93 protein-coding genes and 1 pseudogene (1 of these 94 running past the window's edge) are annotated in these 115,343 nt (G+C 70.9%); 34 read left to right on the top strand and 60 right to left on the bottom strand.

From position 1 onward, the window contains the following. The 11 genes from ACH34Q_RS31545 to ACH34Q_RS31495 all read left to right on the top strand — a co-directional run. Window positions 1-593: the final stretch of a thiolase C-terminal domain-containing protein gene (locus ACH34Q_RS31545; protein ID WP_395986750.1), read on the top strand. It extends 601 nt beyond the left edge of the window; only the last 593 of its 1,194 coding nucleotides appear in the window; the start codon falls outside the window, past its left edge; its stop codon occupies window positions 591-593. Between the two features lie 44 nt (window positions 594-637). After that, a complete protein-coding gene (locus tag ACH34Q_RS31540; protein ID WP_395986749.1) occupies window positions 638-1,534 on the top strand; it encodes an SDR family NAD(P)-dependent oxidoreductase in 897 nt (298 codons plus the stop codon). 46 nt (window positions 1,535-1,580) lie between these two features. Next, on the top strand, window positions 1,581-2,795 hold the full coding sequence (locus tag ACH34Q_RS31535) for an amidohydrolase family protein (protein ID WP_395986748.1): 1,215 nt from the start codon (window positions 1,581-1,583) through the stop codon (window positions 2,793-2,795). Window positions 2,796-2,971: 176 nt separating this feature from the next. Beyond that, window positions 2,972-5,353 (top strand): xanthine dehydrogenase family protein molybdopterin-binding subunit, encoded by a 2,382-nt coding sequence (locus ACH34Q_RS31530; RefSeq protein ID WP_395986747.1) that lies wholly within the window; start codon window positions 2,972-2,974, stop codon window positions 5,351-5,353. Continuing rightward, window positions 5,350-6,225: an FAD binding domain-containing protein gene (locus tag ACH34Q_RS31525; RefSeq protein WP_395986746.1), complete on the top strand. Its 876-nt coding sequence runs from the start codon at window positions 5,350-5,352 to the stop codon at window positions 6,223-6,225. The genes ACH34Q_RS31530 and ACH34Q_RS31525 overlap by 4 nt, the downstream gene beginning before the upstream one ends. Then, window positions 6,218-6,742 carry a (2Fe-2S)-binding protein gene (locus ACH34Q_RS31520; protein ID WP_395986745.1) on the top strand — a complete coding sequence of 175 codons (525 nt, stop codon included), beginning with the start codon at window positions 6,218-6,220 and terminating at the stop codon, window positions 6,740-6,742. The genes ACH34Q_RS31525 and ACH34Q_RS31520 overlap by 8 nt, the downstream gene beginning before the upstream one ends. Window positions 6,743-6,744: 2 nt before the next feature. Continuing rightward, window positions 6,745-7,581 (top strand): mycofactocin-coupled SDR family oxidoreductase, encoded by an 837-nt coding sequence (locus ACH34Q_RS31515; RefSeq protein WP_395986744.1) that lies wholly within the window; start codon window positions 6,745-6,747, stop codon window positions 7,579-7,581. A 23-nt stretch (window positions 7,582-7,604) separates the two neighbouring features. Then, window positions 7,605-8,795 (top strand): cytochrome P450, encoded by a 1,191-nt coding sequence (locus tag ACH34Q_RS31510; RefSeq protein WP_395986743.1) that lies wholly within the window; start codon window positions 7,605-7,607, stop codon window positions 8,793-8,795. Window positions 8,796-9,027: 232 nt separating this feature from the next. Next, entirely contained in the window at window positions 9,028-10,506 is a 1,479-nt protein-coding gene (locus tag ACH34Q_RS31505) for an aldehyde dehydrogenase (RefSeq protein ID WP_395986742.1), read from the top strand. A 103-nt stretch (window positions 10,507-10,609) separates the two neighbouring features. Next, the gene (locus tag ACH34Q_RS31500; protein ID WP_395986741.1) at window positions 10,610-10,969 is read left to right on the top strand and encodes a hypothetical protein; all 360 of its coding nucleotides are present in this window, start codon (window positions 10,610-10,612) and stop codon (window positions 10,967-10,969) included. A gap of 81 nt (window positions 10,970-11,050) precedes the next feature. After that, complete coding sequence (locus ACH34Q_RS31495; protein ID WP_395986796.1) at window positions 11,051-11,794, top strand: phosphotransferase; 744 nt, start codon at window positions 11,051-11,053, stop codon at window positions 11,792-11,794. Here the strand turns inward: ACH34Q_RS31495 and ACH34Q_RS31490 are convergent. From ACH34Q_RS31490 to ACH34Q_RS31475, 4 genes are read right to left on the bottom strand one after another with little or no spacing between them, the layout of a single operon-like run. Further along, complete coding sequence (locus ACH34Q_RS31490; protein WP_395986740.1) at window positions 11,775-12,494, bottom strand: EthD domain-containing protein; 720 nt, start codon at window positions 12,492-12,494, stop codon at window positions 11,775-11,777. The genes ACH34Q_RS31495 and ACH34Q_RS31490 overlap by 20 nt on opposite strands. After that, window positions 12,491-15,982 (bottom strand): indolepyruvate ferredoxin oxidoreductase family protein, encoded by a 3,492-nt coding sequence (locus tag ACH34Q_RS31485; RefSeq protein WP_395986739.1) that lies wholly within the window; start codon window positions 15,980-15,982, stop codon window positions 12,491-12,493. The genes ACH34Q_RS31490 and ACH34Q_RS31485 overlap by 4 nt, the downstream gene beginning before the upstream one ends. Then, window positions 15,979-17,229 carry an amidohydrolase family protein gene (locus ACH34Q_RS31480; protein WP_395986738.1) on the bottom strand — a complete coding sequence of 417 codons (1,251 nt, stop codon included), beginning with the start codon at window positions 17,227-17,229 and terminating at the stop codon, window positions 15,979-15,981. Before ACH34Q_RS31480 ends, ACH34Q_RS31485 begins: the two co-directional genes overlap by 4 nt. A gap of 39 nt (window positions 17,230-17,268) precedes the next feature. After that, window positions 17,269-18,486, bottom strand: coding sequence for a cytochrome P450 (locus ACH34Q_RS31475; RefSeq protein WP_395986737.1), 1,218 nt, complete (start codon window positions 18,484-18,486; stop codon window positions 17,269-17,271). A gap of 165 nt (window positions 18,487-18,651) precedes the next feature. Between ACH34Q_RS31475 and ACH34Q_RS31470 the strand changes: the two genes are divergently transcribed. Next, a complete protein-coding gene (locus ACH34Q_RS31470) occupies window positions 18,652-20,166 on the top strand; it encodes an aldehyde dehydrogenase family protein (RefSeq protein WP_395986736.1) in 1,515 nt (504 codons plus the stop codon). Between the two features lie 48 nt (window positions 20,167-20,214). Here ACH34Q_RS31470 and ACH34Q_RS31465 read toward each other — a convergent pair whose 3' ends face one another. After that, a complete protein-coding gene (locus tag ACH34Q_RS31465; RefSeq protein ID WP_395986735.1) occupies window positions 20,215-21,855 on the bottom strand; it encodes an amidohydrolase family protein in 1,641 nt (546 codons plus the stop codon). 88 nt (window positions 21,856-21,943) lie between these two features. Continuing rightward, window positions 21,944-23,113 carry an aromatic ring-hydroxylating dioxygenase subunit alpha gene (locus ACH34Q_RS31460; RefSeq protein ID WP_395986734.1) on the bottom strand — a complete coding sequence of 390 codons (1,170 nt, stop codon included), beginning with the start codon at window positions 23,111-23,113 and terminating at the stop codon, window positions 21,944-21,946. Between the two features lie 301 nt (window positions 23,114-23,414). Here ACH34Q_RS31460 and ACH34Q_RS31455 point away from each other — a divergent pair, with 301 nt between their 5' ends. Beyond that, window positions 23,415-24,587 (top strand): amidohydrolase family protein, encoded by a 1,173-nt coding sequence (locus ACH34Q_RS31455; RefSeq protein WP_395986733.1) that lies wholly within the window; start codon window positions 23,415-23,417, stop codon window positions 24,585-24,587. A 43-nt stretch (window positions 24,588-24,630) separates the two neighbouring features. Here ACH34Q_RS31455 and ACH34Q_RS31450 read toward each other — a convergent pair whose 3' ends face one another. The 9 genes from ACH34Q_RS31450 to ACH34Q_RS31410 are packed head-to-tail and all read right to left on the bottom strand — an operon-like array spanning window position 24,631 to window position 33,567. Then, a complete protein-coding gene (locus ACH34Q_RS31450) occupies window positions 24,631-25,407 on the bottom strand; it encodes a hypothetical protein (protein ID WP_395986732.1) in 777 nt (258 codons plus the stop codon). 12 nt (window positions 25,408-25,419) lie between these two features. Further along, the gene (locus tag ACH34Q_RS31445; RefSeq protein ID WP_395986731.1) at window positions 25,420-26,712 is read right to left on the bottom strand and encodes an MCE family protein; all 1,293 of its coding nucleotides are present in this window, start codon (window positions 26,710-26,712) and stop codon (window positions 25,420-25,422) included. A gap of 10 nt (window positions 26,713-26,722) precedes the next feature. Beyond that, entirely contained in the window at window positions 26,723-27,742 is a 1,020-nt protein-coding gene (locus ACH34Q_RS31440; protein WP_395986730.1) for an MCE family protein, read from the bottom strand. Continuing rightward, a complete protein-coding gene (locus tag ACH34Q_RS31435; protein ID WP_395986729.1) occupies window positions 27,739-28,776 on the bottom strand; it encodes an MCE family protein in 1,038 nt (345 codons plus the stop codon). Before ACH34Q_RS31435 ends, ACH34Q_RS31440 begins: the two co-directional genes overlap by 4 nt. Beyond that, on the bottom strand, window positions 28,773-29,807 hold the full coding sequence (locus ACH34Q_RS31430; protein ID WP_395986728.1) for an MCE family protein: 1,035 nt from the start codon (window positions 29,805-29,807) through the stop codon (window positions 28,773-28,775). Before ACH34Q_RS31430 ends, ACH34Q_RS31435 begins: the two co-directional genes overlap by 4 nt. Further along, the gene (locus tag ACH34Q_RS31425) at window positions 29,807-30,865 is read right to left on the bottom strand and encodes an MCE family protein (RefSeq protein WP_395986727.1); all 1,059 of its coding nucleotides are present in this window, start codon (window positions 30,863-30,865) and stop codon (window positions 29,807-29,809) included. Before ACH34Q_RS31425 ends, ACH34Q_RS31430 begins: the two co-directional genes overlap by 1 nt. A 1-nt stretch (window position 30,866) precedes the next feature. Then, the gene (locus ACH34Q_RS31420) at window positions 30,867-31,913 is read right to left on the bottom strand and encodes an MlaD family protein (RefSeq protein WP_395986726.1); all 1,047 of its coding nucleotides are present in this window, start codon (window positions 31,911-31,913) and stop codon (window positions 30,867-30,869) included. After that, window positions 31,910-32,773 (bottom strand): ABC transporter permease, encoded by an 864-nt coding sequence (locus ACH34Q_RS31415; protein WP_395986725.1) that lies wholly within the window; start codon window positions 32,771-32,773, stop codon window positions 31,910-31,912. The genes ACH34Q_RS31420 and ACH34Q_RS31415 overlap by 4 nt, the downstream gene beginning before the upstream one ends. Continuing rightward, entirely contained in the window at window positions 32,773-33,567 is a 795-nt protein-coding gene (locus ACH34Q_RS31410) for an MlaE family ABC transporter permease (protein ID WP_395986724.1), read from the bottom strand. The genes ACH34Q_RS31415 and ACH34Q_RS31410 overlap by 1 nt, the downstream gene beginning before the upstream one ends. Before the next feature lie 894 nt (window positions 33,568-34,461). On the opposite strand from ACH34Q_RS31410, the gene ACH34Q_RS31405 reads away from it, so the two are divergent. Beyond that, window positions 34,462-36,042 (top strand): GMC oxidoreductase, encoded by a 1,581-nt coding sequence (locus tag ACH34Q_RS31405; RefSeq protein ID WP_395986723.1) that lies wholly within the window; start codon window positions 34,462-34,464, stop codon window positions 36,040-36,042. A 40-nt stretch (window positions 36,043-36,082) separates the two neighbouring features. Here the strand turns inward: ACH34Q_RS31405 and ACH34Q_RS31400 are convergent, their stop codons facing one another. The 3 genes from ACH34Q_RS31400 to ACH34Q_RS31390 form a co-directional block, all read right to left on the bottom strand. After that, entirely contained in the window at window positions 36,083-36,844 is a 762-nt protein-coding gene (locus ACH34Q_RS31400) for a FadR/GntR family transcriptional regulator (protein ID WP_395986722.1), read from the bottom strand. A gap of 26 nt (window positions 36,845-36,870) precedes the next feature. Continuing rightward, window positions 36,871-38,067, bottom strand: coding sequence for an NAD(P)/FAD-dependent oxidoreductase (locus ACH34Q_RS31395; protein WP_395986721.1), 1,197 nt, complete (start codon window positions 38,065-38,067; stop codon window positions 36,871-36,873). Window positions 38,068-38,196: 129 nt separating this feature from the next. After that, window positions 38,197-38,835 carry a TetR/AcrR family transcriptional regulator gene (locus tag ACH34Q_RS31390; RefSeq protein WP_395986720.1) on the bottom strand — a complete coding sequence of 213 codons (639 nt, stop codon included), beginning with the start codon at window positions 38,833-38,835 and terminating at the stop codon, window positions 38,197-38,199. A gap of 111 nt (window positions 38,836-38,946) precedes the next feature. On the opposite strand from ACH34Q_RS31390, the gene ACH34Q_RS31385 reads away from it, so the two are divergent. Then, a complete protein-coding gene (locus tag ACH34Q_RS31385) occupies window positions 38,947-40,263 on the top strand; it encodes a cytochrome P450 (RefSeq protein ID WP_395986719.1) in 1,317 nt (438 codons plus the stop codon). A gap of 33 nt (window positions 40,264-40,296) precedes the next feature. Here ACH34Q_RS31385 and ACH34Q_RS31380 read toward each other — a convergent pair whose 3' ends face one another. The 3 genes from ACH34Q_RS31380 to ACH34Q_RS31370 all read right to left on the bottom strand — a co-directional run bounded on the left by ACH34Q_RS31380 (window position 40,297) and on the right by ACH34Q_RS31370 (window position 44,162). Beyond that, window positions 40,297-41,142 (bottom strand): acyl-CoA thioesterase domain-containing protein, encoded by an 846-nt coding sequence (locus ACH34Q_RS31380; RefSeq protein ID WP_395986718.1) that lies wholly within the window; start codon window positions 41,140-41,142, stop codon window positions 40,297-40,299. Between the two features lie 243 nt (window positions 41,143-41,385). Beyond that, a complete protein-coding gene (locus tag ACH34Q_RS31375) occupies window positions 41,386-42,048 on the bottom strand; it encodes a response regulator (RefSeq protein WP_395986717.1) in 663 nt (220 codons plus the stop codon). 8 nt (window positions 42,049-42,056) lie between these two features. Continuing rightward, window positions 42,057-44,162 carry a histidine kinase gene (locus ACH34Q_RS31370; RefSeq protein ID WP_395986716.1) on the bottom strand — a complete coding sequence of 702 codons (2,106 nt, stop codon included), beginning with the start codon at window positions 44,160-44,162 and terminating at the stop codon, window positions 42,057-42,059. Window positions 44,163-44,378: 216 nt separating this feature from the next. Between ACH34Q_RS31370 and ACH34Q_RS31365 the strand changes: the two genes are divergently transcribed. From ACH34Q_RS31365 to ACH34Q_RS31345, 5 genes are all read left to right on the top strand, one after another. Beyond that, complete coding sequence (locus ACH34Q_RS31365; RefSeq protein WP_395986715.1) at window positions 44,379-45,020, top strand: hypothetical protein; 642 nt, start codon at window positions 44,379-44,381, stop codon at window positions 45,018-45,020. 217 nt (window positions 45,021-45,237) lie between these two features. Continuing rightward, window positions 45,238-45,447 (top strand): hypothetical protein, encoded by a 210-nt coding sequence (locus ACH34Q_RS31360; protein WP_395986714.1) that lies wholly within the window; start codon window positions 45,238-45,240, stop codon window positions 45,445-45,447. Window positions 45,448-45,500: 53 nt separating this feature from the next. Beyond that, complete coding sequence (locus ACH34Q_RS31355) at window positions 45,501-47,561, top strand: hydantoinase/oxoprolinase family protein (RefSeq protein ID WP_395986713.1); 2,061 nt, start codon at window positions 45,501-45,503, stop codon at window positions 47,559-47,561. A gap of 1 nt (window position 47,562) precedes the next feature. Next, window positions 47,563-49,437 (top strand): hydantoinase B/oxoprolinase family protein, encoded by a 1,875-nt coding sequence (locus tag ACH34Q_RS31350; protein WP_395986712.1) that lies wholly within the window; start codon window positions 47,563-47,565, stop codon window positions 49,435-49,437. Beyond that, window positions 49,434-50,108 (top strand): isochorismatase family protein, encoded by a 675-nt coding sequence (locus ACH34Q_RS31345; RefSeq protein WP_395986711.1) that lies wholly within the window; start codon window positions 49,434-49,436, stop codon window positions 50,106-50,108. The genes ACH34Q_RS31350 and ACH34Q_RS31345 overlap by 4 nt, the downstream gene beginning before the upstream one ends. Before the next feature lie 698 nt (window positions 50,109-50,806). Here ACH34Q_RS31345 and ACH34Q_RS31340 read toward each other — a convergent pair. Then, window positions 50,807-51,904, bottom strand: coding sequence for a hypothetical protein (locus tag ACH34Q_RS31340; protein ID WP_395986710.1), 1,098 nt, complete (start codon window positions 51,902-51,904; stop codon window positions 50,807-50,809). Then, window positions 51,894-53,627, bottom strand: coding sequence for a SulP family inorganic anion transporter (locus tag ACH34Q_RS31335; RefSeq protein ID WP_395986709.1), 1,734 nt, complete (start codon window positions 53,625-53,627; stop codon window positions 51,894-51,896). Before ACH34Q_RS31335 ends, ACH34Q_RS31340 begins: the two co-directional genes overlap by 11 nt. A gap of 189 nt (window positions 53,628-53,816) precedes the next feature. Between ACH34Q_RS31335 and ACH34Q_RS31330 the strand changes: the two genes are divergently transcribed. The 3 genes from ACH34Q_RS31330 (at window position 53,817) to ACH34Q_RS31320 (ending at window position 57,973) form a co-directional block, all read left to right on the top strand. Further along, on the top strand, window positions 53,817-55,073 hold the full coding sequence (locus ACH34Q_RS31330) for a cation:proton antiporter (protein WP_395986708.1): 1,257 nt from the start codon (window positions 53,817-53,819) through the stop codon (window positions 55,071-55,073). A gap of 117 nt (window positions 55,074-55,190) precedes the next feature. Beyond that, window positions 55,191-57,548 (top strand): arylsulfatase, encoded by a 2,358-nt coding sequence (locus ACH34Q_RS31325; protein ID WP_395986707.1) that lies wholly within the window; start codon window positions 55,191-55,193, stop codon window positions 57,546-57,548. Window positions 57,549-57,583: 35 nt separating this feature from the next. Continuing rightward, complete coding sequence (locus tag ACH34Q_RS31320) at window positions 57,584-57,973, top strand: SHOCT domain-containing protein (protein ID WP_395986706.1); 390 nt, start codon at window positions 57,584-57,586, stop codon at window positions 57,971-57,973. Between the two features lie 291 nt (window positions 57,974-58,264). Here ACH34Q_RS31320 and ACH34Q_RS31315 read toward each other — a convergent pair whose 3' ends face one another. The 3 genes from ACH34Q_RS31315 to ACH34Q_RS31305 all read right to left on the bottom strand — a co-directional run bounded on the left by ACH34Q_RS31315 (window position 58,265) and on the right by ACH34Q_RS31305 (window position 61,493). After that, entirely contained in the window at window positions 58,265-58,813 is a 549-nt protein-coding gene (locus ACH34Q_RS31315; RefSeq protein WP_395986705.1) for a hypothetical protein, read from the bottom strand. Between the two features lie 125 nt (window positions 58,814-58,938). Continuing rightward, window positions 58,939-60,447 carry a hypothetical protein gene (locus tag ACH34Q_RS31310; RefSeq protein ID WP_395986704.1) on the bottom strand — a complete coding sequence of 503 codons (1,509 nt, stop codon included), beginning with the start codon at window positions 60,445-60,447 and terminating at the stop codon, window positions 58,939-58,941. Between the two features lie 56 nt (window positions 60,448-60,503). Beyond that, complete coding sequence (locus ACH34Q_RS31305) at window positions 60,504-61,493, bottom strand: formylglycine-generating enzyme family protein (RefSeq protein ID WP_395986703.1); 990 nt, start codon at window positions 61,491-61,493, stop codon at window positions 60,504-60,506. Between the two features lie 184 nt (window positions 61,494-61,677). Here ACH34Q_RS31305 and ACH34Q_RS31300 point away from each other — a divergent pair, with 184 nt between their 5' ends. Then, on the top strand, window positions 61,678-62,163 hold the full coding sequence (locus ACH34Q_RS31300; protein WP_395986702.1) for a DUF6069 family protein: 486 nt from the start codon (window positions 61,678-61,680) through the stop codon (window positions 62,161-62,163). Window positions 62,164-62,276: 113 nt separating this feature from the next. On the opposite strand, the gene ACH34Q_RS31295 is transcribed toward ACH34Q_RS31300, so the two are convergent. Beyond that, entirely contained in the window at window positions 62,277-62,783 is a 507-nt protein-coding gene (locus ACH34Q_RS31295) for a cytochrome c oxidase subunit 2A (RefSeq protein WP_395986701.1), read from the bottom strand. After that, complete coding sequence (locus tag ACH34Q_RS31290; RefSeq protein WP_395986700.1) at window positions 62,783-63,220, bottom strand: hypothetical protein; 438 nt, start codon at window positions 63,218-63,220, stop codon at window positions 62,783-62,785. Before ACH34Q_RS31290 ends, ACH34Q_RS31295 begins: the two co-directional genes overlap by 1 nt. A gap of 258 nt (window positions 63,221-63,478) precedes the next feature. On the opposite strand from ACH34Q_RS31290, the gene ACH34Q_RS31285 reads away from it, so the two are divergent. From ACH34Q_RS31285 to ACH34Q_RS31275, 3 genes are read left to right on the top strand one after another with little or no spacing between them, the layout of a single operon-like run. Continuing rightward, window positions 63,479-64,096, top strand: coding sequence for an HdeD family acid-resistance protein (locus ACH34Q_RS31285; RefSeq protein WP_395986699.1), 618 nt, complete (start codon window positions 63,479-63,481; stop codon window positions 64,094-64,096). Beyond that, window positions 64,093-64,323 (top strand): hypothetical protein, encoded by a 231-nt coding sequence (locus tag ACH34Q_RS31280; RefSeq protein WP_395986698.1) that lies wholly within the window; start codon window positions 64,093-64,095, stop codon window positions 64,321-64,323. Before ACH34Q_RS31285 ends, ACH34Q_RS31280 begins: the two co-directional genes overlap by 4 nt. A 52-nt stretch (window positions 64,324-64,375) precedes the next feature. Next, entirely contained in the window at window positions 64,376-66,667 is a 2,292-nt protein-coding gene (locus ACH34Q_RS31275; protein WP_395986697.1) for a LuxR C-terminal-related transcriptional regulator, read from the top strand. Between the two features lie 48 nt (window positions 66,668-66,715). Here ACH34Q_RS31275 and ACH34Q_RS31270 read toward each other — a convergent pair whose 3' ends face one another. Together ACH34Q_RS31270 and ACH34Q_RS31265 are read right to left on the bottom strand one after the other, a co-directional pair. After that, window positions 66,716-69,277: a LuxR C-terminal-related transcriptional regulator gene (locus tag ACH34Q_RS31270; protein WP_395986696.1), complete on the bottom strand. Its 2,562-nt coding sequence runs from the start codon at window positions 69,275-69,277 to the stop codon at window positions 66,716-66,718. Window positions 69,278-69,421: 144 nt separating this feature from the next. Then, window positions 69,422-70,453 carry a universal stress protein gene (locus tag ACH34Q_RS31265; protein ID WP_395986695.1) on the bottom strand — a complete coding sequence of 344 codons (1,032 nt, stop codon included), beginning with the start codon at window positions 70,451-70,453 and terminating at the stop codon, window positions 69,422-69,424. 236 nt (window positions 70,454-70,689) lie between these two features. On the opposite strand from ACH34Q_RS31265, the gene ACH34Q_RS31260 reads away from it, so the two are divergent. Continuing rightward, complete coding sequence (locus ACH34Q_RS31260; protein WP_395986694.1) at window positions 70,690-70,968, top strand: hypothetical protein; 279 nt, start codon at window positions 70,690-70,692, stop codon at window positions 70,966-70,968. A gap of 110 nt (window positions 70,969-71,078) precedes the next feature. Here ACH34Q_RS31260 and ACH34Q_RS31255 read toward each other — a convergent pair whose 3' ends face one another. Further along, entirely contained in the window at window positions 71,079-72,512 is a 1,434-nt protein-coding gene (locus tag ACH34Q_RS31255; protein WP_395986693.1) for a DUF2252 domain-containing protein, read from the bottom strand. A gap of 183 nt (window positions 72,513-72,695) precedes the next feature. Here ACH34Q_RS31255 and ACH34Q_RS31250 point away from each other — a divergent pair, with 183 nt between their 5' ends. Both ACH34Q_RS31250 and ACH34Q_RS31245 read left to right on the top strand, forming a co-directional pair. After that, on the top strand, window positions 72,696-73,955 hold the full coding sequence (locus tag ACH34Q_RS31250) for a diacylglycerol/lipid kinase family protein (protein WP_395986692.1): 1,260 nt from the start codon (window positions 72,696-72,698) through the stop codon (window positions 73,953-73,955). 67 nt (window positions 73,956-74,022) lie between these two features. Then, window positions 74,023-75,753, top strand: a complete 1,731-nt coding sequence (locus ACH34Q_RS31245; RefSeq protein ID WP_395986795.1) for a SulP family inorganic anion transporter — start codon at window positions 74,023-74,025, stop codon at window positions 75,751-75,753. Between the two features lie 357 nt (window positions 75,754-76,110). On the opposite strand, the gene ACH34Q_RS31240 is transcribed toward ACH34Q_RS31245, so the two are convergent. Beyond that, window positions 76,111-76,833, bottom strand: coding sequence for a tannase/feruloyl esterase family alpha/beta hydrolase (locus ACH34Q_RS31240; RefSeq protein WP_395986691.1), 723 nt, complete (start codon window positions 76,831-76,833; stop codon window positions 76,111-76,113). A 309-nt stretch (window positions 76,834-77,142) separates the two neighbouring features. Here ACH34Q_RS31240 and ACH34Q_RS31235 point away from each other — a divergent pair. Then, a pseudogene (locus ACH34Q_RS31235) lies at window positions 77,143-77,516 on the top strand (acetyl-CoA C-acyltransferase); the annotation flags it as partial. 38 nt (window positions 77,517-77,554) lie between these two features. Here the strand turns inward: ACH34Q_RS31235 and ACH34Q_RS31230 are convergent. Beyond that, a complete protein-coding gene (locus ACH34Q_RS31230) occupies window positions 77,555-77,770 on the bottom strand; it encodes a hypothetical protein (RefSeq protein WP_395986690.1) in 216 nt (71 codons plus the stop codon). Window positions 77,771-78,350: 580 nt separating this feature from the next. Between ACH34Q_RS31230 and ACH34Q_RS31225 the strand changes: the two genes are divergently transcribed. Beyond that, complete coding sequence (locus tag ACH34Q_RS31225; protein ID WP_395986689.1) at window positions 78,351-78,767, top strand: hypothetical protein; 417 nt, start codon at window positions 78,351-78,353, stop codon at window positions 78,765-78,767. A gap of 386 nt (window positions 78,768-79,153) precedes the next feature. Here the strand turns inward: ACH34Q_RS31225 and ACH34Q_RS31220 are convergent, their stop codons facing one another. From ACH34Q_RS31220 to ACH34Q_RS31130, 19 genes are all read right to left on the bottom strand, one after another. Next, window positions 79,154-79,513 (bottom strand): nuclear transport factor 2 family protein, encoded by a 360-nt coding sequence (locus tag ACH34Q_RS31220; protein WP_395986688.1) that lies wholly within the window; start codon window positions 79,511-79,513, stop codon window positions 79,154-79,156. A 700-nt stretch (window positions 79,514-80,213) separates the two neighbouring features. After that, the gene (locus ACH34Q_RS31215) at window positions 80,214-81,095 is read right to left on the bottom strand and encodes an SDR family NAD(P)-dependent oxidoreductase (RefSeq protein ID WP_395986687.1); all 882 of its coding nucleotides are present in this window, start codon (window positions 81,093-81,095) and stop codon (window positions 80,214-80,216) included. 13 nt (window positions 81,096-81,108) lie between these two features. Beyond that, entirely contained in the window at window positions 81,109-81,327 is a 219-nt protein-coding gene (locus tag ACH34Q_RS31210; protein ID WP_395986686.1) for a hypothetical protein, read from the bottom strand. Between the two features lie 3 nt (window positions 81,328-81,330). Further along, window positions 81,331-82,488, bottom strand: a complete 1,158-nt coding sequence (locus tag ACH34Q_RS31205) for an amidohydrolase family protein (RefSeq protein WP_395986685.1) — start codon at window positions 82,486-82,488, stop codon at window positions 81,331-81,333. A 19-nt stretch (window positions 82,489-82,507) separates the two neighbouring features. Beyond that, a complete protein-coding gene (locus ACH34Q_RS31200; RefSeq protein ID WP_395986684.1) occupies window positions 82,508-83,389 on the bottom strand; it encodes an SDR family NAD(P)-dependent oxidoreductase in 882 nt (293 codons plus the stop codon). Then, on the bottom strand, window positions 83,386-84,381 hold the full coding sequence (locus ACH34Q_RS31195) for an amidohydrolase family protein (RefSeq protein WP_395986683.1): 996 nt from the start codon (window positions 84,379-84,381) through the stop codon (window positions 83,386-83,388). The genes ACH34Q_RS31200 and ACH34Q_RS31195 overlap by 4 nt, the downstream gene beginning before the upstream one ends. Beyond that, window positions 84,378-85,247 carry an SDR family NAD(P)-dependent oxidoreductase gene (locus tag ACH34Q_RS31190; RefSeq protein ID WP_395986682.1) on the bottom strand — a complete coding sequence of 290 codons (870 nt, stop codon included), beginning with the start codon at window positions 85,245-85,247 and terminating at the stop codon, window positions 84,378-84,380. Before ACH34Q_RS31190 ends, ACH34Q_RS31195 begins: the two co-directional genes overlap by 4 nt. 15 nt (window positions 85,248-85,262) lie before the next feature. Further along, window positions 85,263-86,732 (bottom strand): class I adenylate-forming enzyme family protein, encoded by a 1,470-nt coding sequence (locus ACH34Q_RS31185; protein WP_395986681.1) that lies wholly within the window; start codon window positions 86,730-86,732, stop codon window positions 85,263-85,265. Window positions 86,733-86,737: 5 nt separating this feature from the next. Then, entirely contained in the window at window positions 86,738-87,154 is a 417-nt protein-coding gene (locus ACH34Q_RS31180) for a Zn-ribbon domain-containing OB-fold protein (RefSeq protein ID WP_395986794.1), read from the bottom strand. 2 nt (window positions 87,155-87,156) lie between these two features. Continuing rightward, the gene (locus tag ACH34Q_RS31175) at window positions 87,157-88,323 is read right to left on the bottom strand and encodes a thiolase family protein (protein WP_395986680.1); all 1,167 of its coding nucleotides are present in this window, start codon (window positions 88,321-88,323) and stop codon (window positions 87,157-87,159) included. Window positions 88,324-88,437: 114 nt separating this feature from the next. Beyond that, the gene (locus tag ACH34Q_RS31170; RefSeq protein WP_395986679.1) at window positions 88,438-90,792 is read right to left on the bottom strand and encodes a CoA transferase; all 2,355 of its coding nucleotides are present in this window, start codon (window positions 90,790-90,792) and stop codon (window positions 88,438-88,440) included. 35 nt (window positions 90,793-90,827) lie between these two features. After that, a complete protein-coding gene (locus ACH34Q_RS31165) occupies window positions 90,828-91,961 on the bottom strand; it encodes a nitronate monooxygenase (protein ID WP_395986678.1) in 1,134 nt (377 codons plus the stop codon). A 39-nt stretch (window positions 91,962-92,000) separates the two neighbouring features. Beyond that, on the bottom strand, window positions 92,001-92,300 hold the full coding sequence (locus ACH34Q_RS31160; protein WP_395986677.1) for a hypothetical protein: 300 nt from the start codon (window positions 92,298-92,300) through the stop codon (window positions 92,001-92,003). Between the two features lie 29 nt (window positions 92,301-92,329). Next, on the bottom strand, window positions 92,330-93,460 hold the full coding sequence (locus ACH34Q_RS31155) for a MaoC family dehydratase N-terminal domain-containing protein (protein WP_395986793.1): 1,131 nt from the start codon (window positions 93,458-93,460) through the stop codon (window positions 92,330-92,332). A 2-nt stretch (window positions 93,461-93,462) separates the two neighbouring features. Continuing rightward, complete coding sequence (locus tag ACH34Q_RS31150) at window positions 93,463-94,680, bottom strand: cytochrome P450 (protein ID WP_395986676.1); 1,218 nt, start codon at window positions 94,678-94,680, stop codon at window positions 93,463-93,465. Between the two features lie 15 nt (window positions 94,681-94,695). After that, the gene (locus tag ACH34Q_RS31145) at window positions 94,696-94,926 is read right to left on the bottom strand and encodes a ferredoxin (protein WP_395986675.1); all 231 of its coding nucleotides are present in this window, start codon (window positions 94,924-94,926) and stop codon (window positions 94,696-94,698) included. Continuing rightward, window positions 94,923-95,822: an SMP-30/gluconolactonase/LRE family protein gene (locus tag ACH34Q_RS31140; RefSeq protein WP_395986674.1), complete on the bottom strand. Its 900-nt coding sequence runs from the start codon at window positions 95,820-95,822 to the stop codon at window positions 94,923-94,925. Before ACH34Q_RS31140 ends, ACH34Q_RS31145 begins: the two co-directional genes overlap by 4 nt. 49 nt (window positions 95,823-95,871) lie before the next feature. After that, window positions 95,872-98,211, bottom strand: coding sequence for a CoA transferase (locus ACH34Q_RS31135; protein WP_395986673.1), 2,340 nt, complete (start codon window positions 98,209-98,211; stop codon window positions 95,872-95,874). 161 nt (window positions 98,212-98,372) lie between these two features. Next, a complete protein-coding gene (locus ACH34Q_RS31130; protein WP_395986672.1) occupies window positions 98,373-99,932 on the bottom strand; it encodes an FAD-dependent oxidoreductase in 1,560 nt (519 codons plus the stop codon). A 207-nt stretch (window positions 99,933-100,139) separates the two neighbouring features. Between ACH34Q_RS31130 and ACH34Q_RS31125 the strand changes: the two genes are divergently transcribed. Further along, on the top strand, window positions 100,140-100,772 hold the full coding sequence (locus ACH34Q_RS31125) for a TetR/AcrR family transcriptional regulator (protein WP_395986671.1): 633 nt from the start codon (window positions 100,140-100,142) through the stop codon (window positions 100,770-100,772). Window positions 100,773-100,834: 62 nt separating this feature from the next. Here the strand turns inward: ACH34Q_RS31125 and ACH34Q_RS31120 are convergent, their stop codons facing one another. Genes ACH34Q_RS31120 through ACH34Q_RS31105 form a run of 4 tightly spaced genes read right to left on the bottom strand, consistent with a single transcriptional unit; the run spans window position 100,835 to window position 109,899 of the window. Then, entirely contained in the window at window positions 100,835-103,729 is a 2,895-nt protein-coding gene (locus ACH34Q_RS31120; protein WP_395986670.1) for a glycosyl hydrolase, read from the bottom strand. 21 nt (window positions 103,730-103,750) lie between these two features. Beyond that, a complete protein-coding gene (locus tag ACH34Q_RS31115) occupies window positions 103,751-106,027 on the bottom strand; it encodes a glycoside hydrolase family 3 C-terminal domain-containing protein (protein ID WP_395986669.1) in 2,277 nt (758 codons plus the stop codon). Then, the gene (locus tag ACH34Q_RS31110; protein ID WP_395986668.1) at window positions 106,027-108,534 is read right to left on the bottom strand and encodes a glycoside hydrolase family 78 protein; all 2,508 of its coding nucleotides are present in this window, start codon (window positions 108,532-108,534) and stop codon (window positions 106,027-106,029) included. The genes ACH34Q_RS31115 and ACH34Q_RS31110 overlap by 1 nt, the downstream gene beginning before the upstream one ends. Window positions 108,535-108,552: 18 nt before the next feature. Continuing rightward, complete coding sequence (locus ACH34Q_RS31105) at window positions 108,553-109,899, bottom strand: MFS transporter (RefSeq protein WP_395986667.1); 1,347 nt, start codon at window positions 109,897-109,899, stop codon at window positions 108,553-108,555. A gap of 128 nt (window positions 109,900-110,027) precedes the next feature. On the opposite strand from ACH34Q_RS31105, the gene ACH34Q_RS31100 reads away from it, so the two are divergent. Beyond that, window positions 110,028-111,050: a LacI family DNA-binding transcriptional regulator gene (locus tag ACH34Q_RS31100; protein ID WP_395986666.1), complete on the top strand. Its 1,023-nt coding sequence runs from the start codon at window positions 110,028-110,030 to the stop codon at window positions 111,048-111,050. 80 nt (window positions 111,051-111,130) lie between these two features. On the opposite strand, the gene ACH34Q_RS31095 is transcribed toward ACH34Q_RS31100, so the two are convergent. From ACH34Q_RS31095 to ACH34Q_RS31080, 4 genes are all read right to left on the bottom strand, one after another. Next, window positions 111,131-112,354, bottom strand: coding sequence for a DegT/DnrJ/EryC1/StrS family aminotransferase (locus ACH34Q_RS31095; protein ID WP_395986665.1), 1,224 nt, complete (start codon window positions 112,352-112,354; stop codon window positions 111,131-111,133). Window positions 112,355-112,437: 83 nt separating this feature from the next. Then, window positions 112,438-113,892: an FAD-dependent oxidoreductase gene (locus ACH34Q_RS31090; protein ID WP_395986664.1), complete on the bottom strand. Its 1,455-nt coding sequence runs from the start codon at window positions 113,890-113,892 to the stop codon at window positions 112,438-112,440. A 255-nt stretch (window positions 113,893-114,147) separates the two neighbouring features. Continuing rightward, window positions 114,148-115,119 (bottom strand): DUF3068 domain-containing protein, encoded by a 972-nt coding sequence (locus tag ACH34Q_RS31085; protein ID WP_395986663.1) that lies wholly within the window; start codon window positions 115,117-115,119, stop codon window positions 114,148-114,150. A gap of 69 nt (window positions 115,120-115,188) precedes the next feature. Continuing rightward, window positions 115,189-115,341: a hypothetical protein gene (locus ACH34Q_RS31080; protein WP_395986792.1), complete on the bottom strand. Its 153-nt coding sequence runs from the start codon at window positions 115,339-115,341 to the stop codon at window positions 115,189-115,191. Between the last annotated feature and the right edge of the window lie 2 nt (window positions 115,342-115,343).

Here is a 115,343-nt window from a genome sequence, read left to right as displayed (position 1 = left end):
GGAAGCCGCTGACCGTCGAGGAGTACCTCGCCGCGCGGATGATCTCAACGCCGATCTGCCTGTACGACTGCGACGTCCCGGTCGACGGCGCCACCGCCATCGTCGTGTCGGCCGCCGAGACCGCGCCCGCCCTGCGGTCTCCGGTCCGCGTCGAGGCGATGGCCGCGCTCGTGGAGGGACGGCCGTCGTGGGATCAGTGGGAGGACATGGGCCGCGTCGGCCACGGCGCCGCGGCGGCGATGTGGGCGCGGACCGACCTGCGTCCCGGCGATGTCGACGTCGCCGAGTTGTACGACGGCTTCACCATCGAGGTCGTCTGGTGGCTGGAGGCCATGGGCTTCTGCGGGACGGGCGAGGCCGGCGCGTTCGTCGAGGGAGGCGCGCGCATCGCCCTGGACGGCGAGCTGCCGCTCAACACCTGGGGCGGCCAGCTCTCCGGCGGGCGCCTGCACGCGGCCTTCGGCCACACCGCCCAGGCCGTCCGGCAGCTCCGGGGCGAGGCCGGGGACGGGCAGGTCGCGGGCGCGCAGGTCGCGGCGGTGACCAACGTCGGGGGGTACGAGGCGGGCGCGGCGCTGCTGACGCGCTGGTGACCGGGCATGCCGGTCCGACACACATCCGAACGGAAGGGAACCCCATGGTGGAGCGCGCGGGCAGGGTCGAGGGCAAGGTCGCGATCGTCACGGGGGCCGGCTCGACGCCCGGCCCGGGGGTCGGGACCGGGAAGGCGACCGCCGTCGCGCTCGCCCGGGAGGGAGCGGACGTCCTGCTGGTCGACCTGCACCCCGAACGCGCCGAGGAGACCCGGCAGATGATCGAGAAGGAGCGCGGCCCGGGCGCCGGGCGGGCCGAGGTGTTCGCCGCCGACGTCACCACGGCGGCCGGCTGCGAGGCGATGGTGCGCGCGGCGGCCGAAGCGTTCGGGACGGTCGACATCCTGGTCAACAACGTCGGCCTCGCGGCTCTGGGGACGGTCGTCGACACCTCGGAGGAGGCCTGGGACCGGGCCTTCGACATCAACCTGCGGACGGCGTTCCTGGCGTCCAAGTACACGGTGCCCGTGATGGCCGCCAAGTGCGCGGGGGCGATCGTCAACATCGCGTCGATCTCCGCGTTGCGGGGCGACGGCACGGTCGCGTACTCGGCGGCCAAGGGCGGGCTGGTCGCCATGACGGTCGACATGGCGTACTCGCACGGCCGCGAGGGCATCCGGGTCAACGCCGTCGCGCCCGGCCACATCACCACGCCGATGGTGATGTCGGTGTCCGCTCCCGGTCCCCGCGCCGGGTTCATGAACACGATGCGGTCGGAGGCGGGCCTGCTCGGGACGCCCGGTGACGGCTGGGACGTGGCGTGGGCGGCCACGTTCCTGGCGAGCGACCAGGCCCGGTGGATCACGGGCGTGACGCTGCCGGTGGAGTCGGGCGTGCTGAGCGTGACCCCCCTGATGATGGCCCAGCACCTGCGCGCCGTCCCCGAACCGGGCGAGCGAGCCCTGCGGACGGCCATTGCGCGGCATCCTCCCCCACTCTAAAGTAAGTGAGTGAATACTCTCTAACCCTAGAGAAGGGCCCACGCGGATGGCCGACCAGGACGAGGCCGGGGCCGCCCCCGGGACCGCACTCTGCGAGCGGTACGCCGTCGCCGACGTCGACTCCCACATCATCGAGCCGCCCGATCTCTGGACGTCGCGCGTCTCGTCCAAATGGGGCGACCTCGTCCCGCACGTGCGGTTCCACGAGCGGAGGCAGGAGGACTACTGGTACATCGGCGACCGCAAGCTGTACGGGGTGGGCGCGTTCGCCCAGGCCGGCTGGCCGGAATGGCCGCCGTCGCACCCGAGGAAGCTGTCCGAGGCACTGCCGGCCGCGCTGGACCCGAAGGCACGCCTGGCCTACCTGGACGAAGTAGGCGTCTACTACCAGGTGCTGTACCCGAACATCCTCGGGTTCCACAGCCACCGGTTCCTGAACCAGATGCCGCGCGAACTGGCGACCGAGTGCGTCCGGGCCTACAACGACTGGATCACCGAGTTCTGCTCGGCGGACCCGCGGCGGCTGGTCCCGATGACGATGCTCCCGTTCTGGGACATCGGCGCGTCGGTGGCCGAGATGAGGCGGGCCCACGAGATGGGCCACAAGGGCGTCCTGTTCGCCGCCCGGTACGACAAGGCCGGCTTCCCGCGGCTGATCGACGACTACTGGGAGCCGGTGCTGGGCCAGGCCCAGGAGATGGGCCTCAGCATGAACTTCCACGTGGGGTTCCTGGCCACCGACGATGAGCTCAAGGGCGCGGTCGACCAGTCGAAGAAGATCGATTTCACCAGGGAGAGCGCGCTGGTCCTGCTCGGCAACGCGCAGAACATCGCCGAGGTGGTGCTCAGCGGCGTCTGCCACCGCTATCCCGACCTGAACTTCGTCTCGGTCGAGAACGGCGCCGGCTGGCTGCCGTTCCTCGGCGAGAGCATGGACTGGCAGTGGCTGAACGTCGGCGCCCACAAGGAGTACCCGGAGCGGATGCTGCCGAGCGAGTACATGCGCCGCCAGATCTACGGGATGTTCTGGTTCGAGCGGCGGTCGGTACGGGCGGTGATCGACCAGCTCGCCAACAACCTCATGTTCGAGACGGACTTCCCGCACGCGACCAGCCTCTCCCCCGGTCCCGCCTCCGAGTCGCCGAGCCCCCGCGACGTCATGGAACGGACGCTCGGCGGCCTGCCGGAGGAGACCGTCGGCAAGGTGCTCCAGCACACCGCGACCAGGCTCTACCACCTGGACCCCCCGTCCCGGGACTGACCAGGGGGTCTCGCCTCTCCCTGGCTGAGCGACCGCCTAGCACGTTATCTTTGTGACCTTGACCACATCATGCCGCCGATGCTAAGCAGGTACCCAGCAATGCTGAGCGACCGCACAGCATGTCCTTTGACGGTCTCGCGGAACAGCCGCGCGAAACAGAGGAGCCCCCTGATGGCATGGATCGAAGCAGTGGCGCACCGGTGAGCGCCGCACCGGTCGCCGCGACCCGTTACGCCGGCGCCCGCGTCCCCCGGGTGGAGGATCCGCGGCTGCTGACCGGGCACGGGACGTTCGTGGACGATGTGGTCCGGCCCGGCATGCTGCACGCCTGCTTCGTCCGCAGCCCGCTGGCCCGCGCCCGGATCCTCGGCATCGACGCCTCCGAGGCGCTGGCCCTCGAGGGGGTGCACGCGGTCTTCACCGCCGAGGACCTCAACCCGGACGTGCGCGAGCAGTGGTACACGCTGATCGGCAAGGACGTCCCGGACACGCCGCGCACGCCGCTGGCGGAGGGCGAGGTGCGGTTCGCCGGTGATCCGGTGGCGCTGGTGGTGGCCGCCGACAGGTACATCGCCGAGGACGCCGCCGAGCTGGTCGTCGTCGACTACGACCCGCTGCCGCCCGTCGTCGACTACGTCACCGCACGCGATTCCGGTGAGCTGGTGCACGCGGGCTATCCGCGCAACGTGGCGGGCGAGCTCGCCGGGCTCCCCGCACAGGAACTCGACCCGGTCTTCGACGCCGCGCCGGTCGTGGTGCGCGAGACGATCTACCAGCAGGCCTATGCGGCCGTGCCGATGGAGACGCGCGGCATGGTCGCGGAGTGGTCGGCGTCCACCGGCGAGCTGGCCATCTGGGCGGCCACCCAGTCGCCGCACGAGGTGCGGCTGTTCTGCTCCCGGCTGCTGGGGCTCCCCGAGCACAGCGTGCGGGTGGTGATGCGCGACACCGGCGGCGGCTTCGGCCAGAAGGTCCTGCCGATGCGCGAGGACATGTGCGTCATGCTGGCCGCGCGGAAGCTGCCCGCCGCGGTGAAGTGGATCGAGGACCGCCGGGAGAACCTGATGTCGGCGGGCAAGTCGCGCCACGAGCACGGTGACGCGCGGATCGCCTTCGACTCCGACGGCACGATCCTGGCCGCGGCGATCGACTACGTGCAGGACGTGGGCGCCTACCCGATGCCCTGGCCGGTGGGGACGGCCGCGGCGGCCGGGATGTTCTTCCCCGGCCCCTACCGCGTCCCCGTGGGGACGTTCGCCTCGACGTGCGTGTTCTCCAACACCGTCGGCCGCGTGGCCTACCGCGGGCCGTGGCAGTTCGAGTCGATGGCGCGCGAGCTGCTCCTGGACGCCGCCGCGCGCAAGATGGGCATGGACCCGGCGGCCCTGCGCCGCAAGAACCTGCTGCGCCAGGACGAACTGCCGTACACCAACCCCAACGGGATGCCCTACAGCGACATCTCCCCCCTGGAGACGTTCGAGCTGGCGCTCAAGATGCTCGGCTACGAGTCGTTCCGGCGAGAGCAGGAGCAGGCCCGCGCGGAGGGCCGCTACCTGGGGGTCGGGACGTGCACCTACGTCGAGCCGACCACCGCCACCATGGGACTGCACAGCACCGAGGGCGCGACGATCCGCATCGAGCCGTCCGGCAAGGTCAACGTCTACGTCTCCGGCGGGTCCAGCGGCAACAGCATCGAGACCACGGTCGTCCAGCTCACCGCCGACGCGCTGGGCGTGGACATCGCCGACGTCCACACCATCCAGGGCGACACGGCGATCACCCCGTTCGGCGGTGGCGCGGCCGGGAGCCGGTCGGGCTCGATGACCGCGGGCGCCGTGGACGTGACCGCGTCGGTGCTGCGGGAGCGGCTCGTGGCGATCGCCGCGCACCGCCTGGAGGCAGCCCCCGGGGACATCGAACTGTCCGGCGGCCGCGCGTCCGTCCGCGGCGTGCCGGAGTCCGGGATCACGGTCGCGGAGATCGCCGAGATCGCCTACTTCCAGCCCGACGCGCTGCCGCCGGGAGTGCCGCCGGGGCTGGAGTCGAGCGGCCGGTACAAGCCGGAGAGCCCGATCATCTGGGCGAACGCGACGCACCTGTGCACCTGCGAGGTGGACGTGGTGACGGGCGCGGTGACGCTGCTGCGCCACATCGTCAGCGAGGACTGCGGCCCGATGATCAACCCCAGCGTGGTGGAGGGCCAGATCGCGGGCGGCACCGCCCAGGGCATCGGCGGCGCGCTCTACGAGCATCTGGCCTACGACGGCGAGGGCAACCCCGTCGCGACGACCTTCATGGACTACCTCATGCCCACGTCCACCGAGATCCCCGACATCGAGTACGGGCACGTCGACACCCCGGCGCCGGGGCCCGGCGGGTACAAGGGCGTCGGCGAGGGCGGTGCGATCGGGGCGCCGCCGGCCGTGGTGAACGCGGTCGCGGACGCCCTCGCACCCTTCGGCGCCGAGATCACCCGGCTGCCGCTGACACCGGAGTCGATCCTGGCCCTGGTCCGCCGGTCCGGCGCGGCCGGCGGGGCCGGGGCGGTGGCGCGATGAAGCCGGCGGTCTTCGACTACCACGCGCCCACCAGCCTCGACGAGGCCGTCAAGCTGCTCGCCGATCTGGGCGACGAGGCCAAGCCCCTCGCGGGCGGGCAGAGCCTGGTGCCCATGCTCAGCCTCCGGCTGGCGACCTTCGAGCACCTGGTCGACCTGCGCCGGGTGGACGAGCTGCGGGGCATCGAGCCGCGCGACGGATCCCTGTGGATCGGGGCGGGCACCACCCAGACCGCGATCGAGCGCTCCGCCGAGGTGGCCCGGGACACCCCGCTGCTGGCCCGGGCCACGCCGCTGATCGGGCATTTCCAGATCCGCAACCGCGGCACCATCGGCGGATCGATCGCGCACGCCGACGCCGCCGCCGAATACCCCGCGGTCGCCCTGGCGCTCGGCGCGCGGATGGAGGCGATCTCTCCGCGAGGCCGCCGCACCATCCCCGCCGACGCGTTCTTCACCGGCCTGTGGAGCACCGCTCTGGCCGAGGACGAACTGCTGACGGGCATCACCGTCCCGGTGTGGCCGGGGCGCTCCGGGTTCGCGATCGAGGAGTTCGCCCGCCGGTCAGGGGACTTCGCGATCGCCGGCGCCACCGTGGCCGTACGACTCGACGGCGACGCGCGGATCGCCCAGTGCGGCATCGGCCTGTTCGGGCTCGGCCCGTCCGCGCTGCGCGCCTCGGCGGCCGAGGCGGAGCTGACCGGCTCCGCCCCCACGTCCGTCTCCCCGGAAGAGGTCGGACGAGCCGCGCTGTCCGCGCTCGATGCGGTCCCCTCCGACCTGCACGCATCCGCCGACTACCGCAGGCACGTCGGGGCCGCCATCGTGGCGCGCGCCTGGGAACGAGCCGTCCAGGAGGCCACCAGTGTCTGAGGTCGACATCGAGGTCCACGTCAACGGCGCGCGGCGGCGCGCCACCGTGCCGCCGCGGCTCACCCTCGCCGACTTCCTGCGCGAGCGCTGCGGGCTCACCGGTACCCACCTGGGCTGCGAGCACGGCGTCTGCGGCGCCTGCACCATCCTGCTGGACAGCGAGGCGATCCGCGCCTGCCTGGTGTTCGCCGTGCAGGCCGACGGCGCGCAGATCACCACCATCGAGGGGATCGCCGGACCGGACGGCGAGCTGTCCCCCGTCCAGGACGCGTTCCGCGCCAACCACGGGCTGCAGTGCGGGTTCTGCACTCCCGGCTTCGTCGTCTCCGTCACCGCGATGCTGCGTGACAACCCCGACCCCACCGACCAGGAGATCCGGGACGGGCTGTCGGGCAACCTGTGCCGCTGCACGGGTTACCAGGGGATCGTCAAGGCCGTCCGGGAGGCGGCGCGGGGGCGGCGGCACTCATCATCCGGGCGCTCATCGAACGAGCGCCCGCCATCAGAGAAGAGGTAGCAATGGCTGGACGAGTCGAGGGCAAGGTCGCTTTCATCACCGGCGCGGCACGGGGACAGGGACGCGCCCACGCCGTCCGCCTGGCGCAGGAGGGCGCCGACATCATCGCGGTCGACATCTGCAAGCAGGTCGACACCGTCCCGATCCCCATGTCCACCCCCGAGGATCTCGACGAGACCATCGCCCAGGTCAAGGCGGTGGGCCGGCGCATCATCGCCGCCCAGACCGACGTGCGCGACTACGACGCGCTGAAGGCCGTGGTCGACGACGGCGTCACCCAGCTCGGCCGGCTGGACATCGTCATCGCCAACGCCGGCCTCGCGGCCTCCGGCGCCCCGGTCCACGAGATGGACGAGGTGCTGTGGCGGGACTCGATCGACGTCAACCTGACCGGCGTCTTCCACACCGCCAAGGCGGCCGTCCCGCACCTCATCGCGGGCGGGCGCGGCGGCTCGATCGTGCTGACCAGCTCGGTGGGCGGGCTCAAGGCCCATCCGCACGTCGGCAACTACGTCTCCGCCAAGCACGGCGTGGTCGGGCTGATGCGCACCCTGGCGGTGGAGCTCGCCGAGCACGGCATCCGCGTCAACTCCATCCACCCGACCCAGGTGAACACGCCGATGCTGATCAACGACATGACGTTCCGGATGTTCCGCCCGGACCTGGAGAACCCGACCGCCGACGACATGGCGCCGATCTCGCAGATGATGAACGCGCTGCCGGTGCCGTGGGTGGAGGCGGAGGACATCGCCAACGCGGCCCTCTTCCTGGTCTCCGACGAGGCCCGTTACATCACCGGGGTACCCCTCCCGGTCGACGCCGGCTCGATGCTCAAGTAGAGGTGGAAGCAGAGGTGGAGAAGGTGAGCACGGAAGACGCCGTTTACTGGGACCCCTACGACCCGCGGTTCTGGAACGACCCGTACCCCGCGTACCACCGCCTCCGGGAAGAGGCGCCGCTGTACTACAACGAGAAGCACGACTTCTACGCGGCCACCCGGTTCGCCGATGTCGAGCGGGGCCTGCCGGACTGGCAGACCTTCTCCTCGGCCCGCGGCGGCATCCTCGAACTGATCAAGGCGGGCATCGAGATGCCGCCCGGCACGCTCATCTTCGAGGACCCCACCATCCACGACGTGCACCGCCGCCTGCTGGCACGCGTCTTCACCCCGCGCCGGATCGCCGAACTGGAGCCCAGGGTCCGCGACTTCTGCGTCAGAACGCTGGACCCCCTGGTGGGCGCGGGCCGGTTCGACCTCATCGCCACCGTCGGCGCCGAACTGCCGATGCGCGTGATCGGCATGCTGCTCGGCATCCCCGAAGCCGACCAGGAGGCCATCCGCGACACCGCGGACGAGAGCCTGCGCACCGAGGCCGGCGAGCAGATGGACTTCAAGGGCGGCGCCGTCCTGAGCAACGAGCTGTTCCGCGACTACATCGAATGGCGCGCGGACAACCCCTCCGACGACCTGATGACCGACCTGCTCAACGCCGAGTTCGAGGACGAGGACGGAACCCGGCGCACGCTCACCCACGACGAGGTGCTGACCTATGTCACGGTCGTCGCGGGAGCCGGGAACGAGACGACGGGACGGCTCATCGGCTGGGCCGGGTCCCTGCTGGCCCAGCACCCGGACCAGCGCGCGGAACTGGTGGCCGACCCGTCCCTGATCCCCGGCGCGATCGAGGAGATCCTGCGGTACGAGCCGCCCGGCCCGTCCATCGCCCGCTACGTCACCAAGGACACCGAGCTCCACGGCCGGACGGTGCCCGAGGGCAGCTCCATGCTCTTCATCGTCGCGGCGGCCAACCGCGACGAGCGGCAGTACCCCGACCCCGACCGCTTCGACATCCACCGCAAGATGAGCCAGCAGCTCACCTTCGGTCTCGGCCCGCACTACTGCCTGGGCGCCGCGCTGGCCCGGCTGGAGGGACGGGTCGCGCTGGAGGAGATCCTGCGCCGCTTCCCGCGCTGGGACGTGGAATGGGACGGCGCGAAGCTGGCCCAGACCACGACCGTCCGAGGCTGGGAGAGCCTGCCTGTATTTATATGAAGCCCCGGCCCAGGCGCTCGCCTAGCGGCTCACACCTGACCGTTCCTTGTGCGAGCGCTGCATCGCTTCGCGATCTGCCCGGTGAGGCTCGCCTTCGGCATTGCCTCACCGGGCAGTTGACGCGCTCGCGCGGTGGCTTGGGGAGGGTGCTTCTGGAAAAGCGACTTGAAGTGCTCGAGGTCAAAGGTGTCGAACTCGGTTGTGGCCCTGGCGAGGGTGCGGGAGGTAGCGCGTGGACGACCGGCTGATGTACCGGCGGGAGTTCTTCATCGCAGGCGCTTGGACGGCCCCCGAGGGAAGCGGCCGGCTCGGCGTCGTCTCCCCGTCCACCGAAGAGATCGTCGGCGAGGTCCCGGCCGCCACGACGGCCGACATCGACCGGGCGGTCGGCGCGGCCCGCGCGGCGTTCGACGAAGGTCCCTGGCCCCGCATGGCGCCGACCGAGCGGGCGGCCGTGCTCTCGCGCGCGGCCGCCGTCCTGCGCGGGCGCGCGGCCGACATCGCGGGGGTCACCGTCGATGAGATGGGCTGTGCGATCAGCCAGGCGCCCCGGGCGCAGACCGGGTTGGTCGCCGCGCTGTTCGAGTACTACGCCGGTCTCATCCGGAGTTTCGAGTTCGAGCGCGAGGTGGTCGCCGGGGAGAGCACGGCACTGGTGACCAACGAGCCGGTCGGGGTGGTCGCCGCGATCGTCCCGTGGAACGCCCCGGTCACCCTGGCGTCCTGGAAGGCCGCGCCCGCGCTGGCGGCCGGCTGCACCGTGGTGATCAAGCCGCCGCCCGAGGCGCCGCTGAGCACCTTCATCCTGGCGGAGGCCCTCCATGAGGCGGGGCTCCCCCCGGGCGCGGTGAACGTGGTCCCCGGCGGGCGCGAGGCCGGCGAGCGCCTGGTGACCCATCCCGGCACCGACAAGATCGCCTTCACCGGTTCGACGGCGGCCGGCAAGCGGATCATGAGCCTGTGCGGCGACCGGGTGAAGCGGGTCTCGCTGGAGCTCGGCGGGAAGTCGGCGGCCATCGTCCTGGACGACGCCGACGCGGCCGGCATCATGCCCCGGCTGGTCGGCGGCGCCATGCACCTGTCCGGGCAGGTCTGCGGCGCCCATACCCGGGTGCTGGTTCCCAGGGCGCGCTACGCGGAGGCGGTCGAGGCGGCCGCCGCGGCGGCCAACGCCGTGCCGGTGGGCGATCCGCACGATCCGTCCACCCTGGTGGGGCCGCTCGTCGCCGAGCGGCAGCGCGAACGGGTCGAGGGCTATATCGCCCTGGCCGTCGAGGCCGGAGCCCGGGTGGCGGCCGGCGGTGGCCGTCCCGCGCACCTGCCGAGGGGCTGGTACGTGGAGCCGACGATCCTGGCCGGCGTCGACAATTCCATGCGGGTCGCCCGCGAGGAAATCTTCGGGCCGGTGCTCTGCCTCATCCCCTACGACGGCGAGGACGAGGCGGTCGGCATCGCCAACGACTCCCCCTACGGCCTCGCCGGTGGGGTGTGGACGGGCGATCCGGCGCGCGGCCTGCGGGTCGCCCGGCGGGTCCGCACCGGGACCATGTCGGTCAACGGCTCGCACGCGCCGTTCCCGCTGGTGCCGTTCGGAGGTTTCAAGGAGTCGGGCCTGGGCCGCGAGCTCGGTCCGGAGGGGCTGCGGGCCTTCCTCGAGCCGCGCAGCATCGGCATTCCCGCGTCGCTGCGCGCGAGCGCGACAATCTCCTGACCTGGCGCGCTCCCGGCATCCAAGGGCACCGTTCAGCGCACTGGCCGACGGCGGCGATGGATGTTACGCTGCTAATGAGTGAATACTTACTTGGATGGCGGTCATGGCGCAGACGTCCCCTCGATGCAGTCCGCTCTCGGCGGACTCTTTCCTCCCGGCCGCGCTTGAGCTGGTACGGCCGTGCCCCGCCAGGTCCGAGTACATCGAGCTGTGTTTCAGCACCTCCGAGGGCCCGTTCCAGTGGTGCTTCCCCGCCCCGCCCCGCGACCGGGAGGAGCCCGGCGGTCCGCTCGCCCTGGCGATCGGCCCGTACGGAGTGCAGGCCCACCGGGTCGACGCGGAAGGCGGTCTCGGCGCCACGCTGCGGCCCTGCACGGCATTGCCCATGATCCTCACCGGGGCCGACGTCCGGATCGCGAGCAGGCTGGTGACCACGGGCCGTACCCGCGGAGCCGCCGGATGAGGGGCCGGGTACCGAAGCGGTGGGACGACATCTCTCCCCGGTGGATGACGGCGGTCCTCGCCGATCACCATCCTGCTGGTGATGGAGGACCTCGGCGCGCGGGAGGCCGATCCGCTCGACGGCACCCGCGCGATGACGGTCGACCAGGTCGCGAACGGGCTGCGTGGCCTGGCCCGCCTGCACAGCGAGTACTGGGAGCCGTCCCGCGCGCCCCGTCCGGAGCTCGGCTGGGTGAAGACGTGGAAGCCCACCAAGGGGTGGCGGGTCGGCCTCGCCAAGCGCGCCCCGATGGGCTACGCGACGGCGGAGGCGACGCTTCCATCCGAGGTGAGGCGCCATGCTCCAGCCCGGCTCGTCGATCTCTGGGCCCGCTATGTCACGACGCTCGGCGACGGCCCCCTGACACTGCTGCACGGTGACGCGCACATCGGCAACACCTACCTGCTGCCCGGCGGTGACGTCGGCTTCCTCGACTGGCAGGTCGTCCGGCGCGGTCACTGGTCCCAGGATGTGGGGTACTTCCTCGCCGGATCCTTGACCACCGAGGACCGCCGGCGGTCGGAGGCCGATCTGGTCGAGGAGTACCGGCGGGCGCTGCGGCTGCCCGCGGACCGGCTGCCCACGTCCGGGGAGGCGTGGCTGCGGTACCGGGCCTCGGCCGTCCACGGCCTGGTCATCTGGCTGTCGACACTGGGCTCGGTCGGGTACCAGTCCGCGCGGGTCTCCCGCACGCTCGTCGATCGCTACGCCGCCGCGTTCGCCGACCACGGCACCGTGGAAGCGCTCGACCGGGTCGAGGACGGCGTCACGTCCCGGCCGGCATGACCTCTTCGCGCGCGGCGATGAGCCATGACCGGCCGAAGAGATCGCCGTCGGCCCGGCCGGACAGGTTCTCGCGGAACCAGTCGATCCGCGCCCGCAGGCCCTCCTCGTCGTCGAAGTACACCTCGTTCAACGCGTCGTAGGCCCACTCCCCCGTGGCGCGCGGGCACGGGTGGTTCTGGACGTAGGCGCGGCCACGCGCGCTCTCCGGGATGACCGTGGCGTTCGCCGCTCCGGGCCTTCGCACCCGGCCCGCATGATCGCGCCATCGCGTGGAGAACTCGGCCGGGGTCAGCCCGTCGGCGCGTACGGCGATGGCCATGTGCTTGAGTGCCGCGCCGCCGTCCCGCCACCGACGGTCGAGCCAGTCCGTACCGCGCTGGACCGACTCGGCGGCGACCAGCACCGGGCTCGCGTCCGGGACGAGGATGCCGTCGAGATGCCGCCCCAGCGGCCGCCCGGCGCCGTCCAGCCACTCCTGGAAACGCCGCAGGTGACCGGAGTCGGTGAACCATTCGAGGCCGATCCCGTCGTGGCGGGGGTCGGGGCCGGTGAGGTCGGTGAGGGTGGTGCAGACCGCCACCCGGGACGGCCTGGTCCCGGCCGGCGCGTCCAGTGCCGCGGCGACCGCGTGCGGCCAGGCCGCGGGGAACGCCTCGGCGGCGTCCGGCCGGCGGGTGGCGAACCGGATCCGTTTGATCACGCCTTCGCCCCCGGGCGGGCGAGCTCTGCGGCCCGTTCGCGCCAGGCCGCCACCGACGCCTCCTTGATCGGGCCGTAGCCCTTGATCGACAGCGCGGATCCGGCGAGCCGGACGAGCGCGTCGTACGGCTGCTCCGGCGGCACGAGGGCTTCGCCGATCAGCCGCTCGTACTCCTCGATGACGGCCCGCTCGGTGCGGCGGTCGGGGTCCCATCCGAAGACGTCGAACCGCGTCCCGCGCAGCCGCCTCATCCGCCGGAGCACGTGGAAGGCCATCTGGTAGGGCCTGCCCATCGGCAGCTTCTTCTTCATCCCGAGCCGGCGCAGGATCGGCGGGTGCAGGTGGTAGGTGACCGAGTACGCCCCCTCGATGCCGAGGTCCCGCGCGGTCCGGTCGTGGTCGGTCCGCAGGTGCAGACGGGCCACCTCGTACTCGTCCTTGTAGGTGAGGAGCTTGAACCAGGACTCGGCGACCGCCCGGGTGAGCTCCCAGCCGTGCTCGGCGTCGTCATGGGCGGCCGCACGCTCCACGAGATCCAGGAAGCGCCGGGCGCGCCGGGCATCCTGGTAGTCGATCGCCTGTGCCGCTCGCCGGGTGAGGAGGCCGAGCAGCCCGGCCGGCAGGTCCCGGCGGCCGAGCAGTTCCGCGGCCGCCGCCAGCGCGCCGGGCGAGGGATCGAAGACGTCGCCCGTTCGCCCGTCCGTGGCGCGCTCGGCGGCATCGAGCGCCGCCTCGACGGCCGCCGGATCGTGGACGGCCCAGCGGCCCCATGCGAACGCCTCCCGGTTAGGGGCGGCGGCCTCCCCCTGGCGCCCCATGGCCCGTTCGATGTGGGCGAGCGGGATCGGCAGGCCGCCGAGCTGGAACGCGGCGCCGAGCAGGACGACGTTCGCCAGGAGGTGATCGGCGAAGGCGGCCTCGGCGATGCGCCTGGAGTCGAGGAAGGCGACCCGCCCGGCGCCGGCCCGGTCCGTGATCGCCCGCTCCAGTTCCGCGAGGTCGGGAGCGGCGAGATCGCTCTGCAGCATGGCCGCCGTGGGGGTGAGGTTCCGGTCGACGACGGCGATCGTCCGGCCGGGACGGACCTTGGCGAGGTGCTGCGCGCCGGCGGCCTGCAGGATGTCGCCGGACAGGTACAGATCGGCGCCGCCGCCGCTCACCGCCGCCGAGCCCAGCGCGCTCTTGGACGCGGCCAGATTCAGGTGCGAGACGACCGCGCCCGCCTTCTGGGACAGTCCCGTCTGGTCCACGCCGCCGATCACGAATCCGGCCGCCTCGGCGGCGGACGCGATCACGCGGTTGGCGGTGATGACGCCGGTACCGCCGATCCCCGTGAAGTAGATGCCGAACCGCCCGTCCACCGAGGGCACGGGAGCGTCCGGCAGCGAGCCTGAGGGTGGCACCGGCCGGGCCGTGCTCCGGCCATCGGCCCGCGCCTTCCGCTTTCCGCCGCGCCTGGCGGTGATCGTCACGAACGACGGGCAGTCGCCTTCGAGGCACGTGTAGTCGCGGTTGCAGGACGGGTCGTGGATCCGGCGCTTCTCGCCGAACTCGGTGTCCGAGGGCAGCACCGAGAGGCAGTTGCTCTTGACGCCGCAGTCGCCGCATCCCTCGCAGACGCCCTCGTTGATGACGACCCGGCGCGGCGGCTCGGGCAGCAGGCCGCGCTTGCGCAGCCGGCGTGCCTCCGCCGCGCAGCGCTGGTCGTAGATGATCACTGTGACGCCGGGTGCGCCGCGCAGCTCCTCCTGTACCTCAGGGAGCCGGTCGCGGCCCAGCACCTCGACCCCGGAGGCCCAGCGCGCCTTGCGGCCGTAGCGGCCGGGCTCTTCGGCACAGACGACGATCTTCCGGACGCCCTCGGCCTCCAGCGCCCGCGTCATCGCCGGCACGTCCATCAGCCCCGTGACGTCCTGGCCGCCGGTCATGGCCACGGCCGCGTTGTAGAGGATCTTGAAGGTGATGGCGGCACCGGCGGCGACGCTCGCACGGATGGCCAGCGTCCCCGAATGGCTGAGGGTGCCGTCGCCCAGGTTCTGGAAGACGTGCGGTTCGGCGACGAACGGGGACAGGCCGAGCCACGGCACGCCCTCGGCGCCCATCGGCGTCGGGGGCAGGCTGCGCAGGTCCCGCTGGCGCGCCTCGAAGTACATGATCCCGTGGCAGCCGACGCCGCCGCCGGCCAGCGCGCCCTCCGGGACGACGGTGGACCGGTTGTGCGGGCAGCCGCTGCAGAACGCCGGTGAACGGGACGGTGCCTGGACCAGGGGCAGTTCGATCGTCGTGCGCGCCTTCTCCCGCGCCTTTTCCGGGACGGGACGGGGCGCGAGGGCGGGCAGCGCCCGGATGAGGATCCCTGCGATCGCGGACGGGTCCAGCTCGCCGGCCGTCGGCGCGAGGACCTGCCCGGAGCGGTCGCGCTTGCCTGACACCGGAACGCGGCTGCCCGCCTCATGCAGGACGCTTCGCAGCCGCGTCTCGACGAACGGCCGCTTCTCCTCGATCACGACCAGCTCGTCCACGGAGGCGGCGAACTCGCGGATCGTCTCCTCCACCAGCGGGTAGGTCATGCCGAGCTTCAGGATCCGCACCCCGGCCCCGGCGAGGTCGCCGATCGTGATCCCGAGGTCGGCGAACGCCTGGATCACGTCGAAGTAGGTCTTGCCCGCGCAGACCACGCCGAGGCGCGCCCCGGGCTCCGCTCCCACGACGCGGTCGAGACCGTTGTGCCGGGCGTAGGCCTGGGCCGCGCGGAGCCGGTGCTCGACCACCAGCGCCTCCTGGTCCGGTACGGCATGCGGGCCGATCGTGGCGAGCGGCCGGTGCCGCCACGGCCGGCCGTCCACCTCCGCGGGCTCGCCCGGCGTATGCCGTCCGGGATCCAGATCGACGGTGCCCACACCGTCGGCGACCGCGGTGACGATCTTCATCCCTGCCCACGCCCCCGAGTAACGGGAGAGACGGAAGGCGTGCACCCCGAGGTCGAGCACGTCCTGCTGGTCGCCCGGGTACAGGACGGGGACGCAGGCGTCCTCGAAGGTGAACTGGCTGTCGCAGGCCAGCGTGGACGACTTCGCCCCGGGGTCGTCGCCGCAGAACATCACCACGCCGCCGTTGGGCCCCGAGCCCATGGCGTTCGCGTGCCTGAGCGCGTCCCCGCAGCGGTCGAGGCCAGGGCCTTTGCCGTACCAGGCGCCCGCCACGCCGTCGATGCCGTCGTACTCGATGACGGCGCCCATCTGGCTGCCCCAGACGGTCGCGGCGGCGAGTTCCTCGTTGAGCCCCGGACGGTGCACGATCCGGCGCTCGGCGAGCAGGTCCGCCATGCGGTCCAGGGCCAGGTCGAAGCCACCCAGCGGCGAGCCCGGATACCCGGAGACCATCGTGGCCGTCTTCAGGGCGTCCCTCGCGTCCAGTTCCTCCCGGAGGACGAGCAGGCGCGCGAGCGTCTCGACCCCGGACAGGATCGCCTGCTCCGCAGCGGTCACGGGTGGACCTCGGGGTTGACCCAGGCGAACTTCCCGTCCTTGATGACGGCCCGGCGCCGCCCGGGATCCTGCAGCACCGTGACGTCGGCGGACGGATCGCCGTCGACGACGAGCAGGTCGGCCAGCAGCCCCTCGCGGACCCGACCGGTTTCGAATCCCGCGGCCGGACCCATGTTGCGCGTGGCGGTGTGGATGGCCTCCACCGGTGTCATGCCCGCCAACTCCACGTAGCGCTGCAGTTCGGCGGCGTAGGTGCCGTGCCGCGTCCACTGGTGACCGAAATCCCCGCCGGCGAGGATCTGCACGCCCGCGTCCTTCAGCATGCGCAGCCCCTCGACCTGGGAGCGGAACTCCCGGTGGTAGCCGGACGCCTCGATTTTCTCGGGCGTGATGCCCCATGGCTCGGCATGGCCGTTCACCATCGCGTACAGGTAGTGGAGACCGGGGCAGACCCACACGTCGTCGCCCCGGGCCTGGAGAGCCTTCAGCGCGTCGTCGTCCAGGAAGCAGGCGTGGTGGATGATGCGGACGCCGGTGCGCGCGGCCATGGCGACGCTCGCCGACCCGCGGGCGTGGGTGGTGAGGAACGCGCCGTGCCGGCCGGCCTCCTCGACGGCGGCCAGCAGCATCTCGTCGTTCATGTACACGTCTTCGGACGGGAACTCCGGTACGACACCGTCGCCGGAGATGAACAGCTTGAGCGCCCGCGCTCCGGCGTCGCACTGGCGGGCGACGATCTCGCGCAGCTGCGTGGCGTCCGAAGCGACCTCCATCATCTCCCCGTCGCCCCCGAGCCCTTCCCTCGCCGCGATCATGGGTCCGCTGGGGACGATCCGCGGGCCCGGGATCAGGCCCCGGTCGATCGCGTCCCTGGCGAGCAGATCGTCCTGGGGCTGGGTCACGCCCGCGCCGATGATGCAGGTGTAGCCGCTCTCCAGGAACGTCCGCACCACAGCGGCGACGTCGAGGATGTGCGCGGCGGGCGGCGCGGCCGCGACGGCGGCGTGGTCGAACACGAAGTCCAGCGGCCAGCTGGTGTGCACGTGCGCGTCGCCGAGGCCGGGCAGGACGGTGGCCCCGCGCAGGTCGACCACCCGGGCCGAGGCCGGGTCGGCGTCGAGCCCGCCCGGCGCGACCCTGGCGATGCGGTCCCCCTCGATCAGGACGTCGGCGGCGACGGGTCTCTCGTCCGGGCCGCCATCGCAGGTGAGCACGCGCGCGTTCGTCAGGAGCGTCCGCTCGGCCATCTGCCGCCACCTCCCTGATCGAGTGCGGGCTTCACCAGGTCATCGGGCGAGGCGAGGTCCTGGGCGGAAGGTGATCGGCAAGCTGAGCGGCGACCGGGTCAGGCCGCGGTGGTACTGGATGGCGGCGCCGTCCCGCAGGGCGATGCCGTCCAGCCGCCGCAGCAGCTCCTCCAGCGCCACCCGCAGATTGAGGCGGGCCAGGTTCGAGCCCGCGCAGCGATGCGGCCCGACACCGAAGCCGACATGCGGGTTGCGGGCACGGTCGAGCTTGAAGGTGTCGGGGTCGGCGAACTCGGCGCCGTCCCGGTTGGCCGAGGCCCAGTGGAGCAGGACCTTGTCGCCCTTCTTGATCGGGTGGCCGCCCAGCTCACCGTCGCGCACCGCCGTGCGGCCGACGGAGACGAACGACGGTTCCAGGCGCAGCAGCTCCTGGACGGCACCGGGAATGAGGGCGGGCTCGGCTCGCAGCGCCTCGGGGATCTCCGGCTCGGCGCAGAACCTGCGGAGTATCAGCCCGAGCGCCCCGGCCGTGGTCTCCAGCCCGCCGAGGATCAGCAGCTGCACGGTGCCGATGATCTCCTCCTCGGTGATCGGGCGCCCGTCGATCTCGGCGTTCAGGACGGCGTCCACGACATCGCCGCGCGGCGGGCCCTCGCGCCGGTCCGCCACGAATCCCTGGATCCACGCGTAGAGACCGAGCCAGCACTCGCGGGCCTGCGGATCATCGGGCACCGACGACCTGGACGCCAGGTGGGAGACCTTGTCCAGATCCTCGGACGGGGCGTTGATGGCGAGGGTGAAGAACGCCAGGCTGGGCAGCGGGCGCGCGAAGGCGTCCATGAACTCGCACTCCCCGTCCTCGATGAAGCCGTCGATGAGGCGGGTCACCAGCGCGCGGGTCGGCGCCTCCCAGGGCGCGACGGCCGCGGGAGTGAAGAAGGGGTTGATCAGGCGCTTGAAGACGCGCTGCTCGGGCGGATCGGCCTGGACGGGCAGGTTGCGCACCACGCTCGGCGCGCCGGCGATCCCCAGCCCGTGCGCGGAGCTGAACACCTCCCAGTTCTGGGCGGCGCTCACCACGTCCTCGTACCTGCTCACCACCCAGAAGCCGCCGTGCTCCTCGCTGCGGGCCACCGGGCACAGCTCGCGCATCCGCGCCATCGTCTCGGGCATGGTCGCGGCCAGATCCGGGGACAGATGATCGAAGTGGCGCACGCACCAGTCGTCCGGAAGGGGACCGGCGCTCGGCATCTCCATCGGAGCCCTCCAGATCGGCCGGCGGCACGGGCAGGGGAGGCGACCGCCGGGCATCGAAACTATAACAAGGTGAGCGATTACTTTCTAGCGCTCCTTGATGAGTGAGCGCTCTTTTATTTAGCCTGGACTCCTGGTTACAGTGGGCGCGCCCCCGAAGGAGTTGCCATGCCGGCCCTTTCCCGCGCCGAGACGCCGATGCCCGCCTTCCTCGACGGCCGTCCCAAGAAGCTGCTGATCGGCGGCCGGTGGCGGGCCGCGGCGTCCGGGCGGACCTTCCCCAGCATCGACCCGTCGACCGGCGAGGTGATCGCCGAGCTGGCCGAGGCCGGCGCGGAGGACGCCGACCGCGCCGTCGCGGCGGCCCGCGCGGCGTTCGAGGGCCCCTGGCGGCGCGTCACGCCGCACGAGCGGCAGTCGCTGCTGTGGGCGTTCGCGGACGCGGTACAGGAGCACTACGAGGAACTGCGCCTCCTGGAAGCCGTCGACATGGGGCTGCCCGTCGGCCGCCGCCGCTCCGGCCCGCGCCCCGCGTGGGAGGCGGAGGTGCTGCGCTACTTCGCCGGCTGGCCGACGAAGATCCACGGCCAGACCATCCCGAACTCGATCCCGGGCCCGGACCCCGGCTCGGTCCTGAGCTACACGCTGAAGGAGCCGGTGGGGGTCGTCGCCGCGATCGTGCCCTGGAACCGTCCGATCAGCAACGCGATCTGGAAGCTCGGACCGGCGCTGGCCGCCGGCTGCACCGTGGTCCTCAAGCCCGCCGAGGAGGCGAGCCTGGTCGCGCTGCGCCTCGGGGAACTGCTGGCGGGCAGCGGTCTTCCGGACGGTGTCGTGAACATCGTGACCGGCCACGGCGAGGGCGTGGGCGCGGCACTCACCGAGCATCCCGGAGTGGACAAGGTCGCGTTCACCGGCTCGACCGAGACCGCCCGGCGGATCGTCCGGGCCTCCGCGGGGAACCTGAAGCGGCTCTCGCTCGAACTCGGCGGGAAGTCGCCGGACGTCGTCTTCGCCGACGCCGACCTGTCGCGCGCCGTCCCCGGAGCGGCCATGGGCGTGTTCTACAACGCCGGCCAGGTCTGCTGCGCGGGTACCCGCATCTACGTCGAGCGCCCCGTGTACGACGAGTTCGTGGCGGGCATCTCGGAGTTCGCCGCCAAGCTGAAGGTCGGCGACAGCCTGGCCCCGGAGACCAGGATCGGCCCCTTGGTGTCGGCGGCGCAGCTCGAGCGCGTCACCGGGTATCTGGACCTGGGAAGTGCGGAAGGCGCGCGCACCACCGCCGGTGGCGCCCGGATCGAGACGGGGGAACTGGCGAACGGCTACTTCGTGGCGCCGACCGTTCTCGCGGACGTCCGGGACGACATGCGGGTGGCCCGGGAGGAGATCTTCGGCCCCGTCGCCTGCGTGCTGCCCTTCGACTCCCTGGAGGAGGTCGTCGCCCGCTCGAACGACACCGACTACGGACTCGCCGGTGGCGTGTGGACGCGGGACGTCGGCAAGGCCCACCGGATGGCGCGGGAACTGCGGGCCGGAACGGTGTGGGTCAACTCGATGCTGCTCATGGACCCGGCCGTCCCCTTCGGCGGCTACAAGATGAGCGGCTGGGGCCGGGAGATGGGCGAGCACTCGCTCGATGAGTACCTCAACGTCAAGTCGGTGTGGATCGACACGACCTGACGGCACGGGCCGAGGTCGCGGGCCGACGACAAGGCCCGCAGTCCCGGGCTAACCGCGCAGGAGACGGCCCGCGGCGGCGCCGGCCAGGTCCTCGCCCGCGGTACGGGTCGCCACGCCGTTGACCCACATGTGCTCGACACCCCTGCTGCGCACGATCAGCCGGTCGGCGCCGCCGGGCTGGTCGTGGACGCGTTCGATCGGTGCCGTCCCGATCGTGTCCGGGTCGAAGGCCACCAGGTCGGCGAAGTACCCCTCCCGCACCAGGCCCCGCTCGGGAATCCGGAACGCCCGGGCGGGGTGGCCGCTGAGCCGCCAGACCGCGCTCTCCAGGCTGATGGCCTTGCGCTCGCGGACCCAGTACCCGAGCAGATGGGTGGAGTAGCAGGCGTCGCACAGCTGGCTGGCATGGGCGCCGGCGTCGGAGAGCCCCAGCAGCGTCCGCTCGTCGGCGAGCAGCTCACCGATCTCCTCGTCCCCGTCGTTCTCCAGGACGACCCGGAAACGGGTGGCCATGCCGTCGGCGAGGGCCAGGTCCAGCATCACGTCGAACGGGGTGCTCCCCCGGTCCTCGGCCAGCCGGTCCAGCGGGACGTTCACCACGTCCTGGTGCACGCCGGTCTCCTCGACCGCCACCTGCGCCCAGCGGTGGCTCCAGGCCTCCAGGGTGGCCGGCCGGGCGCGGTCGCGCCAGGCGGCGTCCCGGTAGAGGGCGGCCCGCTCCTCGCGGGGACGCGCGAGCACGTCCTTCCACTCGTCGATCGCGCCGAGCGGGGCGGGGTCGGACATGCTGATCTGCATCACGATCGGACGGCACGCGATCTGCGGGTACACCTCGCCGGGCAGCCCGGCGCCGCGCTCGACCGTGCGCAGCGCGGCGCCCGGCTTGGCCGAGCGCGTCACCAGCGCCGTCCAGGTGACCGGGATCCGGTGGCGTACCGCCAGCTCGGAGAACTGGTCGACGAACAGGCCCGGCCCGATGGAGACCTGCAGGATCCCCCGGCCGGCCTCGCCGAGCACCGCCGCCATCGCGTCGACCTCGTCCACCTCGGCGAACCGGCTCGGCACGGGACGGCCGAACGCGCCTTGGTGCGCCGGCTGCCGGGAGGTGGAGAACCCGATCGCCCCAGCGCCGATCGCCTCGCGCAGCAGCGCGCCCATGTGCCCGACCTCGGCCGGGGTCGCGGCCCGCTCCTCCCCGTCCAGGACGAACAGGCGCAGCGGCGTGTGCCCGATGAAGGCGCCGACGTTGAGCCGCTTGCGGCGCGCCTCGATCGCGGACAGGTACTGCGGGAACGTCTCGAAGCACCAGTCGATCCCGGCGTCGAGCGCCTCCATCGACATGCCCTCGACGTTCTCCAGGGTGCGGACGATCGTCTCGCGGTGCTCCGGCCGGGTGGGGGCGACCCCGAAGCCGCAGTTCCCCATGATCACGCTGGTCACCCCGTGCCAGGACGAGGGGGTCAGGTCGCCGTCCCAGAAGATCTGGGCGTCGTAGTGCGTGTGGATGTCGATGAACCCGGGCGCGAGCGCCAGTCCGTCCAGGTCCACCACGCGGGTGGGGCGGTCCGGGACGAGCTCGCCGGGAACGCCGACCGCGGTGATGCGGTCCCCGGTCACCGCGACGTCCGCGGCGCGGCCCGGGCCGCCGGTGCCGTCGATCAGCCAGGCCCGGCGCAGCAGCAGATCCATCGATCCTCCGACCCGTCGTCCATCGGATTCGTCACCGGACGCTAAAGTAGCAAACACTCACTTATTTAGCGAGGGTGGCCGAGCCGCTTCACCCGGCGGAGCCGCGACGCTCCGCCGCTTCGAGAGCGGCGGCGAACCCGCGGTGCAGATGCTGGGGCGCCGGCTCGTTGCGCCCGAAGACGACCGTGTCGAGCAGGCCGGTCCGGACGCCGGGCTCGGTCCGTGCCGCGACCCAGAAGTCCTCGCCGTCGACCACGGTCTCGCAGATCCACGGGGCCATCTCCTCGGCCTTCGCCAGTTCCTCCGCGCTCAGGCCGGGCCTGAAGTAGGAGGTGTGGACGACCTCGGAGGAGGTCGCGTCGATCGGGAGGATCTGCCACAGCTCGGCGTGCCGGCTGTCGAGGGTGAGGCTGGTGTTGGGGAACAGCGCGTACTGGTAGCTGAAGTGCTGCGCCACGTCCCTCCACTCCTCTTCGGGACGCTCGCGCAGCCGGTCGATGGAGCGCAGCGCCGAGCAGTTGCGCAGGTGCGGCCCGAAGGGGTCGAACGTCAGCACCCCGCCGTAGGCGTAGGTCGCGAGCGTCCGCCGGTGCAGGTAGTTGAAGTGGTAATTCTCCCGGAAGGTGTCGAGCGTGACCTTCCAGTTGGCCGCGACGGGATGAACGTGCGGCTCGCCGTGCGGTCTCCAGCCGGCGAACTCCAGCATGGCCAGCTCGTCCGCCAGCGCGGGCCCGAGGTAGGCGTCGACGTCCACGGCGGGACCGGGACGCAGGCGGCCGACGATCAGCCCGTACCCCTCGGCGACCGGCAGTTCCACCAGTCCCTTCCGTTCGACGCGCATCCCCTCGAAGGCGTCCGGTACGGGCACGCGGACCAGGTCGCCGCCGAGGTCATAGGTCCAGGCGTGGAAGGGGCAGGTGAACTTCCCGGCCTCGCCCGCCCCGTCGGCGACGCGCACGCCCCGGTGGCGGCAGGCGTTGGCGAACGAGCGCACTCGTCCGCCCGCGTCCCTGGTCAGCAGGATCGGCGTCCCGCACAGGTCGACGGTGCGGAAGGTCCCGGGCCCGGGCAGCGCGCCCGACAGGCACAGGACCAGGGGCTGGTCGCGGAACAGCACCTCGACCTCCCGCTCGTGGTGGGCCCCCGAGTAGACGTCGGTCGGCAGCTCCATCACGGCATCGGCCAGGTCGGTCGTGCGGTTCTCGATGTGGTCCAGCAAGCGGCGCGCGAGTCCGCGTTCCAGGGCTTCCCTGTCCACGGTGTTCCTCCTCGAGGCTCCACAGGCGACGGCGAGGGCCACGACCACCCACCCGGACCTTAAACAGTAATCACTCACTCCGCAATCCACCCCGGACTCACCTCGTTGACTCGTGGCGTGTTCGCCTCGACGGGCGAGGCCAGAGGCGACACGCCACGAGTCGACCGACGTGGGCGGGCACTTGTGGGGTTGACAGAGTGAATGCTTGCTTTTTAATGGGAGTGACGTGTGAGCAAGGACCTGCAACAGGTACCTCGTCCGGGACCGCCGACGGTCGCGGGACGCGGGGAAATGAGGGCAGATGGTGAAGCTGGCCGACGAGGTGCGGGTCATCGACGCGGATACCCATCTCACCGAACGTCACGACCTCTTCGCGACGCGCGCGCCCAAGGGGTACGAGGAGCGCCTCCCCCGGGTGGTGGACATCGGCGGCGAGGCCTGGTGGGTCGTGGAGAACGGCGCCAAGATCGGCCCGGCCCGGGGCGGGGGCGTGGTCAGCCGGTCCGGGGAGAAGTTCCCGTTCGAGGAGAGCAAGCACAACGGCATCGACTGGGTGCACCAGGCGGCCTGGGACCATGAGGCGCGGCTGGAGTACATGGACCAGACCGGCTTCTACGCGCAGGTGCTCTACCCGAACGCTCTGGGCATCGGCGGTCAGGGCATCTCCAGCAACGTCCAGGACCCGGTGCTGCGCCGGATGACCGTCGAGATCTTCAACGACTACCTGGCCGAGCTGCAGGACTGGTCCAAGCACCGGCTGCTGCCCATGGCGGTGATGCCGGCATGGAGCGTCCAGGAGTGCGTCCGGGAGGCCGAGCGCGCGGCGGCGGCCGGCTTCCGCGGCGTGAACATGACCTCGGACCCGCAGGACACCGGCGCGCCCGACCTGGCGCACCGCGACTGGGACGCGTTCTGGGAGGTGTGCGCCGACCTCCAACTCCCGGTGCACTTCCACATCGGGGCCAGCCTGACCTCGCTGAACTTCTACGGGAAGTACTTCTGGCCGTCCCTGCACCAGAATCTCAAGCCCGCGGTCGGCGGGGGGATGCTGTTCCTCAACAACGCCCGGGTCGTGGTCAACAGCATCTACGCCGGCATCTTCGACCGGCACCCGAACCTGAAGATGGTCTCGGTCGAGAGCGGCATGGGCTGGATCCCGTTCATGATGGAGACCGCGGACTACGAGATCCTGGAGAACGCCCCCCGGCAGGCCGCCGAGCTGTCCCGCAAGCCGTCGGAGTACTTCAAGGACCACTGGTACGCCACGTTCTGGTTCGAGGAGAACGGCGGCGACCTGCAGGGCCTGATCGACAAGGTCGGCGAGGACAACGTCATGTTCGAGACCGACTTCCCGCATCCCACGTGCCTCTACCCCGACCCGCTGTCGGCGGTGGAGGAACGGATGTCGGCGCTGCGGCCGGAGACCCGCCGCAAGGTCCTCGGCGAGACGGCCGCCGGGCTCTACCGGGTCTGACACCACGGACACCCCGCTCCCCCGTTCTCCCTGCCGGTCCCGCTCAGGGGGTGGGGCCAGGGGACGGGGCCGGTGCGCCGGAACCGCCGTCGGAGGGGCGGGGCGATGCGGGGGTGCCGTCGGGTTTGGTCTGGGTCTCGTCGTCGGCTTCCAGGGAGGTCATGGCGCTCACCCGCCACTGCCCCTTCTCCCGGATCAGCTCCAGCAGCAGCTTGGTGCCCAGCACCCGGCGCGTGCCCGCCGTGCTGCGCACCTCCGAGTCCAGGACGACCAGGGCCTTGGCGCGGTCGCCGTCGATCTCGTTGACGTAGGTGTCGCGGACGGTCGCGGTGGCGTCGGCCTTGTACTTGCCGATCACGTCGGCGAGCCCGGTGAAGGCGGCCTCGTAGCTCTTGCCGAAGTCGGTGGACGCGAGGCGCTGGATCCGGGCGCGTGAGCTGTTCAGGTCGGTGTGCTCGTAGGCGAGCAGCGCCCGTCCGAACTCGGCGGCGCGGCCCCGGACCTGCTGCTCGGTCGCGGCGTCCTCGGTGAGCCGGTCTGCCTCGCGCCACTGCAGCACCGCCGTGGCGGTGACCGCCGCGAGCACGAGCAGCACCAGGGCCGTGGCCATCCTGTCCCGCCGTCCGGTGAGGGCGACGGGCACCTTCGGCTTCGGTCTGGCCTTCGGCTTCGCCTCGGGCTCGGGCTCGGGCTCGGGCTCGGGCTCGGGCTCGGGCTCCCGCTCCGGCTCGGGCTCGGGCTCGTCCTGCTCTGCCTCAAGCTCCCCGGGCTCCTCGGGTTCGGCCTTCTCGGCCCTGGTCCCGTCGGTCTGGGCTGTCATGGCGGCCTCCGTTCAGCTGATCCGCCGGTTGCGGCGGACGGTGGCGCCCAGCCGGTAGACGGCGTAGGCGAGGACGAGCGCGGCGGCGGACACGAGGACCATCGGCGGCCACCGCGACCACACCGAGGCCGCGGGCCGGGCCTCGGCGCCGCGCGGGTCCGCCGTGACGAACGGGCCGTGCGCCGCGCCGGGCTTCGTGCCCTGGGTGCCGGGGGACGCCGTGGCGGCCGGCAGGTTCCGGGCCGGCCGGCCGTCACTCGCGCATTCGAAGAGCGGGGGCAGAACCGGGGCGGGTGTGGGCTGCGGGTACTTCTGGGCGGCCGGCGCGGCTCCGGGCAGGCTGATCACGGGCTTGATGCGGATGAAGTTCCCCTGGGGCGTCTTCCTCGTGATCGAGTCGGCGAACGGCACGAGCCCCGAGTTCCCCGCGCCGAGGACTTCCAGCGCGTGCCTGAGCTTGGCGGTCGTGGCCGGGGTGAACACCGGCGGTGCCGGGGCGCCCAGGGCGTACAGGGTGCAGCGCATTCCGAGGCGCGAGTCGTCGAGCAGCCCGTTCACCTGGTCGACCAGTCCCGGGCCGTGGTTCAGGATGCCGTCGATGTCCTTCCTGGAGTCCCGGAGTGCGGCGGTGAAGGCGGCGAGGTCGTTGACACCGGAGCCGAGTTGCGGGCCGGAGGCGGCGAGCGTCCCGGTGAGCCGGGTGAGCTGGACGGCGAGGCTGTCCAGGGTGGTGGCGTCGGCGGCGAGGGTGCCGGTGAGCTGGTGGGCGTCGCCGATGAGGTCGCGCAGGGTGGTGCCGCGTCCCTCCAGCCCGTTGCCCAGTTCGCGGGTCAGCGTCCCGGTGTCCTTCGGGGAGATCGCGCGGACCAGTGGCCCGGCGCTGTCGAAGACGCGCTTGTACTCGACGGTCACCGAGGTGCGGGACAGCGGGATGTGGTCGCCGGCGCGAAGCGGCCGTCCGCCGAGGCCGGTGGGCGGGGACAGCTCGACGTACGGTTCGCCGATGGCGGACTTGCGCAGGACGGCGGCGCGGGCGTCGGCGGGCACGGTGGTGCCCTTGTCGAGCTTGAGCTGAACGGCGACGCGGCCGGGACGCAGCCGGATGTCCCCGACGCTGCCGACCCGTACCCCCAGGTAGGCGACCTCCAGGTCGCGGCGCAGGCCGGGCGAGGAGCTGAAGTCGGCGGTCACGGTGACCGGGCGGCGCAGGGTGTCGATGCTGACGAGGCTGGTCAGCGCCCAGATCACCAGGGTCATCCCGAGCGCGGCGAAGAAGGCGAGGTTGGTGAGGACGCGTGTGTTCATGGTGGCCCTCTCACCTCGGCCCGGGGGCCAGCAGGCGGGTCAGGTCGCGGATGGGGTCGGAGCGGGCCGGACGCTGCTCGCCGGGGCCGGGAAGCATCCCGAGCAACCAGACGTGGGCGATGCCCTGACCGTCGTAGCTGAGCGACGGGTGGTTGATGAAGTTCTTGTCGAGCGCGGTGGTGAGCGCCTTGAGCTGGTCCTTGCCGCGCGTCATGGCGGTGAGGATCTGGTCGAGGCGCTGCAGCAGGGCTCGCAGCCGGGGCGCGTGCCGTTCCTGAACGGTCTTGTTGAAGGACGTGCCGAGGCGCGTCAGTTCCCGGACCGCGGACTTCAGTTCGGAACGGTCCTTGCGGACGCGCTCGGTGGCCTGGGAGACCGTGTCCGGCAGCCGTTCCAGGTCGCTGGAGCCGCGTTCCAGGGAACGGCCCAGGCGCGCCATGCCGTCCACGACCCTGACCAGATCGTCGGCGGCCGCGGCGTAGCTGCCCGACAGCTCGGTGGCCTGCTTGATGATCTGGTTGAGCCGGCTGCGCCCGCCGCCGCTGGCGGTGGCCAGCGAGGTGACGATCGCGTTGATGTCCTGGCCGCCCGCGGCGGCCAGGATCGGGCCGATCTTCTCGGTGACCGACTCCAGGTCCGGCCGCAGGGAGGTGCGGGTGATCGTCGCGTTCTGGGCCAGGAACGGGCCGGCGCTGAGCGAGGCGCCCTTGGGCGCCGTCAGCCGGACGTAGTTCTCGCCCAGCAGCGAGGTCTTGGCGATCGCGGCCGTGGTCCCGGCCGGGACCCGGCGGCCGTCGGCGATGGACAGGGCGACCCGGACCCGGTAGCCCTGCAACCGCACGCCGACGACGCTGCCGATGCGCACGTCGGAAAGCTGCACGCTGTGCCCAGCGACCAGGTTCTGCACGTCGTCGAAGACCGCGTACAGGGTGTGGTCGCCCTTGGGGGCACCGATCGTCTGGACCGAGCAGCCGGTGCAGGCGGCGGCCAGGACGGCCGCGGCGATCGTCCTCCTCAGCATGGCCTTCATGGCCTCCCCCGTTCGAGGGTCCGCTGGCAGCCGTCGTTCGCCTTCCGGTCCAGGCAGGGCACCGAGCCCCAGCCCATGGCGTCGAAGATGGGCTCCAGCCAGGTGCGGATCGTGTTGTCGAGCGAGATGCGGACGGTGATGCTGCCGGTCTTCCGGTCCCAGGCGCTCCACACCTCGTCGATCGAGTCGGCCAGCCGGCCGATGCCCTGGGCGAGCGAGGCGCTGTTGGCCTTGAGCGTCATGACCAGCTCGGACGCCTCGGTCAGGGTCGCCGGCAGTTTCTCCCGGTAGACCGAGACCAGCGTGCCGCCCTGCCGGATCAGCGCCTCCAGGGTGCCGAGGAACGTCTTCAGCCGGCCGCGCTCGTCCGACAGCGCCCGTCCGGCCACCGACAGGTTGCCGATCAGGGCGGTGAGCTTCTCGTCACGCCGGTTGACCGAGGTGGCCAGCCGGTTGAGATCGCGGGCCAGGCCGGCGAGCTTCTGGTCCTGCGCGGCGAGGTTGCCGGCCAGCGTGCCGGTGGACTGCAGCGCCCGGTTGACGTCGTCGCCGCGCCCGTCGACCGCGCGCGCCCCGCCCGCGAGCGCCTCCTGGAGCGCCGCCGGGTCGATGGACTCGGCCAGGTTCGCGAACGCGGTCAGCGCCTCGTCGATCTCCACCGGAAGATCGGTGCGCTCCTGCGGGACGACCATCCCGGACGGGGCGCGCGGCAAGCCCTGGCGCCAGGCGGGGTGCAGCACGACGCTGCGCTCGCCGATGGTGCTGGCCGCGACGATCGTCGCCCGCGCGTCCCGGGCGATCGGCACGTCCTCCCTGATCCGCAGGTCCACCCGGACGCGGCGTTCCTCCACCCGGATGCGCTCGATGCCGCCGACGTCCGCCCCCATCACCTTGACCCGGGACTTCTCGTACAGAGCGGGCGTCTTGGCGAAGTAGACCGTCATCGGGTAGGTGCCGTCGCCGGGCAGGACGGCGCAGCCGCCGGCGGACGCGGTCAGCAGGACCGTGGCGAGGACGAGCGGCAAGCGGATCATGGAGCGGTCCGTCCCTGCTTGAGGAGGCGGGCCAGTTCCTGAACGTCCCGGGCCGCCAGCGGGCCGATCTGGCTGAAGACCGCGTTCATGAAGGGCCCGCCGGCGCCGGCGGACGCGAAGTCGTTGGTCACCGGGCCCATCCAGGCGAGGGTCTCGTTGATCTCGTCGATCTGCGGTTCGAGGGTCCGCATGGTGCCGCCCAGGTCGTTGATGATGGCGACGAGCTCGCTCTGCTTGGTGGAGATGAGCCGGGACAGGGCGCGCACGGTGCCGTCGCCGCTGCCCAGCAGCACGCTGAGCTCGGCCTGCCGCTGCCGGAGCTGGTCGAGCAGGACGGTGGCGTTGCGGGCCAGCTGGGACAGCTGCCGGTCCTTGGCGTTGACCAGCCGCACGAGCTTGTCCCCGTTGGTCAGCAGCGCCTGGATCTGCGGGTCGCTGTCGTTGATCGTGTCGGCCAGCGTGGTCAGGTTCTCCAGCGCGCCGCCGAGCCGGCCGCGGCCCTGCCGGGAGATGCCCCGCACCTGGTCGAGCACCTTGGAGATGGCCTTGGCGTCGATCCGCGACACCATGGTGCTCCCGGAGTTGAGCACGTCGTTGACGGTGGTGGGGATGGCGGTGCGTTCCAGCGGGATGGTCCGGCGGCGCTCGGGCACCCGGCTCATGTACGGCTCTCCGACGGGGCCGCTCAGCCGCAGGAAGTGGCCGCCGAGGACGTTGGACATCCGGACCTCGGCGCGGGTGCCGGGGCCGAGGTCGACCTTCCGGTCCACCTTCCAGGTGATCCTCACGTTGCCGCGCCGGAAGTCCGGCTCCACCGCGCTGACCTTCCCGACCCGTACGCCGGCGACCTGCACGTCGTTGCCCGAGCGCAGCCCGCCGGTACCGACGAAGATCCCGGTCATGGTGTAGCGGTCGGTCAGCAGGCCGAGCGTTCCGGTGAGGAAGGACGTGGTGATCCCCACGGCCAGGACGGTGATCGACGCGGCCCCGACGAAGAGCGGATTGAAGTCGCGGAACGACCTGATCGCCATCAGTTCCCTCCCTGCGGCAGGCCGGGCAGGATGTCCTCGGCCGATCCCGGCTCGCGCTCGTTCGACGGGAACCTCGCCACCCGGGTCCGGTACGGGCAGGGACCGGTCGCCAGCGTCAGGCAGGGCGCCGCTCCGACGAAGTACTGGCCCTCGTTGACCAGGTCGAACAGCCGCGACATCTTCGGCCCCGTGCCCTTCAGCACCGGGCCCAGCATGGTCAGGTTGCGGCTGGTGCCGCCCATCACCGCCGAGAGCCGCTGGACGACCTCTTCCAGCTCCCGCGCGTTGCCGGCGAGGACCTTGTCGGTGCTGCGGACCATCGCCGCCAGCTGCACCAGGGCCTGGTCGATCAGCCCGCGGTTGTCGACGAACGCGTCGGAGAGGGTGACCAGGTTGTCGGTCATCTGCGCGATCTGCTCGTCGCGCCGGCCGAGGACCTCGCTGACGGCGGCGAAGTCGCGCAGGGCCTGCTGGAGTGTGTGCCGGCGGGCCGCGATGGTGGACGACAGCCGGTCGATGTTGGCGACCAGCTGCCCGACGTTCCCCTCGTTGCCCTCCAGCGCCTGGTAGACGGACCCCATCAGCTGGTTGATCTGCTCGGGGTCGAGGGTGCGGGTCAGCGGGGCGAGCTGGTTGATGAGCTCGCCGAGGTCGGCCACCGACCGGGTACGGGTGATCCGGTCGCCGTCCTTCAGCATCCCCGGCGCGGTGCCGGGGAGGAGGTAGACCATGCGCTGCCCGATGGGGTTGCGCCAGCGGATCGCGGCCTCGCTGTCGGACGGCAGCCGGTGCCGGTCCCGGACCGACAGCGTCACCTCCGCGCGGCCCTTCCGGACCTCGATGCCGTCGACCTGCCCCACCGGGGCGCCCCCGATCTTCACGCGGTCCCCCTCCATCAGCCCGCTGACGTCGTCGAAGGCGGCGACGACCCGGTAGGAGTCGGAGGTGTCGATCCGGGCGATCTGCATGGCGATGAAGCCGGTCAGGGTGATCGTGGCGGTCAGGAACGCAAGCAGCCGTACCAGCACCGGCCAGGCGTTGTCGGGACGGGACGCCATCTCACGGCCCTCCCGTGACCGGGGCCGGGAACGCCGGCCCGGCCGCCCCGCCGGCGCACAGGCCGATCAGCAGTTCGCAGACGCCGCCGGGCAGCTGGATGGTGGCGGCCAGCATCTGCTTGCCGTGCGGGGCGTCCGGCCAGCCCACCGACGGGTACACCGGCAGGGCCCCGATGCTCTGCCGGACGGCGGGGCCCGCCACACCCAGCTGTGCGAACAGCATGGCGGCGACCCGTTCGGCGGAGTGGACTCCCTCGGTCAGCCGTCCGCCGTGGTGGTCCAGTCCGCTCGCGAGCGTCCCGGTCATCCGTCCGGTGCCGCCCGCGAGCCGCCGCAGGCGGTCCTGCCCGGACGCTGCGGCGACCACGACGGCGTTGGTGTCCCCGACCAGACCCGTCAGGGAATCGCCGACACCGGGCACCTGCGCCAGCTGCGCCAGGTCCGCGGTGAACCTGCGGGCCCGTTCGCGGTGCCGATGCCCGATCGCCACGATCGTCTCGGCGTCGCCGATGAGGCCGTTCAGCTCTTCGCCCTGGCCGCCGAGCCCCTGCGCGAGGGTGCCGACGATGATCGCGACGTCCCGCGGGTCGATCGCGGCCAGCGTCCGGTCCGCGCTGGTCAGCATGTCGTCCAGGTCCTCCGACCCGTTGGTCGCGGTGATGTGGGCACGATCGGCCAGGTACGGGCCGGCGGTCTCGCCCGCCCCGGGGTCGAGGTTGATGAACTTGGGCCCGAACACCGACTCCGGCTCCAGCGAAGCGCGCGCGGACGAGGGCACCCGTACGCCCTCGTCGATCCGCAGCGTCAGCCGGACCCGGCCGTCGGACAGCAGGCCCATCGCATCGACCCGGCCCACCCGCATCCCGCGGATCTTGACCGGCGAGGTGGTGGACAGCCCCTGCTGCGCGTGGTCGAAGTCGGCGGTCAGCCGGGTGCCCTCCGGCGCCCACGGTTTGGTGATCAAGGTCCACACCAGCGCCGCCAGCACCACCAGCGTGGTCAGCGAGACGGTCAGGCGCCAGGGCAGCGAGTTCCAGCGATCGGTCATCCGGCCAGCCTCACCGTTCCGCCCTGTCCCCAGAACACGTAGGACAGCAGCAGGTTGAGGGTCACGATCACGATGATCGACAGCCGGATCGCGCGGCCCGCGGCCTGGCCGACGCCGGCCGGGCCGCCGGTGGCGTGGTAGCCGTAGTAGCAGTGGATCGAGATCACCGCGAAGGCGAACACCCCGACCTTGATGGCGCTGTAGATCAGGTCGATCGGCGGCAGGTACAGGTGGAAGTAGTAGTCGTACACACCCGGTGCCAGATCGAAGAACTGCGTGCTGATGAAGCGGGTGGCGAAGAAGCTGGCGAACAGCGCGATCAGGTACAGCGGCACCAGCGCGATCAGCGCCGCGACCACCCGCGTGCAGATGAGGTAGACGAACGAGTGGATGCCCATCACCTCCAGGGCGTCGATCTCCTCGGAGATCCGCATCGCGCCCAGCTCGGCGGTGAAGGACGAGCCGCACTGCGCGGCCAGCGCCACCGCCGCGATCACCGGGGTGGTCTCGCGGACGTTGATGAACGCCCCCATCAGGCCCATGAAGGACTCCGCGCCGATCACCTGCAGCCCGGTGTAGACCTGCAGCCCGATCTCGGTGCCCAGGAACAGCGACATCGTGAAGATCACGAAGATCATGCCGCCGCCGACGACCGTGGCGCCCACCCCGACGACGATGTTGCTGACCTGCAGGCCCACCGTCTTGGCGTACTTGAACCGGAAGAGGATGTCGCGCACGGAGTAGAAAAGCACCGCTCCGATGAACCGGGGCCACACCGACAGCCCGGCCACCCGCTCCGCGCCCTCGGCCGAGGCGCGGGCCGCTCCCAGGGCCGCCTTGCGCGGCGCGTTGGTGAGCATCACATCATCTTCGGCGGGAAGGCGACGAAGTACACCGTCGTGATCACGTAGTTGAACGCGAAGACCAGCATGAACGCGATGACGGTGCCCCGGTTGACCGCGCGGCCCACCCCGGCCGGGCTGCGTTCGCAGTTCATCCCCATGTAGCAGGCCACCAGCGCCGCGATCAGCCCGAACAGCCAGCACTTGCCGAGCGTGACGAACAGGTCCGAGACCCGCAGCAGGTCGACGGCGCCGTCGAAGTAGGCCCCCGGCGTCACGCCCTGGAGCAGCACGTTGAAGACGAAGCCGCCGACGGCTCCGGACAGGATGACCAGGGACGCCAGCATCGTCGAGATCAGGCTCGCCGCCCACATCCGGGGCGTGACCAGCCGGTGCACCGGGTTCACCGCCATCACCTCCATCGCCGACAGCTCGTCCCGGATGTTGCGGGCACCCATGTCGGAGGTCATGGCCGAGCCGCCGGCCCCCGCGATGATCAGCGCCGAGGCCAGCGGCGCCACCTCGCGCACCAGGCCCACGATCACCGCGCCGCCGGTCGCCGACTGCGCGCCGAGCTGGCCGGCCAGGTCGCCGACCTGGAGCGCCACCGTCGCGCCCAGCGGCACCGCCACCAGCAGCGCCGGGAGCGTGGTGACCCGGGCCAGGAACCAGGACTGCTCCAGGAACTCCCAGAACCAGTCGCGGACGTCCCATGTGCGGCGCAGCGCCTCCAGTCCGACGGCGAACATCTCGCCCGTCGTGGCGAGGCCGCCGACCGCGCGGCCCGCCACACCGGTCGGCACGGCGCTCATGGCCACCGCCCGCAGCCGCGGAACGACGACGTGGACGCAAGAGCCTGGCTCACTTCGTGCCTCCGGGGCGGCCTGGTGGGCCGGGGCGCCTTCCGGCGCCGGCCCCGATGGAGGGTGGGCTCCTCGGCCCATGCCCACTTATCGCGTGGCCGTCCCCTTCCGACCGGACGACCACAAGATAAGTGAGCACATACTATGCACGCTAGGGCGCACCGGTACCATCGCGCAACGCATGTCACAACTCGGCATCGAAGGCCTGGTCGCACCGGAGGACGCTCTGCCGTGTCGCGTTCCTGCCGTCTCCTGCCGTGCCGGCGAACCCCTGCTCGGCACCGGAGCGGCGAGCTCGGGCACGGCGTCGACGGGCGCCTGCCGACCCACAAAACCCCAGTTCATCGAGGTGTACGGGCACCGATCGGGGGTGGAGTCGAGGGTCATCAGGCACACCTCACAACGGGAGAATCACGTTTCTATTGACTCAGAATCCAATTCTCGCCCGCCGGATGCGGCCCTGTCCACCCCGCCGCCGTACCGGGACTGGACGCATCCAGTCCGGATTTAGTGAGTGAACGTTTGCTATGGACTATCCCGCGATCCGGTGCGGAGCGTGGGCACAAGATGACACCGCGCTGCGATCGCCCGGTCGGCGACAAGGTCGCGGCCATGTGGACCGGTCATCAGGGTCGGCGATTCTTGATAGCCGTTCGGCTACCGAGTAGCTAGCCGAACGGCTAGACAGGCGGCGCAGCGGGCGCTAGCCTCGTGCACTACTCGGCAGTAACCAACCCCTTACCCCGCCCCGGTGCCACGTGCCCGGCAGCGGTGCGAAGCGCCGCGCCCGGCCTACCGCCACCGCCTTCCCACCGCGACCGCCTCCCGAGCGATTGGATCGCCATGTCCGAGATCAGCCGTCGTTCCCTGCTCGCCGGTGCCACGGCGACCGCGGGGCTCACCCTGCTCGGGGAGCCCGGCGCCCGGGCGAGCACGCGCAAGCGGGTGCCGGTGACCCGCGAGGAGCATCGCCTGGTGATCGTCGGCTCGGGATTCGGCGGCGGCGTGGCGGCCCTGCGATTCGCGCAGGCCGGGGTGCCGTCGCTGGTCCTGGAGCGCGGACTCTGGTGGCGCACCGGACCGAACGCCGAAACGTTCCCGCACGCCACCAGCCCCGACAAGCGGGTGATGTGGATGGGGCTGGACCCGGAACTCTTCGGGATCCCGATGCCGGTCCACGACCCGTACACCGGTCTCCTGGAGCTGGTGAAGGGCGACGGGATGAACATCATGTGCGCCGCGGGCGTCGGCGGCGGCTCGCTGGTGTACCAGGGCATGACCCTCCAGCCCACCCGGGAGCTGTTCGACGCCACCATGCCCCAACGGCTCGACTACACCCGGATGAACCGCGTGCACTACCCGCGAGTGGCGCGCATGCTCAAACTCCAGACCGCGCCGGACGACCTCATCGCCAGCAAGCCCTACCTGCCCTCGCGCATCTTCGCCCGCAACACCGAACGCGCCGGCTACCAGGTCTCCAAGATCCCGATGCCGATCGACTGGTCCTACGCGCAGCGCGAGCTCGACGGCGAGATGAAGCCCTCGTACACCAACGGCGACTGCGCCCTGGGCGTCAACAACGGCGGCAAGCACTCGGTCGACGTCACCTACATCGCCGCAGCCCAGGCCACCGGCCTGGTGACCGTCGCCACCCAACACAACGTCACCGACGTGGCCATGACCGCCGGCGGCCGCTGGCAGATCCACGTCGACCGCATCGGTACCGACGGAACCGTACTGGAAAAGAAGATCATCACTACCCGGGCACTGGTCATGGCGGCCGGAACCGCCAACACCACCCGGCTGCTGATGCGCGCCGAAGCCAAGGACCAGATCCCCGACATGCCGGACGGCCTGGGCACCAACTGGGGTACCAACGGCGACCGCATCTACACCTGGACCAACTTCGCCGACGACTTCGGCGCCCCGCAGGGCGGCCCCGTCGTCTACGGCAGCAAGGAATGGGACGACCCCGCCACCGCCAACACCGTCATCCAGGCGTCCCTCCCGCCCCTGCCCAACGTCCGCTCCACCATGCTCGTCGGCTACGGCGTCAGCGAAGGACGCGGCCACTTCGTCTACGACTCCCGCAAGGACGACGTCCGGCTGCGCTGGCCCAAGAACGGCGACGCCACGCTGTACCGGCGGCTCCAGGAACGCGCCAGCAAGATCACCGGCTCGTCCTCCCTCCTGCTGGACACCAACGCCGTGGTCCCCTCCACCTGGCACCCCCTCGGCGGAGCCTCGATGGGGATCGTCTGCGATCTCGCCGGCCGCGTCCTCGGGCACCGCGGCCTCTACGTCCTGGACGGCGCGCTGATGCCGGGCACCACGGCGGCCTGCAACCCCTCCATGACCATCGCCGCCATCGCCGAACGAGCGACCGACGAGCTCGTCGCCCACGACGTCGGAAAGGTCTTCTGACACCGGGCGACGGACCCGGCGGCCGTGGCCGGGGCGCCGGTCAGCCGTCCCGGACGAGCAGATCGACCACCCGCGACGCCTCCTGGCCGAGCAGCATCCGGCCGACGCCGGCCATGTGATCCCGCCAGTGCTGCTCGGCGGCGGGGTCCCCCGCCTCCAGCAGCTCCAGCAGCCGGAGCTGGGAGCGCAGGCCGCGCCGCCGCGTCGCCGGCGATCCGGCCACGTCGTCGATGTCGCTGACCGACATGACCGACCGGACGACGATCTCGTCGAGCATCTCGATGACGATCGCCGGCGTCCGGTTGCCGCCCAGGGACACGAGCCGCTCGTGGAAGCGGGCGTTGGCGATGACGAAGCGCTCCGGCTCCTCGATCGCCTCCTCCTGCACGCCGATCGGCGCGCGCAACTCGGCGATGGCGGTGCGGCGGTGCCGCCGGGCGGCGATGGCTCGCGCGGCGAGCGGTTCGAGCAGCGACCGGGCCTCGAAGGCGTCGGCGAGCGACACGTTGCGGGCGCGCAGCACCAGCGAACCGGTGCGCGCCGTCATCCGCTGGTCGGGCCGGTGCGCGATGACACCGCCGCGCACTCCGCGCAGCACGGAGATCAGGCCGTCCGCCTCCAGGATGCGCAGCGCCTCGCGCAGCGACGGCCGCGACACCCCGAACCGCTCGACCAGCTCGGGTTCGCGGCCGAGCGAGTCCCCCTCGCCGAGCTCGCCCGACGCGATCAGGGTGCGCAACTCGTCCGCGATCAGATGCGGCTTCTCCCGCGGCCGAGCGCTGTCGCGCCTGTCCTCTGCCACGCGTCCTTCCGTACCGGCCCCGGGCCTTACCCGATGGTAGCGAGCACCTTCGCACGCGGCGCGCCGGCGGCGACGAGCGCCCGGTAGCGGACGAAGCGTGCGGGGGCGCCGAAGGAGACGACGCCGGCCAGCGCGCCACCGGCGAGGTAGCCGACCACCGTGCCCTGGACGGGGCCGCCGGCGAGACCGGTGCCGTGCAGCGGGACCAGCTCGTCGGCGGTGTCGGTCCGCCCGATCACCTGCAGCTTGAGGCCGAACTGGTCGGACCACACGTACGGCGGCCCGGCCACCGGCGGCTCGGTGCCGAGGATGTCGCAGGCGGCCCGCGCGGCCCGGTCGGTGGTCAGGGTCCAGTGCTCGCCGCCTTGGTGGGCGCCGGCCGCCGGATCCCACCAGGCGGCCGCGTCCCCGACCGCCCAGACTCCGGCCATGCCGACGACCCGGCCGCGCTGGTCGCACGCCAGCCGGTCGTTCACCCGCACCCCGGCGCCGTCGAGCCAGCTCAGGTCCGGGACGGCGCCGACGCCCGCCAGGACGAGGTCGGCGGACAGCACCGTCCCGCCGGCCAGCTCGAGCGTACGGCCGTCGAGCAGCCGGCCGATCCGGGTCCCGCAGCGCAGGTCGGCGCCCGCGTCGGTGAACAGCCGGGCCGCGAGGGCGCCGACCTCCCGTCCCAGCAGCCGCTCGCACGGCACCTCCAGCGTCTCCAGCACGGTGACCTGGACGCCCATGCCGAGCGCGGCGCAGGTGACCTCCGCGCCGATGAACCCGGCGCCGACGACGATCAGCGAGCGGGCGGTGCCGAGGGCCCGCCGCAGCGCCAGGGCGTCGTCGAGAGTGCGCAGGGTGGCCACCCCGTCCGGCTGGTGCGGCAGCCGGCGCGCGACCAGTCCGGTGGCGATGACCACCGCGTCGCCGGTGACCGTTCCGCCGTCGTCCAGCTCGACACCGGTGCCGCGCAGCGCGATGGCGCGGGTGCCCAGGCGGGCCGTGACGCCGAGCTCGGCCAGGCCCCGCCGGTCGCGCAGCACGACCCGGTCCGGCTCCCACTCGCCCGACAGCAGCTGCTTGGACAGCGGGGGACGGTCGTAGGGGGCGTGGTCCTCGCCGCCGACGAGAGTGATCCGGCCTGCGAAACCGTCCGCGCGGAGCCGCTCGATCGTGCGCAGGCCGCCGAGCCCGGCGCCGACGACCACGATGTGCTCGGGTGCGCTGCCGGTCACGTGCCGGTCCAGGCTGACGATGTGCTTACCGCGCTCGGTGTCATCGACGGAGGCCTTCCCCGCCGGGCACCCCTCGCTGGACGAGGCGAACGCCCTGCATCGGTTGGAACACGGCCGAACCTCGTCCCCTCATGAGGGCCCGGAGGCGGTCCTCGGGTCGGCGGTGGCCGCTCGGGCCAGGGCCGCGTCGACGGCGGGCGCCAGCCAGCGCCGCAGGAAGGAGCGCAGCTCCGCCGGGGTACGGGCCGGATCGCCCGGATCGAGCAGCAGGGACTGCATGATCCGGAGCGTCCATTCGATCAGCTCGTCGCGCTGCTCGGGGCCGAGCCCGCTCGCGTCCCAGTCCACCGCGCTCCGGTCCAGCAGGGACCGGCCGATGGCCCGGGCGGTGTCGGACGTGACGCCCTGCAGCAGGGTGCCGCCGGCCTCCAGCAGCAGCCGCAGGTACGGCTCCCGCGGGACCTCCTGGATCGTGTACGCGAGGGCCTCGACCAGCGCCTCACCGGGGTCGCTGACGGTGCGGAGCCGGCCCGACACCCGGGCCAGGAAGGCGCGCGTGCCGTCCATGGCGACGGCGGTCAGCAGCGCGCCCGTGCTCGGGAAGTAGCGGTAGACGGTCTGCCGGGTGACCCCGAGGGCCGCCGCGACGTGCGAGATGGTCGTGGCGCCGCCGAGGTCCGCCACGCAGCGGTGCGCGGCCGCCTTGATCCGGGCGATCGCCTCGTCGTCACTGGCGGGAGGGTCCCCTCCCCATCCGTGTGTCCGCACGCAGCCAAGGTAGCCGCGGATCTTGACAGGACACAAATTCAGATGTGTATGGTCACGCTACCGGCGGCCGCCCGCGCAGCAGGGCGGCCCGGACAGTGCGGAGCCCCGCCCATGGGACATGACACCCAGGAAGTCCAGCAGCCGCAGACCGTTCCCCAAGGAGCCGCCCGGGTGGCGGACCTCTGCGACGCCGATCTGTCCGATCCCCGCACCTACACGGCGGGGCCACCGCACGCCGCGTTCGACCTCCTCCGGGCGCGGGCCCCGGTCGCCTGGCAGGACGAGCGGCCCGTCGCGAACCGCGCGAGCGAGGCGTCCAGCGGGCTGCCCGCCCCGCCCTCCCCCGGCTTCTGGGCGGTGACGAGCCACCGGATCGTGCACGAGATGTCGCGCCGCCCGGACCTGTACTCGAACCATCTGGGCGGCGTCCAGATGTTCACCGCCGACGCGCTCACGCTGAGCGGGCTGCGGCTGATGATGCTGTTCATGGACCCGCCGGAGCACTCCCGGCTCCGCAAGATCGTCTCACCGGCGTTCGCGCCGCGCGCGATGGCGACGCTGCGCGCGGACATCGCGCGCCGGGCCCGCGAGATCGTCGGCGGCCTGGCCGGCGCCGGATCGGTGGACTTCGTCGAGACGGTCGCCAAGGAGCTGCCGACCCGCGTGCTGGCCGATCTGCTCGGCATGCCGGCCGCGGACCGCGATCTGATCGTCCGCTGGACCGACGGGATGATCGGCTTCGAGGACGCCGAGCTGGCCGGGGACCCGGCGGCGGCGGTGGCGATGTTCGGCGAGGCCATGGCGTACGGCCGGCAGGTGGCGGCGGACCGCAGGGCCCGCCCCACCGGCGACATCATGTCCGCGATCGCCAACGCCGAGGTGGAGGGCGAGCGGCTCACCGACGACGAGTTCTGCATGTTCTGGATCCTGCTGGTCATCGCCGGCAACGAGACCACCCGCAACTCCCTGTCCGGCGCGGTCCTCGCGCTCCAGGAGCACGGCCTGTGGGACGGGCTCGCCCGCGAGCCGGGACGCCTGGCGACCGGCACCGACGAGCTGGTCCGGTACGTCTCCCCGGTCATGCAGTTCCGCCGCACGGCGACCCGGGACCACGAGCTCGGCGGCCAGCGCGTCCGCGCCGGCGACAAGATCGTCATGTGGTACGGCGCCGCGAACCGGGACCCGGCGGTGTTCGGCGCCCCGCACGCGCTGGACCTGTCCCGCGATCCGAACCCCCATCTGGCGTTCGGTACCGGCCCGCACTTCTGCCTCGGGTCCCGGCTGGCCAAGCTGGAGATCTCCCTCATGCTCACCGAGCTGCTCACCCGGTATCCGCGGCTGCGCCTGGACGGCGAGCCCGCCCGCATCACCTCCAGCTTCATCGCCGGCATCGCGCACCTGCCGGTCGCGCTGGGAGCGGCGCCATGAGCCCCGGGATGGGACGATCACGGGCGGCCGGGGTCAGGTGGTGCGTGCTCGCGCTTCGACCACCAGCGCCTGCGCCGACTGTCCGAGGCGTCCCGCGGAGTCGTAGAGGCCGGCGGTGCTGAGGCCGCAGCCGATGGGCTGGACGACGCCGGTACTCACCAGGCCGACCCAGGGGCCGACCGGCTCGCGGGAGACGTGCAGGGTCAGTTCGGCGTTCATGAAGCTCCACTCCTCGAACGGCAGCCGCGCGTTCGTGGCGGTGGACCCGTAGTCCGCCGCCGCCGCGAGCCGGGCGATGGCCGGGGTGGGCTCGCCGGCGATGACGGGCATCAGGAGGCTGACCCACAGTCCGATGGAGCCCTCGCCGACGTCCGGCGACTTCAGCTGCCGCACCCGGACCGCGCTGGCGTCGAAGCACTCCCAGCCGACGGCTTCGCGAGCACCTGGCGTGGGCCGGCTCAGATCCGGCACCTGGACGCCGGCGAACGGGTCCGGGTGGTCGGTCACGCCGTCGGGCAGATCGAGCTCGGCCCGGCGTACGGCCAGGCAGTGGGCGCGCGCCACCGGCACGTCCGCCGCCAGCAACGTGATCACCTGGCGCAGCACGCGCCGTCCGCCCTCCGGCCGCGTCACCGACAGCTCCAGCGGGGCGGCGGGCACCGGGGCGAGCAGGTCGATGGTGACGCGCGCCGGTGTCCACCCCGGCACGTCGATGGCCCCGGCCAGCAGCGCCGCGACGGCGCCGCCGTGCAGCGCGTCCGGACGCCACGGCCCGCGGGCGTGATCGGACGGTATGACGCGGGAACCATCCCGCTCGAACAGGGCGGCACCTTCCCCGGCGCCATCGGACGTCTCAGCCGCACTGCTCTCGATGGTCACGGGGCCACCCGAGGAGCAGCGGTGGCCGCCGTCACCCGCACGCTCACGGCGCCGCCGCATTCCCGGACGCGGCGGTGCGTCGCGTCCTTGATCCTGGCGATCGCTTCTCGGTCGCCGGCGGGAGAAGTCCCGCCCCATCCGTGGGTCCGCACCGAGCCAACGTAGCGCCGGCCATTGACCAGACACAAGACAGCATGTGTATGGTCGCGGGCCGATGCGCCGCACTCTCCTTAACGCCCGAGGTCAGTTGCCCAGGCCCGCCTCACGGGCGCGGAGGATGGCCTGGGTACGGTCGGCGACCTGGAGCTTGCCGAAAATGTTGGAGACGTTGTTGCGGACGGTCTTGGGTGACAGGACGAGCCGTTCGGCGATCTGGCGGTTGGCGAGGCCGGCGGCGATGAGGTCCAGGACCTCCCGTTCCCTGGCGGTGAGTTCGGGGAACGGGTTCCGGTCGGCCGGGGCGGCCGTGGCGAGCTGGGCGAAGTAGGCGGCCACGCGGGCGGCCAAGGCCGGGCCGAAGATCAGTTCCCCGTTGGACACGGCGGTGATGGCCCGGAGGATCTGTGCCTGGTCGGCACCCTTGACCAGGTAGCCGCGGGCGCCGGCGAGCATGGCGGCCAGGATGCTCTCGTCGTCCTCGTGCATGGTGAGGGCGAGCACGGCGATGTCGGGATGGGCGGCGGTGATCCGGCGGGTCGCCTCGATGCCGCCGAGCTTGGGCATCTGGAGGTCCATGACGATCACCTGCGGGCGGAGGCGCCGGGCCATCTCGACGGCGTCGATGCCGTCGGCGGCGGTGCCGACCACCTCCACGGCGCCGGTGGAGGTCAGCATCAACGACAGCCCGTCGCGGTAGACGGGGTGGTCGTCGGCCAGCAGCACGCGCTGCCGGTCCGTCGCTGTCATCGGGCTCCTTACCGTTCGGTCGTCGAGAGGGACGGTTCGTGGGGGACGGGGGCGCTGTAGGGGATCACCGCGCGCACCCGCGTCCCGCCATGCGCGCGGGGCGTGATCTCGCAGCGTCCACCGAGCTCTTCGGCCCGTTCCCGCATGGCGATCAGGCCGACCCCGACCAGGGCTCCCGGGGCGACGCCGCGGCCGTCGTCGGTGACCTCGATCTCCAGGGTCCCGGCCGTGACCGACAGGCGGACGGTGCAGCGTCCGGCGCCGGCGTGCCGGGAGACGTTGGCGAGGGCCTCCCCGACGATGCGGTACCCGGCGACCTCGACCGCCGCGGGCAGTGCCGCCATCGCCTCCGCCTGGACCGCCCCGGCGTCCGGATCGACCTCGAGCGTCACGACCAGGCCCGGTCCGCTGAATCGTCCGGCCTGCCGCCGCACGGCACCGATCAGGCCGAACTGGTCGAGCGCGGGGGGACGCAGGTCGTGCACCAAGCGCCGCACGTCGGACAGGACGGCCGCCAGGTCACCGCGGATGTCCGCCAGTGTGCCGTCGGCGGCCGCGGGATCGCTGTGCGCGAGGTTGCGGGCGGCCTCGATCTTCAGGGCGGCGGCGGCCAGGACCGGGCCGAGGCCGTCGTGCATGTCCCGGCTCAGCCGCCTGCGTTCCTCGGCGACGCTGGTGACCAACTGCTCGCGGCTGCGCTGCAGTTCCTCGCTCAGCCCGGTCGCGCGGACGGCGGCGGCCGCCTGCCTGACCACGTCGGCGAGCAGCCGCTGGTCGGCGTCCGACAGCGGCGTCCCGGTGCGCGGCACCAGGGCCAGCCTGCCGATCGGGACCCCCCGGTAGGCGAACGGCAGCGCCACCGCGTCCGGACGGGCGGCGCCGTGCTCGACCACGACGGTACGCCCGTCGGCACGGTCCATCTCGACCCGCACGTAGGGCGACCGGAAGGCCGTCCCCACCGTCCGCGCCACCTCCGTCAGCAGATCGTCGGAGCCCGTCGACTCCTCCAGGCGACGGGCCAGCGCCGACACCACGTCGTACGGCTCGCCCCGGCCGGTCAGCAGCCGGCGGACGCCGCGCTGCAGGCGGGTCCGCAACGGCGCGTACAGGACGGCCACCACGCCCGCGCCGATGACGGCGGCGAGCGGTTCGTCGATCAGCGTCCCCGCCGTCACGAAGACCGCGACGTCGATCCCGATCACGGCCGCCGCGAGCCCGCCGTACAGCAGGGTGCCGCCGAGCAGCAGGTCCACCTCGTACAGCCGGTAGCGCGACACCGCCACCAGCACGGCCACGGCCACCGCCACGAACCCGGCGACGAAGACGACGTCGTTCACCCAGCTCCGCGACGTGACCAGCGGGACGCCCATGAGCGCGAGGTTCAGCAACGCGGCCAGGAGCATCCACCGCAGCTGCGCGCGGCGCTCCGGGCCGGCTCCGAAGAACCGGCGGACGAACGCGGCGACCGGTATGAACAGGCTGGCGGCGATGAGCGGCGCCATCAGGGCGAGCGCGGCGTTCCACACCGCGTCCGGCAAGGGGGGCGTCGTGGGGTCCAGTCCGGGCAGGCCGTCCGGCGCGATTCCGGAGCCGAAGATCCGCCAGGGGATGGTCAGGCTGATCACCACCGCCAGCCCGGTCGCGACCAGGGAGATCGCCGCGGGCCACCGCCAGCGTTCGGAGGGAAGCCGCCCGTCCGGGAAGAACAGCAGGATCAGCGGAACGATCAGGTTCAGCGCGGGACCCGTCCGGGCTCCCACATAGGCGGCGGCCTCGGTGAACGGCAGCGTGCCCTGGTGTTCCAGCAGCGACAGTGAGGCGTACGCGGCGGCCACGCCATTGGCGCAGGCCACGGCACCGCTCCCCAGCAGCATCCACGTCATCACATGGCGCGGCAGGCGGGTGGCCAGCACGGCGCCCGCCAGCGCCAGCGCCAGCCCGGGCACCGACGAGGACCACGCGGCCCAGTCCAGCGGGGCCGGGCGGCGGGCGTCGCCGATGAGCACCTCGAACCAGGCACCCGCCGCGGTGCCCACGGCGACCACGGCCGCCAAGGCCATCGCCGGCCAGGCCGGCCGAGGGCCGCGGTGTGCGGTGGGGAGCGCGATTCTCACGCGCACACGGTCGCACGGACGGTGTCCCCCCTTCCCGAGACCACCGTCCCTGACCGGCCAGGATGGTGTCCCGTTCGAGCGGGACACCGTCTCGCGATCCGGCGGGCGTTTCCGGGACGTCCCGCAAGCCACCGTCTCTGGTGGCCCGGGACGCCTCGGCGGGAGCGTGGTCGCACCGCGCCGCACCAGGCGGCGTGCCGAGACCATGGAGTGACCATGTCGATTCGTGTCGAACGCAGCCACGTTCATCCTCCCGGCGACGGGCAGGGAGGGGCCGCCGGCGGGCAGCCGGTCGCGGTCCGGCTCGCGGGGCTGGTGCTGGCCGCCGGGGCGGCGGCCTGGGCGGTGGGAACCGTCATCGTCGGAGACAAGGTCTCCGAAGGGATCGTGCTGACCGACACCGTGACCGGCATGGGCTATGTGGCCGGTCTCTTCTGCCTCGTCCTGGTCGTCCTCTCCACCCGGGCGACCGGCCCGCGCAAGGGACGGGCCATTCCCATCGCCCTGCTGGTCATGCTGCCGGGAGCGTTCCTGTTCAACCTCATCTCCCTCGGACACCAGGGCAAGACCTACGAGGAACTCCCGCCCTGGCTCATGGCGGTGGACGCCTGCTGGCCGCTGGCCAACCTCACCATGCTGGTGCTGGGCGTGGCGGTGGCGAAGGTGGGCGTCTACCGGGGCTTCCTGCGCTGGCAGTTCCTGTTCTGCGGCCTGTGGCTGCCCGTATCGATGGCGGGCCAGGCGATCGGCGGTTCGGCCAGCGCCTACGTCAGCGCCGTGTGGCTGCTCGCGACCTACACCATCCTCGGTCTACGGCTGGCCCTGCGCCCTGCGGATGTGCGTCCCTCCCAAGCCTGACGTCCTGGAACGGGGCTTCTTCGCCGCCCCCGGCCTCCGCGGGGGCGGCCGGGGGCTCCCTCGACGATCCGGGGCCGCCTGGATGTCGCGCCGTTCACCTGCGTTCTGTCCGACCAGGGGAGAATATGTATGCAATCCATGCGGATTACCCGTCCTACCCTTGCATTTCGCACGAAACTTGTCCTATATGTATACAATATCGAGCGAGGGCGGCTGGATGAGTGCAACGAGTGACCGCGCCACCGAGGCGCTCCGCAGAGGGATCCCCGATGGCGAATACACCGCCGCTCTCACCGAGCACGCGGACGCGGGACGGCTCGACACCGAAGACCACTCGACGTTCAACGGCCTCGCCGGCAGCTCGGTGGTTCCCGCCACGATCGCCCCGCTCGTCCACGCCTCGGTGCACTCCGCCGGAGTGATCTGACAGCAGGCGGCACCCCCGGGCCGTCCGGTGGCGTCGCGCAACAGGGAGGTCTTGTGCGCTACAGACTCGGCGTGGACGTCGGCGGGACGTTCACCGACATCCTTCTCATCGACGAGGACACCGGACGGACCTACCGGGCCAAAACGCCCTCCACACCGCACGACCAGTCGATCGGCGTGCTGGCGGGGATGCGCAAGGCCGCCGCGGAGGCCGGGATCTCCCCCGGCGAGATCGGGCAGGTCCTGCACGGCACCACGGTCGCGACCAACGCGATCCTGGAGGGCAAGGGCGCCAGGGTCGGGCTGGTCACCACCCGCGGGTTCCGGCAGGTGCTGCAGATCGCGCGGTCGTTCGTCCCCGGCGGTCTGGCCGGGTGGATCATCTGGCCCAAGCCGGAGCCGCTGGCCGCGCTGGAGAACACCGTCGAGGTGACCGAGCGGATCGGCGCCGACGGCACGGTCGTCACCCCCCTGGACGAGGACGACGCCCGCGCCGGGCTGCGCCGCCTCAGGAACGCCGGCATCGAGGCCCTCGCCATCTCGCTCATCAACTCCTACGTGGACGGCACGCACGAGGAGCGCATCGCCGCGATCGCCAGGGAGGAACTGCCCGGCGTGCCGATCTCGGTGTCCTCCAGCGTCCTGCCGGAGCTGCGCGAGTACGAGCGGACCCTCACCACGGTCGCCAACGGCTACGTCCAGCCGCAGGTCGCCCGGTACATGGACGGCCTCGCCGGCAAGATCACCGAGGCGGGGATCGACGGCGGCCTGTACATCCTGCGCAGCGACGGCGGCCTGGCCAACGCCGTCACCGCCGCGCGCAACCCGGTGTCGATGCTGATGTCCGGCCCCGCCGGAGGCGTGACCGGCGCGATCTGGGCGGCCGGCCAGGCCGGGTTCGACGACCTGATCACCTTCGACATGGGCGGCACCTCGACCGACGTGGCCCTCGTCCAGGACGGCACCGCCCGGATCGGGCGCGAGACCAAGGTCGGCGACCTGGCCGTCCGGGCCGCGTCGGTGGACGTGCGGACGGTCGGCGCGGGCGGCGGCTCGATCGCGCACGTCCCGGAGCTGACCAGGGCGCTGCGGGTCGGCCCGCAGTCGGCGGGCGCGGAACCCGGCCCGGCCGCGTACGGCAAGGGCGGCACCGAGCCGACCGTGACCGACGCGAACGTGGTGCTGGGCAACCTGCCGTCCGAACTGGCGGGCGGTGAGATCACCCTGGACCGCAAGGCCGCGCGGGAGGCGGTCGCGGCGGTCGCGGAGGCGATGGGGCTCCCGAGCATCGAGGCGGCCGCGCAGGGGATCATCGACATCGTCAACGAGAACATGCTGGGCGGGATCCGGCTGGTCTCGGTACAGCAGGGCTTCGACCCGCGCGACTTCGCGCTGGTGGCCTTCGGCGGGGCCGGGCCGCTGCACGCCAACGCGCTCGGCCGCCTGACCGGCGCCTGGCCGGTGATCATCCCGCCGTCCCCGGGCGTGCTGTGCGCGTACGGCGACGCCACCACCAGCCTGCGGGACGAGGCCGCCCGCACGTACATCCGCCGGTTCTCCGAGCTGACCGACGCCGAACTGCACGGCATCCTCACCGAGCTGGCCGAGCAGGCCGCCTCGACGCTGGAGTCCGAGGGCGTGCCCCGCACCGACCACACCGTCACCTACCAGGTCGACCTGCGCTACCACGGCCAGGGCTTCGAGATACCGGTGCCGGTCGACATCGGGACCTTCGACGAGGACGGCGACGGCATGGCCGCGCTCGGCAAGGCGTTCGACGCCGCGCACCAGCGGCTGTTCTCGTTCCTGCTCGGCAACGAGTGCGAGCTGGTCAGCGCGCGTGCCGCCGTCAGCGGGCCGCGCCCGAACGTCCAGGCCCCCGTGCTCCCCGAGGGCGACGGGGACCCGTCGGCCGCCGTGGCGGGCACGACCCGCCTGTACGTGGACGGCGCCGAGACCGACGCCAAGGTCTACGACCGGACGAGGCTGCGGGCCGGCGACGTGATCGCCGGTCCCGCCATCGTCACCGAGATGGACTCCACCACCCTCGTCCTGCCCGGCCACGCCGCGACGGTGCACGCCGGCGGCAGCCTGCTGATCCGCCCGGAGGCCTGACATGGCACAGATCATCCAGAGCGACCCCGAACCGTTCGCGAAGGCCGAGGTCGACCCGGTCACCGTCGACATCATCGAGAACGCGCTGCGCAACGCCCGCTACGAGATGGACGAGGTGCTGTTCCGCACCGCGCTGTCCCCCGGCATCCGCGAGCAGCACGACGAGTTCCCGCTGATCGCCGACCCCGACGGCAAGATGGTGGTCGGGCAGTTCGGCCTGTCGATCCCGGCCCTCCTCGACCGGTTCGACGGCACGATCGAGGAGGGCGACGTCCTGCTCACGTCCGACCCGTACTCCTGCGACGGCGCGATCAGCCACGCCAACGACTGGCTGGTGGTGACGCCGATCTACGTGGCCGGGCGGGTCGTCGGCTGGGCCTCGATGTTCGGGCACATGTCCGACGTCGGCGGCAAGACGGCCTGCTCCATGCCGACCGACGCGCACACCATCTTCGAGGAGGGCGTGATCATCCCGCCCTTCAAGCTGTACGCCAAGGGCGTACTGAACGAGGACGCGCTCCGCATCATCCTCAACCAGGTCCGCCAGCCCGACTGGAACCGCGCCGACCTCAACGGCCTCGTGGCGGCCTGCCGCACCGCGTCCCGCCGCATCCAGGAGCTGTGCGCCCGGTTCGGCGCCGACACCTACGTCTCCACGCTGGACGCCCTGCTCGACCGCAACTACCACGCGATGAAGGTGCTGCTGGCGACGCTGTTCGAGGACGGCGAGACCATCACCTTCTCGGACTACATCTGCGACGACGGCGTCGGCCACGGCCCGTACAAGCTCACGCTGTCGCTCACCCGCACCGGCGAGAAGGTCCTGCTGGACTTCAGCGGCAGCGACCCGCAGTCACCGGGGCCGATCAACTACTACATCAACGAGAACCTGGCCCGGATGTTCTTCGGGATCTACGTGATCACGGTGGCGGACCCGCAGATCCTGTGGAACGACGGCTTCTACCCGCTGATCGACGTCCACATCCCCGACAAGTCCTTCTGGAAACCGGAGTTCCCCGCCGCCCTCAACGCCCGCAACCACGGCATCGGACGCATCTTCGACCTGTTCGGCGGGCTGCTCGGCCAGAAGACGCCCGACCTGCTCAACGCGGCCGGGTTCTCGTCCTCACCGCACTTCATGTACTCCGGCCACTACTCCGAGGGCGACCGCAAGGGCGAGTGGTTCCAGCTGTACTCGATCGGGTTCGGCGGCATTCCCGGGCGTCCCATCGGCGACGGGCCGGACGGGCACTCGCTGTGGCCGTCGTTCCTCAACATCCCGTGCGAGTACCTGGAGTCGTACTACCCGCTGCGGATCGAGCGCTGGGAGACCGTCTCCGACACCGGCGGCGCCGGGCTGCACCGCGGCGGCAACGGGGTGGACGTGGCGTACCGGTTCCTCGAACCCGGCACGATCGCGATCCACGACGACCGCTGGCTCACCTACCCGTGGGGCGTCAACGGCGGCGACCCCGGCGCGCGGGGGCGCAAGTGGATCGAACGGGCGGACGGCACCGTCGAGGTCCTGCCCAGCAAGATCCACGATGTGGCGGTGGCGCGCGGCGACCTCCTGCACTTCGTCACCTGGGGCGGCGGCGGATGGGGCGACCCGCTCGCCCGCGACCCGGAACTGGTCGCCCTGGAGGTCCTGCGCGGCCTGATCACGCCGGACGGCGCGGCCCGCTACGGCGTGGTCCTGTCCGCGGACGCCGAACTGGATCCCGCCGCCACCACCGAGCTGCGCGGACGCCTGCGCGCGGACCGTCCCGCCGAGCTGCCGGTGTTCAACATGGGCCCGCCCCTGGAGGAGATCCTCGCCAACGCCGAGGCCGAGACCGGGCTCCCCGCGCCCAGGCCGCCGGTGCCCGCGTCATGAGCACCGGCCCCGTGTCCCGTTCCGGCGCCGCCGACGCCGACCTGGCCGAGGACTACACCTCGGCCGGGTTCGGCCGGGCGCTGGACTGGGGCTCCTCGCCGGCCGTGATCGTCATCGACATGGTGCGGGCCTACTTCCAGCCGGGCGCCGAGCTGTACCTGGGCGGCCGCGACTGCCTGGAGTCGGCGGCGCGGGTGGTCGCGGCGGCCCGCGCCGCCGGGGTGCCGGTGCTGCACACCCGCGTCGCGTACGGGCCGCGCGGCCTGGACGGCGGCCTCTTCTACCGCAAGGTCGCCGCGCTCCGGCATTTCTCGGTCGACGCCGAGACCCCCGAGCTGGGGGAGATCATGCCGGAGGTCGCCCCGCGCCAGGACGAGCTGGTGCTGGTCAAGCAGTACGCCAGCGCCTTCTTCGGTACCTCCCTGTCGGCCACGCTCGCCGCGTCCCGGATCGACACGCTGGTGATCTGCGGGGTGAGCACCAGCGGCTGCGTGCGCGCCACCGCCGTGGACGCGATCTCGCACGGGTACCTGCCGATCGTCGTGCGCCAGGCCGTCGGCGACCGCGACCCGCGCCCGCACGAGGCCAACCTCTTCGATCTCCAGGCCAAGTACGCCGAAGTGCGGGACGAGACCGAGGCCGTCCAACGCCTGAAAGACCACCGCCCATGACCGCAGCCCTGGCGCCCTTTCACCGCGCCACAACGCCTTCAGAGACATCCGCTCTTTTCGTCACCGTTCTGGCCGGTCTTTTCTGCGGGATCGTCGGCGTCGTGGTGGCCCCCGTGGTGGCCGCCATAGTGCTGGACACCGTGAGGCTGTTCCAGGAGGGGGAAACGGCCGTCCCTCAACGGGAAACCTCAGCGAAGTCAAGGGCATCTGGTCTCATCCCCCGCGGGTGATGGCGGTGGACGCCGCCGGCACTTGACTTGTCCCACGGATTGTCCACTCAGAGGCTTGCCCCGACCCTGGCCGGCCATTCGTGGAAGGAGCACGTCCGCCGAGCAGCGTGGGAAGGCGCGTGACGGGGGCGAGATGGCCAGAGCACGCAGGGTGGCACGCCACGAGTTCCGCCGAACAGCCCGCCATACGTCACGTCGTCACTGAGGAAGGTAGCGGGTGCGTTCTTCGGCGACCGGCTGCGCTCCCCCCGCGCCGGCCTTCGCCCACGCTGTGCAAGATCGCGGCCTTCCCACAGAAGTCACTGTCCTGCACCGGGAGAAGAGCTGGCATGGCACGCATGACGTCACCGGCGGCCCGCGACGCGCGGCGGTATCAGCCTGAGCTCTACTCCCCCGCCATGCCGGGCGGTTGACCGCCGACCGTATCGCGGCCCTGTACCCGGGACTGCTCGATGGGCCGGCCGAGCCCTACACCCCGGCAGGCCTGGTCCCGGCACCTTCCGCGACTCTCAGCTCGTACACGGGCCGGTACCGGTCGTGCAGTGACGTGATCAGGCTGATCAGCAGCACGAAGAACACGGTGTCGACCCGGTTGAGATCGCCCTCTCCCCGTCCCAGCAGCCATCCGGCGAGCACGACGAGGCCGACGTTGAAGGCCAGCCGAACCAGGAAGGCGATGACCGCCGACCGGGCACCGCGACGGCCGCGCGCGGCCCACAGGCTGAACGCGGTGTTCAGAACGACGAGGATCGCCAGCGCCGAGAACACCTGCATGGTGGTGGCCCGCAGGCCGGGGAGCACCTGGGCGAACACGACGCTGATGAGGCCGACGAGGAAGACCTTCTCGACGGTCACCAGGGACAGCGTCCTGCCGTGCCGAGCCCGCCAGGCGTCCCGCTCGGCGGCGGTGCCGATCGGCTCGGGGAGCCGGTCGACGGCCAGCCGCCACCACCGGTCGGCCGGCCGCAGGCGGGGCCGCACCGCGAACCAGAACACCGCGAGCAGCACGAGCAGCGCGGCGACGATCGCGGGACCGAACCAGGGCACGTCCGCCAGTGTCTCGGTCACATCCAGCTTGGCGATGTGGATCCAGTACTCCTGCGGCAGCTTGATCACGATCCAGATGACGGCGGCCGCCGTCAGCCAGAAGCCCGCCCGGAGCCTGACCGGGTCCCACCGGCTGCGGATCCCCTCGTACGCGATGAAGAAGTACTCGAAGGTGTTAGGGAAGATCAGCAGGAGTGGCCGCCACTGGGTCAGCTCGAACGCCACGACCCCGACCAGGCGATAGAAGTAGAGGAATCGGGACGTCTTGAAGGCGAACGTGCTCGCCCAGTTCCGCATGGTCGCCAGGTAGGCGAGCGCGAGGTAGTAGACGTCCATCGCCTTGTCGTAGCCCTGGTAGCCGGGCGGGTCGTGCCCGAAGGACTGGAAGATCGTCTGGTCGACGCCGTCGAGGACCAGGCAGCTGATGATCGCGGGCAGCGGAAAGCGGAAGACCAGCAACGGCAGCAGGAACCGCGCCCCGACCACCGTCCAGAACACGGCGGCGACCTCAGCGCTCACGGGGCCCTCCGTCCATGCGCCGATGCTGTACGGCCCATGCCTCGGCGTCCAGGTAGGCGGCGCGGGTCGACTCCCCGAGCAAGGGGGTGGCTTCGAACGCCCGCACGGGTCCCGAAACGTCGACGTGTCTCGTGCGGTGCAGGCGCTCGGCCATCGCGGGATCGAGTCCGCTGAGGTACAGCCGTCCGCCGACTCTGGCCAGGCTCTCGGCATAGTCGGTGATGACGAGGAAGAACGTGGCCCCGAGGGAGGTCCGGCCTCGCAGCCGCAGGATCACGACCGGGGAGTCGGTTCCCGCCGGTTCGGGGAGGCGTGCCCGCAGCGTCCGGCCCCCGGCGTAGAACAGGCTGCCGTACACGTCGAGCGCGGTCACCTGGTGGCTGGTCAGCGACACCGGCGCGGGGCGTTCGCGCCAGGTCCGGTCGCCGTCGGGCACCAGCTCCACCACCTTCAGGTCGATCGCCTCCTGGTTGAGCTGCATGAGCAGCGAGAGCGCCACGCCGACGCCGACGGCGACCGCCACCGGCAGGAGCAGCGTGGCGGTGAACGTGGTGATGACCGCGATCTGGGACGTGGGGCCGGTGCGCAGGATCGTGATGACCTCGGCGGGCCGCAGGGCGCCGGAGGCGGCGAAGATGAGCACCGCCGCGAGCGTCGGCATCGCGACCGTCCCCACCACTCCGGACAGCGCCATGAGGATCAGCAGCATCCAGATCCCGCACCACATGGGCCCCCACCGGGTACGGGCGCCGTTCGCGGCGGCGAGTGCCGTCTGCCCGACCGAGCCACCGACCGGCTGGCCGCGGAACAACCCGGCCGCCAGGTTGCCCACCCCCTGGGCGATGAAGTCGCGGTTGGTGTCCGACGGCTTCCCGTCCTTGCCGGGAACGGACTCGGCGACACCGGTGCCCTGGACGAGCACGATCAACGCGATCGCCAGCGCCCCGCCCATCAGATTCAGCGAAAGGGGGGCGAGCCCTGGAAGGTGCGGCAGGGGGAAGCCTCCGGGGATGGCACCGGCGTCCTCGACCCGGGCGACGCCGCCGGCTCCGGCCAGCATGACCATCCCCGTCGGTACGGCCAGCGCCAGCATGGTGCCCGCGATCGCCCAGCGCGTCCTCTTGAGCGCGACCAGGATGGCCAGGGCCGCCAGGCCCGTGAGCAGGGAGGCGAGCTCGATGCCCGCCGGATCGGTCACGACGGCGAACGCCTTCGCCAGGGATACCGCGCCTTGGGCGGGCGAACCGGTGAGGTCGGGGAGCTGGCCGCAGATGATGTTCACCGCGATCCCGGTCAGGAAGCCGATCATCACCGAATGGGAGACGAACCGGGTGTACCGGCCGAGTCGCAGCACTCCCGCGGCGATCATCACGGCTCCAGCGAGCACCGTGAGCAGGAGGAGCGCCGACGGTCTCTCGGCCGGATCGACTCCTTGCAGGGTCGAGCCCGCGGCGAGCGCGGCGGCGCTCGTGGTGTTGATGACCATCAGCCGGGTGCTGGTGGACATGCCACCGAAGAGCGGCCCGGCGAAGTTCGCGAAGAGACCGTGGGCCGGGCTGACACCCACCAGGAGCGAATTGGCCATTCCCTCCGGTACGCCACTGACCGCACCAGGCACCCCGGCCGCCGCGTCCGCGCGCATGTCGCGCCAGTCGGGCCGCATCGCGCGAAGCCGTCTGCCGACCTGGCCGAACGCGCGGCCCATCGTGTCGCGTGTGCCCATCTCGGGAAACCGCCAAGGGGATGTGTCCCAGCGCGACTGATCCGGACCGGCCGTGACCGTCGCGCTGGGTGAGCTGCCGGGGGCCGGCCACCACCGTCGCGGATGGCGGAAGGGGTGCCATCACCCATCCGGGGTGATGGCCCGCGTCCGTGGCGGCGGGAGCATCGCCACCAGGAGGGGACACGGAACATGGGTGCCACCAGCTTCGCCGTCATCGCGGGAATGGTCTTCCTCTGGGGAGCCTTCTCGGCCAGGCTGCAACATCTCGACCTGACGGCCGCCATCGTGTTCACCGCGGCCGGAGCCGTGCTCGCGCACGCGCCCATCAAGGTGATGGCCGAGGTGACGCTCGTCCTGGTCCTGTTCTCGGACGCCACCCGGGTACGGATCGCCGACTTCCGCGCCGACCTCGGTCTCTACGCGCGGCTGCTGGGTGCGGGGTTGCCGCTGACGATCGCCGCGGGCACGGGCGTGGCGTACGCGCTGTTCCCGGGAGGCGGCATCTGGCAGGCGCTGCTCATCGGCGCCGCCCTCGCCCCGACGGACGCGGCCCTCGGCGCGGCCCTGATGTCGAACCCCGCCGTGCCGGCGCGGATCCGGCGCCTGATCAACGTCGAGAGCGGTCTGAACGACGGGATCGCCACACCGTTCGTCGTGCTCGCCATCGTGGGCGTCTCGTCCGCCGGGGCGGTCGAGCACGGTGGTCCCCTCGCCGCGCTGACCGAGTTGGCGCTGGGCGCCCTCATCGGCGCCGGGGTCGGCGGGCTGGGCGGCGAGCTACTCCGCCGCGCCCGCGGGCGCGGCTGGTCGGCCGAGGGCTTCGCCGGTCCCGCGGTACTGGGCCTGGCCCTGTGCGCCTATGCGACCGCCGTCGCGGTGGACGGGAACGGCTTCATCGCCGCCTTCGTCAGTGGGATCGCGTTCGGCAATCTGTCCGGAAGGGAGAACGAGCGGCTCGTACCGTTCGTGGAGGAGTCCGGCGGCCTGGCCTCGCTGCTGGTGTGGATGCTGTTCGGCGCCGTGGCCGTGGTCCCCGCCATCGAGGGACTGACCTGGCAGGTGGCGATCTACGCCCTGCTCAGCCTGACCGTTCTGCGGATGGTGCCGGTCGCCCTGGCGTGCGTGGGCTCCGGGCTCGGCCGAGCGACGGTCGCCTTCACGGGCTGGTTCGGCCCCCGTGGCCTGGCCTCCGTCATCTTCGCCTTACTGGCCCTGGAGGAACTCGGTGCGGCGGCGGCCGGCCCGGCGCTGACGGTCATCACGATCACGGTGCTGCTCAGCGTGCTCGCCCATGGCAGCACGGCCGGGCCGCTGGCGGGGTTCTACGCCACCCGCCTGCCCACACTGCCGACCGCACCCGAGCATGTGCCCGTGCCCGAGCTGGCACCTCGCGCCTTGACCCGTCGTACGCCGGATGCGGCGGCCGTCCCTGTCCAGCGCGCGTGATGTCCATCAGCGGGGCAGGCCGACGGGCGAGTGGACGATCCTCGCCCGTGGCGGGTGATGCCCTCCGGTCCCGGCGGACCGACGCTGGGGTCCTTCCTAGCCCATAGGGGGTCTGCCATGACCAGGCCGTTCCGCGGCATCGTCAACCTGGACATCCGTGACTCGGTTCCCGACTGGGGACCGTACGAGCAGCCCAAGGCTCCGCCCGGATCGCCCAACATCGTGTACATCGTCCTCGACGACGTCGGCTTCGGCGCGATGAGCTGCTACGGCGGGCCGATCGATACCCCGAACATCGACCGGATCGCGGCACAGGGCCTGCGCTACGGCCAATGGCACACCACCGCCCTGTGCTCGCCCACCCGGTCCTGCCTGCTGACCGGGCGCAATCACACCGTCAACGGCATGGCGTGCATCAGCGAAGCCAGCGTCGGCTTCCCCGGCGCCAACGGGCACATTCCGCCGGAGTGCGCCAACCTGGCGGAGATCCTGGTCGAGCAGGGCTTCCGGACGGCATTGGTCGGCAAGTGGCACCTGTGCGCCGAGGACGAGATGAACCTGGCCTCGTCCAAGCACAACTGGCCGGTCGGCCGCGGGTTCGAGCGGTTCTACGGGTTCCTGGGCGCCGAGACCAGCCAGTGGTATCCCGATCTGGTCCACGACAACCACCCGGTGGAACAGCCCTCGACGCCGGAGGAGGGCTACCACTTCGGCGAGGACATCACCGACAAGGCGATCCAGTTCGTCGACGACGTCAAGGCGATCGCTCCGGACCATCCGGTCTTCCTCTACTACGCGCCGGGCTGCGCGCACGCCCCCCACCAGGTTCCGCACGGGTGGGCCGAGCGGTACAGGGGGCACTTCGACGCGGGCTACGAGGTGATGCGCGAGCAGACCCTCGCCAAGCAGAAGAAGCTGGGCCTGGTCCCCGAGAACACCGAACTGCCGCCGATCAATCCGATCGGCGCCCCGGAGACCCGCAAGGGCCCGGACGGCCAGCCGTTCCCGCCCTTGGACTACACCCGCCCATGGGACAGCCTGTCCGACGAAGAGCAGCGGCTCTTCGCGCGCATGGCCGAGGTGTACGCGGGGTTCCTCACCCACTGCGACGACCAGATCGGCCGGCTGCTCGCCTACCTGGAGGAGATCGAGCAGCTCGACAACACCATCATCGTGGTGGTCTCCGACAACGGGGCCAGCGGCGAAGGCGGCCCCAACGGGTCCGTGAACGAGAACAAGGTCTTCAACGGCGTCGCCGACGACCTGGCCGAGAACATGGCCATGCTGGACGATCTGGGCAGCACCAAGACCTACAACCACTACCCGAACGGCTGGGCGATGGCCTTCAACGCCCCGTTCAAGATGTGGAAGCGGTACTCCTTCAACGGCGGCACCTCCGACCCCTGCATCATCTCCTGGCCCGCCGGCATCGAGGCCCGCGGCGAGGTCCGGGACCAGTACCACCATGCCATCGATGTGGTCCCGACCCTTCTGGACTGCCTCGGCGTGGAACTCCCCGACTCGGTCAAGGGCTACACGCAGCACCCGATCCAGGGGGTGAGCATGCGCTACAGCTTCGACGCCCCGCACGTCCCCAGTGCCAAGAGCACGCAGTTCTTCTCCATGCTCGGGACCCGGGGGATCTGGCACAACGGCTGGAAGGCGGTCACCACCCATCCCGCGCTCAGCGGCTGGGGTCACTTCAACGAGGACACCTGGGAGCTCTACAACACCCAGGAGGACCGGTCCGAGCTGCACGACCTCGCCGGCGAGCAGCCCGCCAAACTGGCCGAGCTCGTCGGCCTGTGGTTCCACGAGGCCGGCGCCAACCAGGCCTACCCGCTCGACGACCGCGGTCCGGTGGAGATCCTGGACACCCCGCGGCCCAAGCTGGCGCCACCGCGCAACCGCTACATCTACCGGCCGGGCGGCGCGGAGGTCCCGGAATCGGTGGCGGTGAGCGTCTCCAACCGCTCGTACTCGATCGGCGCGCTCGTCGACATCCCGGCGCCGGGGGCCGAGGGGGTGCTCTTCTCGCACGGAGGCCGTTTCGGCGGCCACGCGCTCTACGTCAAGGACGACCGGCTGCACTACGTCTACAACTTCCTCGGCAGCGAGGTGCAGCGGATCGACGCGACCGAGGACCTGCCCACCGGCGGGAACCTCATCCTGGCCGCCTCGTTCGACAAGGACGACGAGGACCCGGCCGGCACCGCCCGCGGCGTCCTCAGCCTCTTCTACGGCGAGCGCAAGGTCGGCGAGGGACGGATCCGGACGCAGCCCGGCAAGTTCGGGATCGGCGGCGAAGGACTCAACGCGGGCCGTGACAGTGGCGAGCCCGTCACCGATGACTACCCCGGCACGGCGCCCTGGACGTTCACCGGCGGGACGCTGAACCGGGTCGTGATCGACGTCAGCGGCGAGCCGTACGTCGATCTGGAGCGCGAGGCCGCCGCCATGCTCTCCCGCGAATAGCGGAACCCCGGCACCGACACCGACAGGAGATCGACATGGACGACTACCCCCTGCTGAACGTGTTCTGGACCATGATGTGGTTCTTCCTCTGGGTCCTCTGGCTCATGCTGCTCTTCCGGGTCATCGCCGACGTCTTCCGCGACGACTCCTCGAGCGGCTGGGCCAAGGCCGGCTGGACGATCCTCGTGATCGTCATCCCGTTCATCGGCGTGCTCGCCTACCTGATCGTGCGCGGCGATGAGATGGGGCGCAGGGAGATCGCGCGGCACGAGGCGGCGTACCGGTACTACGGGGGCTCGAACGGCGGGCCCGCCAAGGGCACCGGGCATGCCGAGCAGCTCTCCCGGCTCGCCGAGCTCAAGAGCCACGGCGACCTCACGGTCGAGGAGTACGAGCTGGCCAAGGCCAAGGTCCTGGCCGCCTGAGCCGGCCGGCCGAACGCCTCCGGGGCGGGGAACGAAGGTGTTCCCCGCCCCGGAATCATGCTCGGCCGCCGGTGCCTCGGGCGCGTGCGAGACCCCGGCGGTCTGTGCTCGGCCGCCGGGGTCTCAGGGCTCGTAGGTCTCTCAGGGCTCGTGGGTTCTCAGGGCTCGTAGGTGCGGGTCTTCGTCCGCGGTACGGCTAGCCCCTGCGCCGGGAGACGCGTCGGGCGGTACGGCGGGCCGTGCGGCGGGCGACTCTGCGGCTGGCGAACATCGTCGGATTCCTTTCGTCGATCACTTTCCGCGTGCTGCGGTGGTCATCTCCAGGGCGTGCAGTTCCCTGGCCTCCTCGGCGGTGTGCAGTCCGATCGCGACCAGGTCGAGCGGGCTGATGAACCCGTCGCCGACCCGGAAGCCGCCAGCTCGCAGAACCGCGTCGCGCAGCGGCACGGCCCAGTGGTGCTCCAGCAGGATGAGCGCGGCGGCGGAGTCGTTGGGAAGCTCGTCGAGGACGTCCCACGCCGGGTCCTCGTCGAACACCCCGACGCCCTCGGCCGCGGCCTCCGCCCCCAGCAGGGCCCCGGCCTCCATGCCCGCCTCGCCTTCGATCCCCAGGCCGATCAGGGCGCCGACCTTGCTGCCCAGCTCGACCGCCTCGTTCCAGGACAGGTTGCTGAGGTGCTCCACCTCCAGCTCCCCGTTCTTGTCCTTGTAGACGGCCAGCGCGTCGATGACCCGCACCGTGTCGCTCCGCCGCAGCCGCTCCAGTTCCGCGATGATCTCGCCGTGGAACTCGGGATGGGCGAAGCCCAGGACGATGAGCTGGACAGGTCCGATCGCCATGACGATCCCTTCTCGGTGATCACACGACCACCGTGATGTCTCTACCTGGAGGCACGGCGTGCCCGGTCATCAGCGCCGGCAGGTCGCCCGCCGGGAGTGACGCGGTCTCGCCGTGCCGGGGCACTTCAGGAAGGAGCGAGCGTCACCCCCGTCCCGGACGTACCGGGCTCCGCGATGGCCGGGCCGGCCGGCCCGTCGCCGCCGCGGCCCCACCGGGCGACCAACGTCACGAGCAGTTCGAACGCGGCCAGCAGGAGCGCGATGACCAGGAGCGACGTCCAGGAGGAGAAGAACAGGGCGAGGAGCGCGGCCAGCACTGCCCCGCCGATCCGCAGCGGGTCGAGGTGGCGCGCCGTCCAGCGCCGGAGCTCGCCGCTCGTGCCCACCCTGCGCGTGGTCCGCAGAGCGTCGCGTCCGTACTTGACGGAGGAGCGGCGCAGCGCGGCGGGAAGCCGTCCGGGGCCGACCAGGTAGGCCAGCACGGCGAGCGCGATCCCGAGCCAGAGCAACTGGTCACCACGCCCCCGAAGGGTGGTGAACACCTCCTGCATCGCGACCGAGGCGCCCTGGCGGTACAGCCCATCGGGCACTTCGCCGAGCAGCTGGTCCCGTACGGCCCGGAGCACGGCCGTCAGGACCACGACCGAGAGCGCGAGCCCCACCCCGAACTGCAGGAGCGTGCGGCGGCGGTGCGGGGTGATCAGCAGTGCCAGCGCCAGGAGCAGCAGGGACCCTGCCACCAGGAGGGTGACCGAGCGCTTGAAGAACAGCACCGCCTGCTGCAGCTCGCCGAGCCCGTCCCGGTGGTACAGCTCGATCTGGGCGAAGTCGTCAGGGAGCGAGACTCCCAGCGCGGTCTCGACGCGCTGTTCCAGTCCCGGCGGTATCTGCCCGGACGTCAGCGCCGGCAGGTCGAGCTGCTTGCCGAACATGGTGGGAAGCCGGCTCTCCAGAGCGACCAGGACGTTGTTGACGATGGGCAGCAGGTTGAGCGTCACGGTCCCGCCGCTGACCGACACGGTCTGGCTGCGGCCTTCCAGGATGGCCACGATGCCGGCATGGGCCCTGCGGTTGGCGTCGTCCCACAGCTTCCGGAACTGCTCGGTCGCCATGAACTTCTGGATCGTGTCGCGGACGTAGTCCTGCACCGCACTGGTCGTGGGGCCGGCGAGGAAGGCGGCCTTGGGCGGCAGCGCCTGGGCCAGCCGCTGCTGGACGTTCAGCTGCTCGAAGACCTCGCCGGTGAGGTAGGTCGCCATCGCCGCATTGATCTCCGGGTGCTCGGGCAGCGGACCGACGGTCGCGACCCACCGGTCGGTGTTCAGCGTGGTACGCCCGCCCCAGACACCGACGACCGAGGCGACGGCCCCGAAGGCCGCCAGCGCGACGAGCACGACCGCGATGACCTGCCGTACGGCCACCAGGCTCGGCCGGCCGCCGCCGCGAGCCCGGGGCGGCGGTGCGGCGAGACGCTCGCGAAGCCGCGCCACCTCGGCGCGCAACCGCTTCAGCTCGTCGGCATCGGTGGCCGCGCCGGGCCCTGGGCCGGTCGGCGCGCCGCCGTTCCCGGGTACGGCGGGTACGGGCTCCTGCGTGCCGGAGCCACCGTCCTGCCGGCGATCGGACTCGCTCATGGTGGACCTTTCGTCACGGCCTGAACGGGACGGGCCTGAGTCCGCCCCGGCCGGCCTCACCCGTGGAGGGCTCCGGACCGGCGGACGATGCAGCGGAAGCCGATGTGGCCGGTCGAGGTGTCGATCGCCTCGCCCTGCCGGGCGGCGGGCCGGTAGCGCAGGCAGTAGTTCGGGGCGCACAGGTGCGAGCCCCCCTTGATGACCTTGCGCGGGATGCTCTCCGCTCCCCCGCCCGATGTGCCGGCCGTCATCGGCACCTCGACCCGGGGGTTGCGCGGGACGCAGCAGGCCTTCGCGGCCTCGCCGGGGTGGCGCGGCGTGTGGAAGTCACACGTCCACTCCCAGACGTTGCCCGCCATGTCATAGAGGCCGTAGCCGTTCGGCCGGAAGGACCGTACGGGGGACGTTCCGGCGCGGCCTCCCGGGCCGAGGTTCTGCCACGGGAACTCCCCCTGCCAGGTGTTGGCCATTCTCCGTCCCCTGGGCGAGAACTCGTCGCCCCAGACGAACGCCGCGCTTTCCAGCCCGCCGCGTGCGGCGAACTCCCATTCGGCCTCGGTGGGCAGTTCTTTCCCCGCCCAGGCCGCGTACGCCTCGGCGTCCTCAGGCGTGACATGGACGACAGGGTGGTGTTCACGGCCGCCGAGGTCGCTGCCCGCACCCTCCGGACGGGACCAGCAGGCACCCGGAACGTACGACCACCAGTTCCGGTAATCGCTGAGATCAACCGGGCCCGCGGCCGCTTGGAAGACCAGTGAGCCCGGCACCAGAAGCGCGGGATCCGCGCCTGGATAAGCGGCGGGATCGAGCGGGCGCTCGGCCACACTGACATGGCCGGTCGCCTGGACGAAGCGACGGTATTCGGCGTTGGTCACCACATGCTCGTCCATCCAGAAAGCGTCCACGGTGACCCGGTGGACCGGCCGTTCCTCCGGATAGAAGCGCTCATCCCCCATCAGGAACGTCCCGCCCGGCACGCGGACCATGTTCTTGAACGGTCGCCGGCCGGTTCGGATGGCGCCGCCGGCGGTGGTGCTCGAGCTCATGGGACTCCCTTCCGCACGAAAGGAGGCCAGCATCTCTCCCGGGTACGGGCGCCGTATCACCCGGAAAGGATGAGGTTCCGGGCATCGACTTCAGGCCGCCCTATCGCCTTCCACGGGTGAGGGCCGGGGCTCGCCGTTTCTCTACGGTACGAGCGATGCACACGACCTCGGAAAGGAGCCGGTGATGGCTGGACCGGTGTACGGCGAAGGTGTACCGCCCGCACGGCAGTTCGAGAGCGAGCCCGCCGTGAACATGGCCCGTTTGTGGGGCGGCGGAGTCTCGACCGCCCTCGTCGCGGCGTTGACCGCGGCCGTCGGTGTCCTTTTCGTGCGGGGCGTCCTCGATATCGCGATCATGGCGCCGAAATCGACCGGGACGTTCGGAGGATCGACGGCCACCGCCTATGTCGTGATGGCGGGCATCGGCGGGATCCTCGCCACGTTCCTGCTGCACGTTCTGATCCTGCTGGCCCCGGCGCCGCTGAGCTTCTACTCCTGGATCGCGGGGCTGACCACCGTGATGATCACGATCGCGCCGCTCACCGCGGACGCTCCGCTGTCGGTCAAGGTCGCGACCGCGCTGATCAACTTCGCGGTCGGGATGGTCTACGTCGCGCTGCTGCCCCAGGTCGCCGCGGCCAGCTTGAAGTCCGAGCCCGCCGGCGGCTGAGTCGCGCGCCGGTCTCACCGCGGGTCCCCTCGCCGTTCCGGTGAGGGGACCCGCGCCTTGCCGGACGGCGGTGCTCGCGCGCCGGATGCCGTCCTGGTCTCCCGAACACGGGCTCAGTGCGCCAGCAGGAACTTGAGGGAGACGATGACCATTCCCAGCAGGAGGTTGACCAGACCGGCCGTCAGGTAGGTGCGCGGTCTCGCGCCCGCTTGGACGAGGGCCGCGACGGCCCAGCCCACCTGGCCTCCGAGAGCCGTCACCAGCGCCAGCCAAGCCGTCGTCACGTCGGGCAGTCCGAGGAGCCAGCCGGCGCAGGCGACGGCCGCGGGCGGGACGGCGGCCTGGGCGAGCGGCCACTCCGCGGCACCGACGGCCCTGACGTCCGCCCGGCGCACCGGGATCCCGACCGCGCGCTCGCCCGCCAGCCGCGCGTAGACGTGGGCGAACCAGAAGACGAGCCCGGTGGCGATCAGGAGGACCACCAGCGCGAAGGCGGGCGTCGGGTCCTTGCGCGGGCTGGACCCGACGATCACCGAGGCGGCCAGGAGGGACCCGTACACCGCACCCGCGTACTCGGTGCGCGCCGGGTCCCCCGCCGTCCGCCGGCCGTCGTGGGTCATCAGTCCCAGACGGCGTCGGCCGCCTGCCGCGAGTACACGGCGAGAGCCCAGATCACCGCGATGTCCAGCGCGATGATCAGCAGCGACCAGACCGGATAGTAGGGAATGAACATGAAGTTCGCGATGGCGTTGAGTACCGCGAGGACGATGCCGAGGCTCCGTGCCCAGGCGCGCCCGGAGAGCACGGCGAAGCCGGCCGCCACCACCAGGATCCCGAACAGCAGGTGGATCCAGCCCCACGCGGTGACGTCGAACTCGAAGACGTAGCCGCCGCGCACCACGAAGAATTCGTTCTCGAGGATCGCGGCGAATCCCGCGATCGCACTGAACATCCCCGACATCACCATCACGCATGCCGCGAAGACGCTGAGCCCCACCGCCGCGCGGTTGACGGACGGGGCGGCCCCCCTGTCCTGAGTGTGCGTTCCTCCGGTCATTTCAGGTCCTCCTCTTTTCGCCGCTCGGAACCGAGCCGGTCGGGCAACAGCGTCCGCCCGGCGACGAGCCCTCGTATCACCCGCAGTGGATGAGTTACGGCTCGGAAGGCCGGTCGAAGACCGGCGCCTGGACGAGAAAGGACGGCGGCGATGCCGTTCACCCGCTACGGAGGATGCCGCGCCCGCGTCATCGCAGTGTGCTGGACGCGGCGACGATCGCCCGGCCCGTCCGGGCGCACCTGGAACGAGGAGGCTCCTATGAGCTCGGCGAGAACTCCGCATGCGGCCGGGCGGGTGCCGCCACCGGCGAACGGCATGCTCCTGATGCGGCTGGCCGAAGGCGCATGGGGCATCGCCCTGGCCGTCGGTACCCTCTCCACCCTGCTGGGATTCGCCCTGGTCGCGTGGCCGAAGGCCACCATCGGCGTCGTGGCCGTGCTCTTCGGGCTGAAGCTGATCGCGCACGGTGTGTACCGGATCGCGCAGGCCGTCGTCACGGACGAGGCCCCGAGCACCCGTGCGCTGTTCACCGTGTTGGGGGTGCTGTCGTTCGCCATCGGCGTCCTGGCCCTGCGCAACCTGCTCCAGACCGTCACGGTCCTGGCACTGCTGTTCGGCTTGTTCTGGCTCATCAGCGGAGTCATCGAGCTCGTGGCGGTGCTGGCCGACGGGTCGACGCCGGAACGCGGCTGGTCGGCCGCCCTGGCCGGCTTGTCGATCCTCTTCGGGCTGGTGGTCCTGGTGTATCCGGGCATGACGCTGACGGCGCTGACCTGGCTGCTCGGTCTCTGGCTCATCACGTGGGGCCTGCTGACCGTGGCCCTCACCCTGTGGGTCCGGCACGCCGGCAGGCAACAGGCACGCCTGAGCCGATGACCGGCCCTGTGCCTGCCTGCGGCTACGAGATCAGGATCAAGGGACTCCTCAGCGACTCGTTCCAGCAGGCGTTCGAGGAACTCACCGTCACGGAGAATCCGGCCGAGACCATCGTCTGGGGCCCCGATCTGGACCAGGCCGCGCTGTACGGCGTCCTGGAGCGGATCCAGGCGCTGGGACTGGTCCTGATCGAGGTACGGCGACTTCCGGACACGGGATCTCATTGACCCTGGAGTCGTTAGAACGGAGCATTTCGGACATGCGACGAGGGGCCTGACCATGCCGCGAGATCGCTTGCTGAGACGGCGGCGCAACAACGCGCCCCACGCCGCGCACGGGGTCGACGCCATCGCCGTGACCAAGCTCCGTGCACCCGACCCCCAGGACGAATGGATCAGCCGGTCGGCACTGGTACGCCGGCTCACGCACGCCCGCGCCGAACGCCTGATCGTCATAGCGGCCCCCGCCGGCTACGGGAAGTCCACGCTCGCCGCGCAGTGGCGGACCGATCCGGACGAAACGCGCCGGTTCGCCTGGGTCTCCCTGGACCACGGCGACAACGTGCCCTCGATCCTCTGGTCCTCGATCCTGCGGAGCCTGAACGACATCGCCGCCATGACCGGAGTCGCGGGCGACCTGCTCCGGCTGCCGGACGACCGGCCGGCCGTGATCGACGACGCGTTCCTGTCGGACATCGTCAACCGCCTCGCCGAACACGGCGCTCCCGTGGTGCTCGTCCTGGACGACTGCCACGTCATCCGGGACCCTTCGTGCCTGCGGCAGCTGAGAGCCCTGGTCGAGTGGCTCCCACCCAACGCCCAGGTCGCCCTGGTGACCCGGGGCAGGCTGCCGCTGCCGCTCGCGCGGTTCCGCGCCTCCGGCCAGATCGTCGAGTTCGGAGTCGAGGACCTGCGCTTCAACGCCGAGGAGACCGACAGATTCGTCCGCCGCTTCAGCAACGTCCAGCTGGCGGGCGAGGACCTCGACCGCCTCGTCGAGCGGACCGAAGGCTGGCCGGCCGGAGTGCACCTCGCCGCGCTGGGCATGCGCGAGCACCGGGAACCGGCGGCGTTCACCCGCGAATTCGACGGCGCCAACCAGTACGTCGTGGACTATTTCTCCGAGGAGGTGCTGGCTCCGCTCTCCGACGAGACGTTCCGCTTCCTCGCCCGCACCTCCGTGCTGGAGTCCTTCAACGCCTCCCTCTGCGGTGCGGTGACCCGTGACCCGAACGCCGACGCCATCCTCGAGCGGCTGGCGCGGTCCGGTCTCTTCGTCGTCCCGCTCGACGACCGCCGAGTCTGGTACCGCTATCACCGGCTCTTCAGGGGTGCCCTCGACCGGCTGCTGCGTACCGCCGAACCCGGCTTCGCCACTGTCCTGCACCGCCGCGCCGACGTCTGGCTCGAACGGCACGGCCGGGTCGGCGCCGCCATCGAGCACGCTCTGGCCGCCGGCGACGACGGCCGCGCCGTCGCCATCATCGCTGCCGGCTGGCCCTCCTTCGCCTTCTCGGGGCATGAGGAGACGACCATGCTCCGGGGCTGGCTGATGTCGGTGGACACCGAACGTCTCGCGGCCGACCCGGTGGCCGCCGTCTGCGCGGCGTGGGCCGGAACGCTGGCGGGCGACCGCGCGATCGGCCGGCAATGGCTCGACACCGCCCGGCGGCTCGGGCACTCGGGGCCACTGCCGGACGGGACGGCCTCCCTGGAGTCGTCGGCGGCGTTGCTGGAGAGCATGGTGGGGACCGGCGGCGTCCACAACATGCTCGCCTCGGCACGCACCGCCGTGGCGCTGGAGACCGACCCTGCGTCCCCCTGGTACAGCCTGGCGCGGCACAACCTCGGCTGCGGCCATTACCTCGCGGGCGACCAGAGCACGGCCATCGCCCCCCTCAGCGAGTCCGCCCAGAGTCTGGCGGCCTTCGCCGCCGTCCAGGTGCAGTCCTACGCGGTGCTGTCGCTGGCCACCGCCGAACTCGGCCGGGAGACGCAGGCCGCCGAGCTGGCCGAGACCGCGCTGGCCCTCGCCGCCGAGCACGGGATGGCGGACACCTCCCGCATGAGCCTGGCCCGTACCGCGGCCGCCGCCACGCTCGTCCGCCAGGGCCGCGTAGCCGAGGCGCGCCCGCTCCTGGAGGCCGTGCAGCACCTTCGCAGGACCTCGCCCCGGGTCACGGTGTGGCCGACGCTGGAGAACCTGCACCTGCTGATCGGCGTCCTGCTCGACCTCGGTGAGCTCCGGGAGGCGCGGGCCCTGGTCGGCGAGGCCGCCGAACTGCTGGCGTTCCTTCCGGCGGACGCGGGCCGGCTGCGACTGCGTCATTCCCAGGTCCAGCGGCAGCTGCACTCGCTCGCCGACACGACGGCCCCGTTGGAACCTCTGACCGACCGCGAGATCGCCGTGCTGCGGATGCTGCGCAGCGACAAGTCGCTCCGTGACGTGGGCGCGGAACTGTTCATCTCGCAGAACACCATCAAGACCCATACCCGCGCCATCTACCGCAAGCTGGAGGCATCCTCGCGCGCGGAGGCGCTACGGCGCGCACAGGACGTCGGCATCCTCTGAGGCGGCCCGGCCGAGGCGGCCCGATCGAGGCGGCCCGGCCGAGGCGGCTCAGTCCGCCAGCAGCGCCAGGCTCCGGGCCCGCCGCACCGCCTCTCCCCGCCTGGTCACTCCCAGCTTCCGGTAGATGCTCTTCAGATGGGTCTTGACCGTATTGATCGACAGGCACAGCTCGGCTGCGATCTCCTCGGTGGTCATCATCCTGGCCACCCGTTTGAGGACATCGGTCTCCCGGGGGCTCAAGGTCTCCACGGTGGCCTCCTCCGCCCCGCCCGGCGCGGCGGCCGATGGTGCCGCCGTCGCGAGGAGCAGCGGATCGAGAATCCGGTGGTAGGGCCGGGCCAGTTCGGGGTCGTGCCGCAGCACCGGGGTCAGCCACTCCCTGGACAGCGCGAACGGGAGCCGGATCTGCTCGCGTTCGGCGAGGCGGAGCGCCCGGTCGAGGGAACGGCGGCCCCGCGACCCATCGCCCCGCTGGTAGGAGAGCCGAGCATCCAGCAGCCACGCCTCGACGCGCACGTCGGCCGGGGTCGTCGCCGACTCCACGAAGCCATGGCGTACGATCTCGGCCGCCGCGCGAGGCTCACCGCGGCACAACCACGCCCGGGCCAGCGCCACCGCCGAGCCCGGCGTCCCCACCCCGCCCGCCTGCTCCGCCGCGGCCAGCGCGGCATCCGCCGCGCCCAGGGCCGCGTGCGCCTCCGCGGCGACCAGCCGCACCCGGCGATCGAGCCAGGGCACCCGGCGAGCGGAGCCGCCGGGCACGCCGAGTAGTTCCAGAGCACGCTCCGGCCGGCCCCAGCCGATCTCCACGCGGGCGCAGACGAATCGGTGCAGCGCGGACAACAGTTCATCCGGGCATTCCAGGAGTGCCGCCCCGGTCTTGTCCAGTTCCTCGTCCGCCGCCGCCAGTTCGTAGTGCTCGAGATGCACGGCGGCGCTCGCCAAGTGGGCGACCGCGGTCCGCCTCCCCGCGGGGTGCAGCGAGACCTCGGGGAGCTGGGCCGCCTTGGTGTCGAGTTCCGTGGCGCGCGTGAATCTGCCGAGCAGGGCCTCGATGAGCGACAGGTACGCCAGGCAGGATCTCCGCTGGAAGTCACCACCCGCCTCCGTGGCCGCGACGACCGCCGCCTCGAAGAGCCGCGCCGCCTCGCGCAGCCCGCCGTCCCGGAACAGCGCGGCGGCGCGCACCGAGGTGAGCAGTGCCCGCAGTTCCGGGCCGTCCTTCAGCAGCCGGTCGGGGAATCTGAGCGAGGATCCCGGCAGGCCGGCGACCGCCAGGTGGCCCAGTGGCCGGTTCCGCCCGAAGCGGACGGCGGCGGCGCAGAGCAGCGCCGCCTGCGTCCGCCTGCCGGGATCGCGGGCGAACACCCGGTCCACATGCTGCAACGCCATCGAGCAGCCCTGCTCGTCGCCGACCGCCGCGGCCGCGGCGGCGGCGACGATGGCGGGTTCCGGCTCCGAGGCGGAATAGGCCGAGGCGGCCGGCATCTCCCGGAAGAGGCCGGTGAGCGGATCGCCCGGGCGGAAGCCGAGCACCCGGCCGATGGCGAGCCGATCGACGACCATCCAGGCCGCGTACCGCCAGTCCCCCGCGCGCACGGCCTGGTGGACGGCCTCGCCCAGCCGGCCGGCACGCTCGAACCACTCGGCCGCCCGCCGGTTCAGCGCGTCCACCTCGGCGGGCGCCTCATGGCGCAGGACGAGCCGGAGCGCCTCACGGAACATCGGGTGGTAGCGGTACCAGCCGTGACCGAGCGCCACGACGAAGGCGTTCTGCCGGACCAGCTCCGCGAAGACCGGCCCGGCCTCGGCACCGGCCAGTTCCGCCGCCAGCTCGGCGTTGACGTCGTCCACGACGCTGGTGGCCAGCAGCAGCCGCCGGACCTCGGCCGGTTGAGCGTCCAGCACCTCCTCGACCAGGTAGCCGACGACCGAATGGTCGTCACCGCTGAACTGCTCGACGAACCGCTCCGGGTCGGGATGGCGGCCCATCGACATCGCCGCCAGCCGCACGCCGGCGGCCCATCCCTCGGTCCGCTGGTGCAGTGCCCGCAGCGCGGAGGCACCGATCCGCACACCGTGCTGCTCCAGGATCGCCGCGATCTCCCGTTCGTTCAGGGCCAGCGAACCGGCGCGGATCTCGGTCAGCCGGCCGGACACGGAGTAGCGGCGCAGCGGAAGGACCGGGTCACTGCGGGACATGACGATGATGCGCAGGCCGGATCCGGCATGCTTCAGCAGGCTGATCACGCCGTCGGCGAGAGCCGGACCGCGTTCCGGCCCGAAATCGTCCAGCACCAGCACGACAGGGACCTCCAGTACGGCCAGCCGCGCGGCCATGTGCACCAGAAGGTCATGCTCGTCCCTGCCGTCCCCTGGCTCCTCGAGCCCCGGGACGCTCACGTCGATGCCCACGTCCGCGAGGCACTCCGCCAGGCGGACGCGGAACTCCCCCAGCGTGCGCAGCCTCCGGTCGTCGGGAAGCCAGACGACGGGCCCCTCGTGCCGTTCCGTGCTCGTCCACGCCGCCACCGTGATGGTCTTGCCCGATCCGGGCGGTCCGGTCACCACCGTGAGCGGGCCCTGGACGCCCTTCCAGAGTCGGTCCATCAGCCTCGGCCTTATCAGCACCCATTCGGGCAGCGGCGGGCCAAAGGGTTTCCGCTCGGACTCGTACGCGTCATCGCGCGGTCGTTCGGATCCTCGAATGGTCTGCGTAGTCATCTCGGGCTCCATTCGAGGCGACGATGCGGATCAGTTGTCTCCCGACCTGGGGTGACGCGGCAACCATTCGCGCATACGCTCACCCGGGTGAGCACGCCTCACCCGGGTGGGGCTCGCTCGCCGTTTACCGGCCCGCGCCTGGCCAGGGGCCTGAACGCCGTCTCTCTCCGCTCCGGGAGCGCCGTAGGCGTCCCGAGAGCCGGTCCCCGCGGTTTCGAAGTCAGGAGGCCGCTCTCGCCGCCGGGGATGCACCAGGGCGATGGGGCACGGTGCGTGCTGGAGCAGAGCCTGGCTGGTGGAACCGAGCAGGAGCGGCGGGATGCCGTCGGTCTCCCGGTCCCCCACGACCAGCATCTGAGCGCCCTCGGCCGCTTCGGCGAGCGCCCGGCGGGCCGGCTCCGGGACGATCGACGTCTTCGCGTCGATGTTCGGGTGCCGCTGCGCCCAAGGGGCGAGCGCGTCGTCGACGCGGGCGCTCACGGCCTGCCGTGACGGCTCGGTCTCCGCGCCCGGCTCGGCCCCTTGACCGTGCACGATATGGACGCGCCAGCCCTGCAACGCGGCCTCCTCGAAACCGAACGCGAGAGCGGCCACGCTCGCCACCGAGCCGTCGTACCCGATGACGACCCGGCCGTCTCCGGGGCCGACATCCCGTACCACGATCACCGGGCAGCTCGCGCGGGCGGCGACCTGGAACGCCGTGGCTCCCAGGGCCGTCTCTTCGAGGCCGTTGGCGCCGACCACGACCAGTTCGGCGCCCGCACTCTCCTGCGTCAGCGCCAAGGCGGCGGGCCCTTCGACCAGACGGCCGGTGATCCCCGACCGGGGCGCCAGTTCCCGTGCGAGGGCGACACCATGGTCGAGTACGTGCTCCGCGGTCTCTTCCATGGCGCGCCGCACGTCGGCTCCGGGCCGGACGTCCGGATAGGGCCACGCCCACGCATGGCAGACGGTCAAACCGATGTGCCGGCGCCGTGCCTCGTCCACGGCCCAGCGCAGCGACCTCTCTCCCTCCCTCGACCCGTCAAAGCCGACGACCACCTGCGAGTAGTACCGAGCCATGGCGATCTCCCCGTGTCCCAATACCGCCCATGACAACCCGGGTCGAGGGACGGGGTCCAGCAATTTCACCCCCGTCCCGGCAATTACTTCGCTCCGTACTCGATCGACTCACCACATGTCCGGATGCTGCCGCCGGTCACCCTCAAAGGGTGATGGCATCGCATTCCCCGGCTGCGATGGTTCCGGCATTACGGCACCACCATGCAACGACGTCCACGCAGAAAGGGAAGGTCGCCATGATGACCGAAACGCAGGAATCGCCGTCCGACCGCCAGAACACCAGGATCCTCATCGCCGGCGGCATCCTCCTCGGGGTGGGCACCATCATCGGCGTCGCCGGCATGGTGTTCGGCGGTACGGGGCTGCTCGTGGCGGCGCGACGGCGCGTCCGGCTGATGGAGGTGCCGCCCCGCGAACTCGCCAAGCGGAAGTTGTCACAGGCCAGGGTCGCCACCGGCGCCGGCGTCGACGCATGGCACAACGGCACGCCCGCTCACAGCGCGCACTCGTCCTGACATCCCGGCGGCCGCGGGAACGGTCCGTTCGCCGCGGCCGCCGCCGGCCGGACGCCCGCCCGAAGGGGGAGTCGTGAGTGCTCATCCTGTGACGGCCGGCGCCCTCGGCGTCAGGCCGGCTCGGTGGTGATCCGGCCGGTGGTGATCCGGCCGGTGGTGATCCGGCCGGTGCGGACGGCGTCGGCGAGCGCCTGGTGGTCGCGTTCGTTCTGGTCGGCATAGGCCTCGGCGAACCGCGCCAGTGCCCGGTCGAAGCCGCTGCCGCGACCGAGATAGGCCGCTATGGCGATCGGATCGCCGGAGCGGGCATGCGCGCGGGCCAGCGCGGCACCGCACAGGCGCCCGAAGACCGCCAGGTCCTCGGGGCCCATCACCTCGGGCCGGGCGATGCCCTTCCAGTCGCGGAGCTGGCGCACGTAGAAGTCACGGTGCCGCCCGTCGATCCCGGTGACCGACTGCCAGCCGAGCAGGATGTCGCCGGCCGCCTGCATGAGGCGCTGCCCGCTGACCACGCGTTGGCCCTGGTTCTCGAACTCGCTCGCGCCGGCGAAGGGTGCGAGGACGGACTCACCGGCCTCCTTCGCCTGCAGCAGCAGCGGATCGTCATCGTCGCGGCCCAGCAGGAGGATGATCCAGCAGCGGGTACCCACGCTGCCGACGCCGACCACCTTGCGCGCCATGTCGACCTGGCGGTAGCGCCTGAGCAGTTGCCGGCGTTCGGGCGGCAGGGTGCGGCCGTATTCCTCGATCAGTTCGCCGAGGCCGGACCTGAGGTCGGCCTCCTCCTCCTCGGGGAGCAGATCCCGGAGTGGGGTGATCAGCGGCGGGTCGGGGGCGATCCGCCGGACGCCGCCGTCCAGGTGCGTCAGTTTCTCGAAGGCCTGCATGCTCGTACGGGTGCGGGCACGGGTGGTCGCCGCCGCGGTCCGGCGGCGGGCGGCGCCGCCGAGCCGTTCCGACCAGATCGCCTGCAGCTTGTCGGCGTCGTCCTGCGCGTACCAGACGTCGAGCGTGCGCATGCCGGCGAGCTGGTGCATCCGTTCCCGGTAGCCCCGGACGCACTCCCGTACGATCCTGCCGCGTTCCTCGTCCGGGAAGCCGTTGGCGCGACCGGCGATCGCCAGGCTCGCGGTGAGCCGCTTGACGTCCCACTCCCACGGCCCGGGAAGGGTCTCGTCGAAGTCGTTGATGTCGAACATCAGATGCCGCTCGGCGGAGGCGAGGAGCCGGAAGTTCAGCAGGTGGGCATCGCCGCACAGCTGCGCCGTCAGCCCCGTGTGGGGAGCGGCGCCCAGGTCGGCGGCCATGATCGCGGCGGCGCCCCGGTAGAAGCGGAACGGGGACTCCAGCATCCGGGCGTACCGGATCGGCACGAGCTCGGGCACCCTCGCCGCGGACTGCCGTTCGATGACCTCGACGGGATCGGGACGCTTCTCGGCGGGCTCGTACTCGGCGTGGCTGGAGCGGGACACGCGGGCGCGTGCCCGCCTCCCGGTCTCCGCACGTTCCGACGGCGTCAAAGCCGCGATGCTGGACGTGTCCATGGCTAGGCCTCCCTCCCTCAACGGTCATCGATCCGCGACCGGGCGGCATCACCCGCTCAAGGTGATGTCAGTCCGGGCCCGAGCCGGTGGGGTAGGGCTGTGCCAGGTATAGAGAAGTCCCCCCATTGGCTTCACCCGGGCCGGGCCGCGCGCCTCTCCCTGTCGTCCGGGGCCGCGGCGGCGGTGAACCTGCTACTGGCGGCCGGATTCAAGAGCATCGTGCTGCTGGGCATGGGGATCGCCGGTCTGGCCGTCACCGCCGCCGCACTGTGGTGGGTACTGACGCGCCGCAGTGTCGTCCGGGTGCTCGCCGCGGTCCTGGCCGTCCTCGTTCCCGTCGCCGTCCTGATCTACTACATCGCGCTGGGACTGCTGTGGGCCGTACTGCTGTCCGCCGTACTGGGGATCGCAGCGGTACTGGCGGGAAGAGCCGCGCTCCGCGACGACGTCGGGTCGGCCGGTCCGGTGGAGTACCCGGCCCCGCCGCCATCGCGGCCCTACCTGATCATGAACCCGCGCTCCGGCGGCGGGAAGGTCGAGCGGTTCCAGCTGGCGCGGAAGGCCCGGGACCTCGGCGCCGACGTCGTACTGCTCGACCCGTCCCATCCCCAGGACGTCGCCGAGCTCGCGCGCCAGGCCGTGGCGGACGGCGCCGACCTGCTCGGTGTGGCCGGCGGCGACGGCACTCAGGCACTGGTCGCCGGGGTCGCGGCACAGCACGGCGTACCGTTCATGGTCGTCTCCGCCGGGACCCGCAACCATTTCGCCCTGGACCTCGGCCTGGACCGGGACGACCCGTCGACATGCCTGGACGCGCTCACCGACGGCGTCGAGGTCCGGGTGGACCTCGGCCTCATCGGCGACCGCGTCTTCGTCAACAACGCCTCGTTCGGTGCCTACGCGGCCATCGTGCAAAGCCCCGCCTACCGCGACGACAAGATCCGGACGATGCTGCGGATGCTTCCCGACCTGCTGGCCCACCACGACGGCCCGCGGCTGACCGTCCATACCGCGAACGTGTCCATCGACGCCCCGCAGGCCGTCCTGGTGAGCAACAACCCGTACCAGGGGGGTGACCCCGCGGGCCTCGGGCGCCGCCGCCGGCTCGATTCCGGAGCCCTGGGCGTCCTGAGCGTCAATGTCGACAATGCCGTTCAGGCCGCCGGAATGCTCCGCGGCCGGCGCGGGCCCGGCCTCACGGCACTGGCCACCACCGAGGTCGTCGTCGGCGCCGACGTCCCCGAGATACCGGTCGGTGTCGACGGCGAAGCGCTCACGCTGCCGGCCCCGGTCACCTGCCGGATCCAGGCGGGCGCGCTGAGAGTCCGGATACCGCGCCACCGCCGTACCGCGCCCCGGGCGAAACCACCGCTGGACTGGCGCAGGCTCCGCCGGCTGGCGCTCACACGGCGCCGTACGGAAGGCCCCGAAGCCGTCACCTGACCCGAGCGCCACCGAATGTTCCATGACGGCGTCGGCCACGGGAGGTGCAGAGCCTGTGTTGCGTAAGGTGCCAGCGTTCCAGCAGATCGCGACGTACCGGCGTGAGTGGTTCGTCAAGGACACGGTCGCCGGGGTCGTGCTCACGACGCTGCTCGTCCCGCAGGGAATGGCGTACGCGGAACTGGCCGGGCTCCCGGCGATCACCGGGCTGTACACGTCCATCCTGTGCCTGCTCGGCTATGCGGTGTTCGGCCCGTCCCGCATTCTGGTCCTCGGTCCCGACTCCTCGCTCGGCCCGATGATCGCGGCGACGACCCTGCCGCTGCTCGCCGCCGACGGGGACCCGGGCCGGGCGATCGCGCTGGCGTCGATGCTCGCGCTCATGGTCGGCGCCATCATGATCCTGGCGTCCGTCGCGGGCCTCGGCTTCATCGCCGACCTGATCTCCAAGCCCACGATGATCGGCTACATGAACGGCCTGGCGCTGACCATCCTGATCGGGCAGCTGCCGAAACTGTTCGGGTTCACGGTCGACGCCGACACCCTGGTCCAGGAATGCGCCGGATTCGTCCAAGGGCTCGCCGACGGAAGAACGGTCATCGCCGCGGCCGCCGTCGGGATCGGCGGGATCATGCTGATCCTGCTGCTGCAGCGCTGGTTGCCCAAGGTCCCGGCGGTGCTCGTCATGGTGGTGCTGGCGATCGCCGCCACAACGGTCTTCAGCCTGGACGACCGCGAGGTCAGCCTGATCGGCGTACTGCCCGAAGGCTTCCCCCCACTGACGATCCCGCAGGTCCGGATGGACGACCTCGCCCTGCTTTTCGCCGGTGCCCTGGGCATCGCCCTGGTGTCACTCGCCGACACCGTCTCCACCGCCTCGGCGTTCGCGGCGCGGACCGGGCAGGAGGTCCATGGCGACAAGGAGCTGACCGGCATCGGCGCGGCGAACCTGGCGGCCGGCCTCTTCCAGGGCTTTCCGGTCAGCACGAGCGGCGCGCGCACGGCCGTGGCGGAGCGGTCGGGGGCCAAGACCCAGTTCACCGGCGTCGTCGGCGCGGCCCTGATCATCCTCATGATCGTTCTGGTTCCGGGCCTCTTCCGCAACCTGCCACAGCCCGCACTGGCCGCCGTGGTCATCACCGCGTCACTGACGCTCGCCGACCTTCCGGCGACGGCGCGGCTGTGGCGGCAGCGCAAGACCGAGTTCCTTCTGTCGATCGCCGCCTTCCTCGGCGTCGCCCTGCTCGGCGTGCTTCCCGGCATCGCCATCGCCGTCGCCCTGTCCATCCTCAACGTCTTCCGCCGGGCGTGGTGGCCCTACGAGACCGTGCTCGGCCGAGTACAGGGACTCGACGGCTACCACGACATCCGCTCCTACCCCGAAGCCGCCCACATCCCCGGCCTGGTCATCTACCGGTTCGACGCCCCGCTGTTCTTCGCCAACGTCAAGGCGTTCCGCCACGAGGTCATGCGACTGGCCCAGGCCGATCCACCGCCCACCTGGATCGTGATCGCCGCCGAGCCCATGACCGACGTGGACACCACCGCGTCCGACGTCCTCGAAGAACTCGACGAGACCCTGAACGCCCAGGGCATCAGCCTGGTGTTCGCCGAACTGAAAGGCCCGGTACGAAGCAAGATCGAACGCTACGGCCTCACCCGCACCATCGACCCGCTCCGCTTCTACCCCACCATCGAAGCCGCCACCCTCGCGTACCGCGCCGAAACCGGCTCCCAATGGACCCCCACGGAACCCACCACCGCGGCCACCGTGCCCGAGGGAACGGAAACCGTTTAGCAGCCGGGCAGCGCGCACCACGGTGCTGGGCGCCGATGCGAGCACCGTGATCGAGTGGGCCGTTCCCTTGCCACACGGGCAACCTCCCATTCCACGAACCGAGCGCCGGCGGCCGGCACAGTACGCACCGACCTGCCCGGGAGTTACGACAGCCGGGACCTTGGCAGCACGTGGCCGCGCTCCCGCCGACCGTTTTCAAGCACCGAAGCCCCGGCGTAGGCGCTCCGCCTCTTCGTCTTCCCTGCGAGCGTCCGATTCGTAGCTCTCGGCGAGAGTTCTCCGAATTCGTACCGGCAGGTCGACCTTCCACCATTCCTTGCCGGTCTCGTCTCTACACAGAGCGTCCAGAGTGGTCGGCTACCGGCCGGTCAGGTCAAGGGCGCGTTGACGTGGGACACGAAGGCCTCCGTGGTGGAAGTGGTTGCTTGGTCGCAGCGCAGCGTGCCCATGGCCGGGGAGAAGGAAGAAGCGGAGGAACTCTGCCGTGGCCGTCCGCCCGCCCATGGCCTCCACCACCCGCTCGTGGTAGTCGACGGTGCCCTGCGGTGGGATGACTTCATCGCCCATGCCGTGTGAGAGCAGTACTTTTCCACCTGCGTCTCGCACGCCGGTCAGGTTCGGATCACCCAAGTCATACTCGCCGAACATCTGCACGCTTCGGTCGAACATCTCCTCGAAGTTCTCCATGGTCACCGTGCGCCAATAGAAGCCGGGGTCTCGCATGACCCAGGAAGACACCCAGTCCTTGGTCAGGAAGAGCGGATCCGGCTCGATGACACCGTCGACTTCATGGCAGTTCAGCATTCCCATCGGCAGGTAGTCGCCCCAGCTCTCGGCACCGACGGGCAGCCCGTACCAGAGCCGTCGTCCATCACCGGTTCTGGGCCCGTCCCAGATCAGCCGCATGACTTCCGCATCGAGCTCGGTGACCGGTCCCGCCTCGGTTTCCGTGCCGATCGCGGGGCTGGGGTCCCAGACAGGGAAGTCCGAGCGCCAGAACAGGCCGTCTTCGACTCCGTCCTCAGCGTCCAATGCGGACAGGGCCGCTTCACGCATGGCGGCGAAGCGCGCGGAGGGCACGGGGTTCTCGTGAGCTCCCAATCGATATCACCGGTGGCCTCATCCAGACCCCAAGCGAAGAATCGTGGGTCCTGGTTCCCGCCGTCGGTAGAAGCGGTCACGAAGCCGTTGCGCACACCGTCGGCCAGGCTGGGCACGGTCATGGCCGGCCACTTGATCCACATGAGCCAAACTTAGCCTCAATCCACCGATTTGGATTCAGGCGAGGCCCGGCGAATTAAATGCGGAATTCTCGTCTGATCAGGATCAATATGGCTTGTCTGGAGCTCTATTCCACCGTGAAGAGAGAGCTCGGCCTTGGCCTGGCGGGCCGAGATCGGCGCGCACGGCATGGTCGCCGGCCCCGATTCCTCACTGCAACCCCAGTCGGCCAACGCGACGGCGAAGGTGTTGGAGAAGGAAGGCATCACCACCGACCTCGACCTGGTCGAGTTCAACGAGGCGTTCGCCGCGGTCGGCATCGAGCCGATGCGTGCCTTCGGCCTGCCGGAGGAGAAGGTCAACGTCAAGGGGGCGCCATCACGATCGGCCATCCGCTGGGATGCTCCGGCACCCGGATCGTCCTGCACCCGGCCCTTGAGCTCAAGCGTCGCGGTGGCGGTGTCGGAGTGGCAGCACTCTGCGGGGGTGGCGGCCAGGGTGACGCGCTGGTCGTACGGGTACCGCCAGAGCTGATGCCGTGATCGGACCACCCCCCGGGTCCCGCCGTGCACGAAAGGACTTACACCGGGTCCTGGCACTGCAGTCTGTCCAGAAGGATGTCGCCGATCTCGGCGAACGCCTGTCCCGCGGTCAACCCCCGCCCGCCGCAGGAGACAATCCTGGCGAACACCGCGAACGTGGAGGCGAGTGCCGCGTCAACGGCACGGAATCGACCGGGACGAACACCGCCCTCGATGATCTCGTGCACGCGGCGCGCAGCGGCGGCCGAATCCAAGCCGTAGAGATCGGCCGCCGCGCGGTACGTAATCATGCCGTCGTGTAGCCCGCTGAGCCGCGGCCCATCTCCCGGCTGACGCCATGGAGGTACACGCCCTTGACCTTTCGGCGGTAGCCGCTCACAGCCGCTGTCTCCGATCCCGGGGCGACTCGGCATCCAGCGTGGTCCGCTCGCCCTCCCGCCAACTCTGCATGGCGGCAACCGCGGCCGGATAACCGTAGCGAAGCCGCAGGCCTGCCGCCGATCCCCAGGTGACAGCCGACCGCGCGGCACCACCGGCGGGTACGCTCCATGGTTCGCCGGTATCTTGATCAGTACCGACATGGACCGTCCGATGGAGGAGCAACCGCGCATGGCAGCGTCAGTATCATCGTCGCCGGCCACGCTGGCGTCGCGACGCGCCAGGGGGGCCAACCGACGCCCGCTCGACGAGAGCCGCCGGGCCGAGCTACTGAGCCGACTCGAGTAGCTCATCCTCACCGAAGGATTCGCCAAGCTCACCGTCGACGAACTGGCGTCCCGGCTGCAATGTTCCAAGTCAACGCTCTATGCCATCGCCTCCGGCAAAGAACGCCTGGTGACCACGGCGCTCAAACACTTCTTCAAAACCGCCGCAGCCCGCATCGAGGATCGCGTCGAGACGATCTCCGACCCCACCGACCGCATCGGTACCTACCTGGCCTCGGTCGGCGACGAGATGCGCAAGATGTCACAGACGTGCCACCTGGACATGGTCTCCCCCGACGCCACCTTCGAGATCTGGGCGCTGAACGCGCGCGCGTCCGCCCAACGCGTCCGGGAATTCATCCGCGACGGCGTGGCGGCCGGCCGGTTCCGCGGCATGCACGCCGAATTCGTCGGTGAGTCGGTCAGCCTGCTGGTCGACGGCATCCAGCACGGCGAACTACTCGAGCGCACCGGCCTGTCCTCGGGCGAGGCCTATAGCGAACTCGGCGAACTCGTTCTCGCCGCGCTCACGAACACCACGCGCTGAGCTCACCAACACCACGCGCTGACAGCATCGGTGAACAGACCACCGCCCTACCGCCGGGCCGGTCCCGCAGGAGCCGTCACCGGGTGAGCTGGAGCGGCTCTTCCGGCTGGACCAGGCCGCGCTGGAGCAGGCGGGTGAGCGGCGGAGCCCGGCGACGAAGCTGGGTTGGGCGGTGCGGTGGGCACCGGCGGATGCTGGGGGTGTTTCTGACCGAGGACCCCACGGCGGCTCCGCCGGGTGCGGTGGGGTTCGTCGCCGAGCAGCTCGTCAGGAGCAGTCATGTTCACCCCCCTGCGAGGCTGATCAGCCTCGCAGGGGGTTCGAAAACAGCTTCCTACCGCCGTCTACCATTGCGTGGTGGTTCGCCCTACAACCTGTCGGCCATGTCAATCGGTCGTGCCGGCGTGCACGGCGATGATTCGCCAGCCGTGCGTCTCGTCGTGTAGCCAAGTACGGGTGTAGCGCATTCTGGCCGCGAACGGCGCCCCGGAGACGGTCCCTTCGACGGTGCCGAGAAACCACGTCACCCCGGTGCACCCATCGGCGAGCACGGTCAACTCCTCCTCAGCCACCCTCGTCACCACCTGCGCACGAGTGCGGTGCAGCTCCAGGTCGTCCGCCTTGGTCTGAACGTTCGCACCGAAGGTAAAGATCAGCCGATCATCCAGCAGCCGATCCAGCGCCTCGACATCTCCAGCGAGCTGCGCGGCCTGAAGTCGGCGCTCGGCGTCCCGCAAGTCCTCCATAAGGCCCACCCTCCCAGCCGGCGCCGTATCCGCGCCAGGACGTTCACCCTCGGCTGATCTTCACAGTCCGATCCCGCGACTCCGATCGCCGGTGACTCGGCCCCGCGATCACCGGATGCCTGGCCGCGCTCGGGCTCGTCACCGTCGTCCGCGAGTTCCGGCCCGCACCGCCACGGCTGGACGTCTCGCTGGCTCACATCCAGGCCACCCCCGGGAGAGCTCCAGGACGCCGGTCTCCGTCAAGAGTGCGTGACACTTGATGGTGGGGCGCGTGGTCCGGCGAAGACGGGGCGTCGGCTCTTCGTCACGGAGAGTGGTCGAGCAGGAGGTGGTTCTCCTGAACACATTTGAGGCTGGGGCAAGATCGTGCCCCAAATCTGCCCCAGGGAAGCACTGAGGCCCCTCCTCGGAGTCGAGGAAGGGCCTGTGTGGTGGGGGTGGGCGATACTGAGTTCGAACCAGTGACCTCTTCGGTGTGAACACCGTTTACTGCTCCCACCCCATAAGCCTTTTCGTATCTGCCCAGATCAGAGGCATCCCTTCGCCGCACCACAACGCACTTCAGGGAAGCTCAAGTCACTTCTGGCGCCCCACAATTCACGCCCCGCACCATTATCGGTGCTGTCACCCAGAGTAATCAGTACGGCTTCGCAGCGACAGACCCGCTGTCAGCAGGTCTCCCGGTCGATGTCGGCGCGGCTCAGGTGGGGAAGGACAGGTCGGCGGGCTGGGCGTTCGTTGTGTCGGTGATCTCCTCGAGCCGCTCGGCGACGGTCTCGGGGGTCAGTTTCGGGTCGTGGATTCCGGCGGTGTTGACCATGACCATGCGGGAGACGTAGCCGCCGGCCGCGTTGAGGACTTCGCCTGTGAGGGAGCATTCGTTGTGGGCCAGGTAGGCCCCGACGGGCGCGACCAGTTCCGGGGGCATGTGCTCGTTCATGAACTCGACGGTGCCTGCGGGCAGGGCGGGCGCCGCGAGTTGGAGCATGCGGGTGCCGGCTCCGGGCGCGATGGCGTTGACCTTGATGCCCCGCGATGCGCCCGCGACGGCAAGGTTGCGGGTCAGTCCGTAGACCGCGCCCTTCGCCGCTCCGTAGTGGACCATGTCCGGCTGACCTGCGAGGGCACTGGACACGGTGTTGACGATCCGGCCCTGGCCCGACTCGCTCAAGTGGGGCCATGCCGCCCGGCTTAGGAGGAGGCTGCCGGTGTAGTGGACGTTGAGGAAATCCTGGAAGACCTCGATGGGGAGGTCTTCGAAACGGCCGAGACTGTAGATGCCGGCGTTGTTGATGACCGCGTCGACGCGGCCGAACTCCGCCACCGCTGTTGCGACGATGCTCTGGGCGCCTTCGGGGTCGGCGACGGAATCGGTGTTGGCCACGGCGGTGCCTCCGTCTGCCTTGATCTCGGCGACGACCGTGGCCGCCGGACCGTCGGAGGGATTGCGGCCGTCGGTGTCGCCGCCGAGGTCGTTGACGATGACCGCGGCGCCTCGTTCGGCGAGCAGCCGGGCGTAGGCGCGGCCGATGCCCCGCCCGGCGCCGGTCACGATGACGACGCGGTCAGTGAAGTCGAGCATGGTTTCTCCTCGTTCATGTGCCGTCGGCGATGTTGGCTTTGCTGGCTTTGAGAGCATCGAGCCGCCGTTCGAGGAGTTCGATCGCGGCCGGGTGGGCTCGGCCTGTCGCGAGAAGTGCGTCGAGTTCGGCGGTTGTCTCGTTTTCTTCCTGGGCCAGTCGCTCGCGGGCCAGTTCGCGAGTAAGCAGATCCTGTTCGGCCCAGTCGGAGGCGTCGATGTCTCTTTCCGGCACGGCTCAGCCGGTCTTCTCGTGCAGGTCGAACAGTTTCCGGGCGTTCAGTTCGACGATCTGGTGGACCTCGTCGTCCGGGATATCCGCGAAGATCTTCTCGGCGTACTTCCGGCTTTTCGGCCAGTACGAGTCCGAATGCGGGTAGTCGCATTCCCAGGTGATGTTGGCGATGCCGATGTCGTGCCTGGCCTTCAGGCCCGCGACGTCGTCGATGAAGCAGCCGTAGATGTGCTTGCGGAACAGGTCGGAGGGGCGGACGTCCTTGACGACGTTCTGGTACCAGCGATGCCGCTCCCACGTGCCGTCGATGCGTTCCAGGAGGTACGGGACCCAGCCGACGCCTCCTTCCGAGAGGGCCACCTTGAGCTTCGGGTGGCGATGGAAGACCGGGGAGAACAGCAGGTGGGCGGTCGCCGACATGGAGTTGGTCCCGTACAACGAGATCGTGACCGCGTACGGCGCCTCGGGTGCGGTCGCGGGCGGCGAGCCTGAGGAGCCGAAGTGCATGCACAGCGGCATGCCGGTCTCTTCGGCGGCGGAGAACACGGCCTCCCAGTGATCGGTGTAGATCGACGGCAGGCCGAGCGGCACCGTGTTCTCGGGGAAGGTGATGCCCTTGGCGCCCTTGGCGGCCGTCCGGTGGATCTCGGCCACGCACTCCTGCGTGTCCCAGAGCGGGAGGATGATCAGCGGGATGAACCGGTGCGGGGCGGTGGCGCACCACTCGTCGAGGACGAAGTCGTTGTAGGCACGTACGCATGCCAGGGCGAGGTCGTCGTCCTCGCGCTCCGCGGTGAACAGCCCGCCGGCGAAGCGGGGGAAGGAGGGGAAGTTCGCCGCCCCGTGCACGCCGTCCAGGTCCATGTCGACCAGCCGGGCCTTCGGGTCGTAGCACCCGGGGATCATGTCCGCGTAGCGCACCGGCTCGACGCCGTAGTCCTCGGGCCTCTTGCCCGCGACCGCGTTGAGCCCGATCGAGGGGAACCGCTTTCCTTCGTAGTGCCATACCTGGATCGGAGGCCCGCCGGACGATGACGGCTCGTCGAGGATCCGCGGGCCTCGTCCGAGGAACTTCCGGGGAAGCCGGTCGGCCCACACCCGCGGGTGCTCGATGAGGTGGTCGTCGACCGAGATGAGCTTCATCCACGGTTGCAACGGCATCCTGGCGACTCCTGTCCGATCAGGTTCTGAGGTAGGGCACGCGCAACCGCGCGGTATCGATCTGGCCCGGTTGCCAGCCGGCGAGGAGTGAGCGGCCGTCGAGGGTGCGAACCGGACGCTCCAGTTCGGCGAGCAGCGACAGGTTGTAGGCGATCCGGCCGGTGAGCGTCTTGGGGTCACCGGTGCAGAGGGCGAGCGCGGCCTCGGCGATGGTCTCCTCCGGCTCGGAGTTGTCGGTTCGGACGCCCGGTACGGTGAGCGCGTTCTCGGTGGCCACCTGGTACTCCGGCGCGAGGGCGTTCACCGCGATGTTCTCCTCGTAGAGGTCCATCGCGGCGCCCGTGGTGATCCGGTCGAGGAACGCCTTGGTGCCGCCGTAGAGGGCGGCCCCGTGGGTCGGATTCGCCGGGAACGGCGGGCCTTTGCGCGGTCCCGCTTGGGACGAGGAGATGTTGAGGATCCAGCCGGCCCCGCGTTCGCGCATGCCGGGCACTGCGGCTGCGGCCAGTTCCCACGCCGCCCAGACGTTCGCTTCCACTGCTTCGAAGAAGGATTCCCGGGTCATGTGCGGGAACGTCCGATCGAAGTGCCGGGGGGCGGCAGCGCAGTTCACGACGATGTCGACCGGGGCGCCGAATTCCGCCCGCGCACGGGCGATGATCTCTTGCCGGTCGGCCCTAGGGTCGCCGAGGTCGAAGCCGATCGCCACGGCTCGTCCGCCGTCGGCCGCGATCTGCGCCACGGTCTCCTCGAGCGAGCCGGACAGCGTGCCGTCGCCTGCTCGCAGTGAACGGGAGACGGCGGCGACCGCGATGCCGTCGGCGGCGAGCCGGCGCGCGATCGCGCGGCCGATGCCGCGGCTGGCGCCCGTGACGACCGCGATATGCGGCTCGTCGGTCATGAGCCGAGTCCAGTGAGGCGGCGGAAGTTGCGGGCCGCGATGTCAGCGCGCTCGTCGTCGGTGAGCGGGAGCGTCTTGAGCACCTCGATCTCCCGGTCCAGCCGGTCGTGGCTGGTCTCCGGCGTCACGCCGGGACGGTTGCGGAACCAGAGGTATTCGCTGATGACCCAGTTGCTGCCGAACAGGACCCGGTCGGTGCCGATGGCCCGCAGGTGCGCCACCAGGTCCTCGGGGCTCACATGGCCTTCGGCGACCTCAATGAGGCGCAGCGAGACGTCGGTGTGCACGCCGGGATGGGCGTTCGCCAGCTCGACCACTTCGGCGTCGGCACCCTCCCCGAACCGCCGGTCGTGGCCGAGATGAGCGAAGATCAGTTTGAGGCCGGGGAAGTCGCCCAGCGCCTTGGCGTAGTGGCGGGGCCGGCCCGGCATGAATCCGGCCGCCTGGGTGAGCAGCGGAACTCCGGCCGACGCGCAGTAGTCGAAGACCGGCCACATGCGCGGGTCGTCGCCTTCGGTGCCGTGGTTCATCGGAACGTGCTTGACGCCCAGGGCGCCCCGGCGTATCCCGTTCTCGACTTCGGAGAGCAGCGTCGCCTCGTCCATGAGCACCGGGTCGACACCGACGAAGCAGCTCAGCCGCGGATTCTCGGCCACCTGCCCTAGGGCCCAGCTGTTGTTGTCCTGGATCCGGCGGACGATCCGGCGCCGCAGTTCCTCGGCCTCCCTCGACCGATCCGGCTCCCTGTCCGGCAGGATGTTCTGCCCCTGCCGCCAATACACCCCGGACCAGGTGAACATCAGGATGTTCATGTGGGCGATGCCCGTCGCGACCATGACGCGGCCGGCCTCGTCCGGGGTTCCGAAGAAGCGCGGCTCGTTGGGCAGGCCCATGGCCGCGCTGAACCGCAGCAGGTTGCTGTAGAGATCGCAGCTGTGGTCGGCCGTGCGCAGGACGTGGTTGTGGCAGTCGATGATTTCCAGGTCGCTCATGGCGTGTCCCCGATGCCGGCCAGGGCGGCGGGTGTCGGCGAGCCCACCGGCGGGCGCCGGGTGGTGTGGACGATGCCGCCGTCGGAGACCACCGCGTGGCCGGTCATGTACGACGACAGGTCGGAGGCCAGGAACACCGCGACGCCCGCGGTCTCTTCGGGGCGGCCGAGGCGTCCTTGCGGTGTCGCCTCGGCGGCCTTCCGCATGAACTCGGCCTGGCCGGGACGCTTGGACGTCGCGGTCTCGCGCCCTGTGCGGTCGACGTTGTGCGTGCCGGGCACCACGCAGTTGACCCGGATGTCGTAGGGCGCGAGTTCCAGTGCGGCGGAGCCGGTCAGGTGGATCACTCCGGCGTTCGCGGCGCCGTAGTGCGAGATCGACGGGGCCGCGGTGACCCCGCTGGTGGAGCCGAAGTTGACGATCCGGCCGGGCCTGCCGTCGCGGATCATGGCGACGGCCTCGGCCTGCATGCACAGCATCGTGCTGGTGAGGTTCAGTTCGATGGGGCCGTTCCACTCCTCGAGCGTGTAGTCCAGGAACGACTTCGGCGTGGCGGCACCGAGGCTGCCGACGGCGTTGACCGCCACGGTGATCGAGCCGAGCCGCTCGCGGGTCTCCTCGACCATGCTCTGGACGTCGTCGGGGCGGCGGACGTCGGCGTGCAGTGCGATCGCCCTGCGGCCGAGCGCCTCGATCTCCTTGACCGTCTGCGCGGCGAACTCGTCGGAGATGTCGGCGACCGCGACGTGCGCCCCGGCTCTCGCGAGGGCGATGGCGGTCGCCTTCGGGATGCCGCCGCCACCGCCGGTCACCAGCGCGACCGCGTCGGTCAGGCCGAACAGGTCCGCTGCGGAATCTGCAGCCATCTCAGTTCCTCTCCTTCAGGTCAGTTCGGCGGCCAGGTCGCGGCGCAGGAGCTTGCCGGTCGCCGTGTGCGGGAGGTCGGTGCGGAAGACCACGTCGTCGGGGGTTCGGGAGGATCGAAGCCGTGCCCGTACGAACGCCCGCAGGTCCTCGGGGTGGGGGGCCGCGCCGGGCACGGGGACGACCACAGCGACAATGCGCTGTCCCCACTCGTCGTCGGCGATCCCGAGGACGGCGGCTTGGCCGACGGCGGGATGCTCGGCCAGCACGTCCTCGATCTCGGCGGGCGCGATGTTCTCACCACCTCGAATGATCGTGTCGTCGGACCGGCCGTGCACGAACAGGTAGCCGTCGGCGTCCAGGTGGCCGCGGTCGCGGGTCGGGAACCATCCGTCCGCGTCGAGTACGGACCCGAGCCCCTGGTACTCCCCCGACACCTGCGCGCCGCGGACCCAGATCTCGCCGCTCTCACCCGCTGGAAGGGAGGTGCCGCCGGGGCCACGGATCTCGCATTCCACTCCGGGCACCATGCGTCCCACCGAGCCGAGCCGGGCGACGGCGAGCGGGTCGCCCGCCTGCGCGGCCCGATGGTCGTCGGGGCTCAGCACCGCGATCGTCGAGGATGTCTCGGTGAGGCCGTAGGCGTTGACGAAGTCCACGCCAGGGAACGCCGACAGCGCCGCCCGCAGGACCGGCGGCGGCATCCGGGCGCCGCCGTAGGCGATCGAGCGCAGCGCCGGTGCGTCCGCTTCGGCGCCGTCGAGTTCGCCGACGATGCGGGCGAGCATCGTGGGCACCACCATCGCCTGCGTAACCGCGTCGTCGCGAACCAGGTCGAGCCAGTCGCGGCCGGTGAAGTCGGGCAGGTAGGTCATGCGGCGGCCGGCGTAGAGGTTACTCAGCACCGAGCCGATGCCCGCGACGTGGTACGGCGGCACGCTGACCAGTACGGCGTCGGTCTCCTCCGCGGCGGCGAACTCGACGGTCTCCAGTACGTAGCTGACCAGGTGCGCGTGCCGGAGCACCACGCCTTTCGGTTTGGAGGTCGTACCGCTGGTGAACAGCACCACGGCGGGATCGCCGTCAGGCACCTCGGGTAGTACGCCCGGCCGGATGCCGAGAGCCAGGCCCAGCCAGTCTTCGGATATCACGTCGGCGGGGACGACATCGGTGAACGCCCGGTCGGCCACCACGAACGGGGTGTCGAGTTCTGCGAGCAGCTCGGCCAACTGCCGCTGCGAGAGCCGGTAGTTGAGCGGGGTCAGCGAGAGTCCCGCCTTCGCGGCAGCGAACAGGAGGGCGGGCAGGACCGGTCCGTTCACACCGATGTACGCGACGCTACGCGCGCCCCTCTCGCGGAGGACGGCGGCACCTCCTTCGGCGGCGCGGGCCAGTCGCGCGAACGTGAGGCCGTCCCGCCCCCGGCCGAGCGCGACCCGGTCGGCGAAGGCGTCGCTCGCCATGTCGAGTACCAGCTCGATTCCCATCGCTGTCAGCTCCTGTCCGGCTCGACGTAGGGCACCGTGATGCCGCCGCCTACCTGGTGGAACGTGGTCCGCACGCGGAGTCCCACGCGCACTTCGGCCACCTCGCAGTTGACGAGGTCGGTGAGCAGCTGGAACTCCTCGTCGAAGGTCACGATCACGACGGCGTAGGGGGTGGTGAACTCCGCCGTCTGCGGGCGCCAGACGACGGTGTGGCTGTAGATCTCGCCCAGGCCTGCGCTGACCTGCCACTCCAGTTCGCCGGCACGGCAGCGCCGGCACACCAGGGCCGGATCGAACTCGGCGTGCTTGCAGGCGGCACAGCGCTGGTAGCGCAGCTCGCCCACGGCGCAGCCGTCCCAGAACGGCTGGGACACTGGCGTCGGGGCGGGCAGCGGGATGCCCGGCCGCTGTGGTTCGAGCATGGTCACGGGCGCTCGCTTCCGAGGAGGACGACGTCGGTGAACAGCGCGCCCGCGCCGCCGTTGGTGCAGAGCGCGACCTCCGCGCCGGGAACCTGCATCGAGCGGCACCGTCCCTGGAGCTGGTGGACGCCGCGAGCGACCCGCTGGGTGAGCTGGACGACTCCCCCGCCGTGGCTGTAGGACATCAGCCCGCCGTCGGTGGTGATCGGGAACTGTCCGCCGGGGCCGATCCGCCCGTCCATCACGAAGTCGCCGCCCTCGCCTTCGGCGCAGAACCCGAATGCCTCGAACTGCCGGATGATCTCGAAGGAGAACGGGTCGTACAGCTCGCACACGTCCACGTCGGCCGGTCCCAGCCCGGCCATGGCGAAGGTCTTTCGTGCGGCGCGGCGGCCGACGTAGCCGTTCGGGACGTCGTCGGACGCGCCGGTGAGGTCCCAGCTCGGTGCGTGCCGGTAGGCGGGGCCCAGTGCGTCCAGGCCGCCGCCCAGGATGTGCACCGGAACGCCGGGCAGTTCCGCGGCGCGCTCCGCGGTAGTGATCACCAGAGCGCAGCCGCCCTCGGACGTCGTCGCGCAGTCGAGCAGGTGGAAGGGGTCGGCGATCATTCTCGAGGCGAGGATGTCGTCGGGTGTGTAGGGCCCGCACCCCTGGTAGACGGCATCGGGATTCACGTGCCCGCTGTTGCGGACGGTTGCGGCCACCTCGGCGAGCTGCTCCGGCGTCGTGCCGAAACGCTCCATGTGGCGGCGCGCGATAAGCGCGAATTCGGCTGCGGTGTACAGCCCGAAGGGCACCACGAACTCGTTCGCGGGCCGGGTCCAGGGCGCGGTCGCCGACCGTTGTGTGTAGAGACCGGCACCGCCGTCGGCGACCAGCACCGTGTGCGCCAGCCCGGTGGCGACCAGGCTCGCCGCCTGCAGCACACCGGCGATGCCGCCGGCGCAGTTGGAGTTCCACGCGGGACCGAGGCCGAGCGCGTAGATCAGATCCGGCGCGTGCTTGCTGAACACCGCGTCGACCTCGGCCGCCGGCACGGCCGCCTCGGCGAGCGCTCCGCGCGCGGCGTCCAGGGTGATCGAGAAGGAGGTGTGCCCTTCGAGCACCCGCGCTTGGGGGGTGTTGTACGCCGCGACGATCGCGACGTCGCGGAAGGGATGTGGGGTCAACGCTCGTGTTCTCCTGTCAGCGCCTGGGTGCGACTTCATGGTCGCGTTCGCGGATGCGGGTTCCGAGCGGTCGTTCCAATGGCTGGAACAGAACTGCCGGTAGGGCGTACGGGTTCAGAGGTTGTCCGGCCGCTCGCCGATGACTCCGCTGTGGCGGAGGGCCGCGCACTGCTCGGCTGCGAGCCCGGCGACGCCTTGCAGCACCTCGTCGTTGTGCTGCCCCAGCACAGGTGCGGGACGGGCGAACCAGGGTCCTGAACGGCTCGCCAGCCGTAGCGGGACTCCTGGCAGCCGGATCTCGCCGAGCACGGGATGCCGTAGAGGCTGGACGAAGCCACGGGCAGCGAACTGGGCGTTGTCGAGCACGTCGGCAGGCGGTACGACTCGTGCCGCCGGGATTCTCCTCCCGACCAGTGACGCGGCCAGCTCTCCGGCGTCCCGGCCGGCGCAGTGGGCAGAGAGCCGCCGGTCGATCTCGTCATGGGCGCCGCGCCTACCCTCCACATCATCGAGCTCAGGTGCCGTCGCCCACTCCGGGTCTCCGAGCTCGGCACGCAGCGCCAGCCAGTGCTCGTCGGTCGCGACGGCCAAGGCCAGCCACTCGTCCTCGTCCGGCGTACCGCAGCGATAGAGGTTCTGCGGGGCGGCGCCAGGGCCGCGGTTGCCCGTCCGGTTCAGCTCGGCGCCGTAGGCCTGCTGCTCGATGACCACTTCGGCGGCGACATTGAGCGCCGTCTCCACCATGGGGACTTCGACGAGGACGCCGCGGCCCTGCCGTTCGGCCTGCTCCAGTGCGGCCAGGACGGCCACCGCGGCATGCATTCCGGCGAGCGGATCGCAGGGCCCTTTGAGGACCATCGGTGGCGTATCGGCGTGGCCGGTCATCCACGACAGACCGGTGGCCTGCTCCATCGTCTGGGCGAATCCGGTGCGGTCGCGCCACGGTCCACTGAGCCCGAACGCCGGCATCCTCACCAGGGTGAGCCGTGGATTGACCTCGCGCAGCGACTCCCAGGTGATGCCGAAGTTGCCGAGCACCCGAGGTGAGTAGTTCTCGACCAGGACGTCCGCCCGCGCGATGAGCCTCATCAGGACCTGACGTCCTTCCGGCCGCGTCAGGTCGAGAGTGATGCCTCGCTTGCCCGCGTTGGCGCCCTGAAACACCCCGCCCCATTCCCACCACCCGTCCATCGACGGCGGACGGGTGGAGGTGAAGCGCATCCCGTCCGGGCGCTGGACGGACTCGACCTTGATCACGTCCGCGCCGAACGCGGCGAGCAGTTGGGTCCCCGCCGGGCCCGCCCAGAACCCGGTCAGGTCGACGACCCGCAGGCCGGCCAGCGGGACGCCATCCGGCCGCACCCTGCCGTCTTCTCGCGGGTTCCATCGGACGAGTCCGGTGTGCTCGCCCAGGGCGGGGGCGGTTCCAGGTCCCGGCCCGGCATCGCCGTCCACGAGATAAGGCCTGCGCGGCTGCGGAAAGCCCCCGGAGGGATTGCGGACGAACACCTCGCGCGCGGCGAAATGCTCATTGCCGGTGATGGTGAGCGGGGTGCCCACGGGGGCCACCGGGATCCGCAGGGCGGTGGCGATCTCCTCGATCGCCGCGGTGGGCAATGTCGTGGTCCACTCCTCGATGATCTTCTGGAACTCCTCGTACCGGCCCTGCCTTCGCCTCGGATCGAGGATCTCCGGGTCCTCGATCAGATCGGAACGGTCGATCATGAGCAGGAAGTCCTGGAACATCTGACCGGTGATCGTGCAGAATCCGATCCACCCGTCCGCGCTGCGCTCCACGGAGGGGATCTCCACGGTGCGCCCCGCCGGCCGCGCGCCGGACAGATCCACCGTGAGCGGCGTGTACAGCGACATGGCGACGCACATGCATTCGAGCATCGACAGGTCGACATGCTCGCCGCCCTGCCCGTGCCGTCGTGCCGCCGTGCGCAGCGCGAGGGCGGCGGCGCCCGCCCAGCTGCCCGCGATCCACTCCCCCAGCCGTCCGCCCACGTGTACGGGCGGGCGGCCGGGGAATCCGCGTCCCCCGATCGAGCCGGACTGCGCCTGGAGGGTGAGCTCGGTCCACGGCCGCCGCGCCCATGGCCCGGTACGGCCGTACGGCGTGATGGAGACGATGTCGAGCCCGGGGAACTCCTCCCGGACTCCCGCGAGCGCCGTGTCGTCCAGCGTGGACTCGACGAGCAGATCGGCGCCCGTGAGCAGTTCGCGGACTGCAGGCTCATCCACCTCGCCGCGCACCGATCGTTTGCCCGCGTTGAGGTACTGGAACATCGCGCCGTCGACACCGCCCAAATCCGCGCCTGAAGCCGTCCACCGCCGGTACTCGTCCCCCTCGGGGGTCTCGGCCTTCACCACATCCGCGCCCGCGTCCACCAGCAGTTTGGTGGCGTAGGGGCCCGCGATCCCGGTGGTCAGATCGAGAACCCTGAACTTCCGCAATAGGGACATGCGCTCGTGGCTCCTCATATCCGGTTCGTCGCTTGTCAGCTCTCGACCAGGGCGTCGAGCTGAGCGCTCATTCGCTGCACGGTCGCCACGTACTCCTCGACCATGCTCAGGACGATCTCCCCGGCGGGACGGACCTTCGTCATCCGGCCGACCACCTGGCCGACGGGGCCACCGACCAGGTCGTGGACGCCTGCCCTTCTGGCGCGCTCGGTGTATTCGGCGTAGAGCATGTACTGCAGGGGCATCGGGAGGGAGCCGGGGCCGGCCGGGTCGTCCCACGCCTCGGTCCAGCCGGTACGCACCTGCCGGTTGGGCTTGCCGGTCTGCGAGGTGGAGCGGACCGTGTCCGTGGAGTTCAGCTTCAGCAGCCGCTCGACCATCTCCGGGTCGGTGCCGGTCTCGCGGCAGGTCAGCCAGATCGAGCCGGTCCACACGCCCTGCGCGCCCAGCCCCATCGCCGCCGCCATCTGCCGGCCGCCTCCGATGCCTCCCGCCGCGAGCACCGGGACATCACCCACCGCGTCGACCACGTCCGGGATCAGGACCATGCCGCCGATCTCGCCCGTGTGCGCGGCCGCCTCGTAGGACTGGCAGATGATCACATCGACGCCGAGTTCCACGTTGCGCACCGCTTGGTGGGGCTTGCCCACCAGGGCTCCGACCTTGGTGCCGCGCTCGTGGGCGCGCTCGATCACCCAGGCCGGCGGCGGGCCCAGCGCGCTCACCAGAAAGCCGTGTTCGCGGCCGAGGACGACTTCGAGCTGCTCTTCTCCGCCCGCGGCGGTGAAGCCTTCGGTCGCCCAGCCGTGCTCCTGCCCGTTCTTCGCGGGCAGCGAGGGTACGTCGTACCGCCGCATGAGCTCTTCGGCGTAGTCCCGGTGCTTCTGCGGGATCATCTCCTGCAACCGGGACTGCATCTGGCCTGCGTCGGTCAGACCGCTCTCGCGGTCGACCGTCCGTCCCGGAATGGCGACGTCGACTCCGTACGGCCGCCCGCCCGAGTTCTTCTCCAGCCAGCTCAGCTCGATATCGATCTCGTCCGGCGACATGGCCAGGATGCCGAGCACCCCCATCCCGCCCGCCCTGGACACCGCCGCGACGACATCGCGGCAGTGGCTGAACGCGAAAATCGGATACTCGATCCCCAGTTCCCGGCACAGTCTGTTCATCTAGGTTCCTTCCTGCTCTGGCGGTCGGCTGTCGGCTGTTCAGTCCGACGCGGGTAGCGGCTTGGCCGCCTTGATCGCCAGTGGTTCGTCCCCGACCGTGAGCGTTCCGGGCCCGGGTTTGGTGCACAGCAGTTCCACGGTGCCGCCGGCGTCGCTGTAGCGCTTGCCCATGAGCAGCGCTTCACCGTCGGCCGTGTCGCGGGTGCGCTCGGGTGGATCGCCCGCCACCAGCGGCTCGCCGCCGCAGCGGAGGTCGACATCACCGGCGGGGGCGCGTACGACGACCACCTGCGCGTCCGACACGGCGCTGTTCAGCTTGAGGCCAGGCCTCAGTTTCACTGTCGAACCTCTTTCCGGTCGGTTACAGATCAGGTGTAGATGCCACCGGTCGCGTCCTCCGGCTCCGCCGCGAACAACGGATCGTCGGCGGCGACCGAGTCCTGGGCCGGTAGCTTGACGGTCGCGCGGGCGCTCGCGGTCACCACGTCGTCCTGGTTCACGTTCTCGACGTCCACGTCGGCGAACTGCTCGTCCGCTCCGTCCCGGTAGGTCCGCACCACGGTTCCGCGGATGGTGTTGGTGTCCCCAACGAGGTTCGGCCGGCGGAGCCGGGCCTGGATCCGCACGAGCGTGCCGTGGTCGCCCATCCAGTCGGTCACCGCCTGGCTCAGCCAGCAGATCCGCTGCGGCCCGTAGTCGAACGACCGGGCTTGCGCCCGGGTCGCGCGCGCGTACGCCGGATCGGCCCTGCCGCCGGCGCCCATGTCGATGGTGCCCTCGTCGACCTTCCTGGACCGGCGGGTGCTGAGGGCGCCGTGCGCGAAGAGGTACAGCTCGGTGGTGGTGTAAGTCCCCTTGGGAAGATCGGGGATCGTGTCGCCTTCGGCGACGGTGTCCCAGTACCGCGGCCGGTCGCCCCGCCGGGTCCGTTCCCACACCAGCGGGTCGGGGGCGACGCCGCCGGCTGCGGGCGCGGGCGGGGAGGACTCGACCGCGCTGCCGCGATTGGCGAATCGCAGCATGTCGTTGGTCAGTTCAGCCACCTTTTCACCCCGCGAGTTCCAGTACTCGGTGGTCCCGGTGCAGATCAGTGCCTCACCGGTCTGCCGCAGCGTGGTGCGCCGGATGCCGGACGGGTACTGGACGGCCCGGATGCGGTCGCCGAGCCAGATCGGCCGGTACCACTCGATGGACGCGCCGAGGTAGAGGATCGTCAGGTCCCGCATCGCCACGTCGGCTTCCGCGATGTGCCCCCAGATGGAGGCGTTCGCACCGAAGTCGATCGAGAAGACGAAGCCAGGTGGGGCGACGAGGCTGTGATGGCGCCCGGCGTCGGCGTAGGAACGGTCACGGAACAGCGGGTTGTAGTCGCCCGCACCATCGGCGTAGCGCGACAGCCATTCCTCGGTGACCGTTCTCCACGGTTTGGGCGGCAGCGGCTCACCGAGACCGGCCTTGTATGCGGCCTCGAACTCGTCCAGGGTGGTGATCTCCGGCATCGTCACCACGTGACCGGAAGGACGTGGATGCCCGCGGTGAGGAACTCCGAGGCGTACTCCGGCTCACCCGCCATGGCCAGCGCCGGAAACCTGCGGAACAGCGTGCCGAGCGCGACCTGCATCTCCATCCTGGCCAAGGGCGCGCCAAGGCAGTGGTGGACACCGTGGTTGAGGGTCAGATGGGGATTGTTCTCGCGCGTGATGTCGAAGGCCGCGGGAGCGTCGAACACCGTGGGGTCGTGGTTCGCACTGGCGGGATCGATCGCGGCGGCCTCGCCCTTCCTGATGAGCGTGCCGTCGATCTCCACGTCCTCGGTGGCCACGTACGGGACGAGCGAGCCGAGCCCGCCGGCCTGCTCGCCGACCGCGAAGTGGCCGTGGCGCAGGATCTCCTCGACCGCCGTCACGACCACCCGGTCGACGTCGGCCAGCAGCGCCTGGAGCTGGTCGGGATTGCGGAACAGGGACAGGGCGCCGAGATTGATGAAGTTGGCGGTGTTGTCGAAGCCGCCGACGATGAGCAGCATCGCGATCGGCAGGATCTCCCCGTCGGTCAGCGAGTCGTCCTGCTCCCCGGCGCCGGCGAGCGCGCTGAGCAGGTCGTCCCGGGGCTCGGCACGGCGGGCGGCGATCAGTTCGGACAGGTAGACGTACAGTTCGGTCCCCGCGGCGGCGATCTCTTCCGCCGTCATGCCGGAGGTCGCCAGCGTCGACTTGCTCCAGTCGATGAACCTGTCGCGGTCCGACACCGGCACGCCGAGCAGTTCGCTGATCACCCGGATCGGGAGCGGCAGGGAGAAGAGCTCCACGAGGTTGGCCGGTGAACCGTGCTCGACCATGCCGTCGAGCAGTTCGTCGGCGATCCGCTGCGTGCCCTCCCGCAGCCGGGCCACCCGGCGTGCGGTGAACGCCTTGGCGACGAGCCGGCGAAGCCGGGTGTGGTCCGGCGGATCGGCGAACTGGAGGGTGGTCTTCAGGAAGTCCGGGAACGGCACGAAGAACGGCACCTCCAGCTCGCCCTGGGCGAACGGCCCGCGCGCGAACTTCGGGCTTCCCACCAGTTCTCTGGCGGCCTGGTGCCGATGGACGACCCATCCCTCGCCGCCGAACGGGAACATCACCTTGGTCATCGGCCGGTCGGCGATCACCCGCCGGTACTGCTCGACGGCGTCCTCGGGCTCGGTCGGGGGGAACGGATAGGGCGCGGCGGTCTCAGTCATCACGGTTCTCCGGATTCAGGCTTCTGGGTCGATCTGTTCGCCGGTCTCGCCGCGCAGGACGATCGCGGAGACCGGGCATGACTCGTAGGCGTCGACCAGCTCGGCGCCGGCCGCCACCCGCTCGGTGCGCGGACGGGCCTTGCCGTCGACGAGGGCGAACACCTCCGGCGCGGTGGCGACACACATCCTGTTGCCCACGCAGACCGAGCGGTCGACCTCGACGGTCCACCTCCCATCGGCGTTCATGGACGGGTGGCACCACCGGTGACGGGGACATCCGCCACCCAGATCGAGCCCTGGGCCTCGCGGCGGGACTTCTCTGCGTCGAAGACCTCGAACCCGCAGCAGACGTAGAGGGTGCGGCGGTCGTCGCCGCCGAGACCGCACGCCGTGGTGGCGCCGCACTCCTGCGCGGGGGCGGTGACCCTCACGACGATCTCGCCGCCCTCGACGACGCGGATCACGCCGCCCGCCGCGGGCAGCGCCGCCCAGGCGGCACCCTCGGCGTCCAGGCACAGGCCGTCGGGCATGGTGTCCAGTTCGGCGAAGATCCTGCGGTTGCCGAGCGTGCCGTCGGCGGCGATGTCGAACGCGGTGAGCCTGTTGCCATAGGTCTCGGCGGTGAGGAGGGTCCGGCCGTCGGCGCTGATCGCGATCCCGTTGGCGCCCATGAGCGTGCCGGCCTCGGCGGCGATCCGCGGGCTGCCGTCGGGCTCCACTACGAGGATCGGCGATTCCTTCGGGCTCTCTCCCACGAAGAGGTCGAAGCCGAGTTGGGTGACGTAGGCGCGTCCGGCGGCGTCGACCACCATGTCGTTGATGGGGCTCATCGCGAGGTCGCGGAGGTCGGCGTACACGGTGGTGGACTCGCCGTCGTAGGCGAGCGTGACCTTCTCGTACATCGAGTTGATCAGCAGCCTGCCGTCGGGCAGGAACCCGGTCCCGACCAGGTTGATCCGCTGCCCGTCGAGGCCCTCCCGTTCGGAGAGGTCGACGTGGGTGGTGGCGCCGCCGTCCCCGTCCAGGGTGACGATCCGGGCACCGTACATGTCGGAGAAGTAGAAGCGGCCTTCGTGCCAGCGGGGGCATTCGGTCCAGCTGTAGCCGGTCGCGATCCTGCGGGCCGGGATTTCCAGGGTCATTGCCGCTCTCTCTCACTGCCGGGGTGGGTTTCACTGCCGGGGCGGGTGATCACAGGCCCGCCGGCCGGTCGCCGATGATCTGCCTGGCGGCGAGATCGTCGATCCGCTGCGCGGACAGGCCGAGTTCCTTCTCCAGGACCTCGCGGTTGTGCTGGCCGACGGTGGGCGGAGGCAGCCGCGACCATCGCTCGATCCGGCCGAACCTGTACGGCAGCACCGGGATCGGGATCCTGCCGACGACGGGATGGTCGACGTCCTCGAAGTAGCCGCGTGCGGCGATCTGCGGGTGGTCGTGCACGAACCGCTGGTCGACCACGTGGGCGGCGGGCACTCCCACGGTGACGAGATCGTCGACCGTCGCGGGGACGTCGCGGCCCGCCGTCCAGGCACGCAGGTCCTCATCGAGCCGGTATCGCTGTGCCCACCGGCCTTCGGGCGAGGCCAGGGACGGGTCGCTCCATCCCTGGATGCCGGTGAGGGACACCAGCGCCTGCCACTGCTCGTCGGTCACCACCGACAGGGCGAGCCATTGCTCCTCCCCCGCTCCGGCGTACACGCCCTGGGGCGCGTGCCCGCGAACGTGGTTGCCGTCGCGCCCGAGAATCGTCCCCGTGGCGGTCCACTCGATCACCTGCTCGGCAGCCATCGTCAGCGCGGCCTCCACCAACGGCGCTTCGACGAGCATCCCTTGTCCCGTCCGCTTCCGCTCGCGCAGCGCGGCGAGCAGGGCGAACATCGCGTTGGACCCGCCCATGGGGTCCGCGGGGCCGCTCGGGTTCAGTGGCGGACCGTCCGGATATCCGGTACGCCAGCACATCCCCGAGTACTGCTCGACGGTCTGGGCGTAGCCGACCATCTCGCGCCGGGGGCCGGTCAGGCCGAACGCGGGCATGCGCAGCATGACGACCTGCGGGTTGAGCGCCTTGACCGCGTCCCAGTCCAGCCCGGCGTTGTCCAGCACACGAGCCGAGTAGTTCTCCAGCAGCACGTCGGCGTCGGCGACGAGCCGCTCGACCAGTTCCCTGCCCTCGGGCTGGGTCAGGTCAAGGGTCACGACCCGCTTGTTGTGGTTGGCGCCCAAGTGCACCCAGCTGGCCTCCCACCAGCGCGGATCGCGGGCGACGAGACCACCCAGCATCCGGGAGCCGTCCACCCGGCGGACGGATTCGATCTTGATGACATCGGCACCGAGGGATCCCAGCGCCGTGCCGACCAGCGGCCCGACCCACCAGTTGGTGAACTCGATCACGCGCAGCCCGGCCAGCGGCAAGGATTCCCCTACGGCCTCGGTCTCGCGCACCTTGTCCGTTCGCGGGCCGAACCCCTGCCGGCCACCGGGTTCGGGTACGGCGCGCGCGGACGGCGGCCGGACACCGCCGAACAGGAAGGGGACCGCCGGATGCCGGAACCGGTCGGAGGCATCGGGCACGTAGAACTCGCGTGCCGTCACCTGCGGGTCGTCCAGGATCGTGGCGGCGTTGTGCACGGGCGAGCAGGGGATGCGGAACGCGGCGGCCTGCTCCACGATCTCGGCCACCGTGTGCCGCGTGGTCCAGGCGTGCACGGCGGCGCTGAACTCCTCGGCGCGCCGGTAGCGGCCCTCGTAGGACCGGATCTCCTCATCGTCCAGCCATTCCGGCCGTTCGATCAGCACCAGGAAGTCTTCGAGATTCTGCGCGGAGGCGAGGTTGAAGCCGACCCATCCGTTCGCGGCCGGTTCGACGGACGGGGTCAGCCGGCGGCGCTGTGCGATCGGATCCGGTGTCGCGCCGCTGACCGATGCCTGGACGTCCGTGAACATGGTGGCGGCATAGGTGGTCACCTCGAGCAGGGACAGGTCGATGAGTTCGCCGCCGGTGCCCGTGGCCGCCGCGAGCGCGGCCGACGCCGCGAATGAGCCCGCCACCCATAGATGCTCGGAGCCCCCCAGGGCCAGCGGGTAGGAGGCGGGGTCGCCGCGGTTGCTCAGTGAGCCTGCCTCGGCCTGAAGGGTGAACTCGGTCCACGGCCGCCCCGACCCTGACCAGGGTCCTCGAAGGCCCCACGGTGTCACGGCGACCACGACGATGCGCTCGGCGAGGCGTTCGAGCAGTGCGATGTCCGGGATATCCGCCGACTCGACGATCACCACATCGGCGTCGGCCGCGAGATCCGTCCACTCCCGTACCGTCGAGGCCTTGCCCGCGGCGAGGAATCCGAAGAGCGGGGCATCGCCATCGCCTCGGTTCGCCCGCTCGCGAAGCGGGTGCCCGTCCGCGGGTTCGGCCATCACGACCGTCGCGCCCGCATCGGCGAAGAGCCTGCCCGCATACGCGCCGGCGATCGTCCTGGAGACCTCGAGCACCCGCAGACCGGCCAGCGTGCCGGGGGCCATGGCGTCGAAACCCATGCGAGCACCTCCTCAGATGGTGGGGTACCGGACAGACGCCGGAGCGGCGTGTTTTCCGAAGCTATGAGCGCCGCGTCGGCGCTCCTACAGGACCGTCCACTGTTCGGAACACTCAGCGGGGAATCCGCGCCGAACAGGTGGCCGGACTCCCCGCTTGGCGACTAACCGCTTCGCGACTCACCCAAAAGATGCTTGGCGGCCCGGTAGCCGAACGCCATGCCGGAGCCGAGGGGTGTGCCGGGTCCCGGATAGGCATGACCCGCGACGGACGCCGCCGAGTTGCCCGCCGCGTGGAGCCCGGGGATGGGCGTTCCCGCTTCGTCCAGAACGCGGCCGTCACCGTCGATCCGGAGCCCGCCCTTGGTCCCGAGGTCTCCGAGCACGATCTGGACGGCGTGCAGCGGTCCTCGCTCGATGGGCACCAGGCACGGGTTGGGCCCGTCACCGGCTCCGAAGAACCGGTCGTAGGGGTCCTCTCCCCGGTGGAAGTCCTCGTCCACACCGGATGCCGCGAACCCGTTGAAGCGTTCGACGGTACGCCGGAGCGCGTCCGCCGGGACACCGATCAGGTCCGCGAGGGCCTCCGGGGTGTCGGCCGTACGCCACAGTCCGGCCTCGCGGAACGCCACCGGATCCGGTACGGGCTGCGAGATCGCCGGGACGGCGTCGAACCGGTCGTCGAACACGAACCAGCTCGGGATGTGCGACACGCCGCCCGCCTGGCCCCGGCGGATCTCATGGCCCATCCGGTCATAAGGCAGGGACTCGTTGGCGAACCGCTCTCCATCCGCGTTGACGAAGATCCCGCCCAGCAGCCCGAGGGTGAACGCGGCGCGCCCGTTCGGGAACAGCGTCGCCGGGCACCACCACGCCTCGTCCATCAGGTCCACGGAGGCGCCGACGGCCTGCGCGGCCATGACGGCGTCCCCGGTGTTGGAGCCCGGGGCGGCCGATGTCCACTGCCCGCCGGGGAGACCGTGGTGGCGCGCGCGGAGTTCGTCGTCGCATTCGAACCCGCCCGCTGCGAGCACGACGCCGTGCCCGGCCATGACCCGCGTGGTCGCCCCGTCCGCCTCGACGACGACGCCAGCGACCCTGCCGTTCTCGACGATCAGAGACCGCATCCGCGTGCCGGTGCGCAGGCTCGCGTTGCCCGTCGCGTCGAGGGCGAGCAAGAGCCGGCCGATGAGCGCCTGGCCGCCGATGAGGACGTCGCGGTCCTGGTCCACGCCGTACTGGTCGGGTGAGATGGGCGGGCGGAGCCGCGCGAGCCGGGAGCCGAGTTCGGCGGCCGGCAGCGGCTTGGGGTAGATGCTCCGCCCGTTCTCGATCCTGCCGGGGGCCTCGAAGTAGTCCGGAAACGGCATGTACGCGAAACGCAGTGCCGGGTCACGTTCCAGGAACTCGACCAGTTCGGGTCCAATGGTCAGGAACGCTTCCTGCAGGGCGGCGGGCGTACGGTCCCCGACGACGGCCTTGAAGTAGGTCATCCCGAGTTCGACGCTGTCGGGAAGCCCGGCGCGGTGCTGGGCCGGGTTGCCCGGAAGCCAGATTCCGGCGCCGGAATAGGCGCTGGTCCCGCCGAAGTACTCCGTCTTTTCCAGCACGACGGTGCGCAGGCCGCCGGTCGCGGCCGTGTAGGCGGCGGTCAGCGCCGCTCCGCCTGAACCGACGACGACCACATCGGCCGTCTCATCGGTGGGGTGATGCGTTTCGGGCACCTGTCTCTCCTTCGCCTCCGGGGGTCGGAGTGCGGCAGCCTAGGAAGGCCCCGTCCCGCGCCGGCAAAGGCGTTCCGGTCAGTAGACGCCTTTTCGCGAAGGGTCCACTGAGCGGTCGTGAACAGGTGGGCGGCTACGCTCCCGTTTAGGCTCGGAACGGCCATGGTCGGCCATGAACGGTCTGTATCGGAGGAGAGGAGGGTCGGCGTGGGGGCTTCGTCACATCAGACTCTGACCGAGCGCCGGGCCGAGGAGTTAAGGCGCTCGGTCGCTCTCACGGCTCTGGACCTGTTCGTCCTCGACGGCGGGACCGGCACCACGATCGAGCGCATCTGTGACCGCGCCGGGATATCCCAGCGCACGTTCCACCGCCACTTCGCGGCCAAGGAGGACGTCGTGGCGCCGCTGTTCGAGGACGCCGGGAAAACGATCGTTGAAGGGTTGCGGACCGCGTCCGTGGACGTCCCCGTCACCGCCGCCCTGGTCGGCGTCTTCTCCGTGCGCGGGTTCGGTACGAACCCGGCCGTGATCTTCCAGCGCCGGTTCCTGGCGATGGTGATGGACTCTCCCGGGTACCTGCTGCGCTGGCACGCGCTCGACCCGGTCCTGACCGGGCCGCTCGCCGACTTCTTCGCACGGCGTGGGGTGGCCGGCGTGGAGTCGTTCGAACGTGAACTGCGCGCGGGACTGGTGCTGCAGGCCACCAGGCTGGCCTACCACCGGTGGCTCCGTACGGACGCCTCGGAGGAACAGCAGGATCTGCGGAACCTGGACGACCTGCTGGAGAGGGCACTGTCGGCGGTCGTACCGCCGCAGGGCGTCGCCCCGGTCACCGAATGACCCGGCCGCCCCCGCCGATCGTCGCGCTCGCGCTCCTTCTCGGGGGGGACGGCTGGGACGGTTCATCGCTGGACCGGCACCTGCCGGTAGGGCGTGAGGCGGACGGGGCCGATCAGGCCGTAGTCCTGCCGTGGCTGGGTGGACTGGCCGGGGAAGCCTTCGGTCACCCGGAGCCGGTTGCGCAGCGGGGTGGCGACGCGGACGGTGATGGTGTTGGTCCCGGGCTTGAGGTGCCCTGCCAGGTCGATGCGCCGGGTCACCTGGTCGGGCGCGGGAAGGACGCGCCCGTTGACGGTGACCTCGAAGGTGTCGGTGACCTGGCCGAGGTCGAGGTAGGCCCCGTCCATCCGGTCGAGCCGTACCGTCGTGCTGTAGGTGCCGACGCCGGAGACGTCCTGCAGGCGATCGATCTGCGACCAGGGCTTGAGCCCGCGGAGGTCGAGCTCGTGGCGGGTGACGGCGCGGCCGCCGTCCGCGCCGCGGTGCCAGTCGTCGACGGCAAGTTTCCAAACGTCGAGCGCCTGGGCCGGCGCGACCTGGGGCACGGTCACCCGGACCCGCTCGCCGTCGGCCATCGTCACCGTGTAGGTACCGCCCGTTCCGGCGCGCAATTGCGGAACGCCGCCGTCGCTCATGGTGATCTCGCCGCCCGTGGTGGCGGTCGCATGCGGGCCCTGACGACCGCCCAGCGCCAGCACGGTCGAAGCGCCCGAAGCAAGGCTGATCGGCACGGTGGTGCGGGAGCCGTCCCCCCGGTAGCGGCCGACCGGGCTGATCCTGCCGGTCCACGCATCCAGCGTGTACGGTGTGCCGCCGCCGTCCAGCGAGACCTCCGTGGAGATCGTGGCGGAGGTCGGGTTGTGCAGGTAGTAGAGCCGCCCGCCGGGCAACGTGCGGCGCACGCTCAGAAGCCCGGACGCCGGCGCGGTCTCCGCCGACGCCCGTACGTCCAGGCCCTTCAATGTCGCGGGCAGCCGGTCGTGGCCGGAGATACGGCGGACCGACGGCTCGGCCAGCAGCCGCTGGACGAGCCCGGCCAGTTCGGCGTCCTGCTCGGCCGCCTTCCGCGCGCCGGGTACACGGCTCGGCGGGTCGCCCACGATCACCAGGGGCAGTCCGCTGCGGGCGTGGGACAGGAGCAGACGGGCGGTCTTCACCGGCAGCGTCGGCTGGTCGTCCAGGATCAGTGCTCGGTAAGCGGGGCCTTCGGGGGCCAAGCGGCGGTCCTTCACCCGCGTGCCGTCCAACTGGTCGGGTCCGGTGAAGTCGTAGGTGAACCCGGCCGCGCCTCGCGGCTCCCGGACCTTGGTTCCATAGCTCTGCCGGTAGACCGCCAGATCCACTGAGGGACGTCCTTGCCGCAGGACGTACTGCATGCGCGACGTCCATCCGGTGATCTTGTCGGTGTCGCTCCAGGTCGGCTGGCGCGGTCCCCATGCCTCGGAGAAGCCGTTGCCGCCCTGGGTGGTGAACGGCGAGAAGCCCGGCCAGGTCGCTCCGAGCGCGTCCTGCGTAGCGAATCCGTGGTAGACGATCTGGTTGACGCCGTGCGCGAAGGCCGTGTTGACGTGCTTGAGCATCTGCGGCCATGTCTGCGCGTACGCCTCGCCCAGAGTGGCGCAGCATTCCAGTGAGAAGGTCCGCTGCCCGGAGAGGTGAACGGCGCCGCTGGAGATCCATCGGAACGGTTCGTCGGTGTAGTCGGCGTGCAGGCCGAGCGATTCGGTCTCGTTGACGTCGAGCGCGGTGCCGATGGTGGGCGTGTCGATCGTGGTGCCGTACGGCTGGGCGCGGAACCGCAGGTCACGAGAGTGTGCCCACGTCTTCAACGGTTCGACGTGCTCGCCGATGTAGAGATCGGTCAGGGTGCGGTAGTAGTCGTCGCGGACGCGGTCGCCACTGCCGTCGGTGAACGCGAAGTCGGGCGTGTCATCGGGAGTCGCCGACGTGTACTGCCGGTGGATCTTGTCGACGAACAGGACCGGCAGGTTCTCCCGCAGAGAGTAGCCCCGCATGCCCTGGAACCGCGCGAGCAGGTTCCGTGTCCAGTGCTGGGCCGAATCCAGCTCCAGGGAGTCTTCGAACAGGTCCCCGCCGTTCCTCTTGAGGAAGCGCTTCAGGCCGGGTGTCAGGACATGGGAGTCCCAGTAGCCCGTCGCCGCCCGGCTGCCCGCGGCGCTGAAGTGGTCGACCACATAGGCCGCTTCGCCCGAGACCGCCTGGCCCGAGACGGAGGCCTGGCCGGTGCCGCGCTGCCAATAGGCCAGGAGCAGCCACTGCCCGCTCGCGGGGGCCGTCCAGGAGACGGCACCGTCACGCACCGATCCGGTGAGATCGACCAGGGAGCCCTTGTCCAGCTTCACCGGCTTGGCCGCCGTACAGCTGCCCTCGCACCGCACCGCCTGCAGCGTGACCAGGGTCTGCTTGGCGACGCCCGCGCGCGGCGCGGGCGCCGCAGGCACGGGGCCGTCGTAAGTCGAACCGCCTGCGACGGTCTGCCGCCCGTAGGAGATCTCTTGAGCGGCCTCCGGGTCATCGGGAGTGACTCCGGGCACGACCAGCGGCCACGACGGCCCGACGGTGAAGTCGATCCGCACCCCGTACTCGCGCCCGGCCTGGACGGCTCGCTCGAGCCGGTCACTGAGAACGGGACTCCCCCAGCCCTCCACCTTCGGATTCGTGCTGAACATGCACTGGATCTCCGCCGCGCCGAACCCTCGGCTCGCGATCTGCCTCACTTCGGCGTCGATCGCGGCCGGGGTGATGGCGCCGCACGCCCACCAGTAGCGGATCTTCGGCTTGGTGTCGGCCGGCGGCGCCGCGAACCCGCGCGCGAACGCGGCACCGAACGGTGATGACGGAACGGCGGCGGCCGTACCCGTCACCGACAGGAGGGACGTGATGAGGGCCAGCGCGAGCGCACCGGCGCAGAGTCGTCTTCGGGGGGTGGAAAACATGGGCTCTCCTGGGCAGATGGTTCAGGAAGTCTTCGCGCCGGTCAGCTTGATCATCTGGGTGAGCGCGCCGGCGTCGAGGCCGACTCCCGTGAAGGTCACGAACTGGCGCATCGGCATCGAGGCGACCATGGCCAGCAGGTCGGCCTGCTGTTCGGCCTGCCGCGCCTGTTCCTCGGTCATCCCTTCAGCGAGGGTCCGCATCAGGACCGGGCCCACAACGGGATGGGCGAACCAGTCGCCGACCGGGGACTCGATGGTGAGCAGCGTGTCGATGGCGTCGCCGGTGAGGGTCACCACCGTTTCGGCGACGATCTGCGCGGCGTCGTGGCCGACCTGGACGGTGTAGTCGCCGGGCGCGACCACCCACTGGCCGAGATCGATGTCGTAGTAGGCGAACGAGCGGCGATCGAGGGTGAGCGTCACGACGCGCGTCTCACCAGGGGCGAGCGAGACCTTGGTAAAGGCGCGCAGTTCGCGGGCCGGGCGGCGCACCGGTCCTGCGGCGGTGGCGACGTAGACCTGGACGACATGCCGGCCCGGACGGTCTCCGGTGTTGGTCACGGTGACGGCCGCAGAGGCGCTGTCATCACCTGTCAGGGTGACGGAAAGGTCATCGGTGCTGAACGTGGTGTAGGCGAGCCCGTGCCCGAACGGGTAGCGGACCGGGACTTCGACCGTTTCGTAGTACCGGTAGCCGACCATGACGCCTTCGCCGTAGCGGACATGGCTCGCCTCTCCTGGGAAGTTGAGGTAGCTGGGGTTGTCCTGCAAGCGGCGCGGGATGCTTTCGGCGAGGTGGCCGGACGGTTCTGCGACGCCGAAGAGGATGTCGGCGATCGCGCTTCCGCCCGCCTGCCCGAGCAGCCACCCTTCGAGAATGGCCTCGACGTCGTCGTGCCAGCCCTCCAGGGACACCACTCCGCCGTTGGACAGGACGACCACCGTACGGCCGGCGGCGGCGACGGCACGGATCAGGTCCACCTGGCCGGGCGGCAGATCGAGGGTGGTGCGGTCGAATCCCTCGGATTCGCCGGTCACACCGGCGAACACGACCGCGATGTCGGCCCTCTGCGCCGTCTCCACGGCCTGGTCGCTCAGGGCCCGGGCCTGGCCGTCGCCGGAGCCGTCGGCGGAGAATCCCTGCGCGTACTCCACGGTCTGGTGCCTGCTCTTGGCCAGCGTCCGCATCGCGTCGAGCGCGGTGTCGATCCGTGTGGGGTTGATCTGGGAACTGCCGCCACCTTGGATGAGCGGATCGGCCGCGAAGGCGCCGATGACGGCGATGCGCCGCAGACTCCGCGCCAAAGGGAGGGCCTGGTGCTCGTTCTTGAGCAGTACGGCGCAGGAGGTGGCGAGTTCCCTCGCCAGCTCATGGTGCTCGTCGATGTCGATGACATCCGCCGGCGAAGCGTCCTGCGCGGTCAGGGTCGCTGCGCTTAGGGCCGCGATACGGCGCGCACTCTGGTCGACGACGGCTTCGTCCAGTTCTCCGTTGTGCACGGCCTCGACGATGGCGCGCGCGCCGATGCCGTCCGTGCCGGGCATTTCGAGGTCGAGGCCGGCGGCGAGCGCGGCCACCCGGTCGCCGACGGCGCCCCAGTCCGAGACGACGGCTCCCTGGAATCCCCATTCGTCGCGGAGGACGTCGGTGAGCAGCCATCGGTTCTGCGAGGCGTGGACGCCGTTGATCCGGTTGTAGGAGCACATCACCGTCGCCGGGAGCGCCTCGGTCACGACGCGTTCGAACGCCGGGAGGTAGATCTCCCGCAGCGTCCGCTCGTCGGCGTCGGCGCTGACGCGCATGCGGTCGGTCTCCTGGTTGTTGGCCGCGAAGTGCTTGACCGACGCGCCGACGCCCTCGGCCTGCATGGCCCGCACGTGCGCGGCCGCGAGGATCCCGCTCAGCAGCGGATCCTCGGAGTAGTACTCGAAATTGCGGCCGCCCAGCGGGGACCGCTTGATGTTCACCCCCGGCCCCAGCACCACGCCCACGCCGAGGGCGCGCGCCTCGCGGCCGACCGCGGCACCGATGCGGGCGGCCACCTCGGGGTCCCAGCTGGAACCGACCGCGACGGCGAGCGGGAAGCAGGTGGCGGGCAGGCTCTGGTGGATGCCGAGGTGGTCGGCGTCACCGGCCTGGCGCCGGATCCCGTGCGGGCCGTCGGTCAGGACGATCGACGCGATGCCCGACTCGCCGATCGGCTCGGTCGACCAGAAGTCCCGCCCGGACAGCAGCGAGGCTTTCCGTTCGAGGGGAAGGTCCGCGGGATCGATCTGTGGCACATCGATCTGTGGCACTAGGAGGTCCCTTTCGAGTCGCGAGCAGTGGTGAGGGCGGCGCTCAGGTCGGCTTTCAGCTCGTCCGGCGCGCCCGGGATGAAGCCGAGAACGGTGTTGAGGGACATGCCCGCTGCCTCCGGTGCCGTGCCGTCGATCGGTACGCCCGGAAAGTGCCTGGCGAACACCTCCGTGAGGTCACGCCAGACGGCAGGGTCGTCGGCGAGCGTTCCCAACGGGGTGTCGAGTGTGTATTCCGGACGGGCGCCGTAGTCCTCGGGCAGTTCGTACCGCCACGCATGGTCTCCGCCTGTGACGTCCACGATCAGGGAGTCCGGATGGAGCGGGAGCACGACCGTCGCCTCGGTACCGTCCGGGATCGTTACCTCGAGGGCCAGGTGGCCCTCCTGGATGCGCCACGCGACGCGCACCCTGCCGTGGACGGTGTCGTGTTCGACCGTCGCGTGAGTGAGGCCCCCGCCAGGACGCGGTGCGATGCTCATGGTCCGGTAACCGGGTTCGGCGGGTGAGAGGCCGCCGACCACGCGATGCAGCCAGTCGGCGACGGCACCCAGCGCGTAGTGGTTGAGCGACGTCATGCCCGAAGGGTTGATCGTGCCGTCAGGGCGGATGGAATCCCAGCGTTCCCAGATCGTGGTCGCCCCCATGGTGACCGGATAGAGGTACGAGGGGCAGTCCGTCTGCATCAGCAGCAGGTACGCCTCGTCGAGATGGCCGGTGGCGCTGAGGGCGTCGGTGACGTGCGGCGTTCCGGCGAATCCGGTGGAGATCCGGTAGCCCGCCTCGGCGACGAGCGCGGCGAGCCGATCACCGGCCCGCCGCTTCTGCTCCGGGTCGAGGAGGCCGAAGACGATCGCCAGGGCGTAGGCGGTCGCGGTCTCGTTCACCACCCGTCCCGAGGGGGCGACGTACTCGTGGCGGAACGCCTCGCGCACTCGGTCGGCGAGAGCCCTGAAACGCGCGGCGTCATCGCCCCTTCCGAGAACCGTGGCGGCCTGGGCCATCTCCGACGCGGTTTTGAAGAAGTAAGCCGACGCCACCAGATGGCGGTCGGTCTTCCCCCCGGCAGGGTTGTTCATGGGCGCGTCAGGGTCCAGCCAGTCCCCGAACTGGAAACCACTGCTCCACAGACCGTTCTCGTCGAGCAGGGCCTCGACGCCGCGTACGAACGCCGACATCGAGTCGTAGGCGCGCCGCAGGATGTCCGGGTCTCCGTACTCGCGGTAGAGCGTCCACGGCAGGCCGACGGCCACGTCGCTCCACAACGCCGTGGGTGGCGACGGCGTGGACAGTACATCCGGGACAACCCAGGGCACCTGCCCGTTCTCGCGCTGTTCGGCTGCCAGGTCCTCCAGCCACGAGCCGAGCACGCCGCGCACGTCGTAGAGGAAACTCGCGGTGGGCGCGAAGGCGTTGATGTCCCCGGTCCACCCCAGCCGCTCGTCGCGCTGGGGGCAGTCGGTGGGCAGTCCCACGAAGTTGCCACGCATCGACCACACGACGTTGGAGTGCAGTCGATCGAGCAGCGGGTCCGACGTCCGGAACCATCCGGTACGCCTCATCTCACTGTGCACGACGACGGCCGTGATCGCCTCAGGCTCCAGGACTCCGGGATACCCGTCCACCTCGACGTAGCGGAAGCCGTGCACGGTGAACCGCGGCTCCCACTCCTCCTTCGCTCCCCCGCGCAGGGTGTAGCGGTCGGTCGCCGCCGCCGTCCGTAGCGTCTCGGTGTTCAGTTCGCCGTCGATCAGGACCTCCGCATGCCGCAGGGTCACGGTGCGGCCGGCGTCTCCGGTCATGGTGAGCCGCACCCGGCCGGAGATGTTCTGGCCGAAGTCGACGATCGTGCTGCCCGGCGGGCTCTTCAGGATCGCGACCGGCGGGATCTCCTCCACCCGGCGGATGGGCGGCGCCGCCTCGATGACAAGGGTTCCCAGGTCCCAGTCGAATTCCTCGACCCGGGACCAGGCACCGTCGTCGAATCCAGGCCGGCTCCAGCCCTCCGGTTCGAGCCGGGCATCGTGCTCCTCGCCGTCGTACAGGCTGTTGGCCAGGACCGCACCAGTGCCGGCGGTGAACGAGCGGTCCGTTCCGACCACCTCGGTATGGCCGTCCGGGTACTCCAGCTCGAGCTGGAGTAACACCGCCGGCCGGTTCGCATAGTGATTGCGCCGGTTCTCGTACCCGAGGCGTCCCAGTGCCCAGCCCTCACCGACGATCGCGCCGAGTGCGTTAGCCCCCGGCGTGACGAGGTGCGTGACCTCGTGGCGGCTGACGCTGAGCCGGTGGCGGTATGAGGTCCATCCCGGGGCGAGGACCTCATCGCCCACACGCTCGCCGTTGAGGTACGGCTCCACGACGCCGATGGCCGTCACGTAGAGCGTCGCCCGCCGTGGGCAGCCCTCGCTCGCGAACTCACCGCGGAAATAGGTGGCGGCATCGCCCGCCTCCGCGCCGATCCAGGGCGACGGCGTGATGAACGCGGCCTGCCAGGCATGGGGCATGGGACTCCTCGGCACGGGTCAGCGAACGGACTTGATACGAAGGACGATGATGCCGCTGAGCAGGGTGCATACGGCAGCGGCGAGGTACAGGACCGTGTAGTTGTCATCTGCGGACGCGCCGACGGCAAGGAACAACGGGGCCAGCAGGGGGGCCACGGACTGCGGGATCTGCGTCGCGAATCCGAAGATGCTCATGAACCGGCCGGCGCCGGTCTCGCGCTCGGGAAGCACGTCCAGCGCGAGTGCCTGGTCGACCGCTGAGAACATCCCGAGGCCCAGGGAGCAGGTGAGCGACCCGGCGAACAGCGCCGGCACGTCGGAGGACAGCGCCATGATCACGGCGCCGATGGCGAACACCGCACCGGCGGCGAGGACGAAGACCCGGCGCCGGCGAAGCCTGTCCGACAGGAAGCCGCCGCCCAGTGCACCGGCGGCGGTCGCGGCGACCCCCAGAGCGGCGAGCACCGCGATGGTCCCCGCGACCTCCTTCACCGGCACGTCGAGGCGGGACGCGAAGAAGAACGCGGTGAACGTCGTATTGAGGGTGAGCCCGAAATAGAACAGGAAACGGCCGAGCCAGCTCCAGGAGAAGTCCGGGTACCGGCGCGGGTCGAAGACGTACTTGCCCAGCAGCGACCTGGCGGTCAACGGCTCGTCGAAGACCAGGCCCCGGCTGTCGTTCTCGTGAACGAAGCGGACGAACAACGTCACGAGCACCACGCCGACGGCTCCGGGCACCAGAAACAGCAGCAGGGCGTTGCCGGCCAGGCCCCCCGCGAGGACGACACCGACGACGGGCGCGACCAGGGTGGCGAAGCCCGTCAGGCCCGCCACCTTGCCGCGCTGCGACTCGGGGAGCCGGTCGGCCTGCGAGATCTGGAGGTTTCCCAGGGCCGTACCCCAGCCCAGGTGCGCCAGGATCCATCCCAGGCCGAGGACGGGCACGCTCGGGGCGAGGGCCATGACGACGAGCGCGACGACACCGAGGGCCGTTCCGCCGATCATGAACGGGCGGCGCCGCCCCAGCCGGGAGCGGTTGCGGTCGCTCAGCACGCCCAGGAACGGCCCGGCCACCAGCGAGGCGGCGGCTCCCGCGCCGGTGATGTAGCCGAGGTATCCCTCACGTCCGGGAGCGAGCTCGTCGACCCGGACCGACAGCGAGATCGCCAGCGGGGTGATGAAGGCCATGAACACCCCGAACTGCGCGAGCACCATGAACCAGATGTAGGGAGCGCCGACCTTCGGCAGGCCCTCGGCGGCGGGCGCCGCCTTCGGCGAGCCCGGTGGCTCCGCCGGAGGCCGTCCCGGCATGCCGCCCGCATCCGGGACCGCGGGCGAGGCCTGCGACCCGTCCTTCACGCTCATGGGTACTCCGTTGCCGGCGGGGTGGGGGCGGCGCGCCCGTCGGGCTAGCGCGCGCTAGTAGTGGGATGCGATGCTAGCTTTGGTCACTAGCGCGCGCAAGTACATCTGTCGACGACGAGGCTGACTCAGTGACGAAGGCGACGAGGCGACCACGGGTCACGGCGGCGGACATCGCCCGATCGGTCGGAGTGTCCCGGGCGACCGTCGGGTTCGTCCTGAACGAGACCCCCGGCCAGACGATCTCGCAGAGCACCCGCGACCGTGTCCTGGAGGCGGCGGCCCGCCTCGGCTACCGCCCGCACACCGCCGCCCAGGCCCTGGCCAGCGGCCGCAGCCGGGTCGTCCTTCTCGTCCTGCCCGACTGGCCCGTCGACTACAGCATGCGGCGCTGCCTGGAAGAGGCGTCGCTGACCCTCGATCGGCATGGCTACTCTCTCGTCACCTATACGCCCCACACCAGCGGGCGGGCCCGTCCGCTCTGGGAGTCGCTCGACCCCGACGTGGTCATCGGCTTCACACCGTTCGGCGTCGACGATGTCGCGTCGATGGAGGCCTGCGGCATCACGAAAATCATTCCTCGGCCCGCCGAGCAGTCCCCGTTCTGGCAGGCGACGGCGGCCGGGGCCGGCTCCGCACTCCAGGTGGAGCACCTGCACGAACTGGGGCACCGGCGGCTGGCGTTCGCCGCGTCCGGCGACCCGCGCATCCAGATGCTGGTGCAGGAACGCCTGCTCGCAGCGCAGGACCGGGTCGGATCGCTCGGCCTCTCCCCACTCGACGTCCGGAAGATCGATCACCGTGACGGATCGGCCGACCAAGCCGCCCGTCACTGGCAAGGCGCGGGAGTGACCGGTGTCGTGGCCTACAACGACGACATCGCCGCCGCCTTCACGGGCGCGGCGATTCGCGCCGGTCTCTCCGTGCCCGGCGACCTCTCGGTGATCGGCCACGACGACGGCCCGCTGGCCGCCATGTTCGTCCCCTCCCTGTCGAGCATCCGGGTGGACACGGTAGGCCTCGGCGTCCACCTCGCCGAACTCGCCCTCCAGGAAGCCGAAGGCCGGCCCCCCTCACAGCCGGAACTCGACATGGGCGCGACGCTCGTGGTCCGCGAATCGACGCGGGACGAGCGGGACGGCGCGAACACCTAGCGAACCGGCGGGGAGAGCGGATCCGTCCGCTCTCCCAGGCACGCCGGTAAGGCCAGGAGGCGCCGCAACCGGTGGGAGTCTCAGTGGCGGTCCGCCGCCGGTACGTAGCGTTCGGCGAACTGGTGGACGGTGGCGACGACGTGTTCGAGTTCTTCGTCGCTCATGCCGTGGCTCATCCCGAGCGACATCCCGCGCTCGAACACCTCGTCCGCGTACGGCAGGCCGCCGTCTGGTACGCGGTACTCCACGCCGCGCATCATCGGGTGCCGCGTGACGTTCCCGCTCCAGACCGTACGGGTGTCGATGCCCGCCGCCTCCAGGAACTCCTGCAGGTCCGACCGCTGGAAGCCGGCGTCCTTCTGGACCGTGACCGGATAGCAGAGCCACGCCGTGTGGAACTCCGGAAGCTGGCGGGGAAGCCGGAAGAGCGACGGATAGGCTCCGAACGCCCCGTTGAACGCGGTGAAGATCTCCGCACGCCGCTCATAGTTCCGGTCCAGCTTCTTCAGTTGCTCGAGACCGAACGCGGCACCCAGCTCGGACGGTTCGAAGTTCCACGGGAGCACGTCGAAGATGAAGTCGTTGTCGTAGGCGACACCGTCCAGGTCCTCGCGGAACACCCGCCCGGTCCCGGCGGACCCGAACAGGTGCGGCTCAGAGCGCCTGCCCCAGCGCCGCAGCATCAGGCCCTTGTCGCGCAGCTTCTCCTCGTCCAGGCACACCATTCCGCCGTTGCCGGCGCAGGTGATGATGTGAGCCATGGCGAAACTGGTCACGGTGATGTCGCTGCGGCTGCCGGTCCTGGTGCCGCGCAGGGTGGTACCGATGCAGTCGCAGGAGTCCTCGATCACCTTGAGGCCATGGCGGTCGGCGATGTCGCGGATCGCGTCCCAGTCCGGGGCGTTGCCCGCCAGGTTCGGGATCAGCACGGCCCCGGTCCGATCGGTGACCAGTTCCTCGATCTTCGTCACGTCGACGTTGTAGGTGTCGGGTTCGACATCGGCGAAGACCGGGATCCAGCCGCCGCGCACGATCGGGGCCACGTCCGTGGAGAAGGTCAGCGGCGACGTGATGACCTCGGCCCCCTTGGGCAGGTCCAGGAGTTCCAGGGCCAGATAGAGGGCCGAGGATCCGGAATTGCACATCAGGCCGAGCTTCTTGCCGTACAGCTCGGCGACCCGCCGCTCCATCTCGGCCACCCTCTTGCCGATCTTCATCCCGTACGGGCCGGCGCGCAGGACCTCCAGGCAGGCGTTGATCTCGGCGTCGTCGTGGACACTGCGTGCATAGATGACCCTGGGCAACGGTTCTCCTCGATGTTCGTCTTCGCTGGTGTTCGATGCCGATGTGGTGGATCTCTGCGGGGCATCCCTGTAGCCGATCCGGCTCAGGCACTCGCGGCGGAAGTACCGGCCCGGCGCCCGAAGAAGGTCGCGTCGCCCAGCGACGTACCGCTGCAGTAGCCCCAGGACGGGACGCCGCTGGTGGTCCGGCCTGCGGCGAACAGCCCGGGAATCGGCTCGCCCTCGAGATCGCGGACTTCGCCCTGCGGCGAGGTGTGCAGACCACCGGTGGTGAAGACGCCGAACACCGCACCGCGCAAGTCCAGCACGCCGTACGGCGGCTCGAGGGGCTTCAGCCACCGCGCCGATTTGCGGCACAGCGGATCCTCCCCGTTCACGGCGCCGGCGTTGTACTCCTCGACGGTGCCGGCCAGCACACCGGGCGCGATCCCCATCCTCTGTTCGAGCTCGGCGAGGCTGCCCGAGACCCACGTGGGCTCCACGGCGTACCCCGCGACCTGGCGCACTTCCTCGTTGATCGCGTCGTCGTAGAGAAGGAAGATCTGCCGCTCCTGCTGGAAGAGCGCTGCCTGACCCACCCGACCGGGATAGGTGTCCTCGTTGATGAACCGGCGCCCGCGGGCGTCCAAGAGCAGGGACCGGCACAGGAGCGCGGGATCGGCGGGGAAGGCTGCCTGCCCCGCCTCCATGTGCCGGACCGCCGCGCCGGCGGCCTGCCCCATCCGGATGCCCCTGCCGTCGTCGTTGTCGGTGCCGATCAGAAGGTTGCCGAGCATTCTCGGCGAATGCTGGACGAGCATCGACCGGTTCGCCGCGAAACCACCAGCCGAGAGGACGACGCCGCGCCGGGCCCGCAGAAAGTACCGCTCTCCGAAGGAGGCGACCTCGGCCCCGACGACGCGGCCCCCGTCGACCACCAGCCGCACGGCGCGCGTGTCGTACCGGGTCTGGACTCCAGCGCGCTCGGCCGTAGCCACCAGATGCCGCATCAGCACCCAGCCGGCGGACCGCTCCCCCGGCCGTTTGCCCTCCATGTGCGGGATATGCCCGCGCGGAGCCGGCGCCGCGATGTCGTTGAAGGGATGCGCGTTCTCGCCGCCGGTGTACATCAGCCCGTATCCGGACGGCGCCTCCCACGACGGCTCGGTCCAGAGCTTCGCCTCGAACGGAACACCGCACTCCGCGAGCCAGTCGAAATGCTCCAGACTGCCCTCGCAGTAGGCGGCGAGTTTGTCCTCGTCGGGGTCTGGGCCGGTGGCCGCCTTCAGGAAGGCGTACATCGCCTCCTGGCTGTCCTCGATCCCGCAGGCCTTCTGCAGCGGTGTGCCGCCGCCAAGGTAGAGGGAGCCGCCGGCCATGGCCGTGGCCCCTCCCCACCCACCGGCGGCGTCGATGACCAGGACGTCGGCGCCGGCTCTGCCAGCCTCGATCGAGGCGCTCGCACCGGCGCACCCGTTGCCCACGATGAGTACATCGGTCTCTGCGTCCCAGCCACCGACCTCTGACACCTGGACCGGATTCGTCCTCGTCACGCTCACGTGAGCTCCTTCCCACTCGGACCTGCCGACCCGTGCCGACTGCCTGGGGACGCTATTCGCCGGGTGGGTGCCGTTCCAACGGGGCGTTCCAATGAGCGGACGACGATCTCCGCAACCCCGAGCGTTGTCCGGCTCGGATGCCGGAGGTCAGAGCCGCATGGCCGTCGGCTGGGCATCGGAACGCAACGGCCGTGGCCGGTCGGTGGCCAGCGCCCCTTTGGTCATCCCCTCGACGGTCGCCGCCTTGATGTCAAGTCAGGCGGGGGCTGTTGCGGCCTCCTCATCAGTGGTTCGGTGCTGGGGCATGCGCCGGGGGCGCCGGGCCAGGATGATTCCAGGGACGAGCAGGATCAGGCCCATGATGGGCGCCGCGATCGGCAGAACCGTGGTCAGCAGCCCGAGCATGCGGTGGGCGTCTTGGGTCGTGGCGACGAGCGAGCGCTGCTCCGCGTCGGGCATGCGCAGGTCCATGTCGGCAACGGTCAGCCGGCCGCCGCCCTGCTTGGCCACCAGTTCGGTCCGGACCTTCTGCTGGACGTTGAGGGATGCCCCGGTACGGGGGTCGATCCAGTAGGTGTTGTCGGCCGAGTAGCGACGGTCCACGGCGACGGTGCCGCTGTCCTTTCCCAGGCCGAGCATGCTGCCGGGCACGCTGGGCGTCGTGCCGGGCATGGTGGTCTCCGGGATGTGCAGGACGAACCGGTACACCGGCATCCCGTGCACGCGTTCCTCGCCCGCGAACTTCGCAGGCCAGGGTCGCCGGGTGGAGAAGTCGTACAGCATGTAGGTCTTCTTGGAGACTCCGAGGGGCCAGAGCAGCCCGATGCCCGACATGGGAGCCTGGGTGTCCCCGTCGATGTTGGCGCCGCAGCAGCGCACCAGTTCCCCAGTGCGCCGGTCGAAGGCGGTCCGGTTGCGCGAGTAGCCGACGTTCTTGCCGGTGGACGCGTCCTGGATCCAGTTGAAGGAATCCCAGACCGCGATCCCGTCCCGGCCGGCGGCGGGGGCGCCGCGCACCGTGGCGGTCGCGGTCACCGAGGCGCCGGTACGGAGCCGGCCCGTCGAGGCGTCGAGGTAGGTCGCGTTCTGGCCGCGCAGCGTCGTGACCTCGTACACGTTGGCCGGCGCCTGGATCAGGCGCGGCCCCAGATAGGCCGGAACGAGAATCCCGACGACCAGCAGACAGGCGCCGATTCCGGTCAGAACCAAACCGATAAGATGCCGCATCTCCACTCTTCTCCTTCGGCTCTCCCAGCGGGAGAGCCGAATGCGATGGAATTCCCTTCGGCAGCCGAGTCAGATCATGGAGCGCATCGGGCCCTGCGGGGGCTCGATGTCCAGGTCGGTCAGGGAGGAGACGTGGTAGACCGAGCCGGGCACGTGGATGGCGTGCGCCAGGCCCATGTGCGCGTCCCGCCAGAACCGCTGGATCGGGTTGTCGCTGCGCATCC

The organism is Actinomadura sp. 9N407 (assembly GCF_044326315.1).
Classification (GTDB): Bacteria; Actinomycetota; Actinomycetes; order Streptosporangiales; family Streptosporangiaceae; genus Spirillospora.
Note: the sequence above shows the minus strand (reverse complement) of the source record. Positions and strands in the feature narration are given on the sequence as shown.

Bases quoted from the DNA above. Each gene is read 5' to 3' on its own strand.
- ACH34Q_RS31540 (WP_395986749.1), top strand. From the start codon at position 638: ATGGTGGAGCGCGCGGGCAGGGTCGAGGGCAAGGTCGCGATCGTCACG.
- ACH34Q_RS31535 (WP_395986748.1), top strand. From the start codon at position 1,581: ATGGCCGACCAGGACGAGGCCGGGGCCGCCCCCGGGACCGCACTCTGC.
- ACH34Q_RS31530 (WP_395986747.1), top strand. From the start codon at position 2,972: ATGGATCGAAGCAGTGGCGCACCGGTGAGCGCCGCACCGGTCGCCGCG.
- ACH34Q_RS31525 (WP_395986746.1), top strand. From the start codon at position 5,350: ATGAAGCCGGCGGTCTTCGACTACCACGCGCCCACCAGCCTCGACGAG.
- ACH34Q_RS31515 (WP_395986744.1), top strand. From the start codon at position 6,745: ATGGCTGGACGAGTCGAGGGCAAGGTCGCTTTCATCACCGGCGCGGCA.
- ACH34Q_RS31500 (WP_395986741.1), top strand. From the start codon at position 10,610: ATGGCGCAGACGTCCCCTCGATGCAGTCCGCTCTCGGCGGACTCTTTC.
- ACH34Q_RS31495 (WP_395986796.1), top strand. From the start codon at position 11,051: ATGGAGGACCTCGGCGCGCGGGAGGCCGATCCGCTCGACGGCACCCGC.
- ACH34Q_RS31480 (WP_395986738.1), bottom strand. From the start codon at position 17,229: ATGGCCGAGCGGACGCTCCTGACGAACGCGCGCGTGCTCACCTGCGAT.
- ACH34Q_RS31475 (WP_395986737.1), bottom strand. From the start codon at position 18,486: ATGGAGATGCCGAGCGCCGGTCCCCTTCCGGACGACTGGTGCGTGCGC.
- ACH34Q_RS31470 (WP_395986736.1), top strand. From the start codon at position 18,652: ATGCCGGCCCTTTCCCGCGCCGAGACGCCGATGCCCGCCTTCCTCGAC.
- ACH34Q_RS31465 (WP_395986735.1), bottom strand. From the start codon at position 21,855: ATGGATCTGCTGCTGCGCCGGGCCTGGCTGATCGACGGCACCGGCGGC.
- ACH34Q_RS31455 (WP_395986733.1), top strand. From the start codon at position 23,415: ATGGTGAAGCTGGCCGACGAGGTGCGGGTCATCGACGCGGATACCCAT.
- ACH34Q_RS31450 (WP_395986732.1), bottom strand. From the start codon at position 25,407: ATGACAGCCCAGACCGACGGGACCAGGGCCGAGAAGGCCGAACCCGAG.
- ACH34Q_RS31445 (WP_395986731.1), bottom strand. From the start codon at position 26,712: ATGAACACACGCGTCCTCACCAACCTCGCCTTCTTCGCCGCGCTCGGG.
- ACH34Q_RS31440 (WP_395986730.1), bottom strand. From the start codon at position 27,742: ATGAAGGCCATGCTGAGGAGGACGATCGCCGCGGCCGTCCTGGCCGCC.
- ACH34Q_RS31435 (WP_395986729.1), bottom strand. From the start codon at position 28,776: ATGATCCGCTTGCCGCTCGTCCTCGCCACGGTCCTGCTGACCGCGTCC.
- ACH34Q_RS31430 (WP_395986728.1), bottom strand. From the start codon at position 29,807: ATGGCGATCAGGTCGTTCCGCGACTTCAATCCGCTCTTCGTCGGGGCC.
- ACH34Q_RS31425 (WP_395986727.1), bottom strand. From the start codon at position 30,865: ATGGCGTCCCGTCCCGACAACGCCTGGCCGGTGCTGGTACGGCTGCTT.
- ACH34Q_RS31420 (WP_395986726.1), bottom strand. From the start codon at position 31,913: ATGACCGATCGCTGGAACTCGCTGCCCTGGCGCCTGACCGTCTCGCTG.
- ACH34Q_RS31415 (WP_395986725.1), bottom strand. From the start codon at position 32,773: ATGCTCACCAACGCGCCGCGCAAGGCGGCCCTGGGAGCGGCCCGCGCC.
- ACH34Q_RS31410 (WP_395986724.1), bottom strand. From the start codon at position 33,567: ATGAGCGCCGTGCCGACCGGTGTGGCGGGCCGCGCGGTCGGCGGCCTC.
- ACH34Q_RS31405 (WP_395986723.1), top strand. From the start codon at position 34,462: ATGTCCGAGATCAGCCGTCGTTCCCTGCTCGCCGGTGCCACGGCGACC.
- ACH34Q_RS31385 (WP_395986719.1), top strand. From the start codon at position 38,947: ATGGGACATGACACCCAGGAAGTCCAGCAGCCGCAGACCGTTCCCCAA.
- ACH34Q_RS31375 (WP_395986717.1), bottom strand. From the start codon at position 42,048: ATGACAGCGACGGACCGGCAGCGCGTGCTGCTGGCCGACGACCACCCC.
- ACH34Q_RS31365 (WP_395986715.1), top strand. From the start codon at position 44,379: ATGTCGATTCGTGTCGAACGCAGCCACGTTCATCCTCCCGGCGACGGG.
- ACH34Q_RS31360 (WP_395986714.1), top strand. From the start codon at position 45,238: ATGAGTGCAACGAGTGACCGCGCCACCGAGGCGCTCCGCAGAGGGATC.
- ACH34Q_RS31350 (WP_395986712.1), top strand. From the start codon at position 47,563: ATGGCACAGATCATCCAGAGCGACCCCGAACCGTTCGCGAAGGCCGAG.
- ACH34Q_RS31345 (WP_395986711.1), top strand. From the start codon at position 49,434: ATGAGCACCGGCCCCGTGTCCCGTTCCGGCGCCGCCGACGCCGACCTG.
- ACH34Q_RS31335 (WP_395986709.1), bottom strand. From the start codon at position 53,627: ATGGGCACACGCGACACGATGGGCCGCGCGTTCGGCCAGGTCGGCAGA.
- ACH34Q_RS31330 (WP_395986708.1), top strand. From the start codon at position 53,817: ATGGGTGCCACCAGCTTCGCCGTCATCGCGGGAATGGTCTTCCTCTGG.
- ACH34Q_RS31325 (WP_395986707.1), top strand. From the start codon at position 55,191: ATGACCAGGCCGTTCCGCGGCATCGTCAACCTGGACATCCGTGACTCG.
- ACH34Q_RS31320 (WP_395986706.1), top strand. From the start codon at position 57,584: ATGGACGACTACCCCCTGCTGAACGTGTTCTGGACCATGATGTGGTTC.
- ACH34Q_RS31315 (WP_395986705.1), bottom strand. From the start codon at position 58,813: ATGGCGATCGGACCTGTCCAGCTCATCGTCCTGGGCTTCGCCCATCCC.
- ACH34Q_RS31310 (WP_395986704.1), bottom strand. From the start codon at position 60,447: ATGAGCGAGTCCGATCGCCGGCAGGACGGTGGCTCCGGCACGCAGGAG.
- ACH34Q_RS31305 (WP_395986703.1), bottom strand. From the start codon at position 61,493: ATGAGCTCGAGCACCACCGCCGGCGGCGCCATCCGAACCGGCCGGCGA.
- ACH34Q_RS31300 (WP_395986702.1), top strand. From the start codon at position 61,678: ATGGCTGGACCGGTGTACGGCGAAGGTGTACCGCCCGCACGGCAGTTC.
- ACH34Q_RS31295 (WP_395986701.1), bottom strand. From the start codon at position 62,783: ATGACCCACGACGGCCGGCGGACGGCGGGGGACCCGGCGCGCACCGAG.
- ACH34Q_RS31290 (WP_395986700.1), bottom strand. From the start codon at position 63,220: ATGACCGGAGGAACGCACACTCAGGACAGGGGGGCCGCCCCGTCCGTC.
- ACH34Q_RS31285 (WP_395986699.1), top strand. From the start codon at position 63,479: ATGAGCTCGGCGAGAACTCCGCATGCGGCCGGGCGGGTGCCGCCACCG.
- ACH34Q_RS31280 (WP_395986698.1), top strand. From the start codon at position 64,093: ATGACCGGCCCTGTGCCTGCCTGCGGCTACGAGATCAGGATCAAGGGA.
- ACH34Q_RS31275 (WP_395986697.1), top strand. From the start codon at position 64,376: ATGCCGCGAGATCGCTTGCTGAGACGGCGGCGCAACAACGCGCCCCAC.
- ACH34Q_RS31270 (WP_395986696.1), bottom strand. From the start codon at position 69,277: ATGGACCGACTCTGGAAGGGCGTCCAGGGCCCGCTCACGGTGGTGACC.
- ACH34Q_RS31265 (WP_395986695.1), bottom strand. From the start codon at position 70,453: ATGGCTCGGTACTACTCGCAGGTGGTCGTCGGCTTTGACGGGTCGAGG.
- ACH34Q_RS31260 (WP_395986694.1), top strand. From the start codon at position 70,690: ATGATGACCGAAACGCAGGAATCGCCGTCCGACCGCCAGAACACCAGG.
- ACH34Q_RS31255 (WP_395986693.1), bottom strand. From the start codon at position 72,512: ATGGACACGTCCAGCATCGCGGCTTTGACGCCGTCGGAACGTGCGGAG.
- ACH34Q_RS31220 (WP_395986688.1), bottom strand. From the start codon at position 79,513: ATGGAGGACTTGCGGGACGCCGAGCGCCGACTTCAGGCCGCGCAGCTC.
- ACH34Q_RS31215 (WP_395986687.1), bottom strand. From the start codon at position 81,095: ATGCTCGACTTCACTGACCGCGTCGTCATCGTGACCGGCGCCGGGCGG.
- ACH34Q_RS31205 (WP_395986685.1), bottom strand. From the start codon at position 82,488: ATGCCGTTGCAACCGTGGATGAAGCTCATCTCGGTCGACGACCACCTC.
- ACH34Q_RS31200 (WP_395986684.1), bottom strand. From the start codon at position 83,389: ATGACCGACGAGCCGCATATCGCGGTCGTCACGGGCGCCAGCCGCGGC.
- ACH34Q_RS31195 (WP_395986683.1), bottom strand. From the start codon at position 84,381: ATGAGCGACCTGGAAATCATCGACTGCCACAACCACGTCCTGCGCACG.
- ACH34Q_RS31190 (WP_395986682.1), bottom strand. From the start codon at position 85,247: ATGGCTGCAGATTCCGCAGCGGACCTGTTCGGCCTGACCGACGCGGTC.
- ACH34Q_RS31185 (WP_395986681.1), bottom strand. From the start codon at position 86,732: ATGGGAATCGAGCTGGTACTCGACATGGCGAGCGACGCCTTCGCCGAC.
- ACH34Q_RS31180 (WP_395986794.1), bottom strand. From the start codon at position 87,154: ATGCTCGAACCACAGCGGCCGGGCATCCCGCTGCCCGCCCCGACGCCA.
- ACH34Q_RS31170 (WP_395986679.1), bottom strand. From the start codon at position 90,792: ATGTCCCTATTGCGGAAGTTCAGGGTTCTCGATCTGACCACCGGGATC.
- ACH34Q_RS31165 (WP_395986678.1), bottom strand. From the start codon at position 91,961: ATGAACAGACTGTGCCGGGAACTGGGGATCGAGTATCCGATTTTCGCG.
- ACH34Q_RS31155 (WP_395986793.1), bottom strand. From the start codon at position 93,460: ATGCCGGAGATCACCACCCTGGACGAGTTCGAGGCCGCATACAAGGCC.
- ACH34Q_RS31150 (WP_395986676.1), bottom strand. From the start codon at position 94,680: ATGACTGAGACCGCCGCGCCCTATCCGTTCCCCCCGACCGAGCCCGAG.
- ACH34Q_RS31145 (WP_395986675.1), bottom strand. From the start codon at position 94,926: ATGAACGCCGATGGGAGGTGGACCGTCGAGGTCGACCGCTCGGTCTGC.
- ACH34Q_RS31140 (WP_395986674.1), bottom strand. From the start codon at position 95,822: ATGACCCTGGAAATCCCGGCCCGCAGGATCGCGACCGGCTACAGCTGG.
- ACH34Q_RS31135 (WP_395986673.1), bottom strand. From the start codon at position 98,211: ATGGGTTTCGACGCCATGGCCCCCGGCACGCTGGCCGGTCTGCGGGTG.
- ACH34Q_RS31120 (WP_395986670.1), bottom strand. From the start codon at position 103,729: ATGTTTTCCACCCCCCGAAGACGACTCTGCGCCGGTGCGCTCGCGCTG.
- ACH34Q_RS31110 (WP_395986668.1), bottom strand. From the start codon at position 108,534: ATGCCCCATGCCTGGCAGGCCGCGTTCATCACGCCGTCGCCCTGGATC.
- ACH34Q_RS31105 (WP_395986667.1), bottom strand. From the start codon at position 109,899: ATGAGCGTGAAGGACGGGTCGCAGGCCTCGCCCGCGGTCCCGGATGCG.
- ACH34Q_RS31085 (WP_395986663.1), bottom strand. From the start codon at position 115,119: ATGCGGCATCTTATCGGTTTGGTTCTGACCGGAATCGGCGCCTGTCTG.
- ACH34Q_RS31080 (WP_395986792.1), bottom strand. From the start codon at position 115,341: ATGCGCAGCGACAACCCGATCCAGCGGTTCTGGCGGGACGCGCACATG.